This window comes from Anaerolineaceae bacterium oral taxon 439, assembly GCA_001717545.1.
Lineage (GTDB): Bacteria > Chloroflexota > Anaerolineae > Anaerolineales > Anaerolineaceae > Flexilinea.
Window position 1 is genome coordinate 1,785,292 of sequence record CP017039.1, and the last position, 115,343, is coordinate 1,900,634.

General features: G+C 54.7%; 97 protein-coding genes, 2 tRNA genes and 1 other RNA gene. 35 read left to right on the top strand and 65 right to left on the bottom strand.

Features of this window, described 5'->3' with window-relative positions; translation table 11 throughout:
* Positions 1-80: 80 nt before the first annotated feature.
* From BEQ56_08040 to BEQ56_08065, 6 genes are all read left to right on the top strand, one after another.
* Complete coding sequence (locus BEQ56_08040; protein ID AOH43429.1) at positions 81-305, top strand: FeoA family protein; 225 nt, start codon at positions 81-83, stop codon at positions 303-305.
* A gap of 1 nt (position 306) precedes the next feature.
* Entirely contained in the window at positions 307-528 is a 222-nt protein-coding gene (locus tag BEQ56_08045; protein AOH43430.1) for an iron transporter FeoA, read from the top strand.
* A gap of 51 nt (positions 529-579) precedes the next feature.
* Positions 580-2,754 (top strand): ferrous iron transport protein B, encoded by a 2,175-nt coding sequence (locus BEQ56_08050; protein AOH43431.1) that lies wholly within the window; start codon positions 580-582, stop codon positions 2,752-2,754.
* 365 nt (positions 2,755-3,119) lie between these two features.
* A complete protein-coding gene (locus tag BEQ56_08055) occupies positions 3,120-4,223 on the top strand; it encodes a hypothetical protein (GenBank protein AOH43432.1) in 1,104 nt (367 codons plus the stop codon).
* A 38-nt stretch (positions 4,224-4,261) separates the two neighbouring features.
* A complete protein-coding gene (locus tag BEQ56_08060) occupies positions 4,262-5,716 on the top strand; it encodes a hypothetical protein (protein AOH43433.1) in 1,455 nt (484 codons plus the stop codon).
* Between the two features lie 21 nt (positions 5,717-5,737).
* Entirely contained in the window at positions 5,738-7,288 is a 1,551-nt protein-coding gene (locus tag BEQ56_08065; GenBank protein AOH43434.1) for a 4-alpha-glucanotransferase, read from the top strand.
* Positions 7,289-7,427: 139 nt separating this feature from the next.
* Here BEQ56_08065 and BEQ56_08070 read toward each other — a convergent pair whose 3' ends face one another.
* The 4 genes from BEQ56_08070 to BEQ56_08085 form a co-directional block, all read right to left on the bottom strand.
* Positions 7,428-9,137: a hypothetical protein gene (locus tag BEQ56_08070; GenBank protein ID AOH43435.1), complete on the bottom strand. Its 1,710-nt coding sequence runs from the start codon at positions 9,135-9,137 to the stop codon at positions 7,428-7,430.
* A gap of 14 nt (positions 9,138-9,151) precedes the next feature.
* Positions 9,152-10,411 (bottom strand): hypothetical protein, encoded by a 1,260-nt coding sequence (locus BEQ56_08075; GenBank protein ID AOH43436.1) that lies wholly within the window; start codon positions 10,409-10,411, stop codon positions 9,152-9,154.
* Positions 10,404-11,342, bottom strand: a complete 939-nt coding sequence (locus tag BEQ56_08080) for an NAD-dependent epimerase (protein AOH43437.1) — start codon at positions 11,340-11,342, stop codon at positions 10,404-10,406. The genes BEQ56_08075 and BEQ56_08080 overlap by 8 nt, the downstream gene beginning before the upstream one ends.
* Positions 11,343-11,571: 229 nt before the next feature.
* Entirely contained in the window at positions 11,572-12,645 is a 1,074-nt protein-coding gene (locus tag BEQ56_08085) for a dihydrodipicolinate reductase (protein ID AOH43438.1), read from the bottom strand.
* Between the two features lie 170 nt (positions 12,646-12,815).
* Between BEQ56_08085 and BEQ56_08090 the strand changes: the two genes are divergently transcribed.
* Positions 12,816-13,865, top strand: coding sequence for a threonine aldolase (locus BEQ56_08090; GenBank protein AOH44465.1), 1,050 nt, complete (start codon positions 12,816-12,818; stop codon positions 13,863-13,865).
* 89 nt (positions 13,866-13,954) lie between these two features.
* On the top strand, positions 13,955-15,337 hold the full coding sequence (locus BEQ56_08095) for a flotillin (protein AOH43439.1): 1,383 nt from the start codon (positions 13,955-13,957) through the stop codon (positions 15,335-15,337).
* Between the two features lie 74 nt (positions 15,338-15,411).
* Here the strand turns inward: BEQ56_08095 and BEQ56_08100 are convergent, their stop codons facing one another.
* Positions 15,412-15,792 carry a desulfoferrodoxin gene (locus BEQ56_08100; protein AOH43440.1) on the bottom strand — a complete coding sequence of 127 codons (381 nt, stop codon included), beginning with the start codon at positions 15,790-15,792 and terminating at the stop codon, positions 15,412-15,414.
* Positions 15,793-15,991: 199 nt separating this feature from the next.
* Here BEQ56_08100 and BEQ56_08105 point away from each other — a divergent pair, with 199 nt between their 5' ends.
* Entirely contained in the window at positions 15,992-18,436 is a 2,445-nt protein-coding gene (locus tag BEQ56_08105) for a hypothetical protein (protein ID AOH43441.1), read from the top strand.
* A gap of 27 nt (positions 18,437-18,463) precedes the next feature.
* Here BEQ56_08105 and BEQ56_08110 read toward each other — a convergent pair whose 3' ends face one another.
* The 4 genes from BEQ56_08110 to BEQ56_08125 all read right to left on the bottom strand — a co-directional run bounded on the left by BEQ56_08110 (position 18,464) and on the right by BEQ56_08125 (position 22,787).
* Complete coding sequence (locus BEQ56_08110; GenBank protein AOH43442.1) at positions 18,464-19,870, bottom strand: hypothetical protein; 1,407 nt, start codon at positions 19,868-19,870, stop codon at positions 18,464-18,466.
* Positions 19,867-20,436: a hypoxanthine phosphoribosyltransferase gene (locus BEQ56_08115; protein ID AOH43443.1), complete on the bottom strand. Its 570-nt coding sequence runs from the start codon at positions 20,434-20,436 to the stop codon at positions 19,867-19,869. The genes BEQ56_08110 and BEQ56_08115 overlap by 4 nt, the downstream gene beginning before the upstream one ends.
* Positions 20,437-20,491: 55 nt before the next feature.
* Complete coding sequence (locus tag BEQ56_08120) at positions 20,492-21,085, bottom strand: thymidine kinase (protein ID AOH43444.1); 594 nt, start codon at positions 21,083-21,085, stop codon at positions 20,492-20,494.
* Positions 21,086-21,158: 73 nt separating this feature from the next.
* Entirely contained in the window at positions 21,159-22,787 is a 1,629-nt protein-coding gene (locus BEQ56_08125; protein AOH43445.1) for an NAD(P)H-hydrate dehydratase, read from the bottom strand.
* A gap of 14 nt (positions 22,788-22,801) precedes the next feature.
* Between BEQ56_08125 and BEQ56_08130 the strand changes: the two genes are divergently transcribed.
* The gene (locus BEQ56_08130) at positions 22,802-23,551 is read left to right on the top strand and encodes a hypothetical protein (GenBank protein ID AOH43446.1); all 750 of its coding nucleotides are present in this window, start codon (positions 22,802-22,804) and stop codon (positions 23,549-23,551) included.
* Between the two features lie 21 nt (positions 23,552-23,572).
* The gene (locus BEQ56_08135; GenBank protein AOH43447.1) at positions 23,573-24,424 is read left to right on the top strand and encodes a hypothetical protein; all 852 of its coding nucleotides are present in this window, start codon (positions 23,573-23,575) and stop codon (positions 24,422-24,424) included.
* Positions 24,425-24,491: 67 nt separating this feature from the next.
* Here BEQ56_08135 and BEQ56_08140 read toward each other — a convergent pair whose 3' ends face one another.
* The 15 genes from BEQ56_08140 to BEQ56_08210 all read right to left on the bottom strand — a co-directional run bounded on the left by BEQ56_08140 (position 24,492) and on the right by BEQ56_08210 (position 38,708).
* Complete coding sequence (locus BEQ56_08140; protein ID AOH43448.1) at positions 24,492-24,836, bottom strand: cupin; 345 nt, start codon at positions 24,834-24,836, stop codon at positions 24,492-24,494.
* A gap of 173 nt (positions 24,837-25,009) precedes the next feature.
* Positions 25,010-26,101: a branched chain amino acid aminotransferase gene (locus tag BEQ56_08145; protein AOH43449.1), complete on the bottom strand. Its 1,092-nt coding sequence runs from the start codon at positions 26,099-26,101 to the stop codon at positions 25,010-25,012.
* A 9-nt stretch (positions 26,102-26,110) separates the two neighbouring features.
* Positions 26,111-26,650 (bottom strand): hypothetical protein, encoded by a 540-nt coding sequence (locus BEQ56_08150; GenBank protein ID AOH43450.1) that lies wholly within the window; start codon positions 26,648-26,650, stop codon positions 26,111-26,113.
* Positions 26,647-27,393: a 2-oxoglutarate oxidoreductase gene (locus BEQ56_08155; GenBank protein ID AOH43451.1), complete on the bottom strand. Its 747-nt coding sequence runs from the start codon at positions 27,391-27,393 to the stop codon at positions 26,647-26,649. Before BEQ56_08155 ends, BEQ56_08150 begins: the two co-directional genes overlap by 4 nt.
* The gene (locus BEQ56_08160; protein AOH43452.1) at positions 27,390-28,469 is read right to left on the bottom strand and encodes a 3-methyl-2-oxobutanoate dehydrogenase subunit VorB; all 1,080 of its coding nucleotides are present in this window, start codon (positions 28,467-28,469) and stop codon (positions 27,390-27,392) included. The genes BEQ56_08155 and BEQ56_08160 overlap by 4 nt, the downstream gene beginning before the upstream one ends.
* 14 nt (positions 28,470-28,483) lie before the next feature.
* Positions 28,484-28,708: a 2-oxoacid:acceptor oxidoreductase gene (locus BEQ56_08165; protein AOH43453.1), complete on the bottom strand. Its 225-nt coding sequence runs from the start codon at positions 28,706-28,708 to the stop codon at positions 28,484-28,486.
* 21 nt (positions 28,709-28,729) lie between these two features.
* Positions 28,730-29,431 (bottom strand): hypothetical protein, encoded by a 702-nt coding sequence (locus BEQ56_08170; protein AOH43454.1) that lies wholly within the window; start codon positions 29,429-29,431, stop codon positions 28,730-28,732.
* Complete coding sequence (locus tag BEQ56_08175) at positions 29,424-29,612, bottom strand: hypothetical protein (GenBank protein AOH43455.1); 189 nt, start codon at positions 29,610-29,612, stop codon at positions 29,424-29,426. The genes BEQ56_08170 and BEQ56_08175 overlap by 8 nt, the downstream gene beginning before the upstream one ends.
* A gap of 64 nt (positions 29,613-29,676) precedes the next feature.
* Entirely contained in the window at positions 29,677-30,789 is a 1,113-nt protein-coding gene (locus BEQ56_08180; GenBank protein ID AOH43456.1) for a glycerol-3-phosphate ABC transporter ATP-binding protein, read from the bottom strand.
* Between the two features lie 128 nt (positions 30,790-30,917).
* Positions 30,918-31,093, bottom strand: a non-coding RNA gene (ssrS, locus tag BEQ56_08185) — 6S RNA.
* Between the two features lie 68 nt (positions 31,094-31,161).
* Positions 31,162-33,846, bottom strand: coding sequence for a hypothetical protein (locus BEQ56_08190; GenBank protein ID AOH43457.1), 2,685 nt, complete (start codon positions 33,844-33,846; stop codon positions 31,162-31,164).
* Positions 33,847-33,881: 35 nt separating this feature from the next.
* Positions 33,882-34,190 carry a hypothetical protein gene (locus BEQ56_08195; protein AOH43458.1) on the bottom strand — a complete coding sequence of 103 codons (309 nt, stop codon included), beginning with the start codon at positions 34,188-34,190 and terminating at the stop codon, positions 33,882-33,884.
* A gap of 9 nt (positions 34,191-34,199) precedes the next feature.
* Positions 34,200-35,372 (bottom strand): hypothetical protein, encoded by a 1,173-nt coding sequence (locus BEQ56_08200; GenBank protein AOH43459.1) that lies wholly within the window; start codon positions 35,370-35,372, stop codon positions 34,200-34,202.
* Between the two features lie 2 nt (positions 35,373-35,374).
* A complete protein-coding gene (locus BEQ56_08205) occupies positions 35,375-37,300 on the bottom strand; it encodes a hypothetical protein (protein ID AOH43460.1) in 1,926 nt (641 codons plus the stop codon).
* A complete protein-coding gene (locus BEQ56_08210) occupies positions 37,290-38,708 on the bottom strand; it encodes a hypothetical protein (GenBank protein ID AOH43461.1) in 1,419 nt (472 codons plus the stop codon). Before BEQ56_08210 ends, BEQ56_08205 begins: the two co-directional genes overlap by 11 nt.
* Positions 38,709-38,921: 213 nt before the next feature.
* Here BEQ56_08210 and BEQ56_08215 point away from each other — a divergent pair, with 213 nt between their 5' ends.
* Positions 38,922-40,292 carry a methylenetetrahydrofolate--tRNA-(uracil(54)-C(5))-methyltransferase (FADH(2)-oxidizing) TrmFO gene (locus tag BEQ56_08215; protein AOH43462.1) on the top strand — a complete coding sequence of 457 codons (1,371 nt, stop codon included), beginning with the start codon at positions 38,922-38,924 and terminating at the stop codon, positions 40,290-40,292.
* A 55-nt stretch (positions 40,293-40,347) separates the two neighbouring features.
* Here the strand turns inward: BEQ56_08215 and BEQ56_08220 are convergent, their stop codons facing one another.
* The 4 genes from BEQ56_08220 to BEQ56_08235 are packed head-to-tail and all read right to left on the bottom strand — an operon-like array spanning position 40,348 to position 43,103.
* Complete coding sequence (locus BEQ56_08220; protein AOH43463.1) at positions 40,348-40,557, bottom strand: cold-shock protein; 210 nt, start codon at positions 40,555-40,557, stop codon at positions 40,348-40,350.
* Between the two features lie 28 nt (positions 40,558-40,585).
* Positions 40,586-40,825 (bottom strand): hypothetical protein, encoded by a 240-nt coding sequence (locus BEQ56_08225; GenBank protein ID AOH43464.1) that lies wholly within the window; start codon positions 40,823-40,825, stop codon positions 40,586-40,588.
* 17 nt (positions 40,826-40,842) lie between these two features.
* The gene (locus BEQ56_08230) at positions 40,843-41,904 is read right to left on the bottom strand and encodes a tRNA 2-thiouridine(34) synthase MnmA (GenBank protein AOH44466.1); all 1,062 of its coding nucleotides are present in this window, start codon (positions 41,902-41,904) and stop codon (positions 40,843-40,845) included.
* A 29-nt stretch (positions 41,905-41,933) separates the two neighbouring features.
* A complete protein-coding gene (locus BEQ56_08235) occupies positions 41,934-43,103 on the bottom strand; it encodes a hypothetical protein (GenBank protein AOH43465.1) in 1,170 nt (389 codons plus the stop codon).
* 212 nt (positions 43,104-43,315) lie between these two features.
* On the opposite strand from BEQ56_08235, the gene BEQ56_08240 reads away from it, so the two are divergent.
* The 6 genes from BEQ56_08240 to BEQ56_08265 all read left to right on the top strand — a co-directional run bounded on the left by BEQ56_08240 (position 43,316) and on the right by BEQ56_08265 (position 51,237).
* Complete coding sequence (locus BEQ56_08240; GenBank protein AOH43466.1) at positions 43,316-45,715, top strand: hypothetical protein; 2,400 nt, start codon at positions 43,316-43,318, stop codon at positions 45,713-45,715.
* A gap of 379 nt (positions 45,716-46,094) precedes the next feature.
* Positions 46,095-47,081 carry a diguanylate cyclase gene (locus BEQ56_08245; protein AOH43467.1) on the top strand — a complete coding sequence of 329 codons (987 nt, stop codon included), beginning with the start codon at positions 46,095-46,097 and terminating at the stop codon, positions 47,079-47,081.
* Between the two features lie 742 nt (positions 47,082-47,823).
* Positions 47,824-48,855 (top strand): ABC transporter permease, encoded by a 1,032-nt coding sequence (locus BEQ56_08250; GenBank protein ID AOH44467.1) that lies wholly within the window; start codon positions 47,824-47,826, stop codon positions 48,853-48,855.
* A 13-nt stretch (positions 48,856-48,868) separates the two neighbouring features.
* Positions 48,869-50,035, top strand: a complete 1,167-nt coding sequence (locus BEQ56_08255; protein AOH43468.1) for a dipeptide/oligopeptide/nickel ABC transporter ATP-binding protein — start codon at positions 48,869-48,871, stop codon at positions 50,033-50,035.
* On the top strand, positions 50,032-51,006 hold the full coding sequence (locus BEQ56_08260; GenBank protein ID AOH43469.1) for a peptide ABC transporter substrate-binding protein: 975 nt from the start codon (positions 50,032-50,034) through the stop codon (positions 51,004-51,006). Before BEQ56_08255 ends, BEQ56_08260 begins: the two co-directional genes overlap by 4 nt.
* A 6-nt stretch (positions 51,007-51,012) precedes the next feature.
* Complete coding sequence (locus BEQ56_08265) at positions 51,013-51,237, top strand: hypothetical protein (GenBank protein ID AOH43470.1); 225 nt, start codon at positions 51,013-51,015, stop codon at positions 51,235-51,237.
* Positions 51,238-51,348: 111 nt separating this feature from the next.
* Here the strand turns inward: BEQ56_08265 and BEQ56_08270 are convergent, their stop codons facing one another.
* From BEQ56_08270 to BEQ56_08300, 7 genes are all read right to left on the bottom strand, one after another.
* A complete protein-coding gene (locus BEQ56_08270) occupies positions 51,349-52,158 on the bottom strand; it encodes a hypothetical protein (GenBank protein ID AOH43471.1) in 810 nt (269 codons plus the stop codon).
* Positions 52,151-53,257 carry an iron ABC transporter substrate-binding protein gene (locus tag BEQ56_08275; GenBank protein ID AOH43472.1) on the bottom strand — a complete coding sequence of 369 codons (1,107 nt, stop codon included), beginning with the start codon at positions 53,255-53,257 and terminating at the stop codon, positions 52,151-52,153. The genes BEQ56_08270 and BEQ56_08275 overlap by 8 nt, the downstream gene beginning before the upstream one ends.
* A 20-nt stretch (positions 53,258-53,277) precedes the next feature.
* Entirely contained in the window at positions 53,278-54,030 is a 753-nt protein-coding gene (locus BEQ56_08280; GenBank protein AOH43473.1) for an iron ABC transporter ATP-binding protein, read from the bottom strand.
* Positions 54,027-55,052 carry an iron ABC transporter permease gene (locus BEQ56_08285; GenBank protein AOH43474.1) on the bottom strand — a complete coding sequence of 342 codons (1,026 nt, stop codon included), beginning with the start codon at positions 55,050-55,052 and terminating at the stop codon, positions 54,027-54,029. The genes BEQ56_08280 and BEQ56_08285 overlap by 4 nt, the downstream gene beginning before the upstream one ends.
* Positions 55,053-55,270: 218 nt before the next feature.
* Entirely contained in the window at positions 55,271-56,197 is a 927-nt protein-coding gene (locus BEQ56_08290) for a hypothetical protein (GenBank protein ID AOH43475.1), read from the bottom strand.
* Positions 56,194-56,931 (bottom strand): hypothetical protein, encoded by a 738-nt coding sequence (locus BEQ56_08295; GenBank protein ID AOH43476.1) that lies wholly within the window; start codon positions 56,929-56,931, stop codon positions 56,194-56,196. The genes BEQ56_08290 and BEQ56_08295 overlap by 4 nt, the downstream gene beginning before the upstream one ends.
* A gap of 12 nt (positions 56,932-56,943) precedes the next feature.
* A complete protein-coding gene (locus tag BEQ56_08300; protein ID AOH43477.1) occupies positions 56,944-57,783 on the bottom strand; it encodes a hypothetical protein in 840 nt (279 codons plus the stop codon).
* Positions 57,784-58,221: 438 nt separating this feature from the next.
* Here BEQ56_08300 and BEQ56_08305 point away from each other — a divergent pair, with 438 nt between their 5' ends.
* From BEQ56_08305 to BEQ56_08315, 3 genes are all read left to right on the top strand, one after another.
* Positions 58,222-58,476, top strand: a complete 255-nt coding sequence (locus tag BEQ56_08305) for a hypothetical protein (protein ID AOH43478.1) — start codon at positions 58,222-58,224, stop codon at positions 58,474-58,476.
* Positions 58,477-58,488: 12 nt separating this feature from the next.
* Positions 58,489-58,716 (top strand): hypothetical protein, encoded by a 228-nt coding sequence (locus BEQ56_08310; GenBank protein ID AOH43479.1) that lies wholly within the window; start codon positions 58,489-58,491, stop codon positions 58,714-58,716.
* A 382-nt stretch (positions 58,717-59,098) separates the two neighbouring features.
* A complete protein-coding gene (locus BEQ56_08315) occupies positions 59,099-59,731 on the top strand; it encodes a hypothetical protein (GenBank protein ID AOH43480.1) in 633 nt (210 codons plus the stop codon).
* A 104-nt stretch (positions 59,732-59,835) separates the two neighbouring features.
* On the opposite strand, the gene BEQ56_08320 is transcribed toward BEQ56_08315, so the two are convergent.
* The 18 genes from BEQ56_08320 to BEQ56_08405 form a co-directional block, all read right to left on the bottom strand.
* The gene (locus BEQ56_08320) at positions 59,836-60,093 is read right to left on the bottom strand and encodes a hypothetical protein (protein ID AOH43481.1); all 258 of its coding nucleotides are present in this window, start codon (positions 60,091-60,093) and stop codon (positions 59,836-59,838) included.
* Positions 60,094-60,791: 698 nt separating this feature from the next.
* Positions 60,792-61,100 carry a 30S ribosomal protein S10 gene (locus BEQ56_08325; protein AOH43482.1) on the bottom strand — a complete coding sequence of 103 codons (309 nt, stop codon included), beginning with the start codon at positions 61,098-61,100 and terminating at the stop codon, positions 60,792-60,794.
* A gap of 15 nt (positions 61,101-61,115) precedes the next feature.
* Positions 61,116-62,318: a translation elongation factor Tu gene (locus tag BEQ56_08330; GenBank protein AOH43483.1), complete on the bottom strand. Its 1,203-nt coding sequence runs from the start codon at positions 62,316-62,318 to the stop codon at positions 61,116-61,118.
* A gap of 28 nt (positions 62,319-62,346) precedes the next feature.
* Entirely contained in the window at positions 62,347-64,416 is a 2,070-nt protein-coding gene (locus tag BEQ56_08335; protein AOH43484.1) for a translation elongation factor G, read from the bottom strand.
* A 28-nt stretch (positions 64,417-64,444) separates the two neighbouring features.
* Positions 64,445-64,912, bottom strand: a complete 468-nt coding sequence (locus BEQ56_08340) for a 30S ribosomal protein S7 (GenBank protein AOH43485.1) — start codon at positions 64,910-64,912, stop codon at positions 64,445-64,447.
* Between the two features lie 15 nt (positions 64,913-64,927).
* Entirely contained in the window at positions 64,928-65,353 is a 426-nt protein-coding gene (locus BEQ56_08345) for a 30S ribosomal protein S12 (protein ID AOH43486.1), read from the bottom strand.
* Between the two features lie 430 nt (positions 65,354-65,783).
* Positions 65,784-67,037 carry a hypothetical protein gene (locus BEQ56_08350; protein ID AOH43487.1) on the bottom strand — a complete coding sequence of 418 codons (1,254 nt, stop codon included), beginning with the start codon at positions 67,035-67,037 and terminating at the stop codon, positions 65,784-65,786.
* Positions 67,034-67,927: a TIGR00159 family protein gene (locus BEQ56_08355; protein AOH44468.1), complete on the bottom strand. Its 894-nt coding sequence runs from the start codon at positions 67,925-67,927 to the stop codon at positions 67,034-67,036. Before BEQ56_08355 ends, BEQ56_08350 begins: the two co-directional genes overlap by 4 nt.
* Positions 67,928-68,000: 73 nt before the next feature.
* A complete protein-coding gene (locus BEQ56_08360; protein AOH44469.1) occupies positions 68,001-68,609 on the bottom strand; it encodes a dephospho-CoA kinase in 609 nt (202 codons plus the stop codon).
* A 20-nt stretch (positions 68,610-68,629) separates the two neighbouring features.
* A complete protein-coding gene (locus BEQ56_08365) occupies positions 68,630-69,967 on the bottom strand; it encodes a hypothetical protein (protein AOH43488.1) in 1,338 nt (445 codons plus the stop codon).
* 38 nt (positions 69,968-70,005) lie between these two features.
* Positions 70,006-70,626, bottom strand: a complete 621-nt coding sequence (locus BEQ56_08370; protein AOH43489.1) for a hypothetical protein — start codon at positions 70,624-70,626, stop codon at positions 70,006-70,008.
* A 78-nt stretch (positions 70,627-70,704) separates the two neighbouring features.
* The gene (locus BEQ56_08375; GenBank protein ID AOH43490.1) at positions 70,705-71,559 is read right to left on the bottom strand and encodes a hypothetical protein; all 855 of its coding nucleotides are present in this window, start codon (positions 71,557-71,559) and stop codon (positions 70,705-70,707) included.
* 50 nt (positions 71,560-71,609) lie between these two features.
* Complete coding sequence (locus BEQ56_08380; protein AOH44470.1) at positions 71,610-73,532, bottom strand: amylosucrase; 1,923 nt, start codon at positions 73,530-73,532, stop codon at positions 71,610-71,612.
* A gap of 69 nt (positions 73,533-73,601) precedes the next feature.
* Positions 73,602-75,221 carry a maltose alpha-D-glucosyltransferase gene (locus BEQ56_08385; GenBank protein AOH43491.1) on the bottom strand — a complete coding sequence of 540 codons (1,620 nt, stop codon included), beginning with the start codon at positions 75,219-75,221 and terminating at the stop codon, positions 73,602-73,604.
* A 191-nt stretch (positions 75,222-75,412) separates the two neighbouring features.
* Positions 75,413-76,537, bottom strand: coding sequence for a sugar ABC transporter permease (locus tag BEQ56_08390; protein AOH43492.1), 1,125 nt, complete (start codon positions 76,535-76,537; stop codon positions 75,413-75,415).
* Positions 76,537-78,036 (bottom strand): hypothetical protein, encoded by a 1,500-nt coding sequence (locus BEQ56_08395; GenBank protein AOH43493.1) that lies wholly within the window; start codon positions 78,034-78,036, stop codon positions 76,537-76,539. Before BEQ56_08395 ends, BEQ56_08390 begins: the two co-directional genes overlap by 1 nt.
* Positions 78,037-78,210: 174 nt before the next feature.
* On the bottom strand, positions 78,211-79,521 hold the full coding sequence (locus tag BEQ56_08400) for a hypothetical protein (GenBank protein AOH43494.1): 1,311 nt from the start codon (positions 79,519-79,521) through the stop codon (positions 78,211-78,213).
* A 69-nt stretch (positions 79,522-79,590) separates the two neighbouring features.
* Positions 79,591-80,589, bottom strand: coding sequence for a hypothetical protein (locus BEQ56_08405; GenBank protein AOH43495.1), 999 nt, complete (start codon positions 80,587-80,589; stop codon positions 79,591-79,593).
* Positions 80,590-81,061: 472 nt separating this feature from the next.
* Here BEQ56_08405 and BEQ56_08410 point away from each other — a divergent pair, with 472 nt between their 5' ends.
* Entirely contained in the window at positions 81,062-82,969 is a 1,908-nt protein-coding gene (locus tag BEQ56_08410) for a B12-binding domain-containing radical SAM protein (GenBank protein ID AOH43496.1), read from the top strand.
* Positions 82,966-83,607, top strand: a complete 642-nt coding sequence (locus BEQ56_08415; protein ID AOH43497.1) for a hypothetical protein — start codon at positions 82,966-82,968, stop codon at positions 83,605-83,607. Before BEQ56_08410 ends, BEQ56_08415 begins: the two co-directional genes overlap by 4 nt.
* A gap of 164 nt (positions 83,608-83,771) precedes the next feature.
* Here the strand turns inward: BEQ56_08415 and BEQ56_08420 are convergent, their stop codons facing one another.
* From BEQ56_08420 to BEQ56_08435, 4 genes are all read right to left on the bottom strand, one after another.
* Positions 83,772-84,470: a hypothetical protein gene (locus tag BEQ56_08420; protein AOH43498.1), complete on the bottom strand. Its 699-nt coding sequence runs from the start codon at positions 84,468-84,470 to the stop codon at positions 83,772-83,774.
* A gap of 450 nt (positions 84,471-84,920) precedes the next feature.
* Positions 84,921-85,841: a protein-export membrane protein SecF gene (locus tag BEQ56_08425; protein ID AOH44471.1), complete on the bottom strand. Its 921-nt coding sequence runs from the start codon at positions 85,839-85,841 to the stop codon at positions 84,921-84,923.
* A 19-nt stretch (positions 85,842-85,860) separates the two neighbouring features.
* Positions 85,861-87,294, bottom strand: a complete 1,434-nt coding sequence (locus BEQ56_08430) for a protein-export membrane protein SecD (protein ID AOH43499.1) — start codon at positions 87,292-87,294, stop codon at positions 85,861-85,863.
* A gap of 173 nt (positions 87,295-87,467) precedes the next feature.
* A complete protein-coding gene (locus BEQ56_08435; GenBank protein ID AOH43500.1) occupies positions 87,468-88,214 on the bottom strand; it encodes a hypothetical protein in 747 nt (248 codons plus the stop codon).
* Positions 88,215-88,766: 552 nt separating this feature from the next.
* Between BEQ56_08435 and BEQ56_08440 the strand changes: the two genes are divergently transcribed.
* Together BEQ56_08440 and BEQ56_08445 are read left to right on the top strand one after the other, a co-directional pair.
* Positions 88,767-89,114 carry a hypothetical protein gene (locus BEQ56_08440; protein AOH43501.1) on the top strand — a complete coding sequence of 116 codons (348 nt, stop codon included), beginning with the start codon at positions 88,767-88,769 and terminating at the stop codon, positions 89,112-89,114.
* A gap of 439 nt (positions 89,115-89,553) precedes the next feature.
* Positions 89,554-89,631, top strand: a tRNA-Pro gene (locus BEQ56_08445).
* Between the two features lie 166 nt (positions 89,632-89,797).
* On the opposite strand, the gene BEQ56_08450 is transcribed toward BEQ56_08445, so the two are convergent.
* Positions 89,798-89,989, bottom strand: coding sequence for a hypothetical protein (locus tag BEQ56_08450; protein ID AOH43502.1), 192 nt, complete (start codon positions 89,987-89,989; stop codon positions 89,798-89,800).
* On the opposite strand from BEQ56_08450, the gene BEQ56_08455 reads away from it, so the two are divergent.
* The 3 genes from BEQ56_08455 to BEQ56_08465 all read left to right on the top strand — a co-directional run bounded on the left by BEQ56_08455 (position 89,990) and on the right by BEQ56_08465 (position 92,942).
* Positions 89,990-91,351, top strand: coding sequence for a hydrolase (locus BEQ56_08455; GenBank protein AOH43503.1), 1,362 nt, complete (start codon positions 89,990-89,992; stop codon positions 91,349-91,351).
* Between the two features lie 83 nt (positions 91,352-91,434).
* A complete protein-coding gene (locus BEQ56_08460) occupies positions 91,435-92,091 on the top strand; it encodes a hypothetical protein (protein AOH43504.1) in 657 nt (218 codons plus the stop codon).
* A complete protein-coding gene (locus tag BEQ56_08465; GenBank protein AOH43505.1) occupies positions 92,088-92,942 on the top strand; it encodes a hypothetical protein in 855 nt (284 codons plus the stop codon). The genes BEQ56_08460 and BEQ56_08465 overlap by 4 nt, the downstream gene beginning before the upstream one ends.
* A 44-nt stretch (positions 92,943-92,986) precedes the next feature.
* Here the strand turns inward: BEQ56_08465 and BEQ56_08470 are convergent, their stop codons facing one another.
* From BEQ56_08470 to BEQ56_08480, 3 genes are all read right to left on the bottom strand, one after another.
* Positions 92,987-93,286 (bottom strand): hypothetical protein, encoded by a 300-nt coding sequence (locus BEQ56_08470; GenBank protein AOH43506.1) that lies wholly within the window; start codon positions 93,284-93,286, stop codon positions 92,987-92,989.
* Between the two features lie 26 nt (positions 93,287-93,312).
* Complete coding sequence (locus tag BEQ56_08475) at positions 93,313-93,855, bottom strand: GNAT family N-acetyltransferase (protein AOH43507.1); 543 nt, start codon at positions 93,853-93,855, stop codon at positions 93,313-93,315.
* 90 nt (positions 93,856-93,945) lie between these two features.
* Positions 93,946-95,082: a hypothetical protein gene (locus BEQ56_08480; protein AOH43508.1), complete on the bottom strand. Its 1,137-nt coding sequence runs from the start codon at positions 95,080-95,082 to the stop codon at positions 93,946-93,948.
* A gap of 397 nt (positions 95,083-95,479) precedes the next feature.
* Between BEQ56_08480 and BEQ56_08485 the strand changes: the two genes are divergently transcribed.
* From BEQ56_08485 to BEQ56_08495, 3 genes are all read left to right on the top strand, one after another.
* Positions 95,480-98,869: a hypothetical protein gene (locus tag BEQ56_08485; protein AOH43509.1), complete on the top strand. Its 3,390-nt coding sequence runs from the start codon at positions 95,480-95,482 to the stop codon at positions 98,867-98,869.
* Positions 98,870-99,260: 391 nt separating this feature from the next.
* Positions 99,261-103,565: a DNA-directed RNA polymerase subunit beta' gene (locus BEQ56_08490; GenBank protein ID AOH43510.1), complete on the top strand. Its 4,305-nt coding sequence runs from the start codon at positions 99,261-99,263 to the stop codon at positions 103,563-103,565.
* A gap of 203 nt (positions 103,566-103,768) precedes the next feature.
* Positions 103,769-104,866 (top strand): hypothetical protein, encoded by a 1,098-nt coding sequence (locus BEQ56_08495; protein ID AOH43511.1) that lies wholly within the window; start codon positions 103,769-103,771, stop codon positions 104,864-104,866.
* Positions 104,867-104,995: 129 nt separating this feature from the next.
* On the opposite strand, the gene BEQ56_08500 is transcribed toward BEQ56_08495, so the two are convergent.
* On the bottom strand, positions 104,996-106,123 hold the full coding sequence (locus tag BEQ56_08500) for a hypothetical protein (GenBank protein AOH43512.1): 1,128 nt from the start codon (positions 106,121-106,123) through the stop codon (positions 104,996-104,998).
* A gap of 348 nt (positions 106,124-106,471) precedes the next feature.
* On the opposite strand from BEQ56_08500, the gene BEQ56_08505 reads away from it, so the two are divergent.
* From BEQ56_08505 to BEQ56_08520, 4 genes are all read left to right on the top strand, one after another.
* Entirely contained in the window at positions 106,472-109,078 is a 2,607-nt protein-coding gene (locus tag BEQ56_08505; protein ID AOH43513.1) for a hypothetical protein, read from the top strand.
* A 99-nt stretch (positions 109,079-109,177) separates the two neighbouring features.
* On the top strand, positions 109,178-110,143 hold the full coding sequence (locus BEQ56_08510) for a hypothetical protein (protein AOH43514.1): 966 nt from the start codon (positions 109,178-109,180) through the stop codon (positions 110,141-110,143).
* A 71-nt stretch (positions 110,144-110,214) separates the two neighbouring features.
* Positions 110,215-110,287 (top strand) — tRNA-Arg (locus tag BEQ56_08515).
* A 191-nt stretch (positions 110,288-110,478) separates the two neighbouring features.
* Positions 110,479-111,294, top strand: a complete 816-nt coding sequence (locus BEQ56_08520) for an ADP-ribosylglycohydrolase (protein AOH43515.1) — start codon at positions 110,479-110,481, stop codon at positions 111,292-111,294.
* Positions 111,295-111,404: 110 nt separating this feature from the next.
* On the opposite strand, the gene BEQ56_08525 is transcribed toward BEQ56_08520, so the two are convergent.
* The 3 genes from BEQ56_08525 to BEQ56_08535 are packed head-to-tail and all read right to left on the bottom strand — an operon-like array spanning position 111,405 to position 115,280.
* Positions 111,405-113,684: a xanthine dehydrogenase gene (locus tag BEQ56_08525; GenBank protein AOH43516.1), complete on the bottom strand. Its 2,280-nt coding sequence runs from the start codon at positions 113,682-113,684 to the stop codon at positions 111,405-111,407.
* Positions 113,662-114,201 (bottom strand): xanthine dehydrogenase, encoded by a 540-nt coding sequence (locus BEQ56_08530; protein ID AOH43517.1) that lies wholly within the window; start codon positions 114,199-114,201, stop codon positions 113,662-113,664. Before BEQ56_08530 ends, BEQ56_08525 begins: the two co-directional genes overlap by 23 nt.
* A 44-nt stretch (positions 114,202-114,245) precedes the next feature.
* Positions 114,246-115,280: a hypothetical protein gene (locus tag BEQ56_08535; GenBank protein ID AOH43518.1), complete on the bottom strand. Its 1,035-nt coding sequence runs from the start codon at positions 115,278-115,280 to the stop codon at positions 114,246-114,248.
* Between the last annotated feature and the right edge of the window lie 63 nt (positions 115,281-115,343).

Genomic DNA, 115,343 nt, shown 5'->3' on the forward strand with positions numbered 1-115,343 from the left:
TTATTGACAGCTAACTCCGAAAATGATACACTTATTACGTTAGATTTTGCTAACTCATTTTAGCTTTGGAGGATATTAAAATGATCCCGATTACATTGGCCGATGTAGGCGAAGATGTCGTTATCCGTAAGATCACCGGGAAAGATGAAGTCAGGCTGCATCTCGCGGAAATGGGGCTCGTCGTCGGCGAACCGATCACGATCATTTCAAAACTCGGTGAAAATCTGATCCTCAAGGTTAAAGAGAGCAGAATTGCGATTGGGCATGGCTTAGCAAGCAGAATTCAAATAGAAGGGAAGAACTGATATGAAAACATTAAGAGACGTCAAGACGGGGGAAACCGTCAAGGTTATCAAACTCCATGGCGAAGGCGCGATCCGCCGGCGAATCATGGACATGGGCGTGACGAAAGGAACCGAGGTTTTCGTCCGTAAAGTCGCGCCGTTAGGCGATCCGATCGAATTAACCGTTCGCGGTTACGAATTATCGATTCGAAAGTCTGACGCGGTAAATATTGAAGTCGAATAACAGGCTCTTCTGATTTGAATGGATTGAAAATAAGGAACGAGGGAATCTAACATGAGTGAAATTCGTATCGCTTTAGCCGGGAACCCGAACAGCGGCAAAACGACAATGTTTAACGACCTGACCGGTTCGTCGCAATACGTTGGAAACTGGCCCGGCGTAACCGTCGAAAAGAAAGAAGGAAGGCTCAAGGGGCATTCCGACGTTTATATTCAGGACCTACCTGGAATTTACTCACTGTCACCGTATACGCTCGAAGAAGTCATCGCTCGAAATTACCTGGTCAACGAAAAGCCGGACGCGATTATCGATATTATCGATGGAACGAATATCGAGCGAAATTTATTTCTGACGACGCAGCTTTTAGAATTGGGGATCCCGATGGTCGTCGCCGTGAACATGATCGATATCGTCCAGAAAACCGGCGACACCATCGACCTGAAAAAACTGAGCCGGGCGTTGGGCTGCGAAGTCGTCGAAACGTCGGCGCTGAAGCATATCGGCGTCAAGGCCGTCGCTGAAGCCGCGATCCGCGCTGCGCAGGAAAAGAAAACAACTCAGCCGCCGTCCGTTTTCGAAGGCACGGTTGAACACGCGATCGCGCACGTTGAAGAGTCGATTCAGTCCGCCGTTCCCGCCGGAGCCATCCGCTGGTACGGGATCAAGGTTTTTGAACGCGACGAAAAAGTCCTGGAACAGATCAAGCTTCCCAAAGACGTTCGCGCGCATCTTGAAGAGCATATTGCCGATTGCGAAAAAGCGCTTGACGACGACGCGGAAAGCATCATCACCAATCAGCGTTACGCGTACGTCGCGAAGCTCGTCGAATCAACAGTCGTAAAAAATAAGACCGGTCAGAAACTGACAACTTCCGATAAGATCGACCTCGTCGTCACCAACCGGATTTTAGCGCTGCCGATTTTTATCGTCGTCATGTTCTGTTTGTATTACGTCGCGGTCTATTCGGTCGGGACGATCGTCACGGATTATACCAACGACGTTATTTTTGGAGAATGGATTATTCCGGCGGCCGCGAATTTCATGGAAAGCCTGAACGTCGCCGAATGGCTTTCAGGATTAGTCGTCGAAGGAATTATCAGCGGCGTCGGGGCCGTTCTCGGCTTCGTTCCGCAGATGATCGTCCTCTTCATTCTCTTAGCGCTTCTGGAAGAAGTCGGCTACATGGCGCGCGTTGCGTTTATCATGGACCGTATTTTCCGCAAGTTCGGCCTCTCCGGGAAAAGCTTTATCCCGATGCTGATCGGTTCCGGATGTTCCGTGCCGGCGATCATGGCGAGCCGAACGATCGAAAATGAACGCGACCGCCGGATGACGATCATGACGACCGCGTTTATTCCCTGCGGCGCAAAGCTCCCGATCATCGCTTTGATTGGCGGCGCGATTTTCGGCGACGCATGGTGGCTTTCTCCGCTCTGCTACTTCGGCGGCGTCACCGCGGTTATCGTTTCAGGTATTATTCTCAAGAAAACGAAGATGTTCGCCGGGGATCCCGCACCATTCGTCATGGAACTCCCCTCGTACCACTTCCCATCGTTGGGGAACGTCTTCCGTAGCACGTGGGAACGCGCGTCGAGCTTTATCGTCCGCGCGGGTACCGTTATTCTCCTCGCCAGTATTTTCATCTGGTTCACGTCGTCCTACGGTTGGGTTGACGGCCAATATGGCGCGGTTGAAAATACCGACGAATCCATGCTCGGTCGCGCGGGGTCGGTTGTCGCCCCCGTGTTCTCTCCGCTCGGCTTCGGCGACTGGCAGGCGACCGTAACGACGGTGATGGGGCTTGTCGCGAAAGAAGAAGTCGTCGGTTCTCTCGGTACGCTGATGGGCGTTGAAGGGGACGCGCTGGAGATGGTCGAAGAAGGCGATTATGAAGGGTTGGGCGCGATTGCCGACCGTTTTACCCCGCTTTCCGCGGTTACGTTCCTCTTGTTCAATCTCCTCTGCGCGCCATGCTTCGCGGCGATCGGCGCGATCCGCCGGGAAATGAATAACAGGAAATGGACGTTCTTTGCGATCGGGTACATGACGATCTTCGCCTACGTGATCGCGTTCATCGTTTTCCAGTTAGGAACGCTTTTCGGCGGCGGATCTTTCACGGCGCTTTCCGCGGTCGCGATCGCTCTGACGCTGGCGTTTCTCTTCCTCCTCTTCCGCCCGAACCCGAACGCGCAGGATGATTCTTCGTCGGCGGTCACGGCTGCGGCGTAAGTAAAGCGTCGAAAAGGAGAAGTATGGAAAATCTGGGCAATCTTGTTGTCGGTGCGGTTGTCGTACTGGTCGTCCTCCTTGCGGTTTGGAAGCTGATCAAGGACAAACGCGAAAATAAATGCTGTGGCGGAAGCTGCTCGTGCGGTTGTTCCGGGTGTCATCCCGGAACGCGGCCCGCGCCACGTTCGTAACGGACGGATTTTTTGAAGGCAGGAAAACGTTTCATCGTTTCCCTGCCTTCTTTTATTTCATATCCCCGGACCTGATCATCGGCCGGGTAATCGAGCATGATTGTTTGGGGAACAAACTTTTTTTACCAATCTCAGAGTAAAATCAGGAATAAATAAAATCTGTCTGGAGGGAACATGGCGTCTTCGGAAATCATCGCGATCGGATCTGAGCTGTTGTTAGGAGAAACGCAGGACACGAACACTGCGTTTCTCTTACGCAAATTACGTGAAATCGGCGTAGATATTTACCGCACGCAAATCATCGGCGACAACGTTCAGCGGATCGCAAACGCAATCCACGAGAGCCTCTCGCGCGTCGATATTGTTATTACCACCGGCGGCTTAGGCCCGACGATCGACGACCCCACGCGTGAAGCCGTCGCGAAAGCCTTCGACGAGGACCTCGTTTACCATGAAGCGCTATGGGACGAAATTAAAGTCTATTTTACCAACCACGACAGGCAGCCCACCGAAAATAACCGGCGGCAGGCATACCTGCCCGCCTCAGCGCAGGTCATCCACAACGAAATCGGAACCGCGCCCGCTTTTTTCGTCGAGACAAACGGAAAAATCGTCGTTTCTCTTCCCGGAGTTCCGGTCGAAATGCAGTATCTGACGAATACGTATGTTCTTGACCTCCTCCGGGATAAGTATCCAACCAACGATATCATCCTCGTACGCACGCTGCATTCCTGCGGACTCGGTGAATCCGTCGTCGACGAAGCTGTCGCCGAATTCGAAACCTGGGCGAACCCGACGCTGGGGCTCAGCGCCAAAGGCGGGATTACCGATCTTCGGATTACCGCGAAAGGAAGGAGCCGCGAAGACGCGTCCGAAAAGCTGACGCAGCTTGAAAACGAAATTCGGCGCCGGATCGGGAAACATATCTTTGGCGTCGACGACGAAACGCTTCCGAAGGTTGTCAGCCGCGAATTGCGCGACGCCGGACTGAAGCTTTCGCTTGACGAAGCGGGTACGGACGGAAAAATCGCTGAATCTTTCGACGAGGACGTCCTGACCCCGGATTCGGGTATTTCCGCGGATCGCGACGGCGTCGTTTCGCTGAGCGTTTCCGTCAGCCCTGCCGAAAACGGGTTTAATCAAGTACAATTATCCTGTAAGACCCCTCGTGCCGCCAGGCAGATGGTTCGTTTTTTTGATCCGCGTCTCTTCTCGGATCAAGATTATATTTCGCTCTCGTTGGAATTCCTCCGACTCGCGATCCTCTATAACGAATAAATCCATTCAAACCAACAAGCCGGAAACTGGAGACCCTCATGCCGAAGCATTTCAACGTTTTATTCGCGATTTCCGAAGCCGACCCCTTAATCAAAATCGGCGGATTAGGCGATATCGGCGGAACGCTGCCGGTTGCCTTGAACCGTTTATCCGAGTCAGAGACGAACGGCGCGATAACCGACGTGCGCGTCGTCATCCCTTATCATGAGGAAATCAAGCGAAAGAATTGGCCGACCGAATGGATTCGGAATTACACGATCGAGACCCGCTGGGGCCCGCGCGACGTCTATCTTTCAAAAGCGTTAAATACCGATTATCCGCTCTACCTGATCGACGGCGATCCAATTCGGAACACGGGGATCTACAGCGACAACCCGTGGATCGACCTGAACAAGTACGCCTTCTTCTCGGTCGCCGCGGTCGAGCTCGCGCGCGCGATCGATTTCAGGCCTGACGTGCTGCATTTTCATGATTGGCATACCGCGTTAGGGGTGAAATACTTAAAACAGCTCCGCCCCGTCGACCCGTTCTTTTCCAAAACCAGATCCCTCTACACGATCCATAACCTCCCGTATTCCGGCGGCGACTTTCCGGAGACACTGAATTACTATGGGATCCGCCCGGCCTACGACGTCCGTATTCCGGGCTGGCTCTGGAATTTGCCGATGGCGATCGGGCTGGACGCGGCGGACCGAATCAGCACCGTTTCAAAAACCTACGCGAAGGAAATAACCACCGCTGAATTCGGACACGGCTATGAATCCTACCTGTCGGAGCAAGGCGCACGCCTGAGCGGGATCGTCAACGGCGTCATGATGGATCAATGGAACCCTGAAACCGACACCCGGATCACGGTTCAGTACGGCGCGGACAGCCTCAGCCAACGCGATGCCAACAAAGCGCAGCTGCAAAAGGACCTGTACCTCCCGCAGCGCGAAGACGTTCCGCTCTTCGTCATGGTCGGGCGCATGTCGTACCAGAAAGGCTTCGACCTGGTTATTCAGGCGCTTCGCCAGATGGCGGACGTTGATTTTCAGGCCGTGATCTTAGGCACGGGAGAAGCCGCGATCGAGAACGACTGCCGAAGTCTGGGCGCGATGATGCCCGACCGGGTCCGCGTCGAAGTCCGATTTGACAGCCTCCTGTCGCGGCGCATGTACGCGGGCGGCGATATTTTCCTGATGCCATCCCGCTACGAGCCCTGCGGCATTGCGCAAATGATCAGCATGCTATACGGTTGTATCCCCATGGCGCATTCGACTGGCGGACTTGCCGACACGATCAAAGACCCGTTCGATTATCCCGACGAGTACACCGGATTCCTCTATCGGAACGCCGACGTCGGCGGGACGGAATGGGCGCTTCGCCGCGCGGTCGACTATTTCCGAAATCATGCTGAATGGGAAAAGCTGCAGCGCCGCGCTATGACCCAGGATTTTTCCTGGCGAAAGCAGGCGATCGAATACCTGAATCTCTATCGTTCAATTAAATAAAGCAAACAGGATGGGATAATCATGACGACGACAAAACTTGAACGCTCTTCCGGGATCTTACTGCATCCGACCAGTTTTCCCGGTCCCGACGGAATCGGCGATTTAGGGCCAGAAGCGTTTCGCTGGATCGATTTCCTGGAGTCCGCCAACTGCGCAATCTGGCAGATTCTCCCGCTGGGCCCGACCGGATACGGCGACTCGCCCTACCAGGCCTTTTCCGCATTCGCCGGAAATCCCTACCTGGTCAGCGCCGATATCCTTCTCGATCAGGGCATCCTCAAGCCGGAAGACCTTCGCGATCGCCCGGGATTCCCGGAAGCCACGGTCGATTATGGAAGCGCGATCGCCTGGAAGCTGACACTCCTGAACCGCGCCTATCAGAATTTCAAGGCGGAGCCCGCTCTCTGCCGCGAGGAATTTGACCGCTTCTGCGACGAGAACGCCGATTGGCTCGACGATTATAGTCTCTTCCGCGCGATCAAAGACGTTCAAAACGGTGACAGCTGGATCAACTGGCCCGGGAAATATCGCCTTCGCGACCGGAAAACGCTGACCGAATTCGCCGCCAGAGCCGCCGACTCAATCGAGGAACAGAAATTCTACCAATTCCTTTTCTTCCGTCAATGGAAAAACGTTAAGGATTACGCAAACGGCAAAGGAATCACGATTGTCGGCGACATCCCGATTTTCGTCGCGATGGACTCCGCCGACGTCTGGAGCAGGCCGGAGCTGTTTTACCTCGACGATCAGTGCCAGCCGACGGTTGTCGCCGGCGTTCCGCCGGACTACTTTTCCGCGACCGGCCAACTCTGGGGAAACCCGTTATATAAATGGCCGGCGCATCAAAAAGACGGCTATCAATGGTGGATTCGGCGCGTTCGCGCCTCCCGCGTTTTATCCGACCTGATTCGCCTGGATCATTTCCGCGGCTTCGGCGGCTACTGGGAAGTCCCGGCCGGAAACCCCACCGCGCAGTTCGGTCGCTGGGTCAAAGGACCGGGAGAGGAGCTGCTGACCGCGATCCGCGATTCGCTCGGCGAACTTCCGATTATCGCCGAAGACCTTGGCGAGATTACACAGGACGTCGTCGAGATGCGCGATGCGTTCGGCTTACCGGGGATGAAAATCCTGCAATTCGCGTTCTCCGGCGACGCCCGCGACCTCTTCCTGCCGCATAACTACGTGCAGAACTGCATTGCATATACCGGAACGCACGATAACGATACCGCCGTCGGCTGGTACGCTTCCGCGCAGGAACATGAAAAAGACTTCTGCCGCCGGTATTTAAGCACGGACGGATCCGATATCGCATGGCGTATGGTCCGTTCGGTCTGGGCGTCGGTCGCCGTCTACGCGATCGCCCCGCTTCAGGATATTTTAGGTCTGGACGGATCGACCCGAATGAATTTTCCGGGCCATGCCGCTGGAAATTGGCTCTATCGCTTCCGTCCCGCGGATATTAAACCTGATCTGGCCGCCCGTATCTCCGAGCTTAATCAGATGTATAATCGGATCCCGTCGATCAATCGGGTTCCCGCAAAGCGGCCGGCTATTGATTATGAAAACGCATAACCGATCTGAAATATGGATGAAGCCTTTGTTTGCCTATGCGAAATCGCTGGCCGTATACTGGAACCGCTGATTCGTATTGATTGAAAAAATCGGCGTCGGATGCTTCGAAAAAAAAGGGGGTCCGACGCCGACAGCGTCGCTACTTCCCGCCAAGATAAGCGCGTTCGCGCTCAAAAATTTTCCGTAAAATTGCGATCGACGTCGCGTACGTCGAATCCATCCCAAAATAGGACAGCGTTCCCGCGCCCAGATTTCGGCCTTTCGTCATCGGCGTGTCCGAAACGTAATGCAATATCCCCACTTCAAGCTTCATTTTATTCAGCGAAACGATCTGGTCGACCGGATGCCGGTTGGCGCGATAATTCTCGCAGATCGCCGAAAGAAACGGCCCCGCTTCCATTTCGATATCAGTAAATCCGCTCCGATACATTTCGTTGATAAACGTATGGTTCTGAAGGAATGTCCCGAGGACCGTTACAGCCCGCTGATGATCAAGGATCGAACCGTACGTCAACCACGGTTCAATATCGGCGCTGCTGAACGCGTTGGACAGCAGGTACGTATTCTTCGAATGCATATCGTAGATAACCGACGGAAGGATCACGTCGCCGTAAATCCCGTTCAGCGACGCGGCTTTGCCCATGATATAAATTCCGCGGAGATTTTCGAACTCTTCCGACACTTTTGACAAAATATTGTACGCAGTCATTCCGAGCGGATAATCGATATTGAAGATAAACGCTTCCGATTCAGCCAGCGAGCGCAGGTTGGGAACCTGGAGCCGCCGGTCGACACGATCCAGCCTGACCTTCGACAGATCGATGAGCTGTGCCTCGACGTCAAACGTATACAGACTGGAAACGCGATAGATGCCATGCGCGCGCTCGTAAGCGAGCTGATCCCCGATCGAAGCCGCGCCCTCCGGCGTCGCCTGATACTTCTTGAGGACATAGTAAAGCAGGTTTTCCCGCGAAGCCGACAGCTTCCCCGATTCGATCCCGGTCCAATCGCTGTACAGCTTCCGATCCTGCTGCCGCCGCATGAACGCAATCAGTTCCGCTTCTTTTGAGATTGCGAACCCGGAAATCATGTTGGTAAGACTATGCGTGTTGCTGGATACGAAATAAATCGGTCGGTTCCGTACCTCGGGACACTCGGCGATAACATTCGCCAGCCATTTTTTTGACGAACGTGCATATTGGATAAACGAGCTGTCCAACAGGCGAACGCGCATTTCCGAGGGGCGTCGCTTAATCTCGCGGAGCCATTCCCCGGCTTCGTCACCCCAAATCGAGCAGAGGCGGATAAAATCGTCGGCGTCCAGGTTCATCTCCGCCGCGAGAATCGGAATCGCCGGGTCGGACGCGTCGGAAATCAGCGATAACCGTTCATCGCCGACGTCCTCCATCAGGCGATGAAGCTTGTTCCATTCGATCTGGAACGCGGTCAGGACTGGGATCAGGTCGTCAATATCCGAGCGGCTGGTAATAAAACAGGCCAGCGTCCCTTTCCCGTCGAACAGGCAGAACCTTCGTCTTGCCCTTGCGGAAACGATCCGCCAGCTATCGATATCCGTGTACCCCTGTTCCTTGAACATTTTCGTCTGCTGTCCCATGACGACGCGGGACACCTTCCGGATACAGTCCGGAATCCGCAGTACGGCATATACCATCGCGTTGAAATCGATCGTACCGGCGCGCGCTCGCGCGTGCAGGACGGAATCCAGTCCGGAATGAACCTCTTCAATCCCAGCCAGCCGCATTTCAGAGTTGGATTTCAAAACGGAATAGATCGTTCGAATATAAAAATCGATCGCTTCGGACGCCTGTAAAGGAATATTTCGGTCCATATCTTTTCTTCCAGCTATCCGAGCGCCCCGTTTTCAATCGCCACACGGCGGAACGCGCCGACAAATTCACGAAGCTCGGCTTCGGTTTGCGCCGCGGACAGCTGAACGCGGATCTCATCGCGATCCTTCGGGACCACCGGATAATTAATCGCGGATAAGAGATACCCCGCCGCGAACATTCCCTGAACCATGCGTTTCGTCTTTTCCGCCGTTCCGAAGAGGACAGGCTGGATCGGATGGATTGAATCAGCCGCCAGCGTGAACCCGGCTTCAGCAATCGCCTTCTTAAAAAAGGCGATATTTGCACGCAGCGCCGCCAGCATGCGCGCACCTTCAGCGGAATCCAGAATCCGTACCGCTTCCAACGCCGCCGCCGCCGTTCCCGGCGCGATTGAATTCGAATAAATATACGTCGCCGCCGCCTCGCGGAGATAATCGACGACGACCTGACCGGCGGCAATGTACCCGCCGTCAGCGCCGAAACCCTTCCCAAGCGTCCCGATCAGGACGTCAGCGCCCGCGTCGCAGACCTCCTCCGTCCCGCGGCCGCTCTCCCCAAACGCAGCCACGCCATGGCAATCGTCAACCAGCAGCAGGATCCCCTCCGGAAACGCGTCATCGTAACGATCGATCAGCTTCCGAACCGCGTTCAGGTCCTGATACGCCCCCAACATGCTGAAAACGCCGTCCGTCACGATCATCAGCCGATCATACTTCCCGACGCAGGATCGGATTTCAGCCTCCAGCGAATCGACGTCGCGATGTTTAAAGATGCGTTTATCTTCCTTCGGTAAATTCGCGATCCGGACGCCGTCGATGATACTGCGATGATTAAGCTCGTCAGAAATGACGCAGACGTTCGTCGTAAGCAGCGAATCCTTCGCCTGTTTCCGCGACAGGCTGAAAAGCGCGGCGATATTCGAGGCGAACGCCGCCGACAATACGATCGCATCGTCCTTATGATGGAACGCCGCCAGCGCCTTTTCAAGCTCCCGATGTTTCGCGAAGGAGCCGGAAATGAAACGGACCGCGCCCGGTCCTGTCCCGAGCCGTTCGACCGCGTCGTGCTCCGCTTTTTTTATGGCGGGATGATGACGGAAGCCGAGATAATCGTTCGAATTAAAAACCGAATAGCGCTTCCCGCCGATAATCGCCTTCGGGTTTTCTTCGTCAGTAAACCGCTCGATCAGGTGCTCAAAGCGTTTTGACGTCTTAGCGGCGTCGATCCGATCCAGCTCCGCGGACAGCGTCCGATAAAATTTTTCTTTACCCATGATAAATCCTTCCTTTTATTCCAGAATACAGCGCCTTCGCCATTTTTCCCAAATCGTAAGCCTCTTTCCAGCCCCAGTCGCGCCGCGCCGCGCTGTCGTCGATCGACTGCGCCCAGGTTGCCGCGATTTCCTGACGAACGTCAGGTTTATACGTAATTCTGAACCCGGGGAAAAGACTTTTGACTTCTTCGACCAGCTCCGCCGGCGTAAAATTAATCGCCGCGAAATTATACGCCATCCGCTCGGTCAGGTTCTCGCGCGGCGCTGCCATCAATTCGATCGTTCCCCGGATCGCGTCGTCGATATACATCATCGGCAGCCGCGTATCCGGCGACAGGAAGCATTCGTAAGCATTCTCACGAAACGCGCTGTAAAAAATATGCATCGCGTATTCGGTCGTCCCGTCTCCCGGATCCCCTTTCCAGCCGTTAATCCCCGGATAGCGGAGCGAACGGACGTCCACGCCGAATTTATCATGATAATACTTGCATAGCAGCTCGCCAGTCATTTTGGTAATCCCGTACACGGTTTCCGGCTCAAAGGAGGTATGCTGCGGGACGCGAATTTTCGGCGTCGTCGGCCCATAGACCGCGATCGAGCTCGGCCAGAAAACCTTGCAGTCAAATTCACGCGCTTCATCAAGCACGTTCATCAAACCGTTCAGATTAATTTCCCAGGCCAGGCCCGGATTTTTCTCGCCGCCAGCGGAAAGCAGTCCGGCTAAATGATACACCGATCCGACGTCATACTTTTCAAGGATCGTTTTCAGCCGGCCGCGATCGCGAATATCCAGGAACTCGAACCGACGGGCCTCATGCGTATTACGAATATCAGAGGCAATCACGTTTTCGTCGCCATACGAAGCGCGAAGCGCGTCAAATAAATCGCTGCCAATCAATCCGCCCGATCCAGTGATAAGAATTTTTCTCATGCAATTTTCCTTTGCCCGTGCTTAGGTTCGATAGATACGGTTTTCAAACTGCCTGCTTTTATTTTAGTCTTATTCCTTAATGATGTGAATGGTTTCCATCTGCGTTTTTCAAAGCTGAACAGGAATCATCGCTGAAACCAAAAAGGACCTCGCGAACAGCTATGCGAAGCCCTTTTTTTGAACGTTTTGAATCCCGCCAGAGTCATTTCAGAAACCTGGCAGAATTCTTTCAGTCCAGATAATCCGTAATCTTTCCTACGATATAACGGTTATTTGGAAGCTTATCCGTTGTTATATACCCCGGCTCGCTCCGGATCAGCGCCGGGATCCGGTTGATCAGGTTGGCGCAGGTCAGCTCGACCGTAGCCGGCCGATCCACGTGGATCGAGACTTCCGGTTCACCGTAAAACGACCAGTCATTGCGATCGAAATCCTCCGGTCCGTAAACCTTGCCAATACATTCCGTCTCGATCGTGATCCCTTCTTTCGTCTCCGTCGTCACGACGGCGCTCATCCCGGTCGGATCGCCCGCCCGGATCGTCATCCCAAGCGTGGAGCTGACGAGGTCTGTGGAATGCGTTGTCGGGAAGCATTGCTGCACCTGCGAAACAGGGGTCAGGCCGAGCCGTTCGCAAAGCCAACCGTTCTGATTCCACATGTAGCTGGGGACGTATTCGCCGCTCTCCACCAATTTTTTCTGCTCGGCCGAAGTAAGGTCGTTATACTTCCCGATCTGCTCCTTGAAATCCTCCTGCGATAAACCTGCCCCATGTCCATGCGCGAGCGCGATTCCGTAATCCTCGACATTGTAGCTGCTGATTCCCTTGATCTTATCGATCCGCTGGATCGACCCCGCCAACGTATCGATCAGGACGCCCCAATACATATCCGGATAACCGCTCCCCGCCAACGTGACGCCGTTTTCTTTCGCTAATTTATCCAGCGCCGCAGTCAGCTTCGGATTCGAATTCCAGGGATACAGCGACTCTTCGCAGGTGCTGATCGCGTTAACGCCGCTCTTCGCGCAGACCTCGAAAGCGCCCTTGATATCTTCTATCAGGCTCATCGTCGCGACAACGCAGACCGACGGCTTCAACTCTTTCAGGATTCGTTCCGCGTCCTTCGAATCGGAAATCCTGACCCCGTAGGGCTCGGCGCCAATATGCTCGCCGATATCTTTCCCGATCAGCGCCGGATTCATGTCAAACGCAGCGACAATTTTCGCGCCCTTCTCGATCAGGTAGCGAATCAAATACCGACTCATCTTACCGCAGCCAAACTGCGCGACCTTCAATTCCTTCATGGTCATACCTCCTTTTTCATTTAAGGAAATTATAATTAGCCCGTGGTTTACGTCAATATGCCGAAAATCACCTCGTGCGAACAAAGCGCCTGCCCAACCGGACGGGGATCTCCGTATTTTTCGTCGAATCCTTTTCGGACCGTTATAATAAAAAATCGTCGGAGGCAAACATGATTCGATTCAACAGCGACTACACGGAAGGCGCGCATCCTGAGATTCTTGAGGCGCTGATTCGAACGAACGAGCTGCAAAGCGACGGCTACGGCGCCGACCCGTACTGCGGCGCTGCGCGGACGATGATCCAGACGGCTTGCGGGGATCCAGATGCCGACGTGCATTTTTTCGTCGGCGGGACACAGACGAATTTCACGCTCATCGCCGCGGCGCTCCGTCCGTACCAGAGCGTCTTGAGCGCGGCCACAGGTCATATCTTCGTGCATGAAAGCGGCGCGATCGAAGCGACGGGGCATAAATGCGAAACGCTTCCGACCGTCGACGGTAAAATCCGGGCCGCGGATATTGAAGCGAAGCTCGAAGCGCACCGCGCAGACGAATCCTTCGAGCATGCGACCCAACCCAAGCTGGTCTACCTGTCGCAGCCGACCGAGCTCGGAACGCTTTACACGCGGCAGGAACTGACCAAAATCCGCGCCACCTGCGACAGGTACGATCTTTTCCTCTATATCGACGGCGCGCGGATCGTATACGCGCTGACCTCGGAGAAAAACGATGCTGACTTAAAGACGATCGCCCGGATCGCCGACGCGTTCTATTTCGGCGGAACGAAGGCGGGACTCCTCTTCGGCGAAGCCCTCATTATCCGCAGCGATACGCTCAAGCGCGATTTCCGTTATATTCAAAAGCAACGCGGCGGATTGCTGGCGAAAGGGCGGCTCTTAGGCGTCCAATTCGCCGCGCTTTTTGAAGCCAGCCTGTACGAAGAAATCGGGCGGCACGCGAACCGAGCCGCGGATAAAATACGGGAAGCGCTGCGCGAAATGAGGGTTCGTTTCCTCGTCGCCTCACCCACGAATCAGATCTTCCCGATTTTCCCGGACGGCCTGATCCGGGAGCTGCGGGAGGATTTCGCGCTGGCGTATATCCAGCGCGTGAGCGAAAGCGAAAGCTGCGTCCGGATCTGCACGAGTTTCGCGACCAGAGACGAGGACGTCGAAGCGTTAATCGCCAGAGTCCGATCGCTGCTCGATAAAAATCGGTAATGTCGATCCCATGCGTCATTCAGTCTGGTGAACGCAGTCCGGATACTGTAAAATAAGATATCGTTGAAAACGTTAAGCAGGAGGAGAAAATGGATTACACTCTGATCGGAATCGCGGCCGTAATCTTTATTGGAATAATCGTGACATTGGGGTACGTTAAAGCCCCGCCCGATAAAGCGTTTATCATTTCCGGGCTCAGGCGTAAAGTCGTCGTCGGCAGGTCGGCGATTCGGATCCCATTCCTCGAACGGTTGGATAAACTTTCGCTGAAAGTCATGTCGGTCGACGTGAAGACCGGGACGGCGGTTCCGACGAACGATTATATTAACGTCAGAGTCGACGGCATTGTAAAGATAAAAATTTCGAGCGATCTCGATATGATTGGCAAAGCGGCGCAGAACTTCCTGAACCAGTCCGAAGAATATATTATCGGGCAGGTTAAGGACGTTCTGGAAGGAAATATGCGCGAAATTATCGGCCAGCTTACGCTCCCTACCATGGTTCAGGACCGCAAACTTTTCGGGGAGAAGGTCCAGGAAAACGCCGTGCCGGACCTGGCGAAATTAGGTCTCGAAATCGTATCGTTCAACATTCAATCCTTCGAAGATGAAAACGGCGTTATCGAGAATCTCGGGATCGATAATATTTCGAAGATCCGAAAAGAAGCTTCGATCGCGAAAGCCAACGCCGATAAGGACGTCATTATCGCCCAGGCCAACGCGAACAGGCTCGCCAACGACGCGGAAGTCGAATCGCAGCGAATTATCGCCGAGCGACAGAATGAACTCGAAATCAAGAAGGCGCAGCTGAAAACCGAAGCGGATAAGCAGAAGGCCGAAGCCGATATGGCTTACGATATTCAGGCGGAAGAAAGAAGAAAAGATAAGGAAGCGAAATCCGCGGAGGCCAACCTGATCCGCGAGCAGAAGCAGATCGAGATCCAGAAAGCAAAGCTCGACGCAGAACAAAAACAGGCCGCCGACGTCCAGCTCTATCAGCGGCAAAAAGAAGCGGAGGCGAAGCTTTTCGAGGAACAGAAGAGCGCCGAGGCGATTAAGATCAGAGCCGAACAGGAGGCCGCCGCCGTAAGAATCAAAGCGGAAGCCGACGCCGACGCGAAGCGGCAGGTCGGTCTTGCGGAAGCGGAAGCGCTGCGCGCGAAGGGGCTCGCCGAGGCAGAGGCGATCGACAAGAAAGCGGAGGCCATGAAAAAATATGGCGAGGCCGCCATGCTTGAGATGTACTTTAATGTCTTGCCGGAAATTTCAAAAAATATTACCGCCCCGCTCGGCAATATTGACAAGATTACGATGTATGGGGACGGGAACAACGCAAAGCTGGTCGGCGATATAACGAAATCGCTGACGCAGATAACCGACGGATTAAACGACAGCCTCGGCGTTGACGTTAAGTCGCTGGTTACGGGATTCCTGAAGAATAAAACGATCAGTGAGGAAAAAAGCGGCGAGTAAGCCGGTACGCCGCGAACTCCACGTACAAAAAACGATCGGCAAGCGCCGATCGTTTTTTGTACGTATTTAATCCATCAGAGCGCGGTCTTCCAAAGCCCGTGCAGGTTGCAATGTTCATAGACCGCAACCGCTTCGTCGTCGGTAACCGTGAAGACAGCCTTCGGCTTATCGCCCGCGTTCAGATATTTGATCTGGAAGCCCTTCCGGGTCTCGAGAACGACGAACTCGATCCAGTGCTCGGGAAGCATCGGATGCTCAACCGCTCCAACAACAACTTCAATTTTATCACCGGAGACCTTGACATCCGGCACGTGTTTTTCCTTGGCGGCGTCGACCGTATTCGCGGTAACCGGCGCCATAGGCTCCCCGCAGCAAATCGTGGGGACGTTTCGATCGTTTTTCAACGTGACAATCATTTTTTTGCAGTGCCTGCAATATAAGAATTCAAGTTTCATTTTTTCTCCCTTATTTATGCTGAAATGCCTTTCAACTGACGCCTTTATTTTATCATAAATCCGAGAACAGACCCCATGTTGTAATTATTTTATGATTTAAACGATTCCAACATGGCCCTTCCGATCCTCAAGGCTGCGTTTCGTTTTACGATAGAACTAACGTTGACATGCGGGAAAGATATTGTAAAATTGAACTTATATGGAACGGGCGAATCGGATCAATCACGTGGCGAAGCTTTTCCTGGCCCTGATTCTGGGGCTGGTGATGGCTGGCTGCGACGCGCAGCGGAACGAACTCATCCTCGGACTTTTTCAGACCGCAACGCCGATTCCGCCTACGGCGACGGCGACGTCCGCGCCGACAATAACGCTCACGCCGGAACCGACCGAAACGCTCATTCCGCTTGAAGAGCCAAGCCGCGGGGACCATTATTTCCTGATTGGCGATTTCAAAACTGCGCGTTCCGAATATCGAAAGAGCGCGTTTTCAGCGGCGTCGGAAAAAGAAATCGCCGCCGCTGAACTCGGGCTGGCGAGAATCGAATCGCAGTCGGGCGAATACGAAGCCTGCCAGAACCGGCTTATCGAGGCGTTGAACCGGATCGGCGACCCCGCGCTCAAAGCGCCGCTCTGGTATCAGATGTCCGCCTGTCTGCACGAATTAGAGCTGCGCAGGGAGGAAATCAATGCGCTCAGCGAATACCTGAAAGCGAATCCGGAGAGCCGCCTGGCGTTCGAGATTCAGGAGCGGATCGGCGACCTCTATTTCGCGGAAGGCGACTATCAGGACGCAATGACGATTTATTCCGGACTGGCGGAAAGAGTCGATTTTATTTCCGGGAACCAGGTCTGGATGAAGGTCGCGGATACCTTCTTCATCCAGGGCGATTACTCGAACGCGCTGCTGGTTTGGATAAAAATTTTCGAAGCGAACCAGAACGAGGAGCTCCGGGTCCGGATCAACCTCCTTATGGCGGAAACGTACGAGATCATCGACTCAACCGAGCAGGCCTACGCCCGCTATCAGGACATCGTCAACAGCTATCCGCGCGCTGCGGGAGCGCTGGACGCGCTTCAGGCGTTAAATAACGCGGATCAGGACGTCAACCTTTTCCAGTCTGGGCTGATTTATTATTATCGCGGGAACTATAAATTAGCGTCGGCCAATTTCTACCGGTTTCTCGAATCCGGGGAAAGCGGCGACGGCGCGCTGATTTATTATTTAGGCGTCTCCCAGATGTATGTCGGAAATTACGTCGAAGCGATATCGCTTTTTGACAAGCTGATCGAGGAATTCCCGGAAGACGGGTTCTACGCGCCCGCCTGGGAAGAAAAAGCATACGTTCAGTGGTACTATCAGGGCAATTATCCGGCGGGGGCCGCAACGCTGTTAGAATATGTCGCGAAACATCCGGATCAGCAGCCCGCGCCGGGATACCTTTTCCAGGCAGGACGCGTCCTGGAGACGGCGCATAAACTGTCCGACGCGGCGGAAGTCTGGGAGCGGTTGATCGATGAATATCCGCTATACGAAAAAAGCGAAGAAGCCCTGTTTTTAGCGGGAATCGCGCGGTACCGGGCCGGGAACTATGACGCGGCGACAGCTACGTTCAACCGTGAATTGCTGATCGCGACCGACACGGCCGACGTCGCCAAAGCGAATTTCTGGATCGGGAAATCGTACCAGCGGAAAGGCGACGCCGAATTCGCAGAAAAATACTTTTTAGCCGCTTCAAGCGCCTCGCCGACCGACTATTATACCGAGCGTGCCCTCGATCTTCTGAGCGGGGCTGAGCCGTTCCAGTTCGCCGCGCCGTCCGAAGCGATTTCGGGCGACATCGCGAACGAAAAGATCATCGCGGATCAATGGATGCGAATCACATTCAATATCGACGAAGCTGTCGACCTGATGCGGCCGACGCTCCTGATCGCCGACTCCGATTTTCTCCGCGCGGAAGAACTGTACCGCCTTGGCCGTTTTCAGGAAGCGCTCGAAGCCTACGACGCGGTTCGCGTCCGGTTTGACGGAGAAGTGGTCGCCTCGTATCAGCTGATGAATACGCTGATCGAAAAAGAGATTTACCGTCCCGCCGTATTTATCAGCCGCGGGATCCTGACGCATGCCGGGCTGATCGAAGACGTACGGACGCTGAGCGCGCCGAATTATTTTAATCGGATCCGCTTCGGGACCTGGTACAGCGAGAGCGTCCTCGCGGCCTGGGAAGAATTCGGTATTCATCCCTTCGTCCTCTACGGAATGATGCGGCAGGAAAGCATGTATGATCCCTGGATTTCTTCCGCCGCCGGCGCTCAGGGGTTGATGCAGTTCATGCCCGCGACCGGGCGCGAAATGGCCGAAAAGCTGAAGTGGCCGGAGAATTACGGGCCAGACGACCTGCTCCGCGCCGCCGTATCGGTTCGCTTCGCTGGGAAATACCTTTCGGGTCAGCTTTCCTACTTCGACCAGAACCCGTACCACATGCTGGCGTCGTACAACGCGGGCGCGGGGAATACGGCGAATTGGATCGACGGCGAAGACGGCGATACAGACCTGTTCCTGGAGATGATCCGATTTGAAGAAACCCGGCTTTACGTTCGCCGGGTCTATGAAAACGCAAAAATGTACGAACGGCTGTATCGCTGAATCGCAGCGGGAGAGACGCCGCCAAGGCTAAGGCGCGCGAAGGGACTCGATATAAGCCGCGGCCTCGCTACGGCTGGTCACGGCGCCGACGATCTGCGCCTCGATCAGGCGCTCCTTAAGCTCTCCGATTTCAGGCCCCTCCGTCAATCCGAGTAAACGGATAATTTCGCCGCCGTTCAGGTACGGCTCCGGACAAACCACGCTGTCGTACCGACGGAACCGCGCCTCGAACAGCTTCGCCGCAGCATCCAGCGCGTCCGCCCACGCGGTCGAATCGGGCGCCATGGCCGCTTTCCCGTATGCGTCCGCCAGATAGAGAAAAACGCCTTCGATCGCGGCGTTGGAATATTTCTTAAAGAAACGGTATATGTCCGTGTCGGCAAACGTATCGCCCGATTCAACGATCGCGAAAATTTCGGACGACGCCTCAAACATTTTTGCAATATTGCGGATCTCGTCGCCGCTGAGGACGATCTGACGCGATCGGTAATTCAGGATTTTCTTCTGCGGCTCTGATTTCGGGTCGACCTTATACAGCGCAGCCAACAGCGCGAAGCGGAGAACGCTTCGGCGGTCGCGCAGGTAATTTTTCTCCGCGTCAAAATACGAACGCAGCTCGGTCCGATATGCGCCCAGCTTCAGAACCGCCAGTCCGGAGATCAGGTTCGAGGACTCAGCCTCCTGGAACTCGGTCGTCAGGATTGAAAGCAGGCGATCCATGGATCGGGCCCGATCCACCAGCTCGTCCGTCGAATTCAGCGAGTCGTTCGGAAAGAGAAAATCGAGAATCGAAAACCGCTCCAGAGCCTGTATAATCGAAACGCTCTTCCCGAGCTTCAGGATTTTAAACAGCTCGTCGCGATACCGTTCGGCCGAGCAGTTCGGTAAAAAAGCAGGGATTCCATTCATCTCATGGATCAGCTCATCGTCCATGCTCAATCCGTATTCCAGCGCAAAGCGCAGTCCGCGGACCGCCCGGATCGGATCCTGCCGGAGACTGTCCGGGAGACACATCCGCAGCCTCTTTTCACGCAGGTCGGACATGCCGCCTAATGGATCGACGAACGTCTGCCGATCGCGGAAATCGATCGCAATCGCGTTGATCGTAAAATCGCGATTCCGCAGGTCGTCTTCGAGCGTGCCGCCGACGATTTTCGCGAAATCGAAATGAACAAAACGATCGCCCTCGTTGATCATAACGCGCACGATCTCCCGTTCCTCGTCCATGACGTAAAACCTGGCGTTGAACGCGTCGGCGATCCGTTTCGCGATCTCGCGGACGAACCCCTCCAAAATGAAATCGTAATCATGCAGCGGCTTATTCAGGATCAAATCGCGAACCGCCCCGCCGACGAGGTACATTTTCAAGCTGGCGGGGACGACCGCTGAAATGCGATTGAGGTAATCATAGTAGCCTTGTTCGCGATCGCTCATTTTCCCTTTTCTTTTAACTCTTCCAGCTTCTCCAGATCAACGACGCCAATATACTTCAGGTTCCGGTAATAATCGTCTAAATCCAGTCCATAGCCATATACAAATTTGTCCGGAATATGGAAACCGCAGTATTTAACCGGAATTTCGACTTCACGGCGGGTCGGTTTATCCAGAATCGTACAAACGCAAAGACTTTTCGGATTTCGCGTCGACAGCACGTTAATCACCGCGTTCAGCGTTTGCCCGCTGTCAATAATGTCTTCTACAATGATAACATTAAGTCCCTGGATCGGGGTGTTTAAGTCATAGGTAATTCGAACGTTCCCGGAAGACTCGCGTATACCCGCGCCGTAGGAGGACACCGCCATAAATTCGATTTTATTCGGAACGGACACTTCCCGCATCAGGTCGATCAAAAAAACAACGCCGCCGCGCAGAATACATATAAATAAGATTTCTTCCCCGGCGTAATCGCGCGAAATCTCCGCACCAAGCTCCTTAATCCGACGTTGGAGCGTTTCCTCGTCGATCAATACCTCGGCTAAAACGTCCTCTGGTGAATACATGATCCCTCCTATCCTTTTCCGTTTCCAGAGCGGCGCAGCGGCCTGAAAAAAAGGATCAGCCGCGCGATTTTCCGTTGCGATGATGAACGACGTGATGCGTTCGGCAGCGCGCCTCGTACAATTCGTCCGCGCCAACGATCACGATCGGATCGTCCGCGTCCGCCGGCTGTCCGTTGACGATCCGCTGCGTCCGCGTCGCCGGCTCCCCACAGACCATGCAGATCGCGGTCAGCTTATCGACACGCTCGGCTTTCGCGATCAGGGTCGGCATGACGCCGAATGGAACGCCGCGGAAATCCATATCCAACCCGGTCAGGATCACGCGAATTCCGTTCCCGGATAGCCGATCCACGATTTCAACGATCGGCTCATCGAAAAATTGCGCCTCGTCGATCCCGATTACGGTCGTATCCGGGGATAAATACTGAAAAAGATCGCCGATTTTATCAATCGGAAGCGCGTCGATCTCAATTCCGCCATGCGAATGGACCCGCTCGACGACGTAACGGTCGTCAATAATCGGTTTGAAGACCTGAACTTTATTCCTTGCGATAACGGCGCGGCGAAGCCGTCGGATAAGCTCCTCCGTCTTTCCGCAAAACATCGGCCCGCAAATGACTTCAATTGGCGCAATTTGTTTTTCTGCCATCTCCACGACTCCGGTTCTCGATACTTGTATTCAGACGATATTTTACACGATAAAGCTGCCGCGATGGGGCTGATCAGCCAACACACTGATAATCGCTCGCTATTTGAGAGAATAGGCTGCTGTAAAGCCCTGGGATTTCCCCCGCCAGAAGCGTCCGGTTCTCCGCGCGTTCCTTTCGGAAGATTTCGCCCGCCGACCCATGGAACCAGACGCCGAGCTGCGCTGCGGAAAACGGATCGGAGCCCTGCGCGGCGAAACCCGCGATCGTTCCGCTCAGGACGTCCCCGCTCCCCGCCTTTGCCAACGCGGCGTTCGCGAACGGCGCAACGGCCGTTTCGCCCCATGGCGCGGCGATAACCGTATATGCGCCTTTCAGCACGACGATCGCGCTCCATTCCCTCGCCTTTTCCTCCGCCAACGGGATCCGCCGCCGGTTCACGTCTGCGACCGTGCATCCGCAAAGCCGCGCCATTTCGCCCGGATGCGGCGTGAGGATCGTTCCGGAAGGAAGCCGGCTTAATATCTCGCGCCGATCCGAAAGATAATTCAACGCGTCCGCGTCGAAGATCGGCGTCCTGATCCGCCCCAGGATTTCCGGATCGAAAAGAACGTCAAGAAACGTCGTCGATAAATTCCCCATCCCGAGTCCCGGACCAACGAGCCATGCCGAATTTTCGCGGTCGGGAAGCTTCCGCTCCAGCGCAGCCCGGTTTTCACCCGCGTTGTCCGAAATCGTATCCCAGACAGCCTCAGCCGCCCGCGACGCGACGCAGCGGCGTACCAGCTCGTTCGAATTGATCTCGACCAGCCCTGCCCCGGAGCGGTACGCCGCTTCCGCCGCCAACGCCGGCGCGCCAAAATACTTTTCGCATCCGCCAAAAATTCGGACGGTCCCGAACGCGCCTTTATGCGAAACGTCGCAACGTTCCGGCAGGCGCGCTTGAACCCAGCTCTGCGTCAGGGAGCGGCGCCGAATCCGCGAATAGACCGGGAGCTCCGGATCGAGACGCATCCGAACGCCCGACAGCTTCCCGCCGATCGCCCCGGCGCTGCCCATCAGCTGTCCAAGCTTGAACGCATGGATCGCGACCGTCTGATCCGCGCGGAGCGCGTCCGGGTCCGTTTCGCCGCTGTCGCAGTTCATCCCGGACACACAGTCGACCGCGATTATCCGTGCCGGGAACGCCCGCGCGTTCAACATCCGAAACAGCGGTCGACAGCGATCGGGAAGCGGCGGACGGAAACCGATCCCGAAAACCCCGTCAAGGATCATGTCTGTCTCGCTCAGGAACGCCCGAACCTGCGTCCCACCTTCCGCGCTGCCGAGCGCCGCCGTCGGGACGCAGCCCATCCGCAGCCTCGCTTCGTAAATGTCCTCCTTCCGCTCGTCGATCAGAATCGCGCGGACCGCCCGCCCCCTTTTTTTCAGCTCCAATAAGGCGACGATCGTATCGGCCCCATTATTCCCTTTTCCGATCAGCCCGGTAATCCGCAGTCCGCGCGGATACCGATCAACCTCCGCAGCGACCGCTTTCCCAACCATGTCGACCATCGCTTCATAGCTCGTTCCCGCCTCGAAACCTTCCCGTTCAATTTCGCGCATTTCTGCAACCGTCACAATTTCCATGAGCACCTCCGCGGATTTTAAACTGATGATTAAGTTCAATTCAGCGTATCCATTCAGCAAAAACAATTCGGACAAGATAAAATGAACGCATGAAGTTTTTCTTAACGTTGTCCAATAAGCTAATTATAGCCGCGTCGCCGTTTATCTTCCTGATGGCCGTTGTCGTCAGCGTTTTTACCCCCGCCTTTATTTGGATCGAGTACCAGCGTCCGGGTTTTCCTCCGGATGAATTCGGCTTTTCGACGGAGGAAAGGCTCAGGTACGGAATTCATTCTGTAAATTACGTAACCTCATTGCGGAATCTTTCTTTAGCCGAGCTGACAGGCCCCGACAGCGAACCGCTCTATCGGGAATCGGAGCTTTCCCACATGGCGGACGTACGAACGGTATTCCAGTCCGCCCGCTGGGCGCTGGCAGGTTTGATTGCGCTGACCGTGGTCCAATTCGCGCTGACCTGGAGAAGACCGGCCGCGTTCCGGGACCTGCTGTACGCGCTGCGCACCGGCGCGCTGGCGTCGATCGTGGTATACAGCCTGCTGATGATCCTGTCCCTGACCATTTTTGATCAGGTTTTCTATTCTTTTCATCAGCTGTTCTTCGCGGAAGGCAGCTGGCTTTTTTACACGTCCGACGCGCTGATCCGGCTCTTCCCGAAACAGCTCTGGGTTGACGCGTTTATCGTCGCCGGCGTCGCGGCGCTCGCGCTCGCGGTCCTTTTCTATTTTCTTTTCCGCGCTTTCGCGAAAAGGGCGGCGATTCCGCCAGTTTCCGGAAAAACTTCTCTAAACGCCGTCCGTTCATCATCCAGACCGGACGGGGCAGCCTCATTCAAAAGATAAAAAGGGAGCATTCAATCTTCTATGACCGACAGAAAAATCATTATCACCACCGAATCCACCTGTGATATCCCCAGGTGCGAACAGGAGCGACTCGGAATTTTTACCGTTTCAACCTATATCATGATCGGCGGACGGTCGTATCTGGACTGGACGGAAATAACGACGAGCGATTTTTTTGAGCTGACAAAAGCGCGAGATATCCGGCCGACAACCTCCGCCGTCCCCGTGCATGATTACGAGACGCTTTTCCGTCAGTTCGACGGTCAGGACGCCGATATTCTTCATATCGCCGTTTCGCAGAATTTTTCCGCCTGCTTCAATAACGCGGTCGTCGCCGCGCAAAGCTTCAAAAATGTGCATGTTTTCGACGCGAAAAACGTCTCCGCCGGGCTCGCGCTGGCGATCTATCGCGCGGTTGACCTGCGCGACCGAGGCTTCGCGATTCAGGATATCATCTCAGACCTGAGCGCGTATGTCGACCGAATCCGTTTCAACTGCGTCCTCGATACGGTCGATTTCATTCGCCGCGGCGGGCGGCTTTCCGCGACCGTCGCGTTGGGGATCGAGCTGCTGAAAATAAAGCCGGAAATCCTTCTTCGGGACGGGAAAATCGTGATCGGCAGGAAATACCGCGGAAAGCTGGATAAAGCGCTGGGCTCTTTTGTTGAGAACCAGCTGAAAAACGTCAGCCATATCGATAAAACGCGGGTCCTCGTCGCCAATACGCTCCGAGATCATGAACTCCTCGCCCGTCTTCGGGACACCGTCGCCAAACGTCTCCCCGACAGCGAGACGATCGTCGTCGAGGTCGGCTCGGTCATCTCCTGCCACGCGGGACCGAACGCGTTCGGATTAGCGTTCGTCGAAGATTAACGTTGCGGGGCCCCGAGCGTCAGAAGGTTCGGAGCCCTGCCAAAAGCATTCCACGCCGCCGAGCGGATTAATTCTTCGGAAAGACGACAACCAGCAGCATTTTGAACCGTTCCGAAGCGAAAACCGAATGTTCCTTTTCCGCGGGCATCAGGATCGACTGCCCCGCGGATAACGTAAACTCTTGATCCTCGATCCGGATCAGCCCCATCCCGTCCAGACAGAGAACGAGTGCGTCCCCGTGGGACGAATGCGTACTGATTTCCTCGTTTTTATCGAACGCGAATAACGTAACCGAAACGGCCGCGTTCTGCGCCAGCGTCTTGCTGACAACCTGTCCCGACGCGTAAACGACCTCATCTTTCAGCTCGACCGCCGCTGCGACCGGGAAGTTCTTAATCATTGCGCTTGTCATGGGCACATCCTCAAACCTTTCATCACAAGTTTGTTATTGACAACTCTGATTATATGCCGGTAGAGCAGGATTCTCCGTTGGTTTTCCAACGGGGAATAAAAAAACGGCTCCAATCCATGCGGCTTGAGGATCGGAGCCGGGCTGCGGCACTGTCAGAATTCCGGCAGGGCCCGCTATTTAACTTCGACAGTCCAGCCGAACTCGTCCTTCGCCCGGCCGTTTTGAATCGCGCTGATCTCGTCATAGAGACGTTTCGCGATCGGGCCGGTCTTTCCGCCGTTGACCTTTACCGTCTCGCCTTTCCAGACAAACGCGCCGACCGGCGAAATCACGGCAGCAGTCCCGGAAGCAAACGATTCATTCAGCGTTCCATTCTTCGCAGCGCTGAATACTTCGTCAATTGAAAGCTTACGTTCGGAATGCGGAACGTTCCAGGCCTCAAGCAGCCGTAGAATCGTATCCCGCGTGATTCCAGGCAGGATCATCCCATCCAGCGGGGCGGTAACGACCTCGTTATGGATCACAAAAAACGCATTTGACGTTCCAATTTCCTGGACATACTTCTTTTCGCTGCAATCCAGATACAAAACCTGGCTGCAGCCGGCGGCGACGGCTTTTTCCTGCGCTTTCAGGCTGATAACATAGTTCGCGCCAATCTTCGCGAATCCAGTTCCGCCGGGCATCGCGCGCGAATATTCGTCCTCGACGAAAATCTTCGTCACCGGAAGCTCGCCGTCGTCCGATTGATAGTACGATCCGACCGGACTCAGGATCACCGCGAACTTATATGAGCGCGCCGGATGCACTCCGATATACGGATCGTCGGCGAAAACGAACGGGCGAATATACAGCGATGTATTCTTCGCGGTCGGGATCCAGTCCCGATCGATATCGACAACCGCTTTAATCGCTTCCATCATCAGCTCCGGATCAATCTTCGGAATACAGATTCGGTCGGCAGTTGTATTGATACGCTTAAAATTCATGTCCGGACGGAAGAGCAGGACGCGACCATCCGGCGACTTGTAGGCCTTCATCCCCTCAAACATCTCAATCGCGTAATGCAGCACGGCAGCAGCGGGGTCCAGCGTAAACGGGCCATAAGGAACGATCCGCCCGCCATGCCATCCTTTTTCATCGTTATAATCCATCACAAACATATGATCGGTAAAATATGTCCCAAATCCGAGCTTCGATCCGTCCGTCAGGTCCGGTTTCGGCTTCGGCGCGGTATTTTCAGTCACCTGAAACGTATACTTGCCCATGTCTTGTCCTTATAAATATTTTTCTCCCGCGTACAACGCCTCAACGTTCTTCGGCAGCAGCTCCGCCTTCGCGCCGTAGAATTCCTTCGCCAGCGCGCCTTCGACGGATTCCGCTTTCAACAGCTTCGTTTTTCGAACGATCGCGCCCAGCATGACGATATTCGCTGAGCGTGGAGCGCCGATATCGCTCGCGATCCGGTTAGCGTCGACCGGGATAATCTGGATATCCGTGCGTTTCGGCGTCTCGGGGATTACGGAAGTATTATAAAATAGAAACATGCCCGATTCAAGCGTTTTCTCAAACTTATGCAACGACTGCAAATTCATCGCAGCGACCAGGTTCGGAACCGAAACGATCGGATTACTGATCGGCTGGTCGGAGACGATCGTCGAGCAGTTCGCCGTCCCGCCGCGCATCTCCGCGCCATACGACGGAATAAACGTTACGTCCTTCCCTTCAATCATGCCGGCATACGCCAACATGCGCCCAATCGTCAGGACCCCCTGACCGCCGAATCCGGCGATAATCGTCTTCCAGGTTGTGATCATGCGATTGCCTCCGGTTTCTTAAACACGCCCAAAGGATAATACGGGATCATCCGCTCCCGGACCCATTCCATCGACTTTGGGGCTGTCAGGCCCCAGTTTGTCGGACAGGTCGACAGGAACTCAACAAACGATAATCCAAGCTTTTTCTGCTGCGTTTCGACGGCGCGTTCGATCGCCTTTCGGGCTTTGCGAATCTGCGCCGGAGAATCGATCGAAACCCGTTCGACGTACGCCGCGCCGTCGATCGTCGCCAGCATTTCCGCAACCCGCAACGGGATCCCGTTCCGAACCGCGTCGCGGCCAAGGACCGCGGTCGTCGCCCGCTGACCGATCAGCGTCGTCGGAGCCATCTGCCCGCCGGTCATCCCATAAATTGCGTTGTTAATAAAAAAAGCGCAGATATTCTCCCCGCGAACAGCGGCATGAACAATTTCAGCCGTTCCGATCGACGCCAGATCGCCATCCCCCTGATATGTAAAGACGAAATGATCCGGATGCACCCGCTTAATTCCGGTAGCAACCGCCGGCGCGCGCCCATGCGCCGCTTCGCACATTTCTACATTCATATACTGATGCGCAATCACGCTGCATCCGATCGGGGAAACGCCGATCGCGCTGTCCAGCAGACCTTTCGCCTCCAGCACGCCCATAATCAGTTTATGCGCAATGCCATGGCCGCAGCCCGGGCAATAACTCAGCTCCGCGTCGGTCATCCCGACGGTTTTTTCATAAATCGCTTTCATTTATATTCCCCCAGAATCTTTTCGGCTTCGGCCGCGATGTCTTCCGAAGACGGGATATTCCCGCCGACACGGCTGATCATGCGCACCGGGAATCGCCCGCGAACCGCGCGCTCGACATCGGTCAGCATCTGGCCCATGCTGAGTTCGACGGAGGCAATGACCTTCGTTTTCGCCGTAACGCGGTCGAACGCATACGACGGGAAGGGCCAGACGGTCCGCGGACGGATCAACCCTGCGCGGATACCGCGCGCCTTCAAAACTCCCAGAACCTCGGCTACGATCCGCGAGGACGAACCGTAGGCGGCGAAAACGATTTCAGCGTCCTCCACGGACGTCGCCGCCGCGTCAGCCAGCTCTTCTTCCATCGCAGCATATTTATCGAATAAATGATGCACCATTTCTTCAAGCCGAGCCGGCGTCGGCGCGTACGCGCGGATCAGGTTCCGATCCGGCTTTCCGTTCCGTCCGACGAGCGCCCAGGGCTTCTCGCTGGCGATCTTTTCCAGCGCCTGCGGAGCGCGCGGTTCCGGCAGGACGACAGGCTCCATCATCTGCCCCATCATGCCGTCAGCCATAATAAAAACCGGATTACGGTATTTATTCGCGATTGCGAAGCTTTTATAAATGCAATCGATCGCTTCCTGCATCGTCGCGGGCGTAAAAACCGGGATATGGTAATCGCCGTTTCCGCCGCCGCGCGTCATCTGATAATAATCCGACTGAGCCGGCTGGATCCCGCCGATTCCCGGGCCGGTCCGGGACACGTTTATCGCGACCATCGGAACCTCGGCCATGCAGGCGAAGCTGAACCCCTCCTGCATCAGCGCAATTCCCGGCGACGCGGACGAGATAAAAACGTCCCCGCCGGCGACGCCGATCCCGTAAGCGATATTGACCGTCGCTAATTCGCTTTCGGATTGGATAAACGTTCCGCCGTGCTTCGGGAGCTCCCGCGACATGTACTCGACCAATTCGTTCTGAGGCGTAATCGGATAACCGACATAAAAGCGGCAGCCAGCCCGGATCGCGGCCTCTCCAAACGCTTCGTTGCCCTTCATCAATACTTTCTGTCCCATTTTACGGCCCCTTTCTAATCGACGTCGATCCGATAGACGCTGATTACCGAATCCGGGCAGATCATCGCGCACTGCGCGCAGCCTATGCAGGCGCCCTGATCGAAGATATCCGCCGGATGAAACCCCTTCAGATTCATCTGGTCCGGATCGATTCGCAGGATCTTCTTCGGGCAGACCGAAACGCACAGGTCGCAGCTCTTGCACCGATCCTTATCAAACTTGACTAAATACTTCCCCATAGCAACTCCCTTTTCTATTTTTTAGGATAAACGCTGATCCAGCCATGACGCCCGCATAATTTCCCGAACCGGAAGGATCGGGACTTTTTCGAAAACGCCGCCCGAAAGCGACGCGCGAAACGCCGGAAGGATTCGCTCCGGACAGCAGTTAAACCGCAGCGGTATCCCCGTCCGCGCGGCGATCTCGGAACAAAAAAAGGCCCCATCCATGCAGTTGTCCGGAGTCGTTTCCTTCAGAAAATGAGCGTTATTGACCAGTCCGGTAATTTTCAGCGTTGTCCAGGCTTCGATCCGGGTCATCATCAGGATCGCTTTCTCAACCGTTCCCGTTTCAGGTCGATTCGGATTCACGACGCAGAGAAACTCGAAATCGCGATCCGCAATCGCGCTGAGAAACTGAACGATAACTTTCGCGCCGTCCGGATCGCCTCCCAAATCGACAATTGCGGCCGTCTCCGCGTCTTCGAGCGGCGCGCGAACGTTCGAGTTCAACGCCGGTATTTCAAGCGTAACCTCTTCGCTGAAAAAATTCCCGTAAATCTGAATTCCCAGCGCTTTAAAAGCGTCGATTTTTTCCCTGCTCCGGAAATACGGATTGGCGATATCGAGATCGATGACGGCGACCTTGTCGCACTCCTTCCGAAGCTCGATCGCCAGGTTCAGGCAGAACTCAGTTTTCCCGCTCCCATAGTGCCCGCCTGCGATCATGATCCGTTTACTCATTCGTCAAACCGGCTCCCTTCCCGATATCGATCATTGCATTCTCTATAAGGATTATAACCTGACTGCTTCCAGAACATTCCAAGATAGAATTTTCGAAAAATTCCGCCGGTCCCGTTCCGGTCCATCCTCGAAGCCGAGACGAAAAAGGCGGCATGGATTTCTTCGTCCAGCCGTCATACAAAAAAGACGCCGGGAAAAATCCGGCGTCATGAATAAATTCTACGCTGAATGAGTTCCGGAGGTCCTCACCGAACCGCGACCGGATTCTCCGCGTCAGAAGCGAGATCGAAGATATGGAAATTGGTCATATCGAAGACCAGGTCGATCGTCTGTCCGACGGTGTAGTTGCTGCGCGGATCGACGCGAGCGACAAACTGCGTATTTCCGGCGATACAGTACACAAAGATTTCATTCCCCATCAACTCCGTAACATCGACTTTTGCGCTGATCGGGGCTTTCGTAATTCCCGGAGGCGCGAATTCGGGGTTATGGATATTCTCAGGTCGAATCCCGAAGACAACGTCTTTTCCGTTCATTCCCTTATAAACTTCCTTACGCGCGTCCGGAATCTGGACCGAGAAAGCCGGATGGTCGACAAAAACGTTGCCGCCTTCCGTGCGGATTTTGGCGTTGAAGAAGTTCATGGACGGAGAACCGATAAACCCGGCGACGAATAAGTTCTTCGGCGTATTGTAAAGGTTCTGCGGCGTGTCAAGCTGCTGGACAATCCCTTTGTACATGACGGCGATACGATCCGCCATCGTCATAGCTTCAACCTGGTCATGGGTAACGTAGATGAATGTGGTCTGAAGCCGTTGGTGGAGCTTGCTGATTTCGGAGCGCGTCTGGACGCGGAGTTTCGCGTCAAGGTTCGAAAGCGGCTCGTCCAAAAGGAAGACCTGAGGATTTCGAACAATCGCGCGCCCTAAAGCTACACGTTGGCGCTGACCACCCGATAACTCACGCGGTTTACGATGAAGGAGTCGTTCGAGTCCCAGGGACGCGGCGGCTTCATTGACACGTTTCTCGATATCGGCTTTCGGCATCTTGCGAAGCTTCAGGCCAAAGGCCATGTTGTCGAAAACGGTCATATGCGGATAGAGCGCGTAAGACTGGAAAACCATCGCGATATCGCGGTCTTTCGGAGAAACGTCGTTGACGACGCGGTCGCCAATCAGGATCTCGCCTTCGCTGATTTCTTCCAAACCGGCCAGGCAACGCAGCGCCGTTGACTTACCGCAGCCGGACGGACCAACCAGAACAAGAAATTCCTTATCCTTGATTTCGAGCTGGACGTCCTTCAGGACTTCAACTTCACCATATCGTTTCCACACGTGATTATAAGTTACACTCGCCATACAAAAACCTCACTTTCTGAATGAATATCGTGCCTTTATTATACGTGAGAATACGCAAATTTTGCAAGGAAAAGAATATGGAAGTAAGTGATATCCGTCATATGACTTTCGTCATATCTCTCAAAAAAAAAAGCCCCGCAGCGCCGCTCGCCGCCTGGTTTTGAACCTGCCTGAGCAGGTGGGTTGACCTGTTCCGAAACGCAGCCTTGGCCGTCGCCTATCGCATTATTTCGAAAATTAAGGAACCCGTTCAAAAAGTGTTGGCCCAAAACGGAGCGCGGCATCCCGAACGCTGCAGGGTTGATTATTTTATACCATGGTTTCAGGATGTTTACAATTATTTTCAGCTCTGATCAGCACAGGCGGAGAATCTTACCGAGAAAACGACACTTTCCGAATCTCGCCGCCCGGAGAGACGGTTACGCGCGTCAGCGACCGGGTCACGATATCGTTCTGCCGAATATCCTTCGCGTAAATAATAACGTAGTCAGTTTCTTCGCCCGGCTTTTTCGGATCGTTCGGCGACTTCCCGCTCCGGAACTGCTTCTGCACGGTGCAGCTCGTATACGTATCGTCGAGCGTCGCGATCTGGTAGGTTTCCCTGATCTTATCGAAAATCTGCTTCGCCAGCGCGGAATCGATCGCGATCTTGCTGTCGAGCCGTTCGCGGACGAGATCGTACCGTTTCGCCGTTTTGGCCCGCTGCGCCCTGTCGGTAATATTCGCGTTCGGATCAACCGCGAATAACGGATCGCCGAGGAAAATAAACGACAGCAGGGTTTTCTGGATTTCGCCGTCCAGAGCGCCGGATTCCGCTTCTGTCTCCGACGCGAAATTCTTTTTCGCGCGCCGGAAGGCCTCGCCGGTCGAAATTCCGGTGCGAAGATGCTGCCAGAACAGGTGCGCAAGGAGATCCGCCGCGGTCAGCGGGAGCGTCACCGCGCCGTAAGAGATCGTCGTCGAACCGATAAAAACCTTCGTCCCTTTTCCGATCATATGCAGCGAGATAGCGTTCGACTCGTTCCGTTTATCGATCTCCGCACCGTAGCAGTTCTCCGCGAATACGACGTCCGGCGCCCGATGGAGATGATCCAGGTTGCTCATCTGAAGCGCGATCGGGAGCGTCGTCAGCGTCGACTGATCGCGCGGATCCTTCTGCCCGTACCAGTTCGGTTTCCCCTTGATTCCATGCAGGTTGAAATAAGCGTACTGGCATTCCTCCAGATGTGACACGGGGAAATTTGTCGCGGTAACGCCCGGAGAGGTCGCCAGGCTTCCGTTTCCAGCGATATTCCGGTACACGGCGACGGAAGGACGTTCCCAGACCTGCGCCGATAAACCGAATGTCTTCGATTCCTTGATCGCCTTACTGAAGCCGGAAAAGCTCAGCGTCTTCTTCGCCTTCCGGTTTTTTCGCCGCTGCCGAATCTCGGTTTCAGCCGAACGGATATGATGATTCTGAATATTCCGAAGCTGACTCAAGAGCAAACCGGGGTCCGAACTGTTATCCCCGGGAACGCGCCCCAATTGCCACTGCTGATCGAAGATCCGCGTTTCGTCGAACGTCGCGTAAGGCGCGTCGGACGGGATCGATAAATCGTCGTCCATCGCCGGATTCTTCAGCGAAAAGAACGGAACGACTTCCGGACCGCCGACGATCAGCACGGCGCCGATCATCGAGCCCTTCTCGGATAACGCGCGATCCAGCTTGACCAGCTCCTGCTTGATCAGCGTCGGATCCTGATAGGCGCGATGATTCGTCGCGAATTCATCCGGATAAAAGACCATGGCGTTCCAACCCTCGCGATTATCGACCGCCTCCGCGACCAGCTGCATTTCTTTTCCAATAAAATCCTTATTATTCTTCCCATATTTCGCGGTCAGCCCGCCAATCGTCGACAGCACGACATAAATCGGGAAACGCTCGTCCGAATTCGCGACGTCCAGTTTATAGACGTATTCTTTCAGGCCGGTAGCGCTTTCAACGGCTGGCTTGCGCCGGAAGAGCGAAAAAAACCAGTTCTGAAACGAATTCGGTTTTTCCGCGATCGCCTGCTTCCGCTCGCGGGCCACGGGCGTTTCCGCCGTCTCGCCGGTTACGGTCGCTTTCGTTTCCGAAGTTGCGTCGTCGATCTCCAGAACCGAAACGTCCGGGGCATCCTCTGCTTCGTCGCCCTGCGCGGAATCGTCTCCGCTTTCGTCCGCGCCGTCCAGCTCCGTTTCCAACGGCTCGTCCGGGCTCAGGTCGTCGTCGGCGACTGATATTCCGGGAATGCGTTCAAGCTTCGCGGCCTGGACTATTTTTTCCGGGATCGGAATCCCGGAAAGATCAACGCTCAGTTCTTCCGGGGCAAAGAATAAACGCCTGTACGAATTTCTTTCTCCCCAGAGCCTTCCGGCGACCATCCCCAGCAAATCCGACTCGATCGTACTGTGAATCAGTTTCGCCCCTTCCTCAATCGAGCCGATCTGATTCAGAAATTCCCCGTACAGGAGCTTAAACTGAATCGCATGCGGCCACCTGCGCAGGTAGATATTCATCAGGCGCCGGTATGACTCGGGGTCCTGACGCTGGAAGCTGTCCTTCGCGATTTTCAACGCTGAAAAGATATCAAAATCGTCAATATCTTCAAGCATGACGTCTTTTGGTCCCGGTTTCCTCCGGAAGACAGTTTTTAAAAACGATAACGGAGTCCCGCTATCTGCGTCCGGCGAAAGCGCTTCCGTCTTTTTTAAGCGCTGCGCCCGGGTTTTCGCCGCCTTCCGCTCCTCGGATCCGTCCGGATACAGCACGGAAAGCAGCGCCCAGACTTCCTGAAACTCAGGATCATAACGCACGATTAATTCAGATAAACGAATCGCGTCATGCGTCTTTCCGGTCTTGAACAGAACGATCGCCAACCGGTATCGCATCCATAAATCGCTCGGATATTCCCTCAGCCACGCGATCAGGAGCTTCTCCGCCACGTCGAAATTCTCCAGCTGGAATCCGGCGTTGGTAAGCTCTGTAAACTGCGGACGGGTAATATAGTTCTGTTGAGCGAAATTCTGACGCATGACGATTCTTCAACCCCGAAACTTTCAATCCATTTTTATCTGGTCAGGAAGTAAACGCTGACCGTCAGCATGATCCCCCCTATGATTACAAGAGCCATGCCAATCCCGCGTTTTGTCTCAATCAGGAGATTCAATTCCTTAATCAGAAAACTCGCGTTGCCTAACGCGCCGCTGAGTTCCTCGCCGAATCCTTTCTCGGCCAGCTTCGCCGCGTGCTTCTGAACCGATTTCGCCTCGCCGGAAAAAACGTTGGAAATCAACGTTAAAATTCCGCCGAGCAGCGCGATTAAACCGCCGATCGCTAAAATCACAATAATCAGTTTAAGCAATTCCTGCTGTTCCATCGTTGCTCCTTACTCGGCTAAAACCGCGATTTCAGCCGGGAAACCGCTGAGTTGAATTGTATCCCCGGCGCAAAGGATCACCGCCCGTTCGCAGGCGTTTCGCAGCTCGCGGATATTCCCCGGCCAGCGATACTTCTTGATCGCGCTGAGAATAACCGGATCGATATAAGGGATATTCTTCCCTTGTTCGAGGCTGATTTTCTTAATGAAGAAGACGAACAGCTCCGTAAGATCGTCCAGCCGCTCGCGCAGCGGCGGCAGTTCGATATGGATAACGTTCAGGCGATAGAACAGGTCGGACCGGAACGTCCCCTCCGCGATCATCGCGGGAATATCATGATTCGTCGCGGCGATGATCTGGACGTCGACGGGGATCTCCTTCGTCCCGCCGACGCGCCGGATTTCCTTCTCTTCCAACGCGCGGAGGAGCTTGGACTGCATATCGAGGCTCATCGAAGAAATTTCGTCAAGGAATAAAATCCCGCCGTCCGCGGCTTCGAAAAGGCCGCGATGGAGCTTATCGGCGCTGGTAAACGCCCCGGCTTCATGCCCAAACAGCTCGGATTCCAGCATCGTCGGCTGAATCGCGGAGCAGTTAATCGGGCGGAACGGTTTTTTGGCGCGCGGCCCGTTTTCATGGATAAATCGGGTGATAACCTCTTTCCCGGTCCCGGTCTCGCCGGTAATCAGGATCGACGCCTGAGCCGCCGCGGCTTTCATCGCGCAATCGTACGCCTCGCGGATCCGTGAATTTTTTCCAAGAATGAAATCAGACGTTCCGGATTGCGTCGAACGCTGGAAATAAAGCTCGCGTTCGAGCTTGACGACGTCGAGCGCTTTCTTAATCGTCGCTTCCAGGAGCGAAAAATTAACCGGCTTACTTAAAAAGTCGTACGCACCGTTCTTCATCGCGTCAACCGCCATCTCAACTTCGCCGTAGGCGGTCATGATAATCGTCTTCGGCGCAGGGTTCATCAGTCGAATCGCGGGCAGTAAATCAAGCCCGTATTCGGGACCAACCTGAACGTCGAGGAGAATAATATCTACTGGCGTCGACGCCAGGATATTTCGTGCGTCGGTTAAATTTCCCGCGTCCGCTACGCTGAATTTCTCTGAAAAGTATTCTTTAAGCCCTTCCCGAAAATTATCTTCATCGTCTACAATCAGCAATGTAAAATCCACGCTCAGCCTCCATCGGGAATCGGTAACAGTATTTCGAAAACGACGCCTTCAGACAATGATTTTACCTGAATTGTTCCCCTATGGGTTGTGATAATGCGCTTCGTCACCGCCAGTCCCCAACCGTTCCCGTTTTTCTTCGAGGTAATAAACGGCTCGAAAATATGATCGATCAATTCATCCGGGATCCCCGGCCCGGTATTCGCGACCGACAGCATCGCCACGTTCCGGCCCGGGATCCCGGACGGCTGCGTCGATAAGCGCAGCGAGATCGTCCCGCCGGCATGATCGATCGCGTCGACCGCGTTTTGGACCAGGTTGGTAATCACCTGATCCATGGATTTCACGTCGATCAGGAGCTTCGGGAAATCGTCCGGTTTCCGAAAATAGCACCGGATATTTTCAACGGCAAAATCGCGTTTCCAGCGCTCTAAGATAACGTCGATCAGGACGCCGAAATCGGTCAGCTCCGGATTCAGCTTCAGCGGGCGCGAAAACGCCAGAATATTCGAAATCGTATCCGATACCCGCTGGCAGTCATTCTCGATCCGCGTTGCGGCAGAATAAATCGGGCCCCGTTTTTCGCTGTTCGCTTTGATATTCTGGATCCAGGTGTTAATATTATTGACCGGATTTCGAATCTCATGCGCCATCATCGAAGCGAAATCGCCCAGAATCGCGCGCTGCGTTAGCTGTTCCGTTTTCAGCCGGCTCTCCTCTGTCTCGGTCACGTCGGTCAGGACGAAGACGTAATACTGATTTTCCTCAGTGAGACTGACCTTTGAAAACCGGATCTGGCAGGGGAAACGTTCACCGCTGCGCCGGTGCAGGTACTGAACCGACGGCGTTTCGACGAAATCCTCTCCATCCGCAGGAAACGAATCGACGAACTTCCGAATCGAAACGTTCGAAACGAGCAGGTCTTCCAGCTGATGACCAAAAATATCGTCCAGCTTAAACCCGAACATCTGGCCCGAAATCGCATTCAGATAAGCGATTTGAAGCTGTTGATTCGTGATTACGATTCCTTCGCGAACGTTTTCGACAATCCGGATATTCAGCCGGTTCTCAAAATCGCTTTGATAAAGCGCCTTGGTCATCGTAACCTTATCGATCAGCGACTGAAAAAAAGTCGCAAAAACTTCTAAAACCGTCTGCAGCGTCTCCTGTGCATACTCGCGATTATCATATAAAACGATAATGAACCATCCGATCGTTTCGCCTCCGTTTACGAACGGGAAGGCGAGATAGGTATCGGGAATTTCCTCCGCCACGTCCTGAAGCCGGGAGAGCGCCCCGGATTTCAGCCGATCGAACCGCTCCAGATATGGCGAATAGACTTTATATGCGTTCTCTTTCCTGGCGAGCCGCTCGGCGACGTCGAATAATCCATAACTTTTTAACGATACGTCCGGATAAAAATTAAACGAGGCCAGATTCAGCGCAACCGTCGTCCGGAGGATAAACGTTTCAAAATTATCGATAAAATCCTTCCGGGAGAGAAACGTCGTCGAGGCAGTCCGAATCAGCCCGGTCAGACCGTCGATCGACTGATCGATGCTTCGGTTCCCAGCCCATTGCGCATTGACGACGACCGAAACGATTCGTCCGGCGTCCTCGTCCAGCGCAGAATTACGGACCTGAACCGGGAAAACGCGGTCGTCCGGCGTTATGAACTCGAACCACATAATATCGAACGCAAAGCTCCGTACTTTCGTCCAGTTGCGTACGTAATCGCCGAGAAAGCTCGAATCCTCGCGGAACCGTCGGAACATCTCAACCGCCAACCGGTTGGCCGAGACGATTCTTCCGTCGCCGCTTTCCCAGACGAACGCCGGCGTTACCAGCGCGCGCAGGAAGGCTCCGGCCAACGGTTCCGCCGATTCGAACGTAAAAGCGTCGGAGACGAACGAGGCCGTTTTATTTTCCATTCGCGGCTTTCCTGAGCCGGGCAGGCAGGATCCCTTCCATGGCCCGGTACTTCGCGACGGTCCGCCGCGCGATATCGAACCCCATACCCTGAAGAATTGAAACAATTCCCGCGTCCGTCAGCGGCTTTTTCTCGTCCCGGATCAGGTCGCGGATAACAGTGCGAACGTTGAGGCTGCGGTCGAAAAAGATCGAAAGCGGGACAACTTTTCGATTGGGAAGCATGACCGATTTATTTGCGACGGCGCGGCTGATCGTCGATTCATGCACGGATAGTTCTTTCGCGATTTCGGCCCTTGTAATCGAAACGAGTTCCGATTCGCCCTTGCGGATAAACGGCTCCTGATAACGGATAATCGCGCGCATCAGCATTTCCATCGTATTATTCCGGTTATCCAGCGATTTTACCAGCAGCGACGCGCGATCGAGATCGCTTTTCCACTGTTCCGCTTTTTCCTCCGGCGCGTTTTTCATCTCTTTTTTGAACGCCGGGTTGACGCGAAGGTATCCGCGGATCGGCATAACGATTTCAATAATCAGCTGGTTGCGCGGATCGTCGTTCTGATACGAGACGATGACGTCAGGGAAATGAAAAACCTCGACGTCCGGACGGCCCGGCATTCCGCGCTCGCCCCAGAACGAACGTCCCGGGTACGGGTTCAGGTTTTCGCCGATGAACTTCTCGATCAGCTGGAGCTGCTTCAGCGAAAGCTGATGACGCTGCAGGATTTCCCGCGATTTCCGATGAATCAGCAGATCATAAGAGCTGCGGATAACTTCTTCAGTCTGATACGGGATCGACATGAGATTGGACAGATGCTTCAGCTGGATCAGGAGCGCTTCCCGCGGATCCGAAGAGCCGACGCCAAGCGGATCGGCCCGCTGGATCACTTCGATAACGTCTTCAACCTTTGAGACCGGGACATGGTAATACGAAGCGACCTCCAGGACCGGCGAGGTGATAAACCCGTCCTCGTCTAACTCGGTCAGCAGGTACGCGGCGATCAGCTTCTCGTCTTCCTCAAGGTCGGCGCCGATCTGCCTCAGGACGTAGCTCGCTAAATCTTCGGGCTGAGCCGAGTCGACGTCGGGCTCGGACGACGAAGCGCCGGAATAGCCACCGCCCTGATAATATTCGACGGCCAGTTCATCGCGCGGACTGACGAAATAGACGTTCTCTTCGCTGACGTTCTTTTCCGCGAAGCATCGCGCGCAATACCCTGACGGGCCCAAAGGCCGATGACAATACGGACAGATCCGCTCGTCGATATATTCGAGCGCAGGATTATTCGCGACTTCAGAATCAACCTTGTCCTTGATTTCCTCCGCAGGCATATTTAAAAACGTCATCGTCTGCGCGATATGCGCCGTGGTGATCGTCCTGTGCTGGGGTCGCTGCGTTTGAAACATGCTTCCGAGTCTTTCCTTCGCCGGGCCTGCGTCCGGTGCAATAACTATGCCGTATATATGATAATATCATACCATACTTCAAAGCAAAACGCGGCTCCGGTTGAAAGCCTGATGAAGGCAGTTTCCCCTTGGCCCGGGCCAGCTCCGACCGGCGCGCCACCGGAATTCCCGGGGTCCGCCGATTCAAATCGAAATCTGGATACAATAAGGCTTATGTGCAATAAACTGAACGCTCCGCTCCCGGAGGTTACCGTCGTCGGCGCAGGCTTAGCCGGCTCCGAAGCCGCTTGGATTCTCGCCGAAGCCGGCGTCAACGTCGATCTATACGAAATGCGCCCCATTGTAAAAACGGAGGCGCACCGGACCGCGCTGCCTGCGGAGCTGGTCTGTTCCAATTCGCTGGGGTCGGACCTTCCCGACCGCGCGTCAGGCCTGCTAAAAGAAGAGCTGCGCCGAATGAACTCGCTCCTGGTTCGCGCCGCGGAAGAAACGCGCGTTCCGGCCGGCGCAGCGCTCGCCGTCGATCGCGATCTTTTTTCGAAAAAAGTCGCCGACGCGCTTGAGAACCATCCGCGAATCCGAATCCTCCGGCAGGAGCTCCGCGATATACCGGTCGGCCGTCCGACGCTGCTCGCCGCCGGCCCGCTGGCGAGCCCGGCGCTGTCCGAATCGTTAGCGCGGCTGACCGGAAAAGAGAATCTGTTTTTCTTCGACGCGATTGCCCCCGTCGTCAGCGCTGATTCGATCGATTTCACGCGAGCCTTCCGCGCTTCCCGCTACGATCGCGACGGGAGCGGCGACGGCGATTATATCAACTGCCCGTTTACGCGGGAAGAATACGAAACCTTTATCGCCGCGCTTCTATCCGCTGAACGGATTCCGCTGCGGTCGTTTGAAGAGGCGATCCGGTCCGGCGTCCGGATCGGACGGGGTCCTTTTTTCGAGGGATGCCTTCCGATCGAGGTCCTGGCGGAGCGAGGGAAAGACGCGCTGGCTTTCGGACCGCTGCGTCCCGTCGGGCTGATCGATCCGAGAACCGGGAAACGCCCCTGGGCCTGTTTGCAGCTGCGTCAGGATAACCGGAACGGCAGCGCGTACAACCTCGTCGGCTTCCAGACGAACCTGAAATACCCGGAACAGAAGCGCGTATTCAGGACGATCCCCGGGCTGGAAAACGCGGAGTTCCTTCGCTATGGCGAAATGCACCGGAATACGTTTATCGCCGCGGCCGGCGTCCTGAACCGGGGGCTGCAGCTCATCCGATATCCGAACGTTTTTATCGCAGGTCAGCTGGCCGGCGTCGAGGGCTACATGGGGAATATCGCGTTCGGACACGTCGCGGCGCGGAACATGGTCCGGTATCTCAGGAACGAACCGCCGGTCGACTGGCCCGAGGAGACGATGATCGGCGCGCTCCTGAAAGCGGTTACCGGGAACGACACGGACGACATCCAGCCGGTCAAAGCGAATTTCGGGATCCTGCCGGAGTTGGACGCCGCGATCCGATCGAAAAAAGAACGCGCGGCACAGCACGTCGCCCGTGCGCTGGAACGGTATGAAACGGACCCATTCTGGGATCGCTGACGGGGAACGATAAAAAAAAGAACCGCGGGTTTTCCGCGGTCCATCTCAACCGACCTTATAACGGTTTGACTTCAGCCGCACGGAGCCCCTTGCCCGTGTTTTGAAGGACGAATGAAACTTTCTGCCCTTCCGTCAGGTTCCGAAACCCTTCAGCCTGAATATCCAGATAATGAACGAATACTTCCGTTCCGTCTTCCGTCAAAATAAATCCAAAGCCTTTGGACGTATTGAACCATTTTACGGTTCCAACCATTTCTTCACTCATACCTATACTCCACAACAATTTTTCCAGATCAACTTGCAGATTGAATCACCAACCGGCAAAACCACAACACACCAAACGCGCCAAGCAATCCGAAAACCAGATTAACTTCCCCGATTCGAAGCGGACTCTGCCCAATCAGATCGCCAATTTTAACACCGCCGAAAAAACCGCCGATCCCGCTGATCAGGTAGAACACAAAATGCGATCTTTTTTCAGCGAAAAGAACGCTCCAAAGACTCGCGACCGCGCCGGAAATCAGGAAGCTCAACAAAACGCCCGGTTGACTCATATTGATAAGTTTATCAAATTAATCGTCCCGCTTGCAATAACCTGATCTGAATCATCGTACAACGCGCAGATCTGACCCGGCGCGATCGCCGGCTGCGGCTCGGAGAACTGAACGAGAACCGACCCGTCCGGCTGGCGCTCGAACCGCGCGCCGACAGGAACGGATTTATAACGCGGCTGCGCAAAGATTTTCCCGTCCGCCGGATCCGTCCCTGAACGCAGCCAATTTACATTACGCAGCCGGATCCGCTCAACGAGCGCGTCCTCCCGGCCCCCGACGGTTATCGCCTGATCCTGCGCGTTTTTCCGCAGCACATACTTCGGTTCGGGGCCCGGAATCCGGATCCCTTTCCGCTGTCCGATCGTATAAAACGGGAGGCCGTCATGCTCCCCGAGGACCTTCCCAGCGGGATCGACAAACGCGCCGGGGCGGATCCGCCCGCCGGCCCTGCGCCTCAGGAAAGCGCGGTAATCGCCGTCGGCAATAAAACAGATATCCTGAGATTCTTTCTTTTCCGACGAAGGAAGCCCTGCCGCCTTCGCGATCTGACGCACTTCCAGCTTGGTCAGATCGCCCAACGGGAAGAGACTCCTCTTCAGCGCGTCGATCGGGATCCGGCTCAGGACGTACGACTGATCCTTACGGCGATCCGCGCCGCGGGAAAGAACCGGGACCCCGGAGCCATCACGCCGGATCCGCGCGTAATGCCCCGTGGCGACGTACTTCGCGCCGATCAGGTTCGCGTAATTCAGGAGCCAACGCCAACGGACCAGCGGGTTGCAGTCCGCGCAGGGGTTCGGCGTTTCGCCTCGCAGGTACGCTTCGATGAACGGGACGACGACTTTCTCGTAGAAAGAAGGCGCCGCGTCAAGAAGGTAAAAAGGAATGCCGATTGAGGCGGCGACCCGCCGCGCGTCGTTGACGGACGCCAGCGAGCAGCAGGCGTTATCGCGCGTCCCGCCTTCCTCCGCCCAAAGCTTCAGCATGACGCCGACGACGTCGTACCCATCCCTTTTTAACAGGTATGCCGCAACCGAGCTGTCGACGCCGCCGCTCATCCCGACGACGACTTTTTTTTCATTGAGACTCACGAAAGAAAGCCCCGAATTTTCGAAACGGCTTCTTTCAGCGCGCCAACGAGACCGTCGACACTTTCAGGCGTTGAATATAGGCCGTTCGTAATCCTTAATCCGCCGCTGAGCCAGTCGGGCGGCAGCCCGATTTCGACAAGCTGCTGCTGGCCGCGAACCTGGTTCGACCGGCAGGCCGATCCAATCGAAACGGCGTAGCCTTCCTGATCCAGCGCGGACTGGAGCATGAGGCTATCGATACCTTTAAAGGAAAAAGACGCATGGTTACTCAGCCGGCTCTCCGGATCCCCGGTCAGCCGCACGTCCGGGACCTCATCCAGGACCCGACCGATCAGGCGCTCCCGGAGCCCGGTTTCCGCCCGGACCCGCTCCGGATACGTCTCCTTCAGAAGCCGGTACGCTTCCGCGATCGCGACGATATACGGAACGTTCTCCGTCCCGGCGCGCAGCCCACGCTCCTGTCCCGCGCCGAAAATATGCGCCCGGAGCGACGACGGCTCCCGCGCGATCAGAGCGCCGATTCCCTTCGGCGCGTAGCATTTATGCCCGCTGAACGTCAGGTAGTCGACTGGGCATTCCGTCAAATCCAAAAGACTATGCGCAACCAGCTGCGTTGCGTCGCAGTGGTACGGAACGCCGGCTGCCTGGCACATGCGGACGACTTCGCGGACCGGTTGAACCGTTCCCAGCTCGTTATTCGCGCCGATGATCGAAACGAGAACAGGGTCTTCCGCCAGACTGGCTTCAAAAACGTCCAGACGCAAAATCGCGGCCGAATCGACCGGAATGACTTTCATCCGGCAGAAGCCATACGCCTCAAGTTGTGAAACCGTATTGCGGACGGCGGCATGCTCTGTTGCGGAAATCAGGATCAGGCCGGGGCGGCCGGTCCGCCGATAGAAGTCGATCGCCCGGCTCCAGATCACGAGATTCGCCGCTTCGGTTGAGCTGCCGGTAAAGACGATTTCAGATCCCGCCGGCGCGTTGAAATGCGTCAGCAGCGAATCGCGCGAAGCCTGAACAGCGTGGAAAGCGACCTGCCCGAACGCGTGCGCCGAGGAAGGGTTGCCGAAATCCGACTGGAAATAACGCTGCATCGCGGCCGCCGCGCGCGGATGAACCGGGGTCGTCGCCGCGTAGTCGAAATAATTCTCGATCGTTGCCATGCGAAGAATTATAGCCGGAATTAACGCTGCGGACGGCAGGATTACCGCAGCGATCGATGCCTATATCAGGATTTAAAAATCTTAATTATATTGACATCCTCCCCAACCTGCGGCAAAATAGACAGTAAGAAACAGGGATCAGGTATTGCCTTAAAGTCCTGACCTGCGCCCGATCCGACCTGGTCGGGGCCATACCAGAATAAGGAGTAAGAATGAATAAAAAATGGTTAAGCTTTTTCCTTAGTATCGTCATGATCATTTCGATGGTCGCACCTGCCCTTGCGCAGGATACGACCCCGCTCGTTATCGGCAGCGGGGCCTTCTCCGAAAAATTTTCGCCTTTCTTTTATGATACCGTTTATGACAGGCATGTTGTCGAGCTGACGCAGGTAAAGCTGCTGACGACCGATCGGACCGGAGCGATCGTCTTTAACGCGATCGAGGGCGAAACCCGGCCTTACAACGGCGTCGATTATTTCTATAACGGGGTCGCGGATACGGCCGTCGACTACGACGAAGCCTCTGATACGACGAAATACACCGTCAAGCTTCGGGATGATCTCTATTTCTCAGACGGCGTTCAGGCGACCGCCGACGATATTATCTTTACGTACTACGTATTTCTCGATCCCGCCTATGTCGGTTCGACGACGCTTCGGACCTATCCGATTATCGGGCTCCAGGACTACCTGACGCAGACTACCTCCGACGTCTACGCCAAATACGAAACGCTGGCCAACGGGATCATCGAAGCCGGCCGCGATCATGAATGGACCGACGCTGACGCCTGGACGCAGGAACAGCAGGACGCCTACTGGGCATTGATCGACGGCCGCTGGACGTTCGAGGTTCAGGGGATCGTCGATTACGTTAACGCCAAATACGCGGATAAAGCCGCGGAAGCGCTCGGCGTCAGCGCCGACGAAATCGCCGCCGAACCAGGCCTGAAGATTGCCGCGGGCATGACGCTCTGGGGCTTCGGCGACGTTGCCGACGGCGTCCTGACCGCGAAATCCGGAAAAACCTTTAAGCTCGCCGACGGCGAATTCCCGACGATCGAAGATTACGTAGCCGAAACGGTTGAGGCTTACGCCGGGGACGCGAATGAGTTCTTCTCGACCGAATCCACCAACTCCGATAATCAGTCGATCCTCTCCTACGCGAAGGATACCTTCATCTCCGATCTCGGTTCGCAGGACCCCGAAATGGGCGAAGGCATCCCGAACATTTCCGGTATCAGGAAAGTTGACGATTACACCGTTGAAATTACGACCGACGGTTACGAAGCGCCGACGATTTACCAGCTGTTCGAGGGCTACCTCGCGCCGATGCACTACTACGGCGATCCGGAACAGTACGACTATGACAACAACATGTTCGGACACCCGTACAACGACCTCAGCATCGTCGAAGCCAAAACGAATCATCCGATGGGCGCCGGTCCGTATAAATTCATCAGGTATGAAAATAAGGTCGTTTATTTCGAAGCCAGCGAACACTATTTCGACGGCGAACCGGTCACGAAAGAGGTCCAGTACCGCGAAACCAACACCAACGAATTCGTCGCGGCGCTCAGCGCGGGAACGATCGACGTCGGGGACATGAGCGGGTCCAAGTCGAACTACGAAGAAATCGCCTCCTATAACAGCAACGGCGATATCAACGGCGACGTCGTCAACACGATCAAGGTCGACAACCTCGGCTACGGCTATATCGGGATGAACGCCGATACGATGAACGTGGGCGGCGAACCGGGTTCCGAGGCCTCGAAGAACCTCCGCCGCGGGATCGCGACCGTCTTCTCGGTTTACCGCGATACGGCGTATGATTCCTACTACGGCGAAGCCGCTTCGGTCATCAACTACCCGATCTCCAACACCTCCTGGGCCGCGCCGCAGAAGACCGATCCGGACTACAAGGTCGCGTTCTCCGTCGACGTCGACGGCAACGATATCTACACCGACGACATGGACGCCGAAGCGAAATACGCCGCCGCGCTCGACGCCGCCGTCGGTTTCTTCAAGGCCGCCGGCTATACCTTCGACGAAGCGACCGGGAAATTCACGGCCGCCCCGGAAGGCGCGAAGATGAGCTATGAAGTTATAATCGGCGGCGACGGAACGGGAGACCATCCCTCCTTCGCCGTCCTGACCGACGCTCAGGCCGCGCTCGCGAAGATCGGGATCGATATCCGGATCAACGATCCGGCCGACGGTTCGGTCATGTGGGACGCGCTCGACGCCGGGAAACAGGAAATGTGGTGCGCCGCATGGCAGTCGACCATCGATCCGGACATGTATCAGGTTTATCACAGCAGCGGCATCGTCGGCCGCGGTGGTTCGGACTCGAACCATTACCATATCGCGGATCCGGCTCTCGACGAAGCGATCGTCCTCGCCCGCCAGTCGGACGACCAGGCCTATCGCAAGCAGGTCTACAAGACCGCGCTCGATATTATCGTCGACTGGGCCGTCGAAATCCCGGCGTACCAGCGCCAGAACGCTACGATCTACAGCTCCCAGCGGATCGTTCCTGAATCGATGCTCCCCGATTCAACGACATTCCTGATGTGGGACGAGGCGATCGATCGGATCGAAATGGCGACGAAATAAGGTTCGTTTTATTCAACGTTGCCCGCCGCGCGGAAATACCAGCGGCGGGCAACTAAATTCGAGATTTAAACCGGCAGGAGGGACTTTGCAGCGTCGAAGTCCCTCCTTGCCGACGTTACCGCTGGAAAACGATCCGCCGTCCCGGTCTGGGGAACGACAGGGAACGTCCCCGGACGAATCAACGAAAAAGGATCGCGGCGTCGAGTTTTCCAGCAGAAAGACAGAGATGCTTTCCGCGGCCACGCGCTGAATGGATCGTCGGTACAGTCCGCGCAGGCCGCAGCCATCGATCAGAGAGCCAAAACGGGTCTTCCAGGTCCGCGCTGAAAATTCCCGGATATGGAATCGGGAGATCGTCTTACCAAAAGAAAGGAGTTCGATGTCAAAATACCTGCTGCGCCGGTTTCTTTTCGCGGTGATTATCCTGATCTTCGGATCATTAATTATCTACACCGCGATTCGGTTCTTACCGACTTCCTTTATCGAAACGACCGCCCGGCAACGTTCCGCTCTTCCGGGAGCTAAACCCTACAACGAAATCTTAGCCGAGCTCAATAAACTGTACGCCCGCGACACGTCGATCCTGGACGGATTCTTTAAATGGTTCCGGAACGCAATGCGCGGCGACTGGGGGACCTCCTGGGTCTTCAACAAACCGGTCCTCGCGAAATTCAGGGAAGTTATCTGGTATTCGGTCTTCTTAAACGTCGTCACGCTCTTCGTCCAGACGTTTATCTCAATTCCGCTGGGGATCACGGCGGCGCGCAATCAGTATGGAAAAACCGACTACTTCGTGACCGTTTTCTCGTTAGCCTGTATCTCGCTCCCGACGTTCTTCCTGGCGACCGTGCTGAAATTCATTTTTTCCATTAAGTTAGGCTGGTTCGACCTGTATGGCGCCGTCGGCCGCTACCACATGCAGCTCAGCGAATTCAGGAAGTTCCTCGACCTGTCGCATCATATGGTGCTGCCGGTCATTACGCTTTCAATGCTGAGTATCGGCGGCATGATGCGCTTTACGCGAACGAACATGCTCGAAGTCCTCAACGCAGACTACATCCGCACCGCCCGGGCCAAAGGCCTTCCGGAGGACGTCGTCATCCGCAAGCACGCGTTCCGCAACACCCTGATCCCGCTGGTCACGTACATGTCCTACCTGATCCCGAACCTGTTCGCCGGATCGCTGATTACGGAAACGCTCTTTCAGATTCCCGGAATCGGCTTCGCGTCCTACACGGCCGTTACCCAGGGAGACATCCCCTTCGCCATGTTCTATTCGTTCCTGTCCATCGCGCTGACCCAGGTCAGCCTGCTGATCGCCGATTTCATGTACGCGGTCGTCGATCCGCGCGTCCGGATAAATTAGATAAGGAGTCTCCGAAATGAGCGAACAACCCATCATGAACCAGAACGATTCCGAACCGCCCGAAGCGGAAATCCGTCTCGACGACGAAAAAAGGATCCGCGTACTTTCTCCGGGGCTGCTGATCTGGCGGCGTTTCGTCCGCAACAAGCTCGCCATCGCCGGCATGGTCATCCTGATCGTCATGTTCGCGTTCTCGTTCATCGGCGGCCTCCTTTCCCCATATAAACAGCAGCAGGTCTTCCGAAAACAGGAAGCGATCCTGCACGAATACGCGTCGGGGTCGCTGAACCAGGATTTACGGTATATCGTCAGAGACGGCGAATCCTTCTCGAATATCGCCGCCGCCAACTTTGTCCTCGCGAAAAATAACGGCGCAGCCACCTTTGAACACGGGGGCGTTCATTATTCTTATATAGAATTCGGCGACGATTTCTATCAGATTTTCAGTCTTGCGGAAATCGGAAACGTCCTGCTTCTCGGAAAGACCGCGGAATTCACACTGAACGCCGGAGAAACGCTGACCCCGGAGGAAGAAACCGCGATCACCGACGCGATTAAAGCGAAAACCGAAGCGTTCGATTTCAACGACCAGCAGTTCGTCCTTCGCCGCCAGGGAAAAAACACCGTCGTCAGCGTCACCCGGCCGATCGCGATCGCGACCACGCTGATTTTCGACGCGTTTCATCCGGACGGCGCCGGCATCGTTAAGAAATACGGATTCGTCCGCGGCGCCGGGCTGGCCATGATCGGGAACGAGGAAACGTTTGAGTTCGACGGCCAGCGGTACGCGATCGTCGAAGACGAAGATCGGACGATCGTCTATCTCGACAGCGCCGGCGGCGAACCGTTCGCCTCGATTTCGAACCTGATGATCCGCGCCGCGTCGAGGAATATCTTCCTGAGCGTCGATTTCAAGAACGCCTTCCTGGAAGCGATCGACGAGGGGCATACGACCTTTACCGTCGCCGACAAAAACGGGGACCCGGTCGAATACCGGATTTCCCGAACGCATAATACCTATACGATCCGGACTGAAACGGTTTCCGAACTGATCGATATGTATGCGTTCCCGTCCATGCGGCATCCGCTCGGGACCGACAGCAACGGCATGGACGTTTTGACGCGACTGATGTACGGCGGACGCGTTTCGCTGATCGTCGGTTTCGTCGTCGTCTTTATCGAAACGATTATCGGCGTCATTATCGGCGGAATCTCCGGCTATTTCGGCGGAGCCGCCGACATGCTGCTCATGCGCTTCATCGACATCTTCAATACGATCCCGTTTTATCCGATCGTCTTCATCCTTGGCGCGATCATGGACACGATCCAGATCCCCCCGATGAAACGGATTTTTGTGCTGATGATCGCGATCGGGCTGAACGGCTGGACGTCGATCGCCCGGATCGTCCGCGGCCAGATCCTTTCCCTCCGGGAACAGGACTTCATGGTCGCCACGCGCGCGACCGGGATCCGGACCATGCGGCAGATTTTCGTCCATCTCGTCCCGAACGTCATGCCGCTCCTGATCGTTCAGGCGACGCTTTCGCTCGGCTCGATTATTATCATTGAAGCAACGCTTTCGTTCCTTGGGATCGGGATCAAATACCCGTACGCTTCATGGGGCTCGATTATCAACGCCGCGACCAACCTGTACGTCATGACCAACTACTGGTTCATGTGGTTCCCGGCGGGCGTCCTGATCTTCGTTACCGTTCTCGGCTTCAACTTCGTCGGAGACGGCCTGCGCGATGCGTTTGACCCGAAGATGAAATAACGGAGGAACCGACATGGCATTCTGGAATAAGAAATCTACGAAAAAATCGCTCGACGCGAATTATATTTCGGCGTCCGATTCGGCGAGAATCGCCCGCGAGAACCGGAAAATCACCTCCGCAATGGAACGGAAACGCAACCGAAAAAACGTTCCGGAATCGGAATATCTGACGGAAATGCGCGATCCGAATAACGTCGTTGAATTCGACGACGTTCATACTTATTTCTACACCGATATCGGCACTGTTCATGCCGTCGACGGCGTTTCGTTCGATGTCCCGGCGAGCTCGACCGTCGGCGTTGTCGGCGAGTCCGGCTGCGGGAAGTCCGTCACGGCGCTGTCGCTGATGCAGCTTGTCCAACGTCCGCAGGGACAAACCGTCAAAGGCCAGATCCGCGTCAACCTCGGCGACAAGGCCTACGATATCGTCCAGACGCCGACCGAGGCCATGCGCCATATTCGCGGCAATGAAGTCTCCATGATCTTCCAGGAACCGATGACGTCGCTCAACCCGGTTTTTCGCGTCGGCGCACAGATCGACGAAGTCATCCGGATGCACAATCCCAGCATATCGAAAGAGGACGTCAGAAAACGCACGCTGGAAATGATCGAGATGGTCGGGATCGCGAATCAGGCCGGCATCTACGAAATGTATCCGCATCAGCTTTCCGGCGGAATGCGTCAGCGGATCATGATCGCGATCGCCCTCGCCTGCAGCCCGAAAGTCGTTATCGCCGACGAACCGACGACCGCGCTCGACGTCACCATCCAGGCGCAGATTCTCGACCTGTTCCGGAGCCTGAAATCCCGGATCAACGCCTCGATTATCCTGATTACCCATGACCTGGGCGTCGTCGCCGAAATGGCCGATTACGTCGTCGTCATGTATTCGAGCCGGATCGTCGAGAAAGGAACCGCGCGCGAAATCTTCCAAAACCCCTGCCATCCGTATACCGTCGGATTGATGAACTCCAAGCCGATCCTCAATAAAAAAGTTGATAAGCTATACTCAATCCCCGGTTCGGTACCCAGCCCGATCGACATGCCGAACCACTGTTATTTCCGCGATCGCTGTGATAAGCGGATCGCCCGCTGCAACGGCGCGTATCCCTGCCAGATTCAACTGTCAGAGACCCATTTTGTCAGCTGCCACCTTTACGAATCGGAGGATGCGAAATGAGCGAACAACCTCTCATTGAAGTCAGAAATTTGAAAAAGTATTTCCCGCTTCGGAGCGGCTTTTTCAACCGCGTCACCGGGCACGTTAAAGCGGTCGACGGAATTTCGTTTACAATTCCGCGCGGGAAAACGATGGGCCTGGTCGGGGAATCCGGCTGCGGAAAGTCAACGACCGGAAAGACGCTCCTCCGGCTCGAAGAAAAGACCTCGGGCGACGTCCTTTTTGAGGGTCGGGAAATCTACGATATCGGAACCAAGGAAATGCGCCGGCTCCGTCCGAAGCTCCAGATTATTTTCCAGGATCCGTATTCATCGCTCTCGCCGCGCCTCCCCGTCGGCGAAATTATCGGCGAGGCCGTCCGGGAACATCGGATCGTCCCGCCGGATGAATTCGACGAATACGTGACCCGGATCATGCTCGCCAGCGGACTTCAGGAATACCATAAGCTCCGCTATCCGCATGAGTTTTCCGGCGGACAGCGTCAGCGGATCTGTATCGCGCGCGCGTTAGCGCTGAACCCGAGGTTTATCGTCTGCGACGAGCCGGTCTCCGCGCTCGACGTCTCGATCCAGGCGCAGATTATCAATCTTCTCGAAGAGCTTCAGGCTCAATTCGATTTAGCCTACCTCTTCATCTCCCATGACCTCTCCGTCGTTCAGCATATTTCCGATTTCGTCGGCGTCATGTACCTCGGATCGATGGTCGAGACGGCGTCCAAGGAAGAAATCTTTGCGCATCCGCTTCATCCGTATACCGAAGCGCTTTTCAGCGCAATTCCCGTCCCGGATCCGGACTACAAAATGAACCGGATCATCCTCGAAGGTTCGATACCTTCTCCGGCGCGGCCGCCGTCCGGCTGCAAATTCCATACCCGCTGCGCGAAGGCCATGCCGAAATGCAGTGAGACCGCGCCCGAAATGATCGAGGCCGCCCCGGGTCATTTTGTCAGCTGTCACCTGTTCGGAGGATAAACGAGCATGAAAACGACGCGTCAGGACGAATGGATCGACGACGGCCATACGATCGTCAGCATGAATGTTGAAGGGATGCCCTGGTACCGGCCGGCAAACCGACCCAAAGAAACGGTCAGCGACGGCTACACGACATGGATGATTATCAAGGAGAGCTGGAAAGCCGCCGTCGTCGTCTGCACGGTTTTTTCGCTCGCGCTGATCCTGACCATGGCCGCGTTCCTCCGATAGACGGAAAGAAACGAAAAAGAAGCGAAAAGTAAAAAGCAGGGGCTGTCCAAATCAGGAGCAGCCCCTGCCGTCATCAGCTGATCAGCAAAACAACTGAATCAGATCAGCAGATCAGTATTTCAGCGAATAATCCACGTACAGCATCCCGCGGATCCCGCGCAGCTCAGCCGGAACCTTCCCGTCCGGCGTCAGCCGCTTTTCCATCGCTTTCATCAGCCGCTCTGTATCTTCCGGCGTGAAATCCTCGCCGAAGAGCCAGCTCGCGAAACGGAGAACGCAGTCCTCCGGCGCGATATCCTCGCGGATCGTCCGGGACGTCGCCTGAAACTTCGGAAGGTAGCCGTCCGCGACGAACAGGTTGAATAAATAGACCAGGTCAAAACTGACGCGCTTTCTGGGCGTTATTCCCATGTCCGCCGCGATCGTATCGAGAAACAGATCGTTCCGTTCGATCCAGGTCCCAAGAAAAACGCCCTTCTTCGCTATCTTCAAAAATTTCAGATAGTTTTCGTAATAGTCAACAATCGGGCAGTTTGCCACGAAAATATAATCGTACGGCTTCGTTGGCTCAAATTCCTGAAACGACGAATGATAAACCGGGACGTCCGCGTAACCGTTCTCAGCAGCATACGCTTTCGCCGTCCTGACCATCGCGATCGACGGGTCCAATCCTTCGGCCCTCGCCCCGGCGTCCAGCAGCAATTTCAGGTACCTGCCCGCGCCGCAACCCGAATCGAGAACGCTCATTCCATCGAGATCGCCGACGGAAGACTTGAAAAACGAGAAATAACCGTCGCCGTCCGCGCGCGCGGATAAACGGCTGACTTCCTTCGCCCGCCGGTTCCACATCCGGTTCGAGGCCTCGATATCCTGAGCTGGATTCGAGAGCTTTTCCTGACAAATCTCGCGCAGCTTATTCATTAGCGAACGTACTCGTCGTAAACGATTCCGGATACGTCTTCAGCAGATCGGCATAAACATCCTTCCCGACGAAAAGCGTATAAATCTCGGCGGCCTTCTCCTTAAGATCGATATCGGCGAAATTTTCCGGATGGGCCAGCGATCCGATAAAGTACATATTCAGAATCGCCGTATCATAGTTCATCCCATACGTGAAGTACGGCATGATGTAATGGGCGTTTTTATTCTTGAACGCGGAAAGCGAGCGATAAAAATCCGGATCAGCCGCCATGTCTTCGTCAAGGAGCGTCTTCCCGCTCAGATCCAGAATAATCATCTCAGGGTCCAGATCAAGAAGCTTTTCCTTGTCAATCATAACGCTGCGCTCGTCGGTCAGCTCGTCCATGACGTTGAAGGCGTTAACCGTACGCAGGAGATCCAGATGCGTTTTCGTCGATAAGATTCCCTGCTCGCCGCGGAAGCTGCATCCGCCAAGATACATTCTCGGGCTTTCTTCGATCGATCCGGCGCGCGACTGTAAGTCTTTTTCGGTCTCCCGAATAAACGTGTTAACCTCTTCCGCACGATCTTCGAGTTTCAATACCTTTCCGATGATCTCGAACGTCCGGTACGTTTTTTCACCGAAAATGTCGCCGCGCATTCCAGCGTCGATCCCAACGACCGGAATATCCAGCGTCTTCTGAAGCTCGTCGAGCTCATCGGCGCTCTGGCTGTACGCAACAAAAATAACGTCCGGCTCGGCGAACTTCAGGAGCTCATAGTCCGGCTCAAATTTCGAGCCGCCCTTCCCAATCGTTTCAAGCTCGCGCAATTCCGGATAAGCGTAGTGAATCGATTGACCGGTAACCGTATGGCCCGTCTTCTCGGTCCCTTCGATCCCGACGAGACGATCCGATCCGGCGATATACGCGTAAAGCTTTAATGCTCCATGCCCGATCGAAAGGGTCCGTTCCGGAACCTTCGTAAACTCAATTGTGCGTCCGGTACTGTCGACGACCGAATAACCTTCCGATGATTCCTGCGCGACGGCGATCGAAGCGAACGCCAGAAGTGCGACCAGAACCGTAAGACCGACAACTTTTCGAATAGACAGATTCATTCAATACTCCTTATAAACCTTTAATTCAGGATAATAAATTTTTTGTCGCCATGATTTAATACTTCGACGTCAAGATTATAAACGTCACGGATCGATTCGCGCGTGATAACCGACGCGCCGCCATAATCGTAGACCGCCCCGTCTTTCAGCAGCAGAAACTTATCCGAATAACGCAGCGCGAGATTAATATCATGGATACTCACAATAACCGAAATCTGCTTCTCTTCGCAGTATTCCCGAACCAGCCGCATAACCGCGACCTGATTTTTAATATCCAGACTGCTCGTCGGTTCGTCCAGCAGGAGAACCTTCGGCTCCTGCGCCAACGCTCTGGCGAGGATGACTTTTTGAAATTCGCCGCCGCTCAGCGTATTCGCGTCGCGCATCGCGAACTTCTCCAGACCCAGCTTCCGGATAAGATATTCGACATGATCGTAGTCAGTCTGGACCGCGTCCTGACGGATATGCGGAAGACGTCCGATCAGGATCGTATCGTAAACCGTATTTCTGACCGGAACGTTATACTGGCTGACGTACGCGGCGCGGCGCGCCATTTCCCTGTGGCTCATACGACGGACGTCCTCTCCATCGAGATAAATCGCGCCGCTCTCGGGACAAAGAATCTTGATCAGGTTCTTCAGCAGCGTCGATTTCCCCGCGCCGTTGATCCCCAGAAGCGAAACGAAACAGCCGCATCCCAGATCGAAGCTGACATTTTTCAGGATATAACTGCTGTACTTGAAATTAAGCTGGTCAACCTGGATCAGGTTCATATCGACTTTTCTTTCAATAAGATATACACGAACACAGGCGCGCCTAAGATCGACGTAATCGCGCCGACCGGAAGAACGAGCGGAGCCGAAACCGTCCGTGCCAGCGTATCGCTGAACAGGACCAGAAACGCTCCCATCAGCAGCGTGCCGGGGATCATGAAGCGCTTATCTTCGCCGATAATCCGTTTGGTGACCTGCGGCGCGAGCAGGCCGACAAACCCGATAACGCCGACGAAGGCAACGCTGATCCCGGTATTCAGCGCGGCCAGAAAGATGGACAGGTTCCGCATGCCGCGCGTATCGACGCCTAACGAATGCGCCGTATGCTCCCCCGAATCCATCGCATTCATATGCCAGCGATACAGGTAAACAATCAGCGAGGACAGGAGCGACACGACCATGACGATCGCGATTTCATGGAAATTGATCCGACCAAGATCGCCGAAGGTCCAGGCAACGGCCGCCGCCAGCTTCGTTTCGTCGGCAAAATACTGAATAATAATCGTAATCGCGGAGAACAGCGAATTCAGCGCTACGCCGGCGAGAATAACCGTTGTCTTATCGGCCCGGCGGAGACTCGAAATCGCCAGAACGAGCAACATGCAGAGGACGGAAGCAATAAATGCAAAGCCCGCCGTCATCATCGAGCCCGCCTCGATACCAAAGCGCGCCAGCGTGATAATCGCGATATTCGCGCCCAGCGCAGAAGCAGAAGAAATCCCCAGCGTCGAAGGCGACGCCAGCGGATTATTCAGCGAACTCTGAATAATCATCCCCGACAGCGCGGTCCCGATCCCGACGAAAAAACCGCCCAAAACCCGCGGAAGCCGAATCCCATAGACGATAAAGCGGCTTTTGTCGCTTCCTCTCCCAACCAGCGCCAGAAAACTATCCCAGATCGACATTCCCGAAGAACCGACGTTAATCGACAGGATAGCAATAAAAACCAGCACGCCGCAAAGAAAGATAAGAAACGCTTTTTTAAACGCAATCCGTTCCCGATACTTTAGATTAATATCCAACGCTTTAAACCGTCCTCCTGATCCGTCGCCCGTACGGTTCTTACCGCACCGCGCGATATACGGGCCTTCGTTAGAGATATCTAACTCAACGGTCGAACTTATAACATAGATACACGGGCTTGTCAAACCGACGAAAAATCCTGATTTTGCCGCCGGCTCAACCGAACCCAACGGGAATCAGGATTTTCGCTTCACAGCACAGAACGGATCAGACGATATCAGCTCGCGCTTTCCCCCCAGAACGCACGGACGCAATTCGCCGCTTCGAAATCCTTCTTTCCCATCCCATATCCGATCGCGCCGACAGTCATCAGCGGCTGCGGCCCGAAACGCGCCGCAAAGTATTTCAGGAGCGCCGCGCCCGTCGGAGTACAAAGTTCGGCGGCGATCCTCCCCCCGTACGTCGGAACCCCGCGCAAAATCTCGGCCGTCGCCGGAGCCGGAACCGGTAAAATCCCATGCGCGCAGCGAACAACGCCCGAACCGACATGAACCGGCGAAACGACGATCTCGTCAGGTTTCATCCGGTCAATCAGGAAGCAAACCGCCGCGATATCGGCGATGGCGTCCAACGCCCCGACCTCGTGAAAATGCACCTGCGATACCGGACGCTGGTGCGCCTTGGATTCCGCTTCGGCGATCAGTCGATATACCGCCAGCGCGTCATTTTTGACGTTTTCATTGGCTGAAAGACCGCAGAGGATCGCCTCAATTTCCGACATGCCGCGATGAACGCAGTGATGATGCTCCTGCCCTTCATGACAAACGCCATGGCCATGCCCATGATCATGATGATGATGCTCCTGTCCTTCATGACAAACGTCATGACTATGCCCATGATCATGGTGATGATGCTCCTGTCCTTCATGACAAACGTCATGACTATGCCCATGATCATGGTGGTGATGCACATGCGCAGGCATCCAATCCGCTTCCTCGGCGCCGTCGATCAGGACGCGAACGCTTGTTCCGTGAATCCCTGCTTTTTCGGCCGTCTCCACCGCGAATTTCACGCCGTCGATTCCAAGCGAATTCAACGCGGAAACCGCCTCAACGCGCTCGCCGTCCGGGAGCAGGTCGATCAGCGCGCCCGTCAGCATATCCCCCGCCGCACCCATACGGCATTCAAAATAAAGCGTTTTCATGTTTCATCTTCTCCCTCCGGCCGCTCCGCTTCATCCGCATCGCGCGCCTCAGCAGCGTCGTTTTCAGCCCGTTTCCGCAGGATCCCCCTCAAGCTGAATTTCATAACACGCTCTTTTCCTTCGCGAAGCCGCTTAAAATTCGGCTTCAGCGCGGTATAAACGATCGCCAGGCCGAAAATTCCGTACAAAACGTACCACCATGAGCTCGGCTCCATCCCGGTCAACCGCATGACGATAAACGTTACCGTCGCGAATAAATTGATCGAGAACGTCGCGACTGACGCGTACCCGAGCGTCATGTATAAAATCAGCGCCGGAATCCCGGCAAAGAAAATCACGCTCGGCAGGATCCCGATCACGACGCCCAACGACGTCAGGCCGCCGGCGCCGCCGCGCAGCCGGCATTGGCCGCTCGGAACCGTTTCAATCAAAAAAATCGACTTAATATGCCCCAATACCGCCAGGATCCCTGCCGCGGCGATCATCCAATCCATCCGCTCGGCGAAACTCCAGCGAACGATCCAAACCGCCAGGAACCCTTTCAGGACATCGCAAACCGCGGTCAGCAGGCCCCATTTGACCCCGATCGTCCGGATTACGTTCGACGTCCCCATCTTCCCGGACGCATGATACCGAATATCGCGCCGGCTGACAAGCCAGACAAGCGCCCAACCGACGGGCAGCGAACCGACCAGATACGCCAAAGCTAAAACAATCAGATATTGCCAGATCATGGGATACGACTCCTAAGCGGTAAGTTCAAAGTACAAAAAAGCTGACAGAAACAACGCACCCTGCCACCCCAACCGGCGCAGCGCGAAACGAAACGAACGCCCTGAAGAACATATTATAATGAAATTAATCGTCAGGTAAAAGACGGCGAACAGGAGGACCCCGTACGATAACGCCCGCAGCGGCAAATACATAAACGCGATCCCGAATTCGGCGACAACCGCCGCGACAGCTAACGCTTTATACAGCGGCGCCAACCCCGCTTCTTCCAACAGGAAAATCCGCCAGGAGATCAGGAACGTCGAAAAAATCAGGAAAGGCGTCAGGAAAACGATCCGTCCGCCGACCGACTTCGCAAATAAAAATCCCATCGCCGCTGAAACGTATGCCAGCGCTGTCACCGGAACCGAAGCGATCGCGCTCCGTGGATCGGACCGGAAACAGAGGTAACTCTCCGAAAGGAAAACCGAATACAGCAGCAGTCCGCCAAAGAACAGGATAATCACCCAGCCGATTCCCGGTTCAACTGAGCTCAGTAAAATTCCCAGCGACGCCGTTGCCGTAAATGGGACGATGACATGGGTAAATTTTCTGGACCGCCCCGTTTCCGGCTCGACCTCGATCGCCGTATAAACGCCGCAGGCTGCGATCAGCGCAACCATCGGAATCATCGGCAAATCCGGCGAAAGATCGACCGGCAACGATAAAAACAGGACGTCGAGCGTAAAGCGCCAGTTCGCGTCCGAAACCGTCGCGGCCATCGCAAAGCAAAGCAGAATCACGGCGGTCAACGAAGAAAAGAAGGTCCGGTGCGGAGATTTCGCGATCATACCTTGATTATACGCGATTCCCACTCTTCTGCGTTTCCTGATCCCGGAGAGACGGAAGAGGAACCGAATAGATTTTCTAAGCCCTCCGGAAAAACATCCTGATACGCCGCCAGCAGCGCGGACCGTTCCTGTTAATTATAGATATTTGTTGTAGTGTAACATAATAAGGAGGGAGTGGGGAAAGGACTTGTCCTCACGAAAATAACGAAATCCGTCTCAAAGAATTCACTGACCTATTACCTGAGTAAATCGGTTCGTATTAATGGCAAGTCAACAACGATTACGATCGAAAGAATCGGCAGCGCAGAAGAACTCCGACAGCGTGCCGGCGATGTGGATGTCAAACTGTGACTGAAGCAGTACGCGCGGGAGGGAACAGTACAGGAAAAGGCAGAAAACGCGGAGATAGTCTTGCGTATTCGCCGGGAAAGCAGATCGAGAAGGGACAACAGACTATAGCGGATGTCTGGTATTTTTTTGCAGGATACTTACTATCAGTTGGGCCTGCAGAAGATCTGCAGTGAAATCATGAAGAAGTATAAGTTCGCTTATGACCTGTACGGAGTTTTATCCAGCCTGATTTACGCGAGCGTGATTTATCCAGGGTCCAAAGCAGCGACGCATGAACTCAGCGAACGATTCCTCGAAACGCCCAGATGCGAACTGCAGCATCTCTATCGGGGATTGGAAATACTCTGCTTAAGGAAGATGATCTGATTCAGGCCAACCTTGTTCCGGAACTCAGAAAAAGTGATCCTGCGAAAGAAAGAAACTCCGCATTATGACTACACGAATTGTTGCTTTGAAACGGAAGATGATGATGACTTCCGCAAATATGGGATATCCAAAGAGCATCGACCGAATCCAATCGTGCAAATGGGCCTGTTTATGGACGCGGATGGGATACCGTTGTCCTTTTCCATCTTCAACGGGATGAAAATGAACAGCAGTCGCTGAAGCAGCTGGAACGAAAAATCATATTTGAATATGGATTGGACGAATTTGACGGATGCGCTGCATGACGCCTTTGGGGTCCGAACTGACCGCCAGATTGTTCCCGCGGCGCAGATGAAATCGATCTGCGCGAAGACAAAGAGGTGATTTTACTTTGACAATCCATACATTTACTATTTCAACTGATAATAGTATTATTTACAAGCCAACAAATTTTCCTCTCGTTTGCAGACACGGAAAAATGTAATTTTATTTTTTATTTTTTTTGAAAATTTCTGTCAATTTGATGGCAAAACGTTATGTTGCGTTTGGTTGTGGTATATTAACGAATAGTTAAGAAGCGCTCACAAAAGACTTAAACATTTTAATTCGAAGGAGTAAGATCATGAAAAAAATCGTCGTTATGTTGTTGTTGCTTGTCAGCATCCTGTCGTTAACCGCCGGAGCTTTCGCCCAGCAGTTTTACGTTTACGAGAATCCGGACGATTCGGAGGAAACGATTAAAATTCCGGTCGATCAATCCCATGTCATCGGCACCATCCGATTCTGCGTTGAAGAAGCGCAACGGCTTCCTGCTGAAATTGACGGCGCGATCTGCGATGGCGATGACGACGCGTACAACTCCAAGATGGCCGAATTAGCGTCCTGTATCGCCCAGGCGAACAGCGCCATGGCGGATACGAAAATGCCGAATACGCTGAATCTCTGGCGGGTCTACAGTATCCTGAAGGAAAAGAATTGCGGCGTAGGCGCGGCGGCGACGTCTCATGCCGACTGGGCGCGGGAAGAACTCGATCGAGTCAGTTTCCGAATCGGAGCAATTGACCCCGGCTATGATCCCATCCGGATGTGTGGGACTGTTCCCTACGATACACCGATGCCGATTGCATCTCCATCTATGTTCGCCAGATGTTCTGCTGATCTAAGCGCAGATATTTGCGCTGGGTATGTCTTAACAACTTGTATAAATGATGAACCACGCGGATGGGGGCCGAGGAAAAGCTCTAACCGGCCTTAGTGCGATCAATATGTGGAATTGTCGGTTGCAAAAAGGGGAGGTTCGGTAGAAATCCTTTATCTTCTTCGTAAAATATTTCGAAGACAGGCAATTGAGGACTCCATTCATCCACCGGATTTCTGGAGGCTATTTATTTTCTTGAATAATCCACCAGCCATGATCATAGAACAACCATACCTGTACAAAATTGACGAGCTGAAAACCCTGTCAATAACCAAGGAAAATACCTCAAAAAAAAACGGGAATATAAATGTGTGGGCAATTTGTGATATTGTCTTAGAAAGTTTTTTGGGAACTTCCCTGTCATCTATCACGAGGAACTGCAGGTTTGTTAAAGAGAATGAAGTCTGTTTAAAGGCCATGTAAGAATCCTTCTGTAAAATGTGACGAGGTTATCCGGTACAGTTGTTAAGGTTCTGCCGCGTCAGCCTGTCAGGTAATCAGACATATTACAATTTATTGAGAGTTATTCTTTCAGATTTATATAGAATCAAAGTACAATTCTTTCATAAAGGCCCGAACACATCCGATCATCATCCCACCAACAAAGCGATCGTCGATAACAAGCGCATAAGTCGTATGATCCACATTTAAAGAAAATAAATACGCCTTCTACCGGAACGGCTTGCTGCGCTAAAATTTGAAATTGATAAGACCATCGATCTTCCCCCCCAACTCCGGATCGATATCATTCGAAATTGCGGCACGCTGGAAATAATATTCTTATTATATGTTATCAATATTTTTTCAGCAAGTTTCACCTGATTCACGAAAACGTCAATGACCGTTCGATTACAATAAACAATTGCTATTTATACATCTAAATTAAATAACTGATAAATATAACATAGGAGGAACAAGTAACGATTAACAGGATCAAATAATATCGTAACAATTTCACCCAAATAGATCTTGTTCCCCAGAGAATCATGTCCTTTCTCCTTGTTAATCGCTTTTGACGCTGATCTATCTTTATCTTATCTGCTCTGCTCAAAAAGAAACAAAAAAAGGCCGAACGTTCGAAGACGTTCAGCCCTTTCACTTCTTTATAATCGATCCGTCAGATCTTAATCTCGATATCGACGCCAGCGGGTAAAGTCAGCCGCATCAGCATATCGATCGTTTTCGAATCCGGATCGATAACGTCGATCATGCGGTTATGCGTTCGGATTTCGAAATGTTCATGCGAATCTTTATCGATAAAGCTCGACCGGCGCACCGTGAACCTTTCGATCCTCGTCGGAAGCGGAATCGGCCCGGCGACATGCGCGCCACTGCGCTCCGCCGTATCGACAATCCGTTTCGCGGACTGATCCAGGATCCGATGATCAAACGCCTTAAGGCGAATACGAATTCTTTGTTGTGCCATTTTTAGTATAAATCCTTACGCGATAATTTCGGTGATCACGCCGGCGCCAACCGTCAGCCCGCCTTCGCGGATCGCGAATTTCGATCCCTGTTCCAGCGCTACCGGGATAATCAGCTCGACTTCCATCTCGACGTTGTCCCCGGGCATCACCATTTCTACCGACGCCGGCAGCGTGATCACGCCCGTCACGTCCATCGTCCGGATGTAGAACTGCGGCCGGTACCCGTTGAAGAACGGCTTATGCCGTCCGCCTTCGTCGCGCTTCAGGACGTACACGCTCGCCTTGAATTTCGTATGCGGCTTGATCGATCCCGGCTTCGACACGACCATGCCTCGCTCCACGTCCGTCCGCTCGATCCCCCGCAGCAGCAATCCCAGATTGTCCCCCGCCTGACCTTCGTCCACGATCTTATGGAACATCTCGACGCCCGTGCAAACCGAGCTCATGCTCTTTTCGCGCAGCCCGACGATCTCAACCGGATCCCCGACCTTGATGATACCCCGTTCCGCGCGGCCCGTCACGACCGTCCCCCGACCCTTGATCGAAAACACGTCCTCGATCGGCATCATGAACGGCTTGTCCGTTTCCCGCTGCGGTTCCTTTACGAACGTGTCGACCGCGTCCATCAAGTCGGCGATCGGCTTGTACACCGGATCGTTCGGGTCCGTCGACGTCGACTCCAGCGCCTTCAGCGCCGAGCCCCGGATAATCGGCGTTTCGTCTCCAGGGAACCCGTACGAATTCAGCAGCTCCCGCAGCTCCATCTCCACCAGCTCCAGCAGCTCCGGATCGTCCATCTGGTCCGTCTTGTTCAGGAAGATCAGGATCGACGGAACTTCTACCTGTCGCGCTAACAGGACGTGTTCCTTCGTCTGCGGCATCGGGCCGTCCGGCGCCGCCACCACCAGGATCGCCCCGTCGACCTGCGCCGCTCCCGTGATCATGTTCTTGATATAGTCCCGGTGCCCCGGCATGTCGACATGAGCGTAATGCCGGTTCTTCGTCTCATATTCCACGTGCGAAATATTAATCGTGATCCCGCGCGCTTTTTCTTCCGGGGCGTTATCGATCTGATCGTACGCGCGGAAATCCGCTCCACCCAGCATCGCGCAATATTTCGTGATCGCGGCGGTCAAGGTCGTTTTGCCATGGTCGATATGACCCATCGTACCCACGTTCAGGTGGGGTTTGGTTCGATCAAAATGCTGTTTTGCCATTTTTTATTCTCTCCTCAAGAATGATTAACTATTTTTCCAATACTTTTGCCGCAGTTGCGTCCGAAACTGCTTCATAATGATCATATTCCATCGAAAACACGCCGCGGCCCTGCGTCGCGGAACGGAGCGTCGTCGCATACCCGAACATTTCGCCCAGCGGTACGAACGCATGAATAATCTGGGAAGAGCCCTGAACGTCGGAGCCGCGAACGACCCCGCGCCGCGTGGCGATCTGACCCAGAACTTCGCCGAAATACTCTTCCGGAACGGTAATTTCGACCTTCATGATCGGTTCCATCAGAACCGGGGAACATTTATCCACCGCTTCCTTGAATCCGATACTCCCGGCCATCTTGAACGCCATCTCACTCGAATCGACTTCATGGAACGATCCATCGATTAACGCGACTTTAACGCCCGTCATCGGGTATCCGCCAAGAACGCCGGATTCCGCCGCCTCGCGAACGCCTTTCTCAACCGCCGGAATATATTCCTTCGGAATCGCGCCGCCGACGATCTTGTTTTCAAAGATAATCCCCTGCGTCGATTCGATCGGCTCAATCGCGAACACGACATGTCCATACTGGCCATGACCGCCGGACTGTTTCGCGTACTTATAAGAATACTTATCGATCGATTTACGGATCGTTTCCTTATACGCGACGCGCTCCTTCCCGACGTTCGCCTTGACCCGGAACTCGCGCATCATGCGGTCGACGATGATCGCGAGATGAAGCTCGCCCATCCCGGAGATGATCGTCTGGCCCGTCGTTTCGTCGGTCCGAACCTGAAACGTCGGATCCTCTTCGGCTAATTTCTGAAGCGCGATCCCCATCTTTTCCTGATCCACCGTCGTCTTCGGCTCAACCGCAACCGAAATAACCGGTTCCGGGAAGCTGATCGATTCAAGGACGACCGGTTTCGCCGGATCGCAGAGCGTATCCCCGGTAAACGAATCCTTCAGCCCGAGAACCGCCGCGATATCGCCGGCATGCACTTCAGTAACGTCGTCGCGCCGATCCGCGTACATGCGAATCAGGCGGCCGATCCGTTCCTTCTTGCGTTTGACCGGGTTCAGGAGCGTCTGCCCCTGACGAACGACGCCGGAGTAGACGCGGAAATACGAAAGGCGTCCAACGTAAGGATCGGCGACAATCTTGAAAACGAGCGCGCCGACCGGCGCTTTGTCGTCCGTAGGACAGACGATCTCGTCTTCGCCGTCGACCGACGTCGCGACCGCGTCCGGAATATCCAGCGGCGACGGGAGCAATTCAACCGCCGCGTCCAGCAACGGCTGAACGCCTTTATTCTTCAATGAGGAGCCGCAGTAGCAAGGGTTGCACTTGCCAGCGATAACCGCCCGCCGCAGCCCGGCTTTCAGCTCGTCAACGCTGAGCGAAGCGCCTTCCAGGAATTTTTCCGTCAATTCGTCGTCCAAACCGGCGATTTCTTCGATTAAAACCTGGCGCTTCAGTTCGGCTTCTTCCTTGAATTCATCTGGAACGTCGCTCTCGTCGATCTCAGTCCCCATCTCATCCAGCCATCTGTAAGCGCGCATCGTCAGCAAATCGATCACGCCGACAAACGAGCCCTCGAAACCGATCGGAATCTGCATCGCGAGCGGCTTCGCGCCCAATCGCTTTTCAATCGTTCCGATCGAATTCTCATACGACGCGCCGACGCGATCCATCTTATTGATAAAACAGATCCGCGGCACGTTATATTTATCGGCCTGGCGCCAAACCGTCTCGCTTTGAGGCTCAACGCCCTGCGTCGCGTCAAAGACAACGATCCCCCCGTCGAGTACGCGAAGCGATCGCTGAACTTCCGCAGTGAAATCAATATGTCCCGGCGTATCGATTACATTGATCCGATAGCCTTTCCATTCAGCCGTCACCGCCGCAGAAACGATCGTGATGCCCCGTTCGCGTTCCTGAACCATCCAATCCGTTACGGTCGTACCCTCATCAACGGAACCGATCCGATACGATTTCCCGGTATAAAATAAAATCCGTTCGGTCGTAGTCGTTTTTCCCGCGTCAATATGCGCAATGATTCCGATATTCCGGTACTTTTCCAACGGGAATTCTCGTGTCATATTTTCCCCAAAACCTCTTTACAATCAATTAAACGCGATAATGCGAAAAAGCGCGGTTCGCTTCCGCCATCTTATGCGTTTCCTCGCGTTTGCGGATCGCCGAACCCGTATTGTTATACGCGTCGAGCAATTCGCCCGCTAAACAGTCGTCAAAACTTTTTCCGGTTTTCTTTCGCGAAGCGTCGATAATCCAGCGCATCGCTAACGTCTGCCGCCTGCCGATCGTGACTTCCATCGGGACCTGATACGTCGCGCCGCCGACGCGGCGAGGACGCACTTCCATTACCGGACCGACATTGCGCAATGCAGTTTCAAGAACCTCGAGACCATCCTTTCCGGTCTTCTGGCTAAGAGTTCCCATGGCACTGTATACCAATCGGGTTGCAAGGCTGCGTTTGCCGTTTCGCATAATTCGGTTGATTAAGTTCGTCACCAGCTGGCTGTTGTAGCGAACGTCAGGCATGACTTCGCGTTTTTCCGGTTTTGTTCGTCGCATTTTTGATCTGTCTCCTTAACTCTTGGCTTTCGCCTTCTTCGTCCCATATTTCGATCGGCCCCGACCGCGTTTCGCAACGCCGGTCGCGTCCAAAGAACCGCGAACGATATGATAACGAACGCCCGGAAGATCGCGAACGCGTCCGCCGCGAACCAGGACGACGCTGTGTTCCTGTAACGAATGACCTTCGCCCGGGATATACGCCGTGACTTCAAAACCGTTCGATAAACGGACGCGGGCAATCTTCCGGAGAGCCGAATTCGGCTTCTTCGGCGTCGTCGCGCGAACGTTCGTGCAAACGCCGCGTTTCTGCGGCGCACCCTCAGCGACACGAGTGCGGCGCTGGCTGCTGGAGTTATAGGTATACTGCAGCGCTGGCGCTTTACTCTTAACCGATCGGGATTTTCGACCTTTCCTGACTAACTGATTAATTGTTGGCACTGTTAATTAGCCTCCCTGAAATCTGAATGGATCCGGTTTTCGCCGGGACCCATTTTACACAACAAAAACTAACCCCATTCAGGATTAGCGGGATTATTATATCAGTTTTTTTCTCAAGCGAGCCCTCAAACCCGAAAACAAACGCGCGAATCATGACAAAACATACAATAAAACGGTTCTATCAAACCCACGCCATCTCCTGATTCCCGAACGCCCGCCTATCGCCGCCTCAGACTCACCCGGAAATCAATCGACCTTCCATTCCGATACCGAAACGCAAAACCCGCACGCCATTCACTTCGCACAAATTCGAAACGCCGCGTTATCCAATGAAAAACCGAAATATGCGTCGGGTCCAATAGAATCCTCAAAACCGGGCCTAGGTTACCCGAGCCCGCTCGATCTTTTTTCCTAATCTTCTTCCCGCAATCTACCGAAGCGGCATCGTCTGCTTCTTGCTGATCGTTACGTCAACCGTCATCGGCGTTACCGACTGAACCTTGACGTTCGGGTATCGCGAAACGTCAACCGTCGGCATCAGCTGATACTGCCCGATCGGCTTATCATGCAGCTCGATAACGGCGAACAGGTCGGCCCCGAAAATCTGGTTCAACGTCGGCTCCGGACCGCTCAGGAATACGTCGATAACCTCCGGCGAAATCGTCGCGACCAGTCCGGCGTCGATCCCGATCGTATCGATTCGAACGTTCGAAACTGTCCGCGATCCCTCAACCGCGGAGACGCGGACCGTCACGTCGACCGCCTGATCCCCGACGAGTGTCGCGCCCTCCGGAACCATCAGACCAACCTTTACCGTCTCTTCCTCCGAAAAATCGTCAAGATTAATCAAATCCGTCTCGATAAAACCCGGGAGCGACTCGATCTGCGCCTCGTCCGAGCTGTAAATCGTCGCAACGGCTGGGTTAACGGTCAGTCCGTCTAAAACGTACCCGCGCGGCGTCGTTCCGGTCGTCCTGACTTTCACGACCAGGACCCGGTAACCGCCGCGAAGCGTGATTTCTTTCGTAACCTTGATCTTATCCGTCGAATATTTCAGTCCGCTGGCGATAACCGTCCCGTTCTCGTTGACCGCCGCCGGCGTCAGCGCCTTGGAAATCGTTTCTTTCGCGTTATCGACGTCCAGAACGACGCGAACAATATCGATCTGATCCAGCTGTGAAACCGGGCCGGAGATATCGACCGACGCGGGTTCCAGAACCGGATCTTCGGCCTTGAACGCCGCCGGAATGATTCCGACTTCGCTGACGACGATATCGTACGTTCTCGTCTCGTACTTTTCCAGGACAACCTTCGCGGTCAACGGGACGTAGGAGGTGATTTGGATCGGCGCGACCGGAAGCTCGATTTTGATCGGAACAATATGCTCCCCCGCTTCCAGATCGGTGACGTCGATAACCGCGGTCGCGCCGATCCGCTGGTTCAGGATCGTCGCCCAGGTCGAGACCGGCGCACGCATGAGGATACTGACCGTCTCCGGGAGCACGTTTGTCATCACCAGTCCTTCGCCCAGTCCGCGAACTTCGACCGTAACCGTATTCGTGAACCGCCGTTCTTCGGTCGGATCTTTCTGCATCATTGCGACGATCCAAACCGTCACCGCTAACAGCAGAGCCAGAATCGCCGTCGGAATCACTTTAAGAACTGAAAGGAAACCCTTTTTCATTTTTCCTCCGATTCCCCGATCTCCGCCAGATCGCTCGCTCTCTTCCGGGAATTGCGGAAAAAATTCGCAAGCCGAACCGCGAACGGGGCCGTCGGACGCGTCCGGAACATCTCGTTCAGCCGCGATTCCAACTTCTCGATCGTCAGCTGCTTATATATGACGCCCTCAAACGCAACCGAAATATGCCCGGTTTCTTCCGAAACGACGATCGTCAGGGAATCGTTCAGCTCCGACGTTCCCAACGCCGCCCGGTGCCGCAGGCCCATCTGCCGTCCCGGCGTTTTATCGAGAACGTTCCGCGACGACAGCGGCATAATGCACGCCGCCGCCTGGATCCGCGCGCCGCGAATAATCGCCGCGCCGTCATGCAGCGGCGTATTCGGATAAAAAATATTCGCCAGCGCCTCGGGCGTGACAACCGCGTCCATGTAAACGCCGGTACTGATATACTTCTCCAGATCATCAAACCGCTGGATCACGATCAGCGCGCCATGATTTTTCGACGAGAGCAACTTGCACGCCTGAACCAGATCCGGAACGACCTGAGCCGTTTCGCTCGCGAACGGGGGCGAAACGCTGAAAACGTCGCGCAGCGATTCGATCCGCCCGAGCCGCTCGATTGAACGGCGGATCTCCGGCGCGTAAATAATCGGGATCAGGAGCAACAGCGCCGGAAGAATATTCCCAATCAGCCAGGTAAACCCCGGCAGGTCCGCCAGGATATATAAAAGGCTGAAAAGAACCAGGATAACGATCGTCCCGCGAAGCAGCGAATTCGCCTGCGCGCTTTGGATAAAATTGAGGATGATAAAGAAAATAACCGCAACCAGAAGAATATCTAAAATTGCGGATCGATCGAACCGCTGGCCTAAGAATAAGATTTCGGAAATAACCTGGTCCAAGATTAGCCTCTATTTTATTTTCAGATGGTTCTTATTTTATCAGGATTCTGAATTTCGTGTATCATTTAATGTCTCCCATTGAGACGGATTTCCGGAGCCCGCCGATCCGATCCGCGATCGCGCGCCGCAGCTCGGACAGCCCGGTCGTCCCCAAAATGATCCAATCCGCCCGGGAACGGTTCAGCGCCAGGCCGTCCGACTGCGCCCGAATCCGGGCCAGCGCCGAATCGACGCTGAAGCCACGTTCACGAACCAGCCGCTCCAGCGCGACCTCCTCCGGAACGCAGACCAGCCATCGCTCGTCGAAGCATTCCGCTAATCCTGCCTCAAACAACTTGACCGCCTCAACCGCGGCGTCCCGGTCCGAATCCGCGAGCGAGGCTTCGATTTCCCGCTGAACGAAAGGGTGCAATATTATTTCCAGATCGCGCAGCGCCGATCGATCTCGGAAGACGATCTCGCCTAATTTCCGCCGGTCAATTTCTCCCGTCTCCGCCGACAACGCTTCAGGACCGAACCGGTCTACGACCGCCAGGAAGCCTGGCGTCCCTTTCCTGTAAGCCTGATGCGCGATCCGGTCCGCGTCAAAAACCTCGAAACCAAACTCGCGGAGCAGCGTCAGGACCGCCGATTTCCCGGCGGCGATTCCGCCCGTAATCCCGATTCGCAGCTTTGTTCCGGCGCGCATGCCTACTGAATTCCATACGATGCGCAGATCTTCTGTGCATCGCGAACAATATACATCACGGTATCGTCGCTCCCGAACATTGCGCTGATCTCCTTCGCCGTCCGAACCGCATCGTCGCAATAATGATTAACGTTAGTATGCATGTACGCCAGCGCGCCGACATACGAAAAGTAATAAACGACCGACGACCCGGAAAGCGGAAGCCCGGCGATCTCGATCAACGGATTCCCCGGATCGTCGCATTCCCGAACCGCGCAGCTCTCCTCCGCGCCGCAGCCATACGTCGCGCATTTCAGCGCCTCGATCGCCGCTTCGTAGTTGCGCGCCTTATAATAATTGACGCCCAGCCGGCCGTAAACGTCGGCGTTATACGGGTTGATCCCAATCGCTTTTTTAATATTCAATCCCGCCGCGTAGAACTCGCCCTTTTGGGAATACGTGTTCCCGATCGCCAGGTACGGGAGCGGGTCGACGACGCCCAACTGGTCGTTGATCCGCGCCGCGCGCGCGAACATCGACAACGCCTCGTCGTATTTCCCAACCTGCCGCCAGTTAACCCCGATCCGGATCTGTAAAAAAGTCATATTCGGCGATAAATTCAGCGCGCGGGTATACGCGTCGATCGCGCTGCGGTACTGCCCGTAAGATTCGAGCAGGATCCCTTGGACCCGGTACACGTCGAACATGTCCGCGCCGTTCTCCGAACCGTATTCCAGCGCCTGACTGAGCATCTGCTCCGCGCGCGCGTAGTTCGCCTGATCCAGCAGGATTTCCGAATAAATCGCGTACGCGAGCGCGTTCCGCGAATCGTAGTCAACCGCGCGGCGAATATTATCCTCCGCCTTCGCCGCATATTCCTCGACGAGATCCGAACCGCAGAGATCCGCATCCGCGTACCATAAATATACGAGCGCCAGAACCGCGTAAACGTTCGAATCCTCCGGATATTTGACCAGGCCCTCTTCCATCAAATTGACCGCTCGCTGGAGCGTTTCCGCTTTTTCGGCGTCGGTCGTCTGAGACGCAGTCAAATACGCCAGCGCCCGCCCCTGTTTCCAGAGATATTCCGGATTATCCGATTCGAGCCGCTCCGCCGAACCGTACGCTTCGATCGCCCGTTCGAGATTCCCGGCGCGAAACTGCGATTCGCCTTCGAGCGCGAAGGACGCGGCTTCCCGCGTCGGGACCGCCGTCGGGAGCCAGGGAGAAACGAGTTCGTCCGTCAGAACCGCCTTCAAAACGAACAGGCTCATTACGCACAGGAACATCAAAGTAATAACAACCATCGGATTCGAGCGATTCCGTCGTTTAAATTCCAGATTCTTCCCGTATAAATTCATTCGCCCCGATTTTTTTATTCCGAAAACCGCGCCGTCGGCTACGGACGCGCGAAACAGCCCTCTCCATCGTTCCCGTATAAACAGAACCAGCAGGAACCCGAATAATAGGTATTCGCGTCATAACAATCGGTATTGTACCGGCCGATAACGTAGCCCTTCGCGTCGTAGGCGACAGTTCCGCCGACAAAACAGACGCCGTTACTGACAAAATAACCCGCCCTGACGCAGCTTTCGTAATCATAAACGTCTGTCCGCGGCGAGGCCGCTTCGAGCTGGACCCGGAGAGCGCTCTGAAGCTCGCGCCGAACCGCCATGCACTGAGCCAGAAACACGCCCGGCGGGTTCGACCGCGCCGATAACGCCGCGTACACATCCCAGAGCTCCGCGACTTCGGGAACGCCCGCCGGACCCAACATAATCGAAATATTTTCAATCGTCTTCCGGAAAGACTCTTGTTCAAGCGCGAACGCGTCGGCGTTTCCCGCATCGTTCGACGCGAGAAAATCGCCCACATTCTGGCATTCGATCGCCAGCAGGTCGATCGAATGCTCGGTTTTATCCGGCGGGTAAAGCGGAGCCTGCGCCTGCGCGCCGGCGCCCGCCGCGACGGCGAAAACCGAGAGACAGATAAAGAAAAATGATAAAATTCGTTTCTTCATGATCAACCGAACCTTACTTCTTATAATTGTATCTTGTTAAAGGTCAGACGAAATCCAACCGGAAAAGGTTCTGACGAATCAGCGGATCGTCGTCCGCCAATTCGCATAATCCATCCGCGGCGAAAAATACGTCAGCCCGACCTGCCAGAGGTTCTTATCGACAATCCCCGCCAGGCTCTCGTTCTGAAGATACCATTGATCAAATTTATAATCGTTATAAAAATGAACCTCCCGAAGATACTGATTGGCGATCGATCCGGGGATCAGGAGCTCCGAATACGGGTGCGTCGGATAAGCGTCGGGAATCCTGAGAATCCTGCGCCGGACCGTATCGGTATCCATGAAAAGATTCTCAAACGCAGGATAAGATTGAAGCGTCGGAGCGATCTCGGCCGAAAATACCGGCGTCCGGATCAGGTTCGCCGCCGGAAAAATAAAGCTGAAAAACGGAAGCTGGAGCAGCAGCGCCGCGTCATACGCCAGCACGACCCATTCAAACCCGCGCATCGCCTGCATCTGATAAAAGAGGCGATAATTCGGGAAAGAAATATTCAGCGATATCATGTCCCGCCAGGCCTCCGGAAGCTCCGGTTCGTTCGTCCGGACCCGCCCGACGCGGGGATCCGTCGCGATCGCGCCCCGCGACAGCAAACCATAGGAAAGAATCGACGCCAGATTCTCGAGCCGGGTAAAATGAATCAGCGTATCGATCCGTCTTTCCTTTAAGAAAGCCCTGAGCCGCAGCGACTCCTCAACCGTCATTGGCTGAACCGGCGGGACGGCCTCCGCCCCGGAAACGGACGGTATTCCCGCCCCGGACGATCCGGGATCCGCCTGAGGACCCGGCTCGCCGCCGCCCGTCCCGACCGGGAAAATCGGCCGCGGGGGAATCGGCTGTCCCGAAATGGCTCGTCTTGGCGCGGTCTTTTCCATACGTTTATTCTATTCGGTTTGTCCGAATCTGACAACAGAAAGAAGAACCGCTATTCCCCCGCCGCGCACTTCGTCCCCAGATAAATTTTGAACGCGTATGGGTCGATCGACAGCAGGTCGCCGACGGACAAGGTCCGTTCCTCAACCAGCTCCCGGACCCGCTCAGCGCAGCCATCGAATCCATGCGTATCCGCCAGCCGCAGCGGGATCAGATGCTCGCTGAAATTCGCGACACAGACAACAACGCTCTCATCCGACTCTTTCGCATACGCGAACAAATAACGGCTCGTTCCATTTAAAACGGTCATACTCCGCTCGCGAAAAATCGCTTCCGACTTGCGGATTTCAATCAGTCGCCGGACCGCCCGATAAATCCGCCCGGTCGCCGTCTTCGAGCTGCGGCGATCGGCGAATACCTCCTTATCGAACGCGTGACGATGAACCCAGCGCGAATCTTCAGCATGCGCCGGATCGTCCCGATACCCATAATCGTTCGTCAGCCCTAATTCGTCGCCCAGGTACAGGAGCGGAATTCCGCCGATCGTCAGCGCCACGCCAAACAGGACCGTCATTCGCCCGATCGCCAGCGATAGCTCGCGCTCATCCTGCGCTCCGATCGCTTTTTCCACGCCGCAAAGAGACGCCATCATCCCGGAAATCCGGCAATCGCCTGTCTTCGGATTTTCCTGAAACGGGAGTCCGCTCGCGAACGACCCGGGGAAGCGTCCCGTATAAAACTGGTTCAAAAACGCGCGGTGACCCTGCGGGTCGATCCCGACAGACCAGGCGTCTTCATCGGAAAACGTCCAGCCGATATCGTCATGGCAGCGCGTATAGTTGACCCAGGCGGTATGCTCCGGGAGCGCGAACCGCGTCGCCATCGACAGCGCCAGCAGCTTCGTATCGCGCGTCGCCAGCGCTTCCCAGGACAGCGCCATCAGCAGCGGGTTATACGACAATTGGCAGCGTTCCGGCGAAATAAACTGAACGACCTGATCCGGATGGACAATGGCCTCCGATTTGAACAGGAGCGACGGCGCGGAAATCCGCGCGGTCAGGTTAAACGCCTCAATCAGCTTCATCGCCGTCGGACGCGTCTCGCAGGTCGTCCCCATCTCCTTCCAGATAAACGCGACGGCGTCCAGCCGTAAAACGTCGACGCCCAGGTTCGCGATCGACAGCATCTCTTCCATCATGCGGACGAAAACTTCGGGATTCTGATAATTCAAATCCCACTGGTACGAATGGAACGTCGTCCAGACCCAGCGCCCCATCTCCGGGAAATAGGTAAACGCGCCAGGATGCTCATCCGGAAAAATTTCGCGGAGCGTCGCTTCGAACTGATCCGGGATCGTCCGGTCTTCGAAAATCCAGTAATAATTCGCGTACCGTTGGTCGCCCGCCCTGGCTTTCAAAGCCCATTCATGTTCGTCGGAGGTATGATTAAAAACGAAATCCATGACGAGAATAATCCCGGCGTCCGCGAGCGCTTCCGCTAATTTCGCGACGTCGCGCGTCGACCCCAGCCGCGGGTCAACCTCGCGATACGAACTGATCGCGTATCCGCCGTCGTTTTCGCCGGCAGGGCAGCGGAAAATCGGCATCAGGTGCAGGTAGGTCAGCCCCAATTCTTTAAAATACGGGATCCGCTTGATAAGCTGTTTCAGCGTTCCGGCGTACAAATCGACGTAGCAGACCCCGCCGACCATCTCGTTCGAACGGAACCAGTCCGCCGATTTTTCGCGGGCGTGATCCCGTTTTTTTAACGTCTCCGGACGCTCCATCCAGCTGTCAATCAGCGACGAAACCAGCGTCCGGAAAATCGGATACGCCTCGGCGCAGTCATGATAAATTTCGAAATACTTAATCGCCAGCGGCGGAAGATACGTTTGGATCCGTTCGACGAACTCGCGCCAATACCGCTCGTTTTGCTTGACGAATCGCTTGCGCGCCTGCGGGAAGGCGGCGGCGATCGACTCGAAAACCGCCTCTGCCGTTTCACGCCCGTCGTACTGATCGAATTGATGGTACCGGTAGATCATTTATCCAACCTTTCTCAGCCAATAAAACTGACGCGGACCCAGCGTCAGCCGGAGCTTTCCGCCTTCCGCGGTGACGACTATCTTTGAATCTAATAAATCCTGATAAATCCCGTCCTCCGCTTTCAGCTCGGACGTCCGCGATCCCCCCGTCAGGTTATGAACCGCGATCACGGTATCGCCGCCGGTCGTCCGCCGATAAGCCAGAACCGGAAGCGGCGCCCCGCTCGTAAGCCATTCCAGCTTTCCCCATCCCAGCGCTTCCGAAGCCCGACGAGCCTCGATCATGCGCTTCAGGCGGTTCAGGTTCGAATCAGAGTCGTCGGACTGCGCCGCGACGTTGACGCTCCGGTAACCATAACGCCCGTCGCGGATCGCCGGAAGATACGTCGTATCCGCCGTCGAGAACCCGCCGTTCTTCGTCGCGTCCCATTGCATCGGCGTCCGCACGCCGTTCCGATCGAACTGGGTAATATCGTCCCCCATCCCGATTTCATCGCCGTAATACAGGACCGGCGACCCCGGAAGCGTGAAGATCAGCGAATACGCCGTCTCAACGCGCCGACGATCATTCTCCATCAAAGGATACAAACGCCGCCGTATCCCCAGATTCATCCGCATCGCCGGATCCGGCGCATAAAAATTCCACATCCACTGCCGGTCTTCCTCGCTGACCATCTCCAACGTCAGCTCGTCATGATTGCGCAGGAAGGTACACCACTGGCAATTCGCCGGGATCGCCGGCGTCGCGTTCAGAATCTCGACCAGCGACGACGCGTCCTCCTTCCCGATCGACATGAAGACGCGCGGCATCAGCGGGAAATGGAAACCGAGCTGAAATTCGTCGCCGTCGCCGAAATACGCGCGGACGTCCCGGGGCCATTGGTTCGCTTCACAAAGCAGGATCGTCCCCGGATACTCCTCGTCCATCAGCTTCCGGAGCTCCTTCAGGTATGCGTGCGTTTCCGGAAGGTTCTCTCCGTTCGTTCCTTCGCGTTCGTAAAGGTACGGGACCGCGTCGGCGCGAAAACCGTCGATCCCAAGATCCAGCCAGAACCGCAGCACGTCCTTCATCTCCTCGCGGACCGCGGGATTATCGAAGTTCAGGTCCGGCTGCGTCGGGTAGAAACGGTGCCAGTAGTATTTTCCGACCTTTTCGTCATACGCCCAGTTGGACGACTGCGAATCGACGAAAATAATCCGCGCCTCGGCGTATTTTTTCGGATTGTCGCTCCAGACAAAATAATCGAAATACTTCGATGACGGGTCGTTTCGCGCCGCCTGGAACCATGGATGATCGCTGGAACAGTGATTGATCACCAAATCGGAAATCAGTCGCATCCCGCGCGCATGGACTTCATGAACCAGGCGTTTGAAATCCTGAATCGTTCCAAACGGAGCGTAGACGCCCTTATAGTCCGAGATATCGTAACCGTCGTCGCGGAGCGGACTTGGATACGTCGGCTGGAGCCAGATACAATCGACGCCCAGCCCGCGGATATAATCGAGCCGGGAGATCAGCCCTTGAAAATCGCCGTATCCGTCCCCGTTCGAATCCATAAACGAGCGGGGATAGACCTGATAAAAAATCGCGTTTTGATACCAATTCGATTCAACGCTCATAAAGCAAACCTTTCAGGGAAATACCTGACAGAAAAAGAAACAACCTTCTCCACGAACCGGATCGTCCGCGCGCAATCAACCGAATCAACAGGGCTCCCGCGAAATTCCCGAATCGCGATCGACGCGGGAACCCTTCATATTTTTTGTCGCCCGCGCCGGAGCTTTCACCATCGGCGGAAGCGAACGATTAACTAACCCTTGACCGACCCCGCCATCATGCCGCGAACGAAGTAACGCTGAAGCGAGAGGAAAACGATCATCGGAATAACCATCGAGATAAACGCCCCCGACGTCAGCAGGTGCCAGTCGTTGCCCTTTGTCCCGACCATGTTCGCCAGCGTCTGCGTCACGACCTCATTCTTCCCGCCGCCCAATGTAACCAGGGCAACCAGATAGTCGTTCCAGACCCAAAGGAACTGAAAAATCGTAAACGAGGCGATCGACGGAATCGACAGCGGTAAAATCAACTGCGTAAAGACGGTAAAGTTCGACGCGCCGTCGATAAACGCCGATTCGAGGATATCGCGCGGGATCGTGCTGATATAGTTGAAAAGCAGGTAGATCGCCAGCGGAAGCCCGAACCCGGTATGCGACAGCCAGATTCCCAGGAACTTCCCAGTCAGGTTGACCGCGGTTAAGTCCTGAAGAACCGGAACAATCGCGATTTGGAGCGGGACGACGAGGAGCGCGACGACAACCGTGAACATCAGCTTCCGCCCGCGGAAATTCAGCCAGGCGAAGCCGTAAGCGGCGAACGCCGCGATCAGGATCGGAATAATCGTCGCCGGGATCGTAACCGTCAGCGAGTTCAGGAACGAATTGCTCAGGTCCGAACCGTTCCGCGTCAGGAGCGATCCGTCCGCGCCTTTATACTGGATCGCCTTCCCGGACAAAACATTCTGATAGTTTTCGAGCGTCAGGTTCAAATCGAACCCGACCCAGCGCTTTTCCATAACTTTAAGCGTCCGCGTCCGTTTCGCGCCATGATACGTTCCGCGATAGCTTCCAACCGTGACGCCGTTTTTAAGCGACTGGTAATCGCCGGTAAACTCGGTCCCGTCGTCCATCGTAAACGTCATGACGCCGCTGGTCTGCTGGTCCTCCGGGAGTTTCAGCTCCATGACCTCGACCCAGGAACGATGTGGGAAGAATTCCCACCAGCCGGAATTGAAGATCGTTTCAGACTGGCGGAACGACGTCACGAAGATTCCGAAAATCGGGACAAAGAAAATCAGCGCGATCAGGACCAGGACCAGATTCACAAAGAACTGCCCCATGCGCTTCTGCGATTCATAACTTTTCGTTTTCGCCGCCATCAGAACGCCTTCCTTTCATTAAATTGCTTCAGGTTCATGATCATGACCGGAATAACCAAAATCAACAGAACGACCGCGATCGCCGACGCCCGCCCCTTGTTGTAATACAGGAAGCGCTGATTAAAGAACTCATTCGCGATCACGTTCGTCCCATACTGCCCACCGGTCATCGATCGGACAATATCAAACGTCTTCAGGCTGAAAATCGCGACCGTCGTCGTCACGGCGATAATTGCGCCGCTGATCACCGGGATAATAATCCGGAAGAAGATCTGGAACTCGTTCGCGCCGTCGATCCGAGCCGCTTCGAGGAGATCGTTCGAGATCCCCTTAATCGCCGACGAAAGAATGACCATGCAGTAACCCGTCTGGAGCCAGATCATGATCACGATCAGCGCGAAATTATTCCAGAACGGGACCTGGAGCCAGGCTTGCGTCGTTCCGCCAAACAGCTCGATAATCGCGTTCAGCAGCCCGATCTGGGCGCCCTGCCCCTTATAATCGTAGATAAATTTGAAGATAACGCCCGCGCCGACGAACGAAATCGCCATCGGCATGAAAATAATCGTCTTGAAGAACTTCTCGTGATCCGTCCGGTCCGCCAGCGTCGCGATCAGCAGCCCCAGAAAAACCGAGAGGAACGTCCCGAAAATAAGCCAGAGAAGGTTATTTCGGAACACGATCAGCATCTGCAAATCGGTAAAAGCGAAAACGTAGTTCTCGAAAATCGGGATCACCGACAGCCCGTTCGCCTCGTACACCTTTCGGATCGCCATGACGACCGGGAGGACGAAAACGACGGCGACCGCTGCGACGATGACCGTGACCTTCAGCGCATGCGACTTGAAAAGGCCGCCTCGGGCCGCCGCTCCGCCGATCTTCCGGCGCTCGACCGCCCGACAGATCAGCCATAAAACGATCAGGATCGCAACGCTGATCAACGCCTGAACCAGAATCGGCGTCAGCCCCGCCCCGGCGGCGCTCGCTTCGTTGCCCCCGATCCAATGGATCCCGTCCGGATCTTTAACAGAATAAATCACTGTCCGGATCGTCGGAATCGCCAGCGCCCAAAGCAGGATCACGATCGCCGGCCCGACAAATAGATACGGCTGAATCAGTGACGTAATATGCGCCGGAAGCTGCTCAACGACCCAGTTCGTCCCGGCGAAGAAAAGCGCGACGATGCCGACGCCCCAGATAACCATGAAAATCGCGTTCGCGACTTTCATTTCGTTCGTTTCCAGGTATTCGTTAACCTTCAGCCCGCCGATAAAAATAACGACGATCAGCGCCAAAACGCCAATCATCTTAACGAGCGTTAACGGCGTTAACCTGGAAGATTGATCCTTGTATGAGACCATAGCCATCCGCAACCTCCAATCTGATTCCAACGGTTCCGACGGCGCTCCATGGCCAAACCCGTCGCCGGCGAAAAGAACGAGCTCTTTCCAAACCGCGCCGATCCAGTCGCTATGACCGCGCCCAACATAACCGATCATTTTGAGCCGAGATCCGAGCTAACCGCGGCACTGACGACAACCGGGACGATATTTTCCGTCCCCGCTAAACCATCCTTCTTTTCAGCTCGGCCCCAGACCCGCGCTCGCCCGGACCGAGGTCGAACAGGGACGCCGGTTCTGATCCGGCATCCCTTCTTTTCCGTATCCCGCCAGCTACCAGGCGGAATCCATGATCCCGATCACGGTATCCAGGTCCGAGCCCGTGACATAATCGGTCATCCCTTTCCAGAACGTCCCCGATCCAACCGAGGCCGGCATCAGGTCCGAACCGTCGAAGCTGAACGAAGTCGCCTCGTCAACCATGGCGGCGATTTTCGCGTCGGTCGCGTTCGCGTACCATTCCGGATCCGCGTCGCGTCCCGGGAAGAGCGCGCCGCCGTTGCTGAGCCAGACCTTCAGCGATTCGCCATGCGTAAAGTACTCGAACGCAGCCTTGACCTCGTCACGGTCATGACCCACGGCGACGCCGTAGATATCGCCGCCGCCCAGATACGGACGCCCGTATTCCTCGTCGATCGGCGGGAGATAGAAGACGTCGTAATCCTCGCCCGGCGTCAGCCCTTCCGGGAAGAATGCGGTGACAAAGTTCCCAAGCATATACATCATGCAGCCGTCCGTCTCAAAGAAGAGCGGCTTAACCGCTTCGCCGAAGTTCGTCGCCGCGATCGCCTCGCGCCCACCGTAGACGAATCCGTCCGTGAACCAGATTTCCCCGAGCAGTTCCATCGCGCGGCGGACCTCCGGGCTGTCGAACTTCAGCTCGCCCTTCGTCCACTTATCATAGTTTTCGAGCGACGTCGTGCGCAGCATGATATTTTCGATCCAGTCCGTTCCCGGCCAGCCCGTCGCCGACCCGGATTCAACCCCGGCGCACCACGGCGTTTCGCCATCCTCGACCATCTGCTTCGACAGCTCGATCATCTCGTCCCAGGTTTCCGGGATCTCATACCCGGCGTCAGCCCAAACCGCCGGCCGATAATAAACCTGCGACTTGGCGTTGAAACGCGCCCAGATCCCGGCCATCATTTCTTCGCCGTCCGGACCGGGCGTCATCGCCAGATCGAGCCACGCCTGCGAATAGTTTTCTTTCAGCCAATCTTCCGAAACGATTTCGCGAACGTCGACAAGATGCCCGCCTTTCGCAAGATTCGCCATCAGGCCCGGCTGCGGGAAATCCATGATATCCGGGGCGTTCCCAGACTCAACGCGCATCAGAACCGTCGATTCGAAATCCTTGTTGCCGATATAAACAATATCGATCCCGGTTTTCTTTTCGAATTCCGCGATCGATTCCTCGAAAAGAACCTGATCGCTGTCCATGAACGGACCGTCAAAAATAACTTCGGTCCCCTTGAATTCGCCATCGTAGGCGCGTTCGAGGTACGTCTTATCCTGTGCGGATACCGCCATGATCGCGCTGAAAACCAGCGCTAAGGCCAACAATACAGATAAAGATTTTTTCATATTGACTCCTTACTTTTTTCAAACAATCGCAGCCGACTGTTTTTTTCTGGTTGTCCATCGACGCATTGTTCAAGCCGTCGTCCGCACGATCAGCTCCATCGGCAGATTCACGATCTGCGGAATGGTTTCCGGCGCGCTGAGCTTTTTCTTGAGAAGCTCGACCGCCAGGCTGCCGCTGTGGCCCAGATGCTGTCGGATGGTTGTCAGTCCAAAATACTCGGACAGTTCAATATCATCAAACCCAACGATCGCCAGATCGTCAGGAATCCGCACGCCGCATTCCCGCGCCGCGCGGCAGATCCCAATCGCCTGATCGTCGGAAAGCGCGAAAATCGCCTCCGGGAAATCGCCGCTTTTAAAAACCTCCAGGAAGCGGTAGTACGCGCTGTAAACCTTACAGGGGACATCGTAATCGTAACGCGGATCGACCCGGTACCCATATTCGTTCAACGCTTCTAAATAACCGCGCCGCCGTTTTTCGTTCGGATAAACGCTGTAATCGAACTGAGTCCATTCGCCCACAACGCCGAACTTCCGCCGCCCGCTCTCCCGAAGCAGGTTCCCAGCCAGCTTCCCGCCGGCAACATCATCGATTACGATACAGTTCACCGCTGTCGAAGCAAATTCAATAAACGTCGCCTGGACCTCATGCGACAGGATTTTTTCGATTTGAGCCGGTTCAAGCGGGATCGAAAGGAGAATCAGCCCATCCAGACCGCGAATCGGAAGCGAATTAAGAAAACGGTCAAACTGAACCTTTGACCCAACCGAAAAAACCTGCAGCTCATAATTCAGATCCCCCTGCAGCGCTGTCGTAATCCCACGCAGCCGGTGAACAAACGAGCTGTCAGTAAATCGCGGGGCGCAGACGCAAATCCGCATCACGCCCGAACTGTTGCGCAGCCGCGCCTCGACCAGCGGCTTATACCCCAACGCCTTGATCGTCTGCTCCACGAGCTCCCGCGTGTCGGGGTTCACCATCTCCGGCTTATTCAGGACGCGCGAGATCGTCGTCGTGCTGACGCCGGCAATTCGTGATACGTCGTAAATAGTTGGCGCCTTCCCCATCTTGCCTGTCCCCGCTGCGCTCCGCTGATTCATCAAAAGATCTGATCATCTGACAAATTATCAATAGCCATTCTAAATATATGACACAAGTTTCAATGAAACTGTTTTCATAACTAAATTTACTGCTTTGGAACCATTCCGTCAATAGATTCAGCACCGGATTAAACGAAATCAGGAGCTTCATCATAGATATCCCTGCCATTTGTAATATAAAGAAATTCCGCCGAATAAATCACAAACGCGAATCCGCTTTTGTAAAAACCGCGCGCAGTTCTTAATATTTCAGCAACTTCGCGGTAAATTTACAAACAGTTCTGACGTCAAATCTTTTCCTGTTCCCCGCCTGAATATTCATATTTTTCGCTATAATTCAGCCGGCCCGTGCCGTTCGCGAAGTCCGCTCGGACCGGGCGTTTACCGAAATAAGAATGATCCGTCGGCCGATGGATCTGACCCTGAAGGAACCGCATTTTTGAAACCAATCGATATCGAAAAAAACTTAGACCGATTCCTCCTCACGATCGAAAAACCGGGACGTTACGTTGGCGGCGAATATAACTCCGTCCGAAAAAACCCGGGCGAAGTCCAAACGCGCGTCGCCCTCGCCTTCCCCGACATCTACGATCTCGGCGTCCCGAATTTGGGGCTGGCGATCTTCTACGACCAGCTCAACCGCGATCCGGAAATCTGGGCGGAACGCGTCTACGCCCCATGGATCGATATGGAAGCCGAAATGCGCGCGCGCGGGATCCCGCTCTACACGCTCGAAAGTAAAACGCCGATTGCCGAGCTCGACGTCATCGGCTTCACGCTTCCCTATGAATCGCTCTGCACGAACCTGCTGAACATGCTCGATTTGGCCGGACTCCCGATCCAAAGCGCAGATCGCGGCGACGGCGACCCTTTGATTATCGCCGGGGGTCACGCGACCTTCAATCCGGAACCGATGGCGCCGTTTATCGACGCTTTCGTGATCGGCGAGGGCGAAGAAGCTTTCCCGGACGTTATCCGCGTTTATCAGATCTGGAAATCGAGCGGCGCTCCCCGCGGCGCGCTGCTTGAACGGCTATCCGAAATCCCGGGTGTCTATGTCCCGGCTTTTTTTGAGCCCGAATACAACGCCGACGGAACCCTCGCCGCGATGATCCCCGCCAACGACCGCCTTCCGAAACGGATCCGGAAGCGGATCGTTCCGATCCTCCCGCTCCCACCGGAGCATTTCGTCGTCCCATCGATCGACGTGATCCAGAACCGCGTCGCCGTCGAGATCATGCGTGGCTGCTCGCGCGGCTGCCGCTTCTGCCATGCGGGGTTCGTAACCCGTCCCGTCCGCGAACGCAGCGTCGACGAAGTCCTGAACGCGATCGACCGGGCGCTGGACGAAACCGGATACGAAGAAGTCGCCCTCCTGTCTCTCTCTTCGTCCGACTACACGCAAATTCAGGAGCTCGTCAACCGACTCCGCGATACCTACGTCGAACGCAAACTGAATATCGCGCTTCCTTCGCTTCGAATCGAATCGCTTTCGGTAGAAATCTTCGAACGGCTCCGCGGCGGACGCGCCGGCGGGTTTACCCTCGCGCCGGAAGCCGCTTCCGATAACGTCCGCTCGATTATCAATAAGCCTATCAGCCAGGAGCAACTCCTCGATACCGTCGACGTTATCTTCACGCGCGGCTACCAGACGATCAAGCTGTACTTCATGATCGGGCTCCCCGGCGAAACGATCGAGGACGTCGAAGCCATCGCAGAAACATGCCTGAAAGTGATCAAGATTGGACGGCGTGTCCACGGGAAACGGTCGCAGCTGAACGTCGGCGTCTCCACTTTCGTTCCCAAGCCGCATACGCCGTTCGAATGGGCGCCCGTTGATAACCCGGAAAATATCCGTGCGAAACAGGCCGTGCTGCGGGAAAAACTGCGTACGCCCGGCATAAAAGTCAGCTGGTCCGATCCAAACGCAACCTTCTTCGAAGCCTGGATGTCGCGCGGAGACCGGCGGCTGGCGGAGGTCATCTACGAAGCCTGGCGGAACGGCGCGAAATTTGACGCCTGGCAGGATCATTTCAAGCTTGACGTCTGGCTCGCCGCCTTTGAAGCCAACGGGCTTGACCCACTCTTCTATTCGTCTCGCCTCCGCGAAGCCGACGAAGTCTTCCCCTGGGACCATATCGACGCAGGAATCACGAAACGAACGCTCCGCCGCGAATACGAACGCAGCCAACGGTTCGAGCTCCAGCCCGACTGCCGGACCGGGTGCTACGGCTGCGGCGTGAATCAGGCGTTCAGCTCGATGCAGCCGGATGCCGCCAACCCGCGGAAATGGTTCTGTCCCGTAATCGGCAGGCCCGCCGCCGAACCTGTCGGAGAAGCGCTATGATCCGATATCGGATTACCTTTTCGAAATTCGGCCCCCTCCGATACATCTCGCACCTGGAGCTTCAGCGTGTCTGGAGCCGCGTACTCCTGCGCGCGAAAATCCCGTTGACCTATACGCAGGGCTTCCACCCTACAATTAAAATGGGGGTTGCCTGGCCGCTTCCGTTGGGCTGGACCGGCGAGGCTGAACTGATCGACTTCTGGTTCGAGTACCCAACCGAACGCGGCGAAAACCCTTTGCCCGAAGAACTTCAGGACCGGATCGATCGCGCCGCCCCGGACGGACTCCGCGCCACAGGGCTACGAACGCTCGAACCGTATGGACATGCGCTGACGACCGTTATCGACACGGCGGATTACCTCGTTGAGATCGACGGCGACGCCCCATCAGACCTCAGCGCGCGAATCGAAGAACTCCTCGCACGTCCGACGATTGAACGGATGCGGCGAAAACGCGCTTATGACCTGCGCCCGCTGATCGAAACGATCGAGCCGACCGGTCCGGCTTCGTTCCGAACACGAATGGCCGCGCGCGATTCCGCGATGGGACGGCCTGACGAGCTGCTCGACGAGCTGCGCGTCCGTCCGGGGAACGCCGCGTATACGCGGCTGAAATTCAACCTTCTTCCCGGCGAGTAGACCCCGGTTCCGCCTCACGTGACCGTGAGACAAGGGGCCAGTTGTCAAAGTAAATCGGGCCTGGTGACAAAAAGTTGAACTGTGGAGTCCAATAAATCATGAAGCATACAAGAAAGCAAATATACGCAAGTCCCTTTGCCAACTGCCCGATTCTTTTCAAAAGCTCAGTTATCCATCAATGCGCCAGGGTCGAGTTTATACCCGACCATGCGCTCGGTCAGGATGATTTTCGGTTTTGAAGGATCTTTTTCGAGCGCTTTACGGAGCCATTGAATATGGACCTCGAGCGTGCGCATGTCTTCAGTAAAGTCGGTTTCCCAGACGCTTCGGAAAATATCACAGCGCTGGATAACCTGGCCCTGCTGTTCAAGAAAGAGCTCAAGAATTTTCGAAAGAATCGGCGTCAATCCGGTAACTCTTCCGTTCATGGAGACGGCGCGGCTTTTTGGATTGTAGATCAACCGGCCGATTCGCCTTGCGTTCGGATCAGTCAGCGAAAGGACCAAGTTGATCTGATTCAAGAGAGATTGAATTTTAAACGGAAGGGTCATGACGACATCGGCCTTTTTGGAGATTTTCTTATCTTTCAAGGTATCGTCGATGATCAGGATGACGCGGAGCGTGGGGGCGGTTTGCTTGATGCGGTAGATGATCCGGTTGCTGACCGTTCGCAGTGACGCAGCGTCTATCAGGATCAGAATCGGATCCACTTCTTCTATCTTCTGAATTGCCGCCGATCCGGTCGCCGCGATTTCTACGTCGAAACCCTTTTGGATCAGGCTCAGAAAAAAGGAAGGATGGTTTGTCTGTTTCCCTTCGATCAGGACAATTTTCCCGGGATGTTTTGTTTTTCGATCCGTCATTAGCGTTTTGCACCCTGTAATCGTCAGGACCTGTCTCGCGCGTCCGTTTTTTCTTCTGAGCTGGGATTGAGGACCGGTTCCATAGCAAATTTAAGCACGAAGTCAGTATGTTCGCCGAGATCGACCGTGCCGATGATACCTTCACGGCGAACGTCCCGCTAAAAAAATCAATTAATTTTTAAATTATACATCCTATCGATAAATCTACAAAGTCCAAGCGAGATTTAACGAAAAAGGATGCGCCTCTAAAACAATTGTACTTGAAGCTTGGCCAGCTGTATATAGGGATTTTGGGTTAAATCGATTTGAGGCGGAAAATGGGGCGATCCAATAATCGGATCGATCGTGGCAGATTATGTCCATATTGTTCGAAAAATTAATTATCAAACCCCCGAAGACCATTGAGCCTTCGGGGGTTTGATAATTAATAAGCGCAATTTATGGAGCGGATCAGGCTTCGGCCCGTTTTCCGCCCTTTCCCCAACTCTTCCAATCCTCTTTTTCCCAGACGACGAGAAGCGGCGCAGCGATAAAGATCGATGAATACGTACCCATCAGCAGGCCGACGAGCAGGATAATCGAGAAATCACGGAGCGAAGCGCCGCCAAGGAGCGCCAGCGCCAGGAGCATGAACTCGGACGTCATCAGCTGCGTATTGATCGAGCGTTCGAGCGTCTGAACGATCGAATGATTCACGAGCGTTTCGTAGTCGATCCCGCGTAGCAGCCGCGTATTTTCGCGGATGCGGTCGAATACGACGATTTTATCCTGCACCGAGAAACCGATCACGGTCAGCAGCGCCGTCAGCGTCAGCGACGTAAACTGCCAGCCCCAGAATTGCCCGAGCGCGGCGAGCGAAAGCACGATCAGAATGTCATGAACCATCGCCATCACAGCGCAGATCCCATAACGGAAGCTGTTCGGAATCGTTCGGAACGCGAACCAGATGTAGAGAATGACGGCGATCGCGGCGGCGAGGACAGCTAATCCTGCGCGCCCGGTGACTTCCTGCCCAATCGACGGCCCAACCGTGCTGACCGAGAATTGCAGCGCGTCCGGGTCCTGATTGTATTTTTCAGCGATGAAGTCCGTATAAGCTTCGATCTGATCGGTATCGAGCGCCGGCGCGCGGACGATTGCGTTCGTGTCGCCGGAGTTAACGACGGTTCCGTCGATCCCATATTCAATCGTCGCCGCTTCGAGTTCTTCCCGTTCCGGACGGGTTCCCTCGGCGAAGCTGAGCTCCATTAAGGTTCCGCCGGTAAAATCGATCCCCATCGGCAGGCCTTTGACCGCAAGAACGATTAATCCGGGCAGGATCAACAGCAATGAGAAGGCGAAAAACCAATAGCGTTTAGAGAGAATGTCGATTTTCATGTTTTACCTCCTCTTAGAGTCCAAATACTTTTGTCTTGACGTCCGCTTCGTCTTTCACCGAACGCGTGAAATAATACAGGAGCGTTCTCGTGACCAGATAACTCGAAAGAAGTGAGATGACTACGCCGATCATCAGCGAAACGGCGAAGCCCTTAACAACGGTCGCCCCGAACGAAGAACCGAAATAGAAAAGAATTGCAGCGGTGATCAACGTCGCGATATTCGAATCACGGATCGAACTCCAGGCCTTTGTCCAACACATTGAGGCGGCATGCTGAACCGATCGTCCGTCGCGGAGTTCCTCTTTCAACCGTTCGAACATGAGAATATTCGAGTCGAACGCTGAACCGGTCGTCAGCAGGAAGCCGGCGATACCCGCGAGTGAGAGGGTAACCGGGATCAGTTTATAAACCGCGAGCGTTACCAGACCATAAAAAACGATCGTCAGGATTGCGACAAGGCCGGGCAGACGATAGTAAATCAGCATGAATAAACAGGCGATCGCTAAACCGATCAATCCAGCGATCAGGCTTTTTCGCAGCGAATCTTCGCCGAGCGACGCGCCGATCATCTTGTATTCGACGATTTTCAGCGGGACCGGAAGCGCGCCGTATTTGAGCTGAACGGCTAAGGCGTTAGCGGAGTCAATCGTAAAATTGCCGGTGATCATGCCGGCGCCGTCGGTAATCGCCGAATTGATTCGCGGACTGGAGATGACTTTCCCGTCAAGGACGATTGTCAGGAAACGATTGATATTATTCGTCGTAAAGTCGCCGAAAATTTTCGCGCCCTCGTCTTTGAGCTCGAAAGTTACGACCGGAGTCGTCGCGTTCATCATCTCGACACCGACGGTTTTGATATCCGAACCTGTCAGGACCGTATGATAAATTGTTTCATTTTCGTCCGCTTCTTCGACTTCGGTTTCCGTGGTTTCGTTCATCATTTTGTCCGCAGAACCCGTTTCTTCTTCGGAAGTTTCGTCCGTCTCAGCGTTCATATCCGCGGCTTTATCGGCCGCAGCTGTGATATCGGTCTTAATCGGGTCGCCCTCGTTGAACGCCTTATCACCGGTATCAACGAATTCGAGAAGCCCGGTTCCCTTGAGCGTCCCGAGAACTTCGTCGGTATCGGTAACGCCCGGGAATTCAGCGATAATTCGCGAATCGCCGGCGATCTGGAAAACGACTTCACTGACGCCGAGGCCGTTGCTTCGGTTTTCGAGAATCGTGCGTGCGGTTTCCATCTGTTCAGCGCTGACGGCGACGCCGGGTTCGACGTCGGCTTCAAGTAAGACTTGCATCCCGCCTTGAAGATCTAACCCGAGATAAAGGTTTCCGGTCCGTTCCAGCCTCCCGATTTTCAATCCTTTTTCGCGGGGAATATCAATAAATACAGCCAAAGCCGCGATGACGAGGATGATGACGAGGTTTACAATGGGTTTCTTCATATTGTTCCTTGCTTTCTCCTTGGTTTTGCTTGCCCCTTGCTCCGAATGAACGAAATGGGCAACACAAGCACATATTATACATCAATTCATATGATTTACGCTGAAATTCTTCCGGAATCCACTTGAAGGCGGAGGATTCGGATAAGGACGGCGGTCCAGCCGGACGGAGGAAACTAATTATCGAGGTCGTCGACGTATTCGAGCGCGAACGGAATCTGGTAGTAGACTTTGCGCGTTTGCGGAACGACGCCGGGTTCGGATGAACAGATTTGGAAAACGACGACGGTCATGTCCTGCCGCGGACGATTTTCGTCAAGATGAATCGCCTGATAAAGGATCAGGTTAGCGATCTCCTGCGCGGACGGATTGTAATTATCTTCCAGGATGGATAGCAGGTGCAACGAGACATCCCATTCATAACCGCCGCTACTGCCGGCCTGAAAGACGCCGTCAGAGGCCGCAATCAGGATTGTTCCGGGCGCGATTCTGATTTCATTAATAGTCGGACTTTGATGCGCGGCGGCGCCGAGCGGAAGCGAATCGTTGCTCCATTCATGAATGTCTTCGTTCCGATAGATGTAAATCGGGTGGGGATTATTGCGGCTGACGACGATCGTCTCGGTGCTCAGGTCAAGCGACATCAGGACGACCTCAGCCTGCCCCTTTCCCATGAAGAGCGTATAAAGATGATCCGAAGCGGCGCGCAGCGCGACGCTGTCGCGAACGCCGTCGAAGATGGAATCGCTGATTTTCTTGGAGCATTGATTGGAAACGCGTTTGTCCGGTACGCCATTGAGCTGTCCATCGCTCAGGATCGCGGAATAACCGCTTCCACGCGGACGTTCGATAAGCTCGAACGTTTCGCTGTTCTCTACTCGGCCATATTGGGCGATTTTAGCGATGCCGACTTTTAGCTCCATACTTGCTAATTGTACACGAAAATTTGTGATTCGGTTTTAAATTTGTCTGTTCTTTAGCCTGTTTTGAAAAATGTGTGAGTTGTCAAAGTAAATGCAATCAGGGCCGAATCTGCCGCCGGTCGGCTGGCCTGTCTACAAGTGATCTGATGTAGACAGGCCAGCCGACCAACCGCATACAGATGGATGAAGCATTATGACGCTACGCAAGAATCTCTGCGAGATTTCTGACATAGACCTGAAAGTCATCCGAATCAGTATACATGAGGAAAAGCTCAAGCTGATTCATAACATGCGAAAACGAAATCCTCATACCAGATTCGTCGTATTCTGGGTGAAACTGCGCCAGACGAGGATATATCCGAACCATTACTGGCCTGTATCGCATCCTCCGCAAAGCAGAGAAATGGCCAACAAGGTGAAGAATCCAAAGTATGTCCCTAAAACGTACGAGCAGATACTATATCCGGGGCAACGCGTTCAAATTGACATTAAGCACAACTCTGCTGCTTGCCTTGTTTCCAATTTGATCGGAAGTAAAGAGTACCGATATCGATGGATATTCTCGTTTCCGCTACGTTGAGGGCTTTGACGAGTACCTTTTCCTCTGCTATCTTCCAGGAGAATACGCTTAAAACCCTCAAATTCAAGGTTGAATGCGTTCAAACCGATAACGGTTCCGAATTCACAAACCGATTTACCTCTAATCGCGATCGTCCCACACTGTTTGAGCAGCTGCTTAAACAGCGTGGCATCCAACACAAGCTCATTCGCCCTTATAACCCAAGGCACAACGGTAAGGCTGAACGCTCTCATCGCAAAGATAATGAGTGCTTTTATGCAACTCAACGTTTCAAATGGTTAACGGATTTTAAGAAACAATTGAAGGTTCACAATCGCTGATATAACAATTTCCCCACGAGCCCACTCAACTGGCTCTCCCCTCTTAGTATCTTAAGATTCTTCTTTCAAACTTGCAACATACAATTGATAAACAACCATTATTCTAAACAAGTAAGCCTGTCAATTATGAGGAAACTCACATATTTTTCCACCTGCTTGCTCCTGAGGTTCTGGCGTGAACTACCACTGTATTCAGATTTTGGTCCTGACAGAATTTTCGCAAGAGCCGGCGTCATGAAGACAAGGGGCCTGATCGCTACGTCCACGACAGAGCTGATGCGCAAAATGAAAAGAATCGGATTGATCGAGAGCACAGCGGGGAGACGCAAATACCGATTCACTGAACCGGCAAGCTGATATCGAACCGCGCGCAAAAATCACGCATTTCGCGCTGACCTTTGCAATTTCCCCGAAATCGCATATAATTCATCACGTTGTTCGGGGCGTGGCTCAGCCCGGATAGAGTGCACGGTTCGGGTCCGTGAGGTCGGCGGTTCAAATCCGCCCGCCCCGACAAAATAAAAATCCCGATATAGATTCCGCAATTGCGGAATTTATTATTTTCCGCAGCTCCCGCTCAACCGTCCTCATTACATCAGGATCAATGTCATTGAATCGACATGCTTTTCATCCGTTGTCGGCCGTTGATTGTTTGGCAATCCAGCGCTTATGTTAAAATCAACTTATCGGAGGTCGGTAAATGAAAAATCGGCGTTGGCAGCCTGCCATCGAAAAGCGCCCCGAGCGGATTCAGGATCTGGCAAACGCCGTAATCCCATTTTCAAAATCGAACGCCATTCCTGAATCTCTTTGACGGAACCGTTTGCGGCAACATCAGCAAAAGAAAGCGTAAGTATTTCAAGGAGGATTCCCATATGCTAATCTATAACGCAACCCTCGTGACCTGGGAGACAGAAAACCGGGTGATTCCCAACTACGCAGTCCGGATCGACGGAAAAACGATCCGCGAAATCGGATCATCCGCCGAGCTGCTCGCGAAGTATCCGTCCGAAGAAAAAATCGACGCCGAAGAAAAAATCGTCATGCCGGGTCAAATCTGCGCCCATACGCATTTTTACGGCGCATTCTCCCGCGGCATGGCGATCCCCGGACGACCCGCTAAGGATTTTCCGGAAATTCTCAATAACCTGTGGTATAAGCTTGACCGCGCGCTCGACCCGGAAAGCGTCCGGCTTTCCGCCGAGTTGCTGACAGTAAACGCCGTCCGGAACGGCTGTACCGCCCTCTTCGATCACCATGCCTCGCCCGACGCAATCGACGGTTCGCTTGACGTTATTGAAGACGTTATCGATAAAAGCGGGATCCGCGCCGCTTTATGCTACGAAGTGACCGATCGGAACGGGAAAGACGGCGCGAAAGCCGGAATCCGCGAAAACGTCCGCTTCCTGACCAGGCTCAAGAACGGCGGGGACCTCGACGGACGTCTCGGCGGCTTATTCGGAATCCATGCCTGCCTGAGCGTCGACGACGATACGCTGGCGGACTGCGCCGCGTCGAACCCCGGAGATTTCGGCTTCCATATCCACGTCGGCGAATCGCAGGAAGACGAATGGGACAGCCTGTATCGAACCGGAAAGCGCTGTATCCAGCGCCTGTACGATAACGGGATCCTTAACGAAAAAACGATCATCGCCCACGCCGTCCATGTCGACGTCGCTGAAATGGAGATGATCCGCGAAAAGAAATGCTGGGTGTCGCATCAGCCTCGATCCAACATGAACAACGCGGTCGGCGCGGCGCAGGTTGAATCGATGATGCGGATGGGGATTCCGGTCTGCCTCGGGAACGACGGGTTTACGTTCGACATGTGGAGTGAATGGAAAACGGCGTACTATCTTCAGAAAGTCGTCCATCGCGATCCGCGCCGCATGGGCGGATACGACGTCCAGCAGATGGGGATTTATAATAACGCGGCGCTCGCGGGTCAGGCGTTCGGTTTCGGCGAATCGTTCGGAAAGCTCGTCCCCGGCGCGCCAGCCGACCTGATCTTCGTCGATTTCCATCCGTTCACCGCGTTCAGCGCCGGAAATATCCCCTGGCATATTATTTTCGGCATGAGTGAAAGCATGATTACCGATACGATCGTCGCGGGAAAATTCCTGATGAAGAATCGTGAACTGACGACGCTCGACGAGAAAGAAATCGTCGCGCGCGCACTGCGAAAATATCCGCAGGTCTGGGAGAAATTCAACCGCCTCCATGAGGCGGCCGCTTAGAAATACGCTTACTTCGACTGGACTTGGCGATTTATTACCCCTCCGATATCTCGTCAAGTCCTTTTTTTATCAGGCCCTTTCGCATGCAGCTGCCCGATCCAACGTCCCCATCGCTCCCGATCATCGCCGTTCTTCTCGCGGCCGGAAAAGGCGCCCGCTTTACCGCGCCGGCGCATAAACTGACCATTCCGATCGACGGCGTCCCGATCGTTCGCAGAACCGCGCTGAACTGCCTGACCGCCGATTTCGCCGCCGTCGTCGCCGTTACCGGCGCGAATTCTGAAACGATCCTGCCGCTCCTTCAGGACCTCCAGCTCCACGTCGTTTTTAATCCAGACTGGGAATCCGGCCAGTTCAGCTCTCTCCTCGCCGGGCTGAAAGCGGCGCGAACGGTCGGCGCGGGCGATCGCTTCGCCGCCTGCTTCGTCCTGGCCGACCAGCCGTTCGTCCGCGCAGCTACATATAACGACCTGATCCGCGCCGCGCGTGAGAACCCGACGAAAATTATCGTCCCGCGCTTTAAAGAAAAACGCGGGAATCCGACCGTTTTCCCGGAACGGTTCTTTCCCGAAATGCTGTCCGCGCCGATCGACGACAGCGGCGGGCGCAGGTGGCTCACCGAAGAGAATATCCGCTTCCTGGACGTAGACGACCCCGGCGTCCTGAAAGATATCGACCGGGTATCGGATTTACCCGGGAACGCGCCTGAATCGCGGCGCGGCGATATAATTAGCGCATGAAATCATTCCTTAAATTAGAACCTTTCGCGAACGGTTATCAGGCGGTTAATTTATCGCCGAACGCCGCGCTGTCTAACGCCGAGGCTCAGCTTCGCACCCCCGACGGCGCGTATACGACGTTTCGAACGTACGATAAATACTTTGTCCTCAACCTCAGGCAGCATTTCGATCGAATCGAGGAAACGGCAGCGCTGACCGGGAAGTCCGTCCGGCTGAACCGGGCCGCGCTCCAGTCCGAAATCTGCGCGGCGTTGGAAGAAACGCCGTCGCCCGAGGCGCGGATCCGCCTGTCGCTCGACCTGTCCGTAAACCTTGGGGAGATCTATCTCTCGGTCGAACCATTCGCGCCGCGCCCGGCGAACCTGTATCAGTCCGGCGTCGAAACCGCGACCGTCCGCATGAGCCGAACCAATCCGCGCGCAAAACTGAGCCGCTTTTTAGGGCAGGCGGACGCCGTCCGACGAAGCGAAAAGAAAAACGTCGAGGAATACCTGATGATCAGCGACGACCGGGAGATTCTCGAAGGGCTGAGCTCGAATTTTTACGCGATCCTGCGAGGTGAATTATTTACCGCAGACGAGGGCGTTTTAGCCGGGACGACCCGAAAATTCATCCTCGACCTTGCCGCCGCGGGAAACGTCCCTGTCCGGCTCCGGCCTATCTCCGTTTTTGAGCTGAACCGCGTCGACGAAGCCTTCCTTTCGAGTACAAGCCGGTCGATCCTTCCGGTTCGAAAAATCGATCGCTGGACGATCGGAAACGGCGCCGTTGGTCCCATCACTGCGAAACTCATGAAAGCGTTCGACGCCGAAATCCGGAAAAATCTCTCCGACCTGCGAATCGCGGAATAAAAAAACAGGGCGGCGCGATAAATACCCGACCGCCCCGACCCTGATCAATTCGATCGCGGCTCTTCCCCATCGAGCTCAATATCGTCCGGATCGATAAAATCCTCGTCCGAATCTTCCGCGGGAACCTCCTCGTCGTCGATCAGGATCGCCTCCGCTTTTGCGGCGTCCTCTCTCCGGACCGCGATCCCGATCTCTCCTAAAATCCCGAACGATAACGCGTTCATCGAGCCATAACTTTCGCGGACGCGGATCGCCTGAATCCCGGCCTCTTCCAGCCTGGCGATCACGACGACCGCCTCCGCCTCGTTCGCCGCCCAGTATATCACCTCATTTTTTTCTGCCATGTTTCCAGTTCCTTATTTGACCAGATTTATTTATACCCGGTCCATTCCTCTTTCGTAAGACAACTTACATAATCCGTCCGCTTTTCGTTCAGAAGCGGAACGGCTGCATCCTCCAGCGTATACTGATACCTGAAGCCGACCTTCTCCTGAACCCGCTTTGATTTCGCGTTCCCCTCGAAATAACCGCACCAGACTTTATTCATCCCGAGATCTTCAAACGCATGTCGGAGAATTTCGCGCGCGGCCTCCGGTACTAATCCCCGTCCCCAAAACGGCTTCCCGATCCAGTACCCCAGTTCGCACTCGTCTTCGCTTTTCACTGCGTTCGTCCTTCCGTTCAACTTCAGCTCGATCGCTCCGATCGCCCTGTTTTCCGGCTTCAGGCAGATCGCGTACGCCTCAGCAGCGCAAAAAACGGTCCGGATAACGTTCCGGCTCTCTTCGATACTCTGATGGGGCGGCCATCCAGCCGCCGGTCCCACAGCGGGATCGCTGGCGTATTGATATAAATCTTCCGCGTCGCTTTCTTCCCAGCGGCGCAGAATTAATCTTTTCGTTTCCAATATCACGGGCCCTATCCACTTCTTCTGAAAGAAACAATCATTATTATTCTTTCCGTAAATAAAGACATCACGATCTTGACAGCCGGTCCTTTTCAGTCATTTTCCCGCCCTGATTTTCCTTTCAATCGTCAGAACCTTTTTCTGAATTTTATCCAGCTTCTGCGCCTTTGACCATTCGCCGGCAACGGAATCCGAGCGGATATCCGCGATCAGCTCTGCATACAGCGCCAGCGCCGCCGGATAATCCCGCTTTTCCTTCGCCAACAGCACGGCAGCATTCTCCAGCCCTTCGACGTTCCCCGCCCGCCCGATCCGCAGGTAAATTTCCAGCGCATCGTCGATTCGCCCCGCACGCTTTAATCCGGCGGCGATCCGTTTCAGCTCCGCGTCGCTGTACCGTCCTGGAGAAAGAATAAAATCCTTTCCCACGCTCGCCAGATCCGCCAGCGCCATTGCGCTCCGATACGCGAACGAATCCAACCGATACCGCGATTCCAGCTCGTCGTCGCCCGCCTCGGACGCGCACATCTCGCTCATCAGCAGCATGAACGCCGATAAGCTCGCGACATCCATGCGGTTATGATAAGACACCCCGCCCATCAGCGTCAAATCGCCGTCACGGAGAAAATCCCGGTACAGGTCCGGCGCCATATCGCCGGGGATCTCCTCTTCGCCGCGAACGAAACCTAAAATTTCTTCTTCAACGTTCCGCAGCCGACAGCCATGAAGCCGTTTTTTCCAGAAGCGCCGGACCGGATATAGCAGGTCGAAATGAGCCAGGCCGTCGAAAGCGTGAGGAAGGAAATGAACCTTCTCCCGCGCATGGATCATCGGAACGTCAAACGATTTCCCGTTATACGTTACGAACGCGTCGAAACGCTCGACCGTCGCGCGGACCGCTTCGAGAAACGCTCTTTCGCCGCTCAGGTCCGGAAGAATAAACTGATCGACGACCAGACCGTCCGGGACGAAATAACTCAACCCAATCATGAAAACGAACCCGGCCGAATCGAACGATAACCCGCTCGTCTCGGTATCCATCGCGACAAATCCATATTTCCCAATATCGCGATCGTTCGTCAGGACTGCGTCCAGGCGCGGACTACGGCGAAATGGGGCCGAAAGCGGCGCCGTTCCGATCCGACCCGAAAGCGGAAAATGAGAACGGACGTTGAAAACCTCGCCATATCGGTTTTCGGAAACGATCGCGTCCGGGAACTTCGTTTTCAGCATGGCGACTGCATCAGCCGTTTTTCGCACGGTCCGTGACCCGCAGCTCGGAAACCCTTTCGTGACGCCCAGACCCGCCAATCTCTCTAAAATATCGCTCATGCACAAATTATAGCTGACGCCGAACGCAAAATAAATTTCTAAGCTTTATCCTGTTTCCGTCAGTCGTGCAGATCCAAATCCCTTCCAAGGCTTCGGGATACCGTGCAAATGCGCGGCGTTCATCGACTTATTTATGACATCTCATGGCTACGCGCATGAACAGAGCTTATTTTCCTAACTAAAGGCAATCGTCCGTAATGATTCAATTCGTTGTACAAATAAGAAGCTTGTCACATGAACCCCGCCATGATACACTTTTTTTCCTGAAGGTTCGTCAGGAAGAAATGGAGATCACAATATGAAACGCTTAACTCTTAAACTGTCAGCGCTGCTCTTAGCGGCATTCCTGGTTCTCAGCCTGACCATCTCCGCCAACGCGGAAAGCGTCGAAGCGCTCGTGACCGGAATTCAGAAATATGGAAATCTGGAGCTCGACCTGAAAGGGTCAGATTTCCTGAGCACGGGCTTCGCATACGGAGACGTCGTCACCGTGACGCTGAACGGCACGGAGTACGAAATGCCGGTCGTTTCGAACTACTCCGACGTCGACAACGGTTCAATGCTCTGCCGCGTCGTCATCAAAGAGGAGACAAACGAAGACGCAATGCTGCTCGCGATTAATATGGGTGATTTAGCGACGACGTCCGGAATCGCGGTCAAGAATAAAATCGAAGCCGACCCGGGTTTTGAATGGATCTATAACGAAGGCGTCGAACAGCCGGTCAAAGTCACCATTGACATGAAAGAAGCGGGGGCATATCATGAGCAGTACTTGATTCACCAACTGTCCCGCAGCGAAGAACGCGAAAGCTATCCAGATCTGAGCGACGAAGAATTCGCGAACTTCCGCATGATTTCGACCACCGGTATCGGTTACGGAACGCTGTACCGCTCCTCGTCACCCGTCAATCCGGAAATTTCCCGGAACGCTTACGCGGACGCCGCGATCGAGGCGGCAGGCATTAAAACGGTCGTCAACCTCGCCGACAGCGAGGAAACGATGAAAGCGTATGAAGGGTTCGACGACAGCTACTACGCAAAGCTGAATATCATCGGCCTGAACCTCGGCGTAGATTTCACTGCCGCTGAATTCAAGGAAGGTCTCGCCGCCGGACTGCGGCATATCGCTGCGAATGAAGGGCCCTACCTCCTGCATTGCACTGAAGGCAAAGATCGGGCTGGATTCACTTCCGCCATTATCGAAGCTTTCATGGGCGCAACCCTGGATGAAATCATCGATGATTACATGACCACCTTCCATAACTATTACGGCGTCGAAAAAGGCAGCGAACAGTATGAAGCCATTGTCAACAGCAACATCATCAAAGTGCTGCAAACCGCATTCGACGTTGAAGACATATCAGCCGTTGACCTCGCCGCGGAAGCTGAAGAATATCTCAAAACGGAGCTTGGCTTAACCGACCATCCCGAAGAGAAAAAGCGAAACTGCTGGCTGCCGCGTGAAGAATATCTCAAAATTGAGCCTGGCTTAACCAATGGCGAAATCGCCGCACTGCGCGAGAAACTCGCCCTTCCGGCTGTCGAGGGTCATGTTGTCAACATTCAGAAATACGGGCATATGGATCTCGACATCAAGGGAAGCGACTTCCTGAAAGCTTATGACTATGGGGACATCGTCTCGGTTTCAGTTAACGGGAAAACCTACGATATGCCCGTCTGCAACAGTTATACAGATGTCGACGCTGGAGAATACCTCGTTCGCGTCGTGATCGATCCGGAAAAAGAACGCGACTTCATCTCGCTGTGCATCAACTACGGTCAATTTGCTGCCGACGCTGGAGTCGCGACGGGCGCTAAAGATGCCGACGGGAATACCGTCTTCACGTACAATGAGGGCATCGAAGAGCCGGTCGGCGCCGCAATTTCGCTGCGCGAAAAAGGCGGTTATTATACCGAGTGGTTCAGCCGTCAGGTGACCATGCAGTACGAACGCGATGCATATCCCGATTTATCGGATGCGGAATTCGCGAATTTCCGTGAAATCACGACCGCCGGGATCGCGCCGAAAACCGTTTACCGTTCGTCTTCGCCGGTCAACGAGGACATCTCGCGAAACCTTTTCGCGGACGCGGCGGCCAGGGAAGCCGGAATTAAATCCGTTATCAACCTCGCCGACAGCCAGGAATCAATGGAGGCTTACCCGACGTGGGCGGAAAGCTATTACGGGACACTGAATATTATCCCGCTGAACCTGACCGTCAACGTTTTGGGCGATGAATTCAAAGCCGGTCTCGCGGAAGGCGTCCGATTCATTGCGGAAAATGAAGGTCCGTTCCTGGTGCACTGCAACGAAGGGAAAGACCGCGCAGGTTTCTTCTCCGCTGTGATTGAAGCGCTGATGGGCGCGCCCGCGGACGAAATCGTCGCCGATTACATGACAACCTACGCCAATTATTACGGCGTCGAACCGGGAACGGAAAAATACGACGCAATCGTCCGCAGCAACATCGCCAAAACGCTGGCGTCCTCGTTCGAAATCGAGGATATCGCCGATCCCGACGTCGATCTCGCGGCGGAAGCGGAAGAATACTGCCTTGAAATAGGGCTGACCGCGGACGAAATCGCGGCAATCAAAGAAAAACTCCAGGCGCCCAGCCTTTCCACCGTCGCCCCGTCCGTAGAAGAGATCGATAAATACGGAGACGTCCGTTTGTCCGTGACTTCCGGAGAGATCAGGGACCTCGGGATCGAATATGCGGATTATGTGCATGTCGCGTTTTCAGGTCAGGTCTTAAAGCTGCCGGTCGTCCCCGATTACCGTTACGTTGAAGCGAAGGGAAGCGCTTTGGTCGTCTGGGAAGACGACGCAAAGCCCGTCGAGCTGGAGATTTTCAACGGCAGCTTCGCGGCTACATACGGGTTAGCCGACAAAACGACCAACGAGGATAAAACCTATTTCTGGAACGCCCGGGAAGGCGTTGAATTCCCGATAAAAGTGACCGTGTCGCAGGGCGAAAAAGGGGGGTACGCCGGTCAATATCTCTTATACGACCTGAATCGGACGAACGAGCGCGGCGATTACGCGGCGCTTACCGACAAGGAATTCGCGAATTTCCGCGCCGTGACGACAACCGGAATGGGAGAAAACGTCTTATACCGCGCCTCCTCGCCCGTCAATCCTAAAATCGGACGCAGCGCATTCGCCGACGCAGCTGTAAAAGAGGCGGAAATTAAGACGATCATGAACCAGGCCGACAACGAGGAATCAGCGAACGCGTATGAAGGTTTCGCCGATACGTATACGGCTTCGCAGAACGTAATCTACCTTGCGCTCGGCGCAGACATGGCTTCAGATCAGAACCGGACGGGATTCGCCGAAGGACTTCGCTTCTTTATCGCAAACGACGGCCCATACCTGATTCATTGCAACGAAGGTCAGGACCGAACCGGATTCAGCGTCGCGATTCTGGAATGCCTGATGGGCGCGTCCGAGGAAGAAGTCGTTGCCGATTATATGAAGACTTTTGAGAATTTTTACGGCGTGGAAAAAGGTTCAGAGCAATACAACGCCATTTCAAACAACATCGTCAAAAACCTCAAATCCGCCTTCGCGGTCAACAGTCTCGACGGGCTGGACCTCGCGGATGCCGCTGAGACCTACCTGCGGGGAATCGGGCTGAGCGACGACGAAATTACCGCGTTGAAAGAGAAGCTAAGCGCGAAATAAATCGCCGGGAATCCCGACGTCAGAGAGGCTCGATGGAGTACGTACCTTCGGGCCTCTTTTTTGTCCCAGCTCGATTTCTTCGTTTTACGGACTGAATAAAGATACCCGCTGTCCGCCGCTGTTCCGGAGAATCCAAAATCATGATACAATAATCCCAGACACTGTCAACGAATCTACCCTCAACGACGCCGTACCGGCCTCCATATGCGCGGTGGTGGTTGTCATCTGGTTTCTTTTATCCCGCCTGAACCCGACTCGACGAAGTATAATTAATATTTGCACACATAGCATATGTGGCGCTTTAATAATTTAAATTCCTGTTGGGGCGTACAGGGACGGACCCCTGTACGTTGCGACGGATTCTAAGTTCCAATCTCTTTGGAGGAAATTCGTGGAAACAAAAGGATTAGTTGCATTAGGGATCAGTCTCGCGTCGCCGGAAGAAGTTCTGAAATGGTCATACGGCGAGGTCCTGAAACCCGAAACGATTAACTATCGCCGCCTTCGACCGGAAAAGGATGGGTTATTTTGCGAAGCGATCTTCGGACCGACCCGCGATTGGCAGTGTTACTGCGGAAAGTATAAGAATCCCCGCTACAAAAATATCGTATGCGAAAAATGCGGCGTGCAGGTTACGCGCGCGTCCGTCCGCCGCGAACGCATGGGGCATATTAATCTCTCGGCGCCGATCGCGCATATCTGGTACACGCGCCGGATCCCCTCGTATCTGGGACTCCTCCTCGATATCTCGCGCCGCAACCTCGACCGCGCTTTATACTATGCGCAATATATCGTGACCTACGTCGACGAGGAAGCGCGTCAGAAAGCGTTAGCCCGCCTTGAGGAAGAAATCTCCGGTTCGGAACGCGAATACGCGACCGAATTCAATCAGAAGATCCTCGAAATCAAGAATTACCGGGATCAGCAATACGCCATCCTTAAAGAACAGCGCGATTCGCTCCAGTCGCAGACCGACGAAAAAGTCGCCGCCGAAATCGCCCCGATTATCCGCGAAGGTCAGCGGATCGAGAGCGATCTCCACGGACGCCTGGGGTCGGTCGCAAACGACGACGTCCTCATCGCGCAGACCGATACCGTCGTCGTCAAAGCCGGCGAGACGATTACCAACGCGCATATCGCCGCCGTCCAGAAAGCGGTCAAGGCCAAATTAGACGAAATCGAAGGCAGCTACCGCGGCCAGCTCCAGCGCGACTTCGAACGCCTCGACATGGAAAAGCAGACGCTCCGCGCTGAAGCGGAAGAGCAGATGGAAGCGCTTCGCAACCAGCTCGAAGAAATCTCGATGAAATCCGATTCGACGAATTCGAAGCTCCGAGACGAACTCCTCGATCTTCAGCCGCTGGCGTTCCTAAGCGAAATTTCGTATCGGGAACTGAAATCCCGATGGGGAAACGTTTTCCGCGCCGATATGGGCGCCGAAGCGTTCATGGATATCCTCCGCCGCCTCGACATGGACCGGCTCTCGGAAGACCTCTGGAACGAGGTGCGGACAACAAAGAGCAAGCAGAAGCGCAAGAAAGCCGTCTCGCGCCTCAAGGTCGTCGAATCGTTCCGCGCGTCAAAGAATAAACCGGAATGGATGATCCTGTCGATTCTGCCGGTTATTCCGCCCGACCTGCGCCCCATGGTCCAGCTTGACGGCGGGCGTTTTGCAACCTCCGACCTGAACGATCTTTATCGCCGCGTGATCAACCGCAATAACCGGCTGAAACGGCTCCTCGAGCTCGGTGCGCCGGACGTCATCGTCCGCAACGAAAAGCGCATGCTCCAGGAGGCCGTCGACTCGCTCATCGATAATTCCCAGCGTGGGAAAGCGTTATCGCGCCGCGGCCGCCGCGAGCTGAAATCGCTCTCCGACATGCTGAAAGGGAAGAAAGGCCGCTTCCGCCGCAACCTGCTCGGGAAGCGCGTCGACTACTCCGGGCGTTCGGTTATCGTCGTCGGGCCAAAATTAAAGCTCTACCAATGCGGGCTGCCGAAGACGATGGCGCTCGAACTATATCATCCGTTCCTGGTCGCGCGCCTCGTATCCGAAGGCTACGCTTCGAACGTCAAAGGCGCGAACCGGATTATCGAACGCAATAAACCCGAAGTCCTCGAAGTCCTCGCCGAAGTCATCAGCGACCATCCGGTCCTGCTGAACCGCGCCCCAACGCTGCACCGGCTCGGGATTCAGGCGTTCGAACCGATCCTGATCGAAGGGAACGCGATCCAGCTCCATCCGCTCGTTTGCACCGCGTTCAACGCCGACTTTGACGGCGACCAGATGGCCGTGCACGTTCCGCTGTCCGAAAAAGCGGTCGCCGAAGCCAGGCAGCTGATGCTCGCGTCAAAGAACCTGCTGAAACCGTCGGACGGCGAACCGATTATCTCGCCGTCGAAAGACATGGTCCTCGGCATTTACTACCTGACGATGGAATCCGCGCATCCGGAGCTCGGCGACGGCCGCGCCTTCTTCGACTCCGACGAAGTCAAGCTGGCCTACGACCTGAGCCAGGTCTCGCTTCACGCCAAAATCAAATTCCGGACGCAAACGATCTGGAACGAGGAAAAGCGGGTCGTTACCGAAGCGGTCAAAACCGCCGACAATCAGACCGAACTCATCGAAAAAGAGAAAACGTTCGTCGTCCGCCTCGACAGCCCGATCACACGGGTCATTGAAACGACGGTCGGACGCGTCCTCTTCAACGAAATTCTCCCGGAAGAGATCCGATTCAAGAACCAGACCTTCGAAAAAGGTTCGATTAAGGACCTGATTTCCGAAGTTTATCAAACCTGCGACCAGGAGGTCACGACCGTAACCGCCGACGCGATCAAGGACATCGGCTTCGAATACGCGATGCGCTCCGGATCGACGATCTCCGTCTTCGATATTACCGTTCCGGATACGAAAGAATCGCTCATCGCCAAAACAGAGCAGGAAGTCAACCAGATCAATAAACAATGGCGGCGCGGCCTCCTCACCGAACAGGAACGCGATTCCCGGACGATCTCCCTCTGGCGCGATACGACCGACATGATCGGAAGCGAAGTTAAACGCACGATGGATCCGCAGGGCAACATGGCGGTCATGGCCAATTCCGGCGCGTCGAAAGGCGGCTTCGGCCCCATTTCGCAGCTGGCCGGCATGCGCGGGCTGATGGCCGATCCGTCCGGACGGATTATCCGCCTCCCGATTAAATCCGGTTTCCGCGAAGGACTGACCGCGCTCGAATACTTTATCTCGACGCATGGCGCCCGGAAAGGGTTAGCCGATACCGCGCTCCGGACCGCCGACGCCGGCTACCTGACCCGCCGTCTCGTCGACATCGCGCAGGACCTGGTCATCAACGATGAAGACTGCGGCACGAGCGAGGGAATCACCATCCGCCGCAGCGAAAACGCCGCGAAACAGCGCTTCGCCGAACGGATCTACAGCCGCGTCCTCTGCGAACGCGTCGTCGACGACCGGACCGGCGAAATTATCGGCGAAAAAGACGAGCATATCACGCATGAAATGGCCGAGCGGATCGAGAAAAGCGGCGTCGAATCGGTCCACGTTTTCTCGCCGATGACCTGCGAGCTGAAACATGGGATTTGCGCCAAGTGCTATGGGCTTGACCTGAGCCGCGGAAAGAAAGTCGAATTGGGGACCGCCGTCGGAACCGTCGCCGCGCAGTCGATCGGCGAACCGGGAACGCAGTTAACGCTGCGCACGTTCCACAGCGGCGGCGTCGCGACCCAGAGCGATATTACCTCCGGTCTCCCGCGCGTCGAAGAACTCTTTGAAGCGCGCCGGACGCCGAAAGGCGAAGCCGTCGTCGCGCAGATCGAAGGCGTCGCGACGATTATCCAATCGGATAAAAATTCCGACCAGCGCGTCGTCCGCATCGATCATTCCGCTATAGCCGCCGATACGTTCGAAATTCCCGAAGGCTGGACGCTCGCGGTCGAGGACGAAGACACGGTGACGGCCGGATCCGTGATCGCCGATAACGGCGACGCAACCATCACCACGCCGCATACCGGACAGGTCCGGATCGAAGACAACAAAGTCATCGTCGGATACGAGCTCCGCGAAACCGAAGAATACGATATCCCGACGACGGCGCAGCTCGAAATCAGGGACGGCGATTACGTTTCCGCGGGCCAGCCGCTCACGAAGGGTTCGATCAACCCGCATATGATCCTGCGGTTGCAGGGGCGGGAAGCCTGCGCGAATTATATTCTCAGCGGGATTCAGCTCATCTACCGCGATCAGGGCCAGATGATCCACAATAAGCATTTCGAGGTCATTATCCGCAAGATGCTCGGCAAGGTTCAGATCACCCGATCCGGAGATTCTCCGTTCCTGCCGATGGACGTCGTCGATTACCTGCGGATCCGCGATATCAACCGCAAGCTCGAAGCCGAAGGAAAACAGCCGGCGAAATACGTCGAAACGCTTCTCGGCGTCTCGAAAGCATCGCTCAGCACCGATTCATGGCTGTCGGCCTCATCCTTCCAGCATACGATCAAAGTCCTCGCCTCGGCCGCGATCGCCGGCGCGAAAGACCCGCTTTACGGGTTGAAAGAAAACGTCATTATCGGGAAGCTCATCCCCGCCGGGACCGGCTTCTCGCAGGGCATGTTCGATAACGAAGACGAATATGTCCAGAACGGCGCGCTGATCGCCAATTTACCGTCGGACGAATAAACCGAACCGCCGACACGAACCTTTACGGAACCGGAGGGGATTTTCAATGAAAGTCCCCTCTTTTCGATTAGATCCACTGAGCAGCCCGCGCTTTCATCCCCGACGCGCTCATCCAGTCACATTTCAGTCAACCATTCTCAAACCACCCGTATCGCATCTATAATAAAGTCATGAATGAACGACACCGCAAAATCAACCGCCGTATGACCCTGCGTTTCGCCTGGTTCGCCGCCGCCTGCCTGATCTTTTCTTTAGCCATGGCTTCCGCCGGCGCGGCGGAAACGAACGAGCCGTCGCCGTCTCTATCCGCCGCCGAACTTGTCAGGGAGTTGCGCCTTGGATGGAACCTGGGAAACAGCCTGGACGCGATGCACAAAGGGCGCGGCTTCAAGCTCGAAAGCGAAACGTTCTGGGAGAATCCGAAGCCGACGAAAGAGCTGATCAACGCGGTCAGCGCCGCGGGCTTCAGCACGATCCGAATCCCGATCAGCTATTACAATCATCTCCGCGAAGACGGAACGATCGACCCGGCATGGCTGAACCGGATCGAGGAAGTCGTCGGCTGGGCGCTGGAAAACGACCTCTACGCAATAATCAACATCCATCACGACACCGGCATGAATCCCAGCCTCAACTGGATTTTCGCCGACACGGACGAATTCGAGAAGAGCCGCGTGAACTTCGTCTCAATCTGGGAACAGGTCGCCGCGCGGTTCATCGAGACCGATCAGCGCCTGATTTTCCAAAGCTCCGGCGAATGGATGAACCGGGAGCGGAGCTGGGATAACCGGGAGGATCAGCGAATCGTCCATGCCCTGAACCAGTCGTTTATCGACACGGTTCGGAACTCCGGCGGAAAGAACGCGGACCGGTTCCTGATGCTGTCGCCGTTCGCGGCCTCCGCCGAAGAAGAGATCATCCGCGAAATGCTCCACTGTCCGTTCTCAGACCCCGCCGGCGACAAACTGCTCCTGAGCGTACATAGTTACACGCTCGACCCGGAGCTCATTTCGTCAGGCGCGCAATCGCTCGCAAACATCGCAACAGAATTCGGACTCCCGATCGTCGTTGACGAAATCGGCTTTCCAAAATCCATGCCGCGGCAACAAAATCTGGACGCGGCCAAAGCCTATTTTTCCGCGGCGGCGGAAGCGGGGATCGTCTGCTTCTTCTGGGACGATGGCTACGAATACGTGATTCTCGACCGCATGACCGGAGAAGTCGCAGATCGCGAGCTCCTGGAGCTCGTATTTTCCATCATCGGTTCGCCTGACGAAAGCGATCGCTCGCCGGTCCGATGAAAAAAAACCGCCAGAAACGCTCGGGCGGTCTTTTTTTCATCGCGTTGAATCGCGATCCGACTTTCGGTCAACGCTCACGCTGCTCTGGAAGCCGGGGAGAATCTCCGGCTTCCGCGATTGATTACCCCTTTACTGAGAAAAACTATAGTAAGGATCGTCCTGATCCGGCACCCGGATATTCTCCATTCCCGGGAAATCGACGCTGAACGTCGTCGGGCCATAATAATTCAGCTTCGTCGTCCAGTGATAGATCGCCTGCCCATCCGGCGTAAACGCGAAACGGAGCTTCGGTTCGGAATAGAAAATCCAGTTCATCCGGTACAGGCGCATTTCCGGCGTCGCGGTCATCAGCCCGGCAGGATTAAACGCCATCGGGTAAGGAGCCACATGGATCGGGCCGTCAAACTGCTCCTTGTCCGCGAAGCGGCCGTCCCCGCCGCCGTCCGTCCCGCCGATCATCTTTCCGTCCAGCAGAAAGCGCGTTCCGGTTTCAACCGTTTCAATCTCTTTATTATTTCCAACCATGTTCCAATCCATGCGGGAAAAATCGCGGTGAACGTACTGGCTGGAGAGAAGAACGCTCAGTTCAAGATGCGACGGGCCAAAAAGAACGTCCGAAACCGAAATCCGGTAGCGATCGCGCGTCGCGGGAGCCCAGTCGGTTACCTGCGGCGCCGCCGTTTTCGGAATCCTGTCGTACGCTTTCGCGCCGGTCTCTCCGAAGAAAGACGGGCTGATCGTCAGCTCATTGCGCCGCTGCAAAAATCGATTCGCAAGCGCGCCGTCCGTTCCGGCATACTCGAAGCTTGCCGGATCCGCATAAATAAATTCAAGCGCAGGCTGACCGAAATCGAGCTGCGCGAAGATAAGCTCCGCGTCGGCGGGAATCGGCGACGGGGCGAACCGGTAACGGATCCGAACCGCGTCGCAGCCGTCCGCGTCTATCGGCACCGGCGGCTGCACCGCGTCCAGACCGCCCGCTGAAATGTTCTCCATATACGTTCGGAACGAATTCTCGATATCAGCCGATTCGACCTCGCAGATTTCAGCCTCCCCGTCCGCGGCGATTTCCGGATCGAACGCGTACAGCAGCGTCAACAACAGCTCGTCGGCGCTGTTCTCCAGTTCCTCCTGAACGATATAGATCTCCTGATCGAATGGGATTGAAATCCCGTCAAAAGGAACGGACTGCGCAGATATACCCGCAGTCACGGCCAGCAGCCCAGCCGCCAGAACGCCCCATATGATCTTCTTCATAACGAACCTCCTTCTTACCCAAACATCATATACATCTTATTTTCACAACACATTATACAAGAAAAAAACACTGACCATGTGCTAAAAGTAATAAAAAACGCATGACAAATATCCAGTCGTTTTATCTGCCTTTTGTCATTTCTCTGTATGACGATCCTCTGTGATCCGCATGACAGACGGTCTACATGCATTCAATCTATATCGCACATTTTTTAACCAATCCCGGGCCAAAATGAAGTTGAATAAAAATTCCTGATTCCCCGGACGAACCGACGGGAGCCGAAGAAAAGAATGCTATAATCGGTACTCGTCTTACGGGTCAATCCAACGGAAAGGGAAGCGGCGAACGTGAAAGAAATCACCCCCATCGAAATTACGACCGAAATGCAGCAGTCCTATCTGGATTACGCGATGAGCGTGATCATCTCCCGCGCGCTTCCGGACGCGCGGGACGGACTGAAACCGGTCCAGCGCCGGATCCTGTACGCGATGTACGATATGGGGATCCGTCCGGAAGGCTCGTTTAAGAAATCGGCCCGTATCGTCGGCGAAGTCCTCGGGAAATATCATCCGCATGGCGACAGCGCGGTTTACGACGCGATGGCCCGCCTCGCGCAGGATTTCACCATCCGCTCCCCGCTCGTCGAGGGTCAGGGGAACTTCGGCTCGATCGACGGCGACCCGCCGGCGGCGATGCGCTACACTGAAGCGAAGCTGAGTAAAATCGCGATGGAGCTGCTGACCGGACTGGATCAGGATACCGTCGACTTTACCCGAAACTTCGACGACACGCTCCCGGAGCCGCTCATTCTCCCGGCGCAGTTCCCGCATATGCTCGTCAACGGCGCGAACGGGATCGCGGTCGGCATGGCGACCAACATCCCGCCGCATAACCTGGGCGAGGTCATCGACGCCGTCGTCTATCTCCTTAAAAATTGGGAATCGTACGACGATATTTCGACTGAGGACCTGATGCGCTTCGTCCAGGGGCCCGATTTCCCGACCGGCGGACTGATCGTCAACGAGGAGGATAAGGACGAAATTTCCCGTGCATACGCGACCGGACGCGGAAAGCTCATGGTCCGCGGCAAGGTTCATCTCGAAGATATCGGCCGCGGCCGGAACCGGATTATCATCACCGAAATCCCCTACCTGATCAATAAAACCTCGCTCCTCGAACGGATCGCGAAGCTCGTCCGCGACGGCGTTCTGGAGAATATTACCGACCTCCGCGACGAATCCGACCGGCAGGGCATGCGCATCGTGATCGAGGTCGGGAAGGTCGACGATCCCGAAGACGTTATCCGGAAACTTTATAAATATACCCCGCTGCAGACGACGTTCGGCGTCATCATGCTGGCGCTCGTCAACAATCAACCGCGCGTTATCGGGCTCAAAAAAGCGCTCAAGGTTTACATCGACCATCACCTTCTCGTTATCGAACGGCGGACCCGCTTCCAGCTCAAAAAAAGCGAAGAACGGGCGCATATCGTCGCCGGACTGCTCGTCGCCGTGCTGAATATCGACGAAGTCATCGCCATCATCCGCGCTTCCGCCAACGAGAAAGAAGCGCGGGAAAAACTCGTCGCGCGCTTCCCGATCGACGCGATCCAGGCGCAGGCAATCTTAGATATGGCGCTGAAACGGATCAATCAGCTCGAACGTGAAAAACTGCAAAGCGAATATGACGCGCTCCAGCTCGCGATCCAGGATATGCGCGAGCTGCTCGCGTCGCCGGCTAAGATGCGCAGCCTCCTGATCGAGAACCAGCTGGATATCAGGCGTAAATACGGCGACCCGCGCCGAACGCAGATCGTCACGCTCGGGGAAGGCGTTTCGGCGAAGGAAGTCGTCACCGCCGGCGCGATGATGGAATCCGAACGGGTCATCGTCGGCGTATCGAAGGAGCTCAAAATCGGGCGCGTCTCGATCGAGCGCGCAAATGAAAAGGGCTTTGACCTCGGACGCTTCGCCGCGCTGTCCTCGACCGACGACAACGTCTACCTGTTAAACAGCGCAGGAAAAGTCATCGGATCATACGTGCATACGCTCCCGACCGTCGATTCCTTCGCGGAGGGCGTCGATCTCCGGCCGCAGCTTCTCCAGAAAGGGGACGAATCCGCGGTCCAGCTTTTCGCGCTGACGCCCGGCGGGACCGTCGGCGACGAAGCGTCGATTCTTACCGTCAGCCAGAACGGGCTGATCAAGCGGACGCTGCTCTCAAACCTGCCGACCGTTTCAGGGCAAACGTTCGCGATTTGCAAGGTGAATCCGGGCGATCGAATTGTCGCGGCGCTGATTACGCGGGACGAAACTGATCAGGTTATGCTCGCGTCAAGCGAAGGGCAGGCGATCCGATTCACGCAGGACGACCTGCGACCGATGGGACTGATTGCGGCCGGCGTCGCCGGAATGAAATTAGCGGACGGCGCGACGATCGCCGGCGCCGCGATCGTCAGCGAAAAGGATTCGGTCGCGTTCGCGACGACGGACTGGGGCCTGGGAAAAATCGCCGTCAGCGAATTCCCGCTCCAAAAACGCGCGGGCCAGGGCGTCATGATCGCGAAGCTCGCCGCGGGCGAAAAGATCGCAGGGCTGACGCTGATGCCGTCCGGTAAATCAGCCGTCCTCCTTCATTACGGGAAACAGAAGACGCGGTCCGTCCGACCGGCGATGATCAAGGCGGTCAGGCGCGCGAAGGCACTCGAATATTTTATCAAGCTCGTGAACCAGACTGTCACCGGGATCACCGTCGTCCATCTCGCCGACTCGGATCAACCCGCAGAGAGGAAAAAAGATCCGAAGAACTCCGCCCGTGCGCCCGAAAAACCGACCGTGCCTAAGCCGGAGACAACGCAGCCCCGCCCCCAACCGGAAACGCCGGATCCCCCGGCGCGCGCTGAAACGGACGACGCGGAGAGAGCGGAAAACGACGATCAGATTTCGCTTTTCTGACGCGGCCGCCCGAAAGCAACCGCCGCCTCGGTTTCCCTGCCTCAGGGTAAAATCAAACCGCTCTACCGATTTCCCAGAAAGAACGAGAGGAAATTAAGTATGAAAATAGTCATTCTTGACGGATGGACGACGAATCCCGGCGACCTGAGCTGGGAGGAACTCGAAACGCTCGGAGAGCTGACCGTCTACGATCGGACGGATCATCAGAATCTCGCCGGAATCGTCGAGCGGATCGGCGGCGCCGAAGCCGTCCTCACGAATAAAACGCCGCTGCCCCGTGAAGTCCTGGACGGCTGCCCAACTGTTAAATATATCGGCGTCCTGGCGACCGGATATAACGTCGTCGACGTCCCCGCCGCCGCGGAACGCGGAATTACCGTCACGAATATCCCCAGCTACGGAACCGAAGCCACCGCACAACACGTTTTCGCGCTCCTTCTCGAGGCCACGAATCGGGTGGGCGCGTTCGACCGCGCGGTCCATCGCGGCGACTGGCAGCGGTCGATCGATTTTACCTTCCAGCTGGATCGTCCGTTGATCGAGCTGGCGGGGAAAACGCTCGGGATCTTCGGCTTCGGACGGATCGGGAAAGCCGTCGGGCGGATAGCGCGCGCGTTCGGAATGAACGTGATCGCCGCCAGCCGGTCGCAGTCCGAAGAAGGGAAAGCGATCGCGGAATATGTACCGGTCGACGAACTTCTCGCCAGATCGGATTTCATCTCGCTGAACGCCGCGCTGACGCCGGAGCTCGTCGGATTCATTAATCGGGATCGCATCGCGAAAATGAAGGACGGCGTCATCCTGATCAACGCCAGCCGCGGGCCAATCCTGAATGAAGGCGACGTCGCCGACGCGCTGAATTCGGGGAAGATCGGCTGCGCGGCGATCGACGTCGTCTCGATCGAGCCGATCGCCGCGGAAAACCCGCTGCTTCGCGCGAAAAACTGCCTGATCACGCCGCATGTCGCCTGGACGCCGCTCGAAACGCGGAAGCGGTTGATCTCGATCGCGGCGGAAAACCTGCGCGCTTTCGTCGCCGGCGCCCCGATCCATACGGTCCGCTAACGGGCGTGCGCAGCCATACCTTTTTGGTTTTTCCGGTGAAAAATCGAAACTATGGTATACTATGTACTGTTGCCCTCGTAGCTCAATGGATAGAGTCGTTGACTTCGAATCAAAAGGTTGGGGGTTCGAGTCCCTCCGGGGGCGCTTGAGTAAACCCGCAACTCTGCGGGAGATGATAGCGGATGAGCCATGAAGCCTTATCAGATTCTCAAGGATAAGGTTTTTTTATGGTTAATAAACGCGGCGGGCCTGACGAGGCTGCCCTCGCAGGGATTTTACATGGTATTTCCTGAGATAAGACGCCAGCAATAGTTACACAAAAGGAGAACGATCCAATGATCGGAGCAATCATCGGCGACATTGCAGGGTCGCGTTTTGAGTTCAATAACCACCGCAGCAAGGAATTTGACCTGCTTACTGATAGCTGCTCCGTCACAGACGACAGTATCATGACGCTTGCCGTCGCCAGGGCGATCCTGGAAGCGTCGAAGGCCATGCCGTCCGGCACGGATGGCTTTTACGCTGCGTTGTCTGAATTGACGGTGAAGTATCTGAGGGAGATCGGGCGGAGGTATCCGCGCTGCGGATTCGGCGGCAGGTTCTATCGATGGATTTTCAGCGACAATCCCCAACCCTATAACAGCTTCGGCAATGGAGCCGCCATGCGAATCAGCCCCGCTGGATTCATCGCGAAAACCGAGCGGGAAGCGGTCCGCCTTTCCCAGACGATTACGGCGGTCACGCACAATCACGCGGAAGGGATCAAAGGCGCGGAAGCCACGACCGTCGCGATCATGATGGCGAGACGAGGGGCGCTGAAAAGCGAAATTCGTCAGCGCATCGCCCGCGATTATTACCCGCTGGAGTTCACGATCGACGAAATCCGCCCCACTTACCGTTACCATGCGAGCTGCCAGGAGACCGTCCCGCAGGCGATTGAAGCTTTCCTGGAGTCCGATTCATTCGAAGACGCGATCCGCACGGCGATCTCTCTCGGCGGCGACAGCGATACCCTCGCCGCCATCACCGGCTCTATCGCCGAAGCGTATTACGGCGTTCCCGCCGATCTGAAAGAAGCTGCGCTCGGCTATCTCGACGATGAGCTGCGGGCGATTTATGACGAGTGGGAGCGGTTCTGCGGGAGCGCATAACGCCTGAAAAAAACCGAAATAAAGATAACGATACCCGCCCGTCGCGAAGCTGAGTATCGTCAATAAAGCTGATCAATGGAACATTGCTTCGCGTATGGGACAAACCCGTACTATCTCATATTACTTTCCTGAATTGCCCTGAGAACCACATCCGGCGTCAGCGGCAATTGATCAATCGAAGTATCCAACGCATTGCATACCGCGTTCGCAACCGCCGCCGCCACTGGGACAACGGAGCATTCTCCAATACTTTTTGCTCCGAAAGGCCCGCCAATTTCAGCGTTTTCAACAAAAGCAATACGAATTTCCGGCATCTCGGCAGCATGCAGCATTTTATACTTTTTCAGAATAGCATTCGTAACTTTTCCATCTTCGTTAATCAAGAGAGCTTCCGTCAGAGCGTACCCAAGTCCCATTTGGATCGCGCCTTCAATCTGACCCTCGGTTTGCATAGGATTAATCACCTTACCCAGATCATGCGCAGCGACAAACAATAGCGGTTTTACGATCCCCGTTTCTGTATCAACGCTGACTTTACAGAAATGAGCCCCATAGGACAGCGCTAAATTTGCGGACGCAAACGTATCGCTGACGCAAATATCCCGCTGGTTTGCCTGCTTTGCATGGCGGACAATATCGGCCACAGTCACAGACCTTTTTTCGGAGCCCTTCCAGATAGCTGCGCCATTCTCAAAAAAAATCTCATCAGGATTTACGTTCAGAATCTCCGCCGCTTCTTTCCTAAGTTCAGAAGCAAGATGTTCGGCAGCCTTTAGAGCCGCGTTGCCGCCGACAAACGTCCCTCGGCTGGAGTAATTCCCCAAATCCCACATTGTGGTTTCTGTATCGGCGGTTACGCAGGTTATATGCGCTAAGGGAATGCCGATTACAGAAGAAATAATCTGAAGCTGGGTTGTAACCGTGCCATTTCCCATATCAGAGTAACCCGTAAAAACGGTAAGACTCCCATCCTCGTTCAGCTTTAACATAACGCCGCTGGTATCGGGCATAACCCCGTATACGCCGTTGCCATGAACGCCTACCGCCATCCCGACACCAATTCTGAATCTCGCCATACGCTCCTTGCTGAGCTCCATCGCATCGAGATTCTTTTCCCAATCAAACAGAACTTTACCGCGAAGAACCGCTTCCTTCGGAAAGGCTCTTCCGTGTGGGACCTGATTTCGGATATCGCAGTCTTCAGCATCAACCAAGTTGATCATCTGCAAATCCAATACGGATATATTAAGCATCCTGGCAATACGATTCATTTGCCTTTCCTGGGCGAAACATCGCTGCGGAGATCCAAAGCCGCGCATGGCTCCTGATACAGGCGTATTGGTGAAAACCGGATAACCGGTAAAACGCAGATTCGGCGTTTTATGCTTCTTGAAGAACTTGCCGCCCGAAGCCCAGACAACGCTTGAAGTTCCCGCTGAATAAGCGCCTGCGTTAGCGATCATCGTCATTTTCTCCGCTATAATACGTCCGTCATTCATGACAGCGGTTTTTAAATGGATCGTCATAGCATGTCTCGTCCGGGTCGAAATAATCTCTTCCCGCCGATTCAGCGTTATCTTCACCGGGCGCAATGTCATGATGGAAAGCTGAGCGACGACCGGTTCTAAAATAGCATCGATTTTTCCTCCGAAACCGCCGCCCATGCAAGGATTAATCACCCTTACTTTATTCAGAGGCAACGAAAAAATACGGGAAAGATTGGCGCGGCATCCGAAAACGTCCTGGGACGGTGAATAGACGGTCAGTTTCCCGTTCGCTTCGTAGTCTGCGATCGCGACATGCGGCTCCATCGCCCCATGGTGGACGGAAGACAGCCTGTATGTAAAGTCCAGGACATGATCCGCATCTTCCCAGCATCCATCCACATCGCCAGCGCTAAGATATACCGTTTCAGGGACATTTCCGCCCTCATGAATAGGATATGCGTCTTCATGCATGGCCGTTCCAGGATCGATATAATATGGAAGCTCCTGATATTCAACTTTAATAAGTTTGGCGGCCCTTTCCGCGATTTCAAGAGTATCCGCCGCTACCGCCGCCACCCGATCGCCAATATACCGAACCCTCTGGTCAAAAATTTTTTCGGTCAGAAATTTATCGATATCCTCCCCGCAGCTGTTATAAGAAACCTGGCTGCAATTCTTCCACGTACATACAGCCCTCACCCCTGGGATTCTTTCCGCTGCTTCCGTATCGATCGACTTGATAATTGCGTGCGGAACTGTGCTCCAAACCATTTTCGCATACAGCATACATGGAAGTTTCATATCGTCTGCATAACGGATAAGCCCTCTGGCTTTCAACTCAGCGTCGTAAAGAGGCGTCCGAAAGCCAATTTCACTGTTTTTATACAGATTTTGATTTTGCATGTTCCCGGCTTTCTTTCAACCGCTTCGCTGATAACTGAATCGCCTGAACAATCTTCACATACCCCGTGCACCTGCAAATATTGTTCGACAGCGCTCCCCGTATTTCGCTTTCATCCGGATCCGGATTCCTGTCCAATAACGCTTTCGCGGCGATAATCATTCCTGGAGTACAATAACCGCATTGGACAGCGCCGCATTCAATGAAAGCTTCCTGAATCGGATGTAAGCCTTCGCCATCCGCTAAATTTTCGATCGTCTCAATTTTCATTTGCCGCTCATGCGCCTTTCGCGCAAGCAACGTACAAGCGTTGACCGCTATCCCATCGGCAATAATTTTACACGCCCCACAGTCTCCTGTCTGGCATCCGCATTTTGTTCCTGTCAGATCAAGGACTTCGCGAAGGACATACAACATTGTCCATCGTGGATCTATTTCAAGCTGTATAACTTTCTGATTGATCCATAGTGTAACTGGAATTTTTATATTTACAGTTCCCTGATCATCTTGAATCGTCATGATATAAGTCCTTCCCGGATCGGCGAAATAAGCGTCTTTTTCTGCTATACAATCGCATCCGTATCAGAGAATACCCTTAACGCATTCTTGAACATCATTTTATCGATCGCCGAACCTGGAAGGCCGGATTCCCTTAATGCTGTAAATAAAAGGTCCATTTTAAGCGGGCTATCAATTTCCAGATTCTCAGCAGGAATACCGTCAAAATCCGTCCCAATCGCCAAAACATTTTCACCGCCAATATCGTAAGCGTGACGGACATGCCGAACCATATCTTTCACACAGCTATACCAATCCGTTTTTTTCTGGTGGAACAAAATCTCACTGATAACGCTGCCACCTATATTCTCCTTTTCCCGCGCGTCGGCAAGAAAAAAATGACAGAAATTCAACCCCATTACGCCACCCTTCTCGGAAAGCGCACGAATCATTTCGTCCGAGAGATTCCGAAAATGCGGAACCAGCTCGCGACAATTTGAATGAGAAGCGATAATGGGCTTGTCAGACAACTCGATTAAATCCCAAAATCCACCGTCGGATAAATGAGAAACATCGATAATAATCCCAAGCTCATTCATCAGCGCAACGGATTCGCGTCCAAATTGACTCAAACCTGAAGACATTATGGAGCTTATGTCAGAGCTTGGACTTCCGAAACAATTTTCCTGATACCAGGTAAGTGTAAGCATACGAATTCCTAAGTTCCTGTACGCGATCAGCTTATCAAATTCGCTATTTACACTGCGCCCATCCTCAAGCGCTAATATCGCTGAAAGGAACCCCATTTGATAGTTCTGCATAATTTCTTGCGCGCTTACAGCCAGAGCGGCGATATCTTTATGGTCCGACAGCGATTTATTAAACCTGCTTATTATATAATTAATATATTCGCTTTCCCCTATCCGTTTAGCTTTAAGTTCATCCACCGACGGTTGGTAAATCGCGAAACATTGCGCCATTGCACCCGCACGATGAAGCCTGTCTAAATCCACAGAGCTTCGTTTAGATGAAAAAAGGTCAAAGTCATCCGACAATAAAAAATGAAGTAAAACATCGCAGTGAAGGTCAATATATCCCACTATTTCCTTCTCCTACATATTTTCAAAGACTATGCATTAAATTTCAAAAATAATTCAACCCGA

Coding starts and splice junctions, on each gene's coding strand:
- BEQ56_08095 (AOH43439.1), top strand. CDS start 13,955: ATGGATTACACTCTGATCGGAATCGCGGCCGTAATCTTTATTGGAATA.
- BEQ56_08480 (AOH43508.1), bottom strand. CDS start 95,082: ATGCTGAAAACGAAGTTCCCGGACGCGATCGTTTCCGAAAACCGATAT.
- BEQ56_08120 (AOH43444.1), bottom strand. CDS start 21,085: ATGGCAGAAAAACAAATTGCGCCAATTGAAGTCATTTGCGGGCCGATG.
- BEQ56_08180 (AOH43456.1), bottom strand. CDS start 30,789: ATGGCGAGTGTAACTTATAATCACGTGTGGAAACGATATGGTGAAGTT.
- BEQ56_08220 (AOH43463.1), bottom strand. CDS start 40,557: ATGAGTGAAGAAATGGTTGGAACCGTAAAATGGTTCAATACGTCCAAA.
- BEQ56_08075 (AOH43436.1), bottom strand. CDS start 10,411: ATGGGTAAAGAAAAATTTTATCGGACGCTGTCCGCGGAGCTGGATCGG.
- BEQ56_08110 (AOH43442.1), bottom strand. CDS start 19,870: ATGAGCGATCGCGAACAAGGCTACTATGATTACCTCAATCGCATTTCA.
- BEQ56_08070 (AOH43435.1), bottom strand. CDS start 9,137: ATGGACCGAAATATTCCTTTACAGGCGTCCGAAGCGATCGATTTTTAT.
- BEQ56_08210 (AOH43461.1), bottom strand. CDS start 38,708: ATGTTTCAAACGCAGCGACCCCAGCACAGGACGATCACCACGGCGCAT.
- BEQ56_08465 (AOH43505.1), top strand. CDS start 92,088: ATGAAATCATTCCTTAAATTAGAACCTTTCGCGAACGGTTATCAGGCG.
- BEQ56_08440 (AOH43501.1), top strand. CDS start 88,767: ATGGATATTCTCGTTTCCGCTACGTTGAGGGCTTTGACGAGTACCTTT.
- BEQ56_08170 (AOH43454.1), bottom strand. CDS start 29,431: ATGAGTAAACGGATCATGATCGCAGGCGGGCACTATGGGAGCGGGAAA.
- BEQ56_08235 (AOH43465.1), bottom strand. CDS start 43,103: ATGGCAACGATCGAGAATTATTTCGACTACGCGGCGACGACCCCGGTT.
- BEQ56_08150 (AOH43450.1), bottom strand. CDS start 26,650: ATGATCACAACCTGGAAGACGATTATCGCCGGATTCGGCGGTCAGGGG.
- BEQ56_08485 (AOH43509.1), top strand. CDS start 95,480: ATGAAACGCTTAACTCTTAAACTGTCAGCGCTGCTCTTAGCGGCATTC.
- BEQ56_08375 (AOH43490.1), bottom strand. CDS start 71,559: ATGGAAAAGACCGCGCCAAGACGAGCCATTTCGGGACAGCCGATTCCC.
- BEQ56_08405 (AOH43495.1), bottom strand. CDS start 80,589: ATGGGGAAGGCGCCAACTATTTACGACGTATCACGAATTGCCGGCGTC.
- BEQ56_08245 (AOH43467.1), top strand. CDS start 46,095: ATGTCAAAATACCTGCTGCGCCGGTTTCTTTTCGCGGTGATTATCCTG.
- BEQ56_08165 (AOH43453.1), bottom strand. CDS start 28,708: ATGGGGAAGTATTTAGTCAAGTTTGATAAGGATCGGTGCAAGAGCTGC.
- BEQ56_08325 (AOH43482.1), bottom strand. CDS start 61,100: ATGGCACAACAAAGAATTCGTATTCGCCTTAAGGCGTTTGATCATCGG.
- BEQ56_08435 (AOH43500.1), bottom strand. CDS start 88,214: ATGGAGCTAAAAGTCGGCATCGCTAAAATCGCCCAATATGGCCGAGTA.
- BEQ56_08385 (AOH43491.1), bottom strand. CDS start 75,221: ATGAGCGTTGAATCGAATTGGTATCAAAACGCGATTTTTTATCAGGTC.
- BEQ56_08460 (AOH43504.1), top strand. CDS start 91,435: ATGCAGCTGCCCGATCCAACGTCCCCATCGCTCCCGATCATCGCCGTT.
- BEQ56_08105 (AOH43441.1), top strand. CDS start 15,992: ATGGAACGGGCGAATCGGATCAATCACGTGGCGAAGCTTTTCCTGGCC.
- BEQ56_08400 (AOH43494.1), bottom strand. CDS start 79,521: ATGAAAAAATCTTTATCTGTATTGTTGGCCTTAGCGCTGGTTTTCAGC.
- BEQ56_08195 (AOH43458.1), bottom strand. CDS start 34,190: ATGGAACAGCAGGAATTGCTTAAACTGATTATTGTGATTTTAGCGATC.
- BEQ56_08260 (AOH43469.1), top strand. CDS start 50,032: ATGAGCGAACAACCTCTCATTGAAGTCAGAAATTTGAAAAAGTATTTC.
- BEQ56_08230 (AOH44466.1), bottom strand. CDS start 41,904: ATGAGCGGCGGCGTCGACAGCTCGGTTGCGGCATACCTGTTAAAAAGG.
- BEQ56_08315 (AOH43480.1), top strand. CDS start 59,099: ATGAAAAAAATCGTCGTTATGTTGTTGTTGCTTGTCAGCATCCTGTCG.
- BEQ56_08525 (AOH43516.1), bottom strand. CDS start 113,684: ATGCAAAATCAAAATCTGTATAAAAACAGTGAAATTGGCTTTCGGACG.
- BEQ56_08320 (AOH43481.1), bottom strand. CDS start 60,093: ATGGCCTTTAAACAGACTTCATTCTCTTTAACAAACCTGCAGTTCCTC.
- BEQ56_08145 (AOH43449.1), bottom strand. CDS start 26,101: ATGGGCAAGTATACGTTTCAGGTGACTGAAAATACCGCGCCGAAGCCG.
- BEQ56_08085 (AOH43438.1), bottom strand. CDS start 12,645: ATGAAGGAATTGAAGGTCGCGCAGTTTGGCTGCGGTAAGATGAGTCGG.
- BEQ56_08280 (AOH43473.1), bottom strand. CDS start 54,030: ATGAACCTGATCCAGGTTGACCAGCTTAATTTCAAGTACAGCAGTTAT.
- BEQ56_08530 (AOH43517.1), bottom strand. CDS start 114,201: ATGACGATTCAAGATGATCAGGGAACTGTAAATATAAAAATTCCAGTT.
- BEQ56_08295 (AOH43476.1), bottom strand. CDS start 56,931: ATGATCTGGCAATATCTGATTGTTTTAGCTTTGGCGTATCTGGTCGGT.
- BEQ56_08115 (AOH43443.1), bottom strand. CDS start 20,436: ATGTATTCACCAGAGGACGTTTTAGCCGAGGTATTGATCGACGAGGAA.
- BEQ56_08155 (AOH43451.1), bottom strand. CDS start 27,393: ATGAAAGCGATTTATGAAAAAACCGTCGGGATGACCGACGCGGAGCTG.
- BEQ56_08415 (AOH43497.1), top strand. CDS start 82,966: ATGATCCGATATCGGATTACCTTTTCGAAATTCGGCCCCCTCCGATAC.
- BEQ56_08160 (AOH43452.1), bottom strand. CDS start 28,469: ATGGGACAGAAAGTATTGATGAAGGGCAACGAAGCGTTTGGAGAGGCC.
- BEQ56_08510 (AOH43514.1), top strand. CDS start 109,178: ATGAAAATAGTCATTCTTGACGGATGGACGACGAATCCCGGCGACCTG.
- BEQ56_08290 (AOH43475.1), bottom strand. CDS start 56,197: ATGAAAACGCTTTATTTTGAATGCCGTATGGGTGCGGCGGGGGATATG.
- BEQ56_08275 (AOH43472.1), bottom strand. CDS start 53,257: ATGAATCTGTCTATTCGAAAAGTTGTCGGTCTTACGGTTCTGGTCGCA.
- BEQ56_08470 (AOH43506.1), bottom strand. CDS start 93,286: ATGGCAGAAAAAAATGAGGTGATATACTGGGCGGCGAACGAGGCGGAG.
- BEQ56_08140 (AOH43448.1), bottom strand. CDS start 24,836: ATGACAAGCGCAATGATTAAGAACTTCCCGGTCGCAGCGGCGGTCGAG.
- BEQ56_08390 (AOH43492.1), bottom strand. CDS start 76,537: ATGGCGGCGAAAACGAAAAGTTATGAATCGCAGAAGCGCATGGGGCAG.
- BEQ56_08340 (AOH43485.1), bottom strand. CDS start 64,912: ATGCGACGAACAAAACCGGAAAAACGCGAAGTCATGCCTGACGTTCGC.
- BEQ56_08450 (AOH43502.1), bottom strand. CDS start 89,989: ATGGGAATCCTCCTTGAAATACTTACGCTTTCTTTTGCTGATGTTGCC.
- BEQ56_08100 (AOH43440.1), bottom strand. CDS start 15,792: ATGAAACTTGAATTCTTATATTGCAGGCACTGCAAAAAAATGATTGTC.
- BEQ56_08270 (AOH43471.1), bottom strand. CDS start 52,158: ATGAATAAGCTGCGCGAGATTTGTCAGGAAAAGCTCTCGAATCCAGCT.
- BEQ56_08330 (AOH43483.1), bottom strand. CDS start 62,318: ATGGCAAAACAGCATTTTGATCGAACCAAACCCCACCTGAACGTGGGT.
- BEQ56_08090 (AOH44465.1), top strand. CDS start 12,816: ATGATTCGATTCAACAGCGACTACACGGAAGGCGCGCATCCTGAGATT.
- BEQ56_08240 (AOH43466.1), top strand. CDS start 43,316: ATGAATAAAAAATGGTTAAGCTTTTTCCTTAGTATCGTCATGATCATT.
- BEQ56_08040 (AOH43429.1), top strand. CDS start 81: ATGATCCCGATTACATTGGCCGATGTAGGCGAAGATGTCGTTATCCGT.
- BEQ56_08370 (AOH43489.1), bottom strand. CDS start 70,626: ATGAAGAAACGAATTTTATCATTTTTCTTTATCTGTCTCTCGGTTTTC.
- BEQ56_08130 (AOH43446.1), top strand. CDS start 22,802: ATGAAGTTTTTCTTAACGTTGTCCAATAAGCTAATTATAGCCGCGTCG.
- BEQ56_08080 (AOH43437.1), bottom strand. CDS start 11,342: ATGAGAAAAATTCTTATCACTGGATCGGGCGGATTGATTGGCAGCGAT.
- BEQ56_08265 (AOH43470.1), top strand. CDS start 51,013: ATGAAAACGACGCGTCAGGACGAATGGATCGACGACGGCCATACGATC.
- BEQ56_08045 (AOH43430.1), top strand. CDS start 307: ATGAAAACATTAAGAGACGTCAAGACGGGGGAAACCGTCAAGGTTATC.
- BEQ56_08395 (AOH43493.1), bottom strand. CDS start 78,036: ATGATCGGTTATGTTGGGCGCGGTCATAGCGACTGGATCGGCGCGGTT.
- BEQ56_08135 (AOH43447.1), top strand. CDS start 23,573: ATGACCGACAGAAAAATCATTATCACCACCGAATCCACCTGTGATATC.
- BEQ56_08060 (AOH43433.1), top strand. CDS start 4,262: ATGCCGAAGCATTTCAACGTTTTATTCGCGATTTCCGAAGCCGACCCC.
- BEQ56_08215 (AOH43462.1), top strand. CDS start 38,922: ATGTGCAATAAACTGAACGCTCCGCTCCCGGAGGTTACCGTCGTCGGC.
- BEQ56_08455 (AOH43503.1), top strand. CDS start 89,990: ATGCTAATCTATAACGCAACCCTCGTGACCTGGGAGACAGAAAACCGG.
- BEQ56_08205 (AOH43460.1), bottom strand. CDS start 37,300: ATGGAAAATAAAACGGCCTCGTTCGTCTCCGACGCTTTTACGTTCGAA.
- BEQ56_08305 (AOH43478.1), top strand. CDS start 58,222: ATGTCTGGTATTTTTTTGCAGGATACTTACTATCAGTTGGGCCTGCAG.
- BEQ56_08255 (AOH43468.1), top strand. CDS start 48,869: ATGGCATTCTGGAATAAGAAATCTACGAAAAAATCGCTCGACGCGAAT.
- BEQ56_08520 (AOH43515.1), top strand. CDS start 110,479: ATGATCGGAGCAATCATCGGCGACATTGCAGGGTCGCGTTTTGAGTTC.
- BEQ56_08250 (AOH44467.1), top strand. CDS start 47,824: ATGATCGGGAACGAGGAAACGTTTGAGTTCGACGGCCAGCGGTACGCG.
- BEQ56_08500 (AOH43512.1), bottom strand. CDS start 106,123: ATGAAGAAGATCATATGGGGCGTTCTGGCGGCTGGGCTGCTGGCCGTG.
- BEQ56_08190 (AOH43457.1), bottom strand. CDS start 33,846: ATGCGTCAGAATTTCGCTCAACAGAACTATATTACCCGTCCGCAGTTT.
- BEQ56_08365 (AOH43488.1), bottom strand. CDS start 69,967: ATGAATTTATACGGGAAGAATCTGGAATTTAAACGACGGAATCGCTCG.
- BEQ56_08335 (AOH43484.1), bottom strand. CDS start 64,416: ATGACACGAGAATTCCCGTTGGAAAAGTACCGGAATATCGGAATCATT.
- BEQ56_08430 (AOH43499.1), bottom strand. CDS start 87,294: ATGAAGAAACCCATTGTAAACCTCGTCATCATCCTCGTCATCGCGGCT.
- BEQ56_08065 (AOH43434.1), top strand. CDS start 5,738: ATGACGACGACAAAACTTGAACGCTCTTCCGGGATCTTACTGCATCCG.
- BEQ56_08055 (AOH43432.1), top strand. CDS start 3,120: ATGGCGTCTTCGGAAATCATCGCGATCGGATCTGAGCTGTTGTTAGGA.
- BEQ56_08495 (AOH43511.1), top strand. CDS start 103,769: ATGACCCTGCGTTTCGCCTGGTTCGCCGCCGCCTGCCTGATCTTTTCT.
- BEQ56_08050 (AOH43431.1), top strand. CDS start 580: ATGAGTGAAATTCGTATCGCTTTAGCCGGGAACCCGAACAGCGGCAAA.
- BEQ56_08420 (AOH43498.1), bottom strand. CDS start 84,470: ATGACGGATCGAAAAACAAAACATCCCGGGAAAATTGTCCTGATCGAA.
- BEQ56_08350 (AOH43487.1), bottom strand. CDS start 67,037: ATGAAAAAGGGTTTCCTTTCAGTTCTTAAAGTGATTCCGACGGCGATT.